At 35.0% G+C, this 115,343-nt stretch carries 119 protein-coding genes, 1 other RNA gene, 1 riboswitch and 1 other annotated feature (2 of these 122 running past the window's edge); of the genes, 12 read left to right on the plus strand and 108 right to left on the minus strand.

Annotated elements, in window-relative coordinates; genetic code table 11:
- From MT489_RS03945 to mntR, 8 genes are all read right to left on the minus strand, one after another.
- A protein-coding gene (locus tag MT489_RS03945) for a thymidylate synthase (RefSeq protein WP_244680187.1) crosses the window boundary here: on the minus strand, positions 1 to 109 show its start. 686 nt of this gene lie to the left of the window's left edge; the window shows 109 of its 795 coding nt (coding positions 1–109); the start codon lies at positions 107 to 109; the stop codon falls past the left edge of the window.
- A gap of 21 nt (positions 110 to 130) precedes the next feature.
- Entirely contained in the window at positions 131 to 820 is a 690-nt protein-coding gene (locus tag MT489_RS03950; protein ID WP_244680188.1) for an anthrax toxin lethal factor-related metalloendopeptidase, read from the minus strand.
- Positions 821 to 950: 130 nt separating this feature from the next.
- Positions 951 to 1,550, minus strand: a complete 600-nt coding sequence (locus MT489_RS03955; protein ID WP_244680189.1) for a YpjP family protein — start codon at positions 1,548 to 1,550, stop codon at positions 951 to 953.
- A gap of 471 nt (positions 1,551 to 2,021) precedes the next feature.
- Positions 2,022 to 2,456 carry a BrxA/BrxB family bacilliredoxin gene (locus tag MT489_RS03960; protein ID WP_244680190.1) on the minus strand — a complete coding sequence of 145 codons (435 nt, stop codon included), beginning with the start codon at positions 2,454 to 2,456 and terminating at the stop codon, positions 2,022 to 2,024.
- Positions 2,457 to 2,479: 23 nt separating this feature from the next.
- The gene (locus MT489_RS03965) at positions 2,480 to 3,604 is read right to left on the minus strand and encodes a conserved virulence factor C family protein (protein WP_244680191.1); all 1,125 of its coding nucleotides are present in this window, start codon (positions 3,602 to 3,604) and stop codon (positions 2,480 to 2,482) included.
- Between the two features lie 78 nt (positions 3,605 to 3,682).
- Positions 3,683 to 5,569 (minus strand): ABC-F family ATP-binding cassette domain-containing protein, encoded by a 1,887-nt coding sequence (locus MT489_RS03970; RefSeq protein ID WP_244680192.1) that lies wholly within the window; start codon positions 5,567 to 5,569, stop codon positions 3,683 to 3,685.
- Positions 5,570 to 5,607: 38 nt separating this feature from the next.
- Entirely contained in the window at positions 5,608 to 7,287 is a 1,680-nt protein-coding gene (locus MT489_RS03975) for a formate--tetrahydrofolate ligase (RefSeq protein WP_244680193.1), read from the minus strand.
- 85 nt (positions 7,288 to 7,372) lie between these two features.
- The gene (gene mntR, locus MT489_RS03980) at positions 7,373 to 7,813 is read right to left on the minus strand and encodes a transcriptional regulator MntR (protein ID WP_244680194.1); all 441 of its coding nucleotides are present in this window, start codon (positions 7,811 to 7,813) and stop codon (positions 7,373 to 7,375) included.
- Positions 7,814 to 8,083: 270 nt separating this feature from the next.
- Here mntR and cspD point away from each other — a divergent pair, with 270 nt between their 5' ends.
- Positions 8,084 to 8,284, plus strand: a complete 201-nt coding sequence (gene cspD / locus MT489_RS03985) for a cold-shock protein CspD (protein ID WP_244680195.1) — start codon at positions 8,084 to 8,086, stop codon at positions 8,282 to 8,284.
- A 40-nt stretch (positions 8,285 to 8,324) separates the two neighbouring features.
- On the opposite strand, the gene MT489_RS03990 is transcribed toward cspD, so the two are convergent.
- Positions 8,325 to 8,513 carry a zinc-finger domain-containing protein gene (locus tag MT489_RS03990; protein ID WP_244680196.1) on the minus strand — a complete coding sequence of 63 codons (189 nt, stop codon included), beginning with the start codon at positions 8,511 to 8,513 and terminating at the stop codon, positions 8,325 to 8,327.
- A 22-nt stretch (positions 8,514 to 8,535) separates the two neighbouring features.
- Positions 8,536 to 9,192, minus strand: a complete 657-nt coding sequence (locus tag MT489_RS03995) for a reverse transcriptase-like protein (RefSeq protein ID WP_244680197.1) — start codon at positions 9,190 to 9,192, stop codon at positions 8,536 to 8,538.
- A gap of 163 nt (positions 9,193 to 9,355) precedes the next feature.
- On the opposite strand from MT489_RS03995, the gene MT489_RS04000 reads away from it, so the two are divergent.
- On the plus strand, positions 9,356 to 9,745 hold the full coding sequence (locus MT489_RS04000; protein ID WP_244680198.1) for a reverse transcriptase-like protein: 390 nt from the start codon (positions 9,356 to 9,358) through the stop codon (positions 9,743 to 9,745).
- A 166-nt stretch (positions 9,746 to 9,911) separates the two neighbouring features.
- On the opposite strand, the gene MT489_RS04005 is transcribed toward MT489_RS04000, so the two are convergent.
- From MT489_RS04005 to aroC, 10 genes are all read right to left on the minus strand, one after another.
- Positions 9,912 to 10,196 carry a DUF6123 family protein gene (locus tag MT489_RS04005; RefSeq protein WP_244680199.1) on the minus strand — a complete coding sequence of 95 codons (285 nt, stop codon included), beginning with the start codon at positions 10,194 to 10,196 and terminating at the stop codon, positions 9,912 to 9,914.
- A gap of 200 nt (positions 10,197 to 10,396) precedes the next feature.
- The gene (locus MT489_RS04010; RefSeq protein WP_244680632.1) at positions 10,397 to 11,308 is read right to left on the minus strand and encodes a 5'-3' exonuclease; all 912 of its coding nucleotides are present in this window, start codon (positions 11,306 to 11,308) and stop codon (positions 10,397 to 10,399) included.
- A 38-nt stretch (positions 11,309 to 11,346) separates the two neighbouring features.
- Positions 11,347 to 12,177, minus strand: coding sequence for a sulfurtransferase (locus tag MT489_RS04015; protein ID WP_244680200.1), 831 nt, complete (start codon positions 12,175 to 12,177; stop codon positions 11,347 to 11,349).
- 2 nt (positions 12,178 to 12,179) lie between these two features.
- A complete protein-coding gene (locus MT489_RS04020) occupies positions 12,180 to 15,776 on the minus strand; it encodes a dynamin family protein (protein ID WP_244680201.1) in 3,597 nt (1,198 codons plus the stop codon).
- Positions 15,777 to 15,901: 125 nt separating this feature from the next.
- The gene (locus tag MT489_RS04025) at positions 15,902 to 16,426 is read right to left on the minus strand and encodes an isoprenylcysteine carboxyl methyltransferase family protein (RefSeq protein ID WP_244680202.1); all 525 of its coding nucleotides are present in this window, start codon (positions 16,424 to 16,426) and stop codon (positions 15,902 to 15,904) included.
- The gene (locus MT489_RS04030) at positions 16,426 to 17,508 is read right to left on the minus strand and encodes a type III polyketide synthase (protein WP_244680203.1); all 1,083 of its coding nucleotides are present in this window, start codon (positions 17,506 to 17,508) and stop codon (positions 16,426 to 16,428) included. Before MT489_RS04030 ends, MT489_RS04025 begins: the two co-directional genes overlap by 1 nt.
- Positions 17,509 to 17,543: 35 nt before the next feature.
- The gene (gene aroA, locus MT489_RS04035; protein WP_280518477.1) at positions 17,544 to 18,809 is read right to left on the minus strand and encodes a 3-phosphoshikimate 1-carboxyvinyltransferase; all 1,266 of its coding nucleotides are present in this window, start codon (positions 18,807 to 18,809) and stop codon (positions 17,544 to 17,546) included.
- Positions 18,810 to 18,821: 12 nt separating this feature from the next.
- Positions 18,822 to 19,928 (minus strand): prephenate dehydrogenase, encoded by a 1,107-nt coding sequence (locus MT489_RS04040; RefSeq protein ID WP_244680204.1) that lies wholly within the window; start codon positions 19,926 to 19,928, stop codon positions 18,822 to 18,824.
- 18 nt (positions 19,929 to 19,946) lie between these two features.
- A complete protein-coding gene (gene hisC / locus MT489_RS04045) occupies positions 19,947 to 21,029 on the minus strand; it encodes a histidinol-phosphate transaminase (RefSeq protein ID WP_244680205.1) in 1,083 nt (360 codons plus the stop codon).
- Between the two features lie 15 nt (positions 21,030 to 21,044).
- Positions 21,045 to 22,217, minus strand: a complete 1,173-nt coding sequence (gene aroC / locus MT489_RS04050) for a chorismate synthase (protein WP_244680206.1) — start codon at positions 22,215 to 22,217, stop codon at positions 21,045 to 21,047.
- Positions 22,218 to 22,457: 240 nt separating this feature from the next.
- Positions 22,458 to 22,688 (minus strand) — a binding site (T-box leader).
- A 366-nt stretch (positions 22,689 to 23,054) separates the two neighbouring features.
- Here aroC and MT489_RS04055 point away from each other — a divergent pair.
- Positions 23,055 to 24,125, plus strand: coding sequence for a bifunctional 3-deoxy-7-phosphoheptulonate synthase/chorismate mutase (locus tag MT489_RS04055; protein WP_244680634.1), 1,071 nt, complete (start codon positions 23,055 to 23,057; stop codon positions 24,123 to 24,125).
- A gap of 233 nt (positions 24,126 to 24,358) precedes the next feature.
- Here MT489_RS04055 and MT489_RS04060 read toward each other — a convergent pair whose 3' ends face one another.
- The 11 genes from MT489_RS04060 to MT489_RS04110 all read right to left on the minus strand — a co-directional run bounded on the left by MT489_RS04060 (position 24,359) and on the right by MT489_RS04110 (position 36,202).
- Positions 24,359 to 25,264, minus strand: a complete 906-nt coding sequence (locus MT489_RS04060; RefSeq protein WP_244680207.1) for a DMT family transporter — start codon at positions 25,262 to 25,264, stop codon at positions 24,359 to 24,361.
- A gap of 43 nt (positions 25,265 to 25,307) precedes the next feature.
- Positions 25,308 to 26,819 (minus strand): carboxypeptidase M32, encoded by a 1,512-nt coding sequence (locus MT489_RS04065; RefSeq protein WP_244680208.1) that lies wholly within the window; start codon positions 26,817 to 26,819, stop codon positions 25,308 to 25,310.
- Between the two features lie 423 nt (positions 26,820 to 27,242).
- Positions 27,243 to 27,425 carry a hypothetical protein gene (locus MT489_RS04070; protein WP_244680209.1) on the minus strand — a complete coding sequence of 61 codons (183 nt, stop codon included), beginning with the start codon at positions 27,423 to 27,425 and terminating at the stop codon, positions 27,243 to 27,245.
- A 72-nt stretch (positions 27,426 to 27,497) separates the two neighbouring features.
- Positions 27,498 to 28,634, minus strand: coding sequence for a THUMP domain-containing class I SAM-dependent RNA methyltransferase (locus tag MT489_RS04075; protein WP_244680210.1), 1,137 nt, complete (start codon positions 28,632 to 28,634; stop codon positions 27,498 to 27,500).
- An 11-nt stretch (positions 28,635 to 28,645) separates the two neighbouring features.
- Positions 28,646 to 30,361, minus strand: coding sequence for a putative bifunctional diguanylate cyclase/phosphodiesterase (locus MT489_RS04080; RefSeq protein ID WP_244680211.1), 1,716 nt, complete (start codon positions 30,359 to 30,361; stop codon positions 28,646 to 28,648).
- A 153-nt stretch (positions 30,362 to 30,514) separates the two neighbouring features.
- Positions 30,515 to 30,907, minus strand: an RNA gene (gene rnpB, locus MT489_RS04085) — RNase P RNA component class B.
- Positions 30,908 to 30,989: 82 nt separating this feature from the next.
- Positions 30,990 to 31,289 (minus strand): cell division regulator GpsB, encoded by a 300-nt coding sequence (gpsB, locus tag MT489_RS04090; RefSeq protein ID WP_244680212.1) that lies wholly within the window; start codon positions 31,287 to 31,289, stop codon positions 30,990 to 30,992.
- Between the two features lie 102 nt (positions 31,290 to 31,391).
- Entirely contained in the window at positions 31,392 to 31,937 is a 546-nt protein-coding gene (locus MT489_RS04095; protein ID WP_244680213.1) for an SLOG family protein, read from the minus strand.
- 72 nt (positions 31,938 to 32,009) lie between these two features.
- The gene (locus tag MT489_RS04100) at positions 32,010 to 32,387 is read right to left on the minus strand and encodes a CotD family spore coat protein (RefSeq protein ID WP_244680214.1); all 378 of its coding nucleotides are present in this window, start codon (positions 32,385 to 32,387) and stop codon (positions 32,010 to 32,012) included.
- A 256-nt stretch (positions 32,388 to 32,643) separates the two neighbouring features.
- Complete coding sequence (locus MT489_RS04105; protein WP_244680215.1) at positions 32,644 to 33,900, minus strand: ribonuclease H-like domain-containing protein; 1,257 nt, start codon at positions 33,898 to 33,900, stop codon at positions 32,644 to 32,646.
- A gap of 13 nt (positions 33,901 to 33,913) precedes the next feature.
- The gene (locus MT489_RS04110; RefSeq protein ID WP_244680216.1) at positions 33,914 to 36,202 is read right to left on the minus strand and encodes a DEAD/DEAH box helicase; all 2,289 of its coding nucleotides are present in this window, start codon (positions 36,200 to 36,202) and stop codon (positions 33,914 to 33,916) included.
- 133 nt (positions 36,203 to 36,335) lie between these two features.
- Here MT489_RS04110 and MT489_RS04115 point away from each other — a divergent pair, with 133 nt between their 5' ends.
- Positions 36,336 to 36,806, plus strand: a complete 471-nt coding sequence (locus MT489_RS04115) for an Hsp20/alpha crystallin family protein (protein WP_244680217.1) — start codon at positions 36,336 to 36,338, stop codon at positions 36,804 to 36,806.
- A gap of 191 nt (positions 36,807 to 36,997) precedes the next feature.
- Here MT489_RS04115 and MT489_RS04120 read toward each other — a convergent pair whose 3' ends face one another.
- The 3 genes from MT489_RS04120 to MT489_RS04130 form a co-directional block, all read right to left on the minus strand.
- Positions 36,998 to 37,492 carry a YppG family protein gene (locus tag MT489_RS04120; RefSeq protein WP_244680218.1) on the minus strand — a complete coding sequence of 165 codons (495 nt, stop codon included), beginning with the start codon at positions 37,490 to 37,492 and terminating at the stop codon, positions 36,998 to 37,000.
- 61 nt (positions 37,493 to 37,553) lie between these two features.
- The gene (locus tag MT489_RS04125) at positions 37,554 to 37,919 is read right to left on the minus strand and encodes a YppE family protein (protein WP_244680219.1); all 366 of its coding nucleotides are present in this window, start codon (positions 37,917 to 37,919) and stop codon (positions 37,554 to 37,556) included.
- Between the two features lie 116 nt (positions 37,920 to 38,035).
- The gene (locus tag MT489_RS04130; protein ID WP_244680220.1) at positions 38,036 to 38,254 is read right to left on the minus strand and encodes a hypothetical protein; all 219 of its coding nucleotides are present in this window, start codon (positions 38,252 to 38,254) and stop codon (positions 38,036 to 38,038) included.
- 501 nt (positions 38,255 to 38,755) lie between these two features.
- Between MT489_RS04130 and recU the strand changes: the two genes are divergently transcribed.
- Together recU and MT489_RS04140 are read left to right on the plus strand one after the other, a co-directional pair.
- A complete protein-coding gene (recU, locus tag MT489_RS04135; RefSeq protein ID WP_244680221.1) occupies positions 38,756 to 39,361 on the plus strand; it encodes a Holliday junction resolvase RecU in 606 nt (201 codons plus the stop codon).
- A 33-nt stretch (positions 39,362 to 39,394) separates the two neighbouring features.
- On the plus strand, positions 39,395 to 42,070 hold the full coding sequence (locus MT489_RS04140) for a penicillin-binding protein 1A (protein ID WP_244680222.1): 2,676 nt from the start codon (positions 39,395 to 39,397) through the stop codon (positions 42,068 to 42,070).
- A 459-nt stretch (positions 42,071 to 42,529) separates the two neighbouring features.
- Here MT489_RS04140 and nth read toward each other — a convergent pair whose 3' ends face one another.
- The 15 genes from nth to MT489_RS04215 all read right to left on the minus strand — a co-directional run bounded on the left by nth (position 42,530) and on the right by MT489_RS04215 (position 58,198).
- Complete coding sequence (gene nth, locus MT489_RS04145) at positions 42,530 to 43,174, minus strand: endonuclease III (protein WP_244680223.1); 645 nt, start codon at positions 43,172 to 43,174, stop codon at positions 42,530 to 42,532.
- A 23-nt stretch (positions 43,175 to 43,197) separates the two neighbouring features.
- Entirely contained in the window at positions 43,198 to 43,893 is a 696-nt protein-coding gene (locus tag MT489_RS04150) for a DnaD domain-containing protein (RefSeq protein ID WP_244680224.1), read from the minus strand.
- Between the two features lie 243 nt (positions 43,894 to 44,136).
- Complete coding sequence (gene asnS / locus MT489_RS04155; RefSeq protein WP_244680225.1) at positions 44,137 to 45,429, minus strand: asparagine--tRNA ligase; 1,293 nt, start codon at positions 45,427 to 45,429, stop codon at positions 44,137 to 44,139.
- A gap of 47 nt (positions 45,430 to 45,476) precedes the next feature.
- Entirely contained in the window at positions 45,477 to 46,673 is a 1,197-nt protein-coding gene (locus MT489_RS04160) for a pyridoxal phosphate-dependent aminotransferase (protein ID WP_280518478.1), read from the minus strand.
- 17 nt (positions 46,674 to 46,690) lie between these two features.
- Positions 46,691 to 47,164 (minus strand): cell wall elongation regulator TseB-like domain-containing protein, encoded by a 474-nt coding sequence (locus MT489_RS04165; protein WP_244680226.1) that lies wholly within the window; start codon positions 47,162 to 47,164, stop codon positions 46,691 to 46,693.
- A gap of 224 nt (positions 47,165 to 47,388) precedes the next feature.
- Positions 47,389 to 50,187, minus strand: a complete 2,799-nt coding sequence (gene dinG / locus MT489_RS04170) for an ATP-dependent DNA helicase DinG (protein ID WP_244680227.1) — start codon at positions 50,185 to 50,187, stop codon at positions 47,389 to 47,391.
- Between the two features lie 322 nt (positions 50,188 to 50,509).
- The gene (gene panD, locus MT489_RS04175) at positions 50,510 to 50,893 is read right to left on the minus strand and encodes an aspartate 1-decarboxylase (RefSeq protein ID WP_244680228.1); all 384 of its coding nucleotides are present in this window, start codon (positions 50,891 to 50,893) and stop codon (positions 50,510 to 50,512) included.
- Positions 50,894 to 50,907: 14 nt separating this feature from the next.
- On the minus strand, positions 50,908 to 51,759 hold the full coding sequence (panC, locus tag MT489_RS04180) for a pantoate--beta-alanine ligase (RefSeq protein ID WP_244680229.1): 852 nt from the start codon (positions 51,757 to 51,759) through the stop codon (positions 50,908 to 50,910).
- Position 51,760: 1 nt separating this feature from the next.
- Entirely contained in the window at positions 51,761 to 52,594 is an 834-nt protein-coding gene (panB, locus tag MT489_RS04185; protein ID WP_244680230.1) for a 3-methyl-2-oxobutanoate hydroxymethyltransferase, read from the minus strand.
- Positions 52,595 to 52,847: 253 nt separating this feature from the next.
- Positions 52,848 to 53,831, minus strand: a complete 984-nt coding sequence (locus tag MT489_RS04190) for a biotin--[acetyl-CoA-carboxylase] ligase (protein ID WP_244680231.1) — start codon at positions 53,829 to 53,831, stop codon at positions 52,848 to 52,850.
- A complete protein-coding gene (locus MT489_RS04195) occupies positions 53,816 to 55,009 on the minus strand; it encodes a CCA tRNA nucleotidyltransferase (RefSeq protein WP_244680232.1) in 1,194 nt (397 codons plus the stop codon). Before MT489_RS04195 ends, MT489_RS04190 begins: the two co-directional genes overlap by 16 nt.
- A 2-nt stretch (positions 55,010 to 55,011) precedes the next feature.
- Positions 55,012 to 56,154, minus strand: a complete 1,143-nt coding sequence (gene bshA, locus MT489_RS04200) for an N-acetyl-alpha-D-glucosaminyl L-malate synthase BshA (protein ID WP_244680233.1) — start codon at positions 56,152 to 56,154, stop codon at positions 55,012 to 55,014.
- Positions 56,151 to 56,864 (minus strand): bacillithiol biosynthesis deacetylase BshB1, encoded by a 714-nt coding sequence (gene bshB1, locus MT489_RS04205; RefSeq protein WP_244680234.1) that lies wholly within the window; start codon positions 56,862 to 56,864, stop codon positions 56,151 to 56,153. The genes bshA and bshB1 overlap by 4 nt, the downstream gene beginning before the upstream one ends.
- 190 nt (positions 56,865 to 57,054) lie before the next feature.
- Positions 57,055 to 57,858, minus strand: a complete 804-nt coding sequence (dapB, locus tag MT489_RS04210) for a 4-hydroxy-tetrahydrodipicolinate reductase (RefSeq protein WP_244680235.1) — start codon at positions 57,856 to 57,858, stop codon at positions 57,055 to 57,057.
- Between the two features lies 1 nt (position 57,859).
- Positions 57,860 to 58,198, minus strand: a complete 339-nt coding sequence (locus MT489_RS04215) for a nucleotide pyrophosphohydrolase (protein ID WP_244680236.1) — start codon at positions 58,196 to 58,198, stop codon at positions 57,860 to 57,862.
- A gap of 162 nt (positions 58,199 to 58,360) precedes the next feature.
- Here MT489_RS04215 and MT489_RS04220 point away from each other — a divergent pair, with 162 nt between their 5' ends.
- Positions 58,361 to 59,236 (plus strand): YitT family protein, encoded by an 876-nt coding sequence (locus MT489_RS04220; RefSeq protein ID WP_244680237.1) that lies wholly within the window; start codon positions 58,361 to 58,363, stop codon positions 59,234 to 59,236.
- Positions 59,237 to 59,581: 345 nt separating this feature from the next.
- Here MT489_RS04220 and purU read toward each other — a convergent pair whose 3' ends face one another.
- The 37 genes from purU to MT489_RS04405 form a co-directional block, all read right to left on the minus strand.
- Positions 59,582 to 60,475 carry a formyltetrahydrofolate deformylase gene (purU, locus tag MT489_RS04225; RefSeq protein WP_244680238.1) on the minus strand — a complete coding sequence of 298 codons (894 nt, stop codon included), beginning with the start codon at positions 60,473 to 60,475 and terminating at the stop codon, positions 59,582 to 59,584.
- Between the two features lie 99 nt (positions 60,476 to 60,574).
- Positions 60,575 to 61,258 (minus strand): zinc metallopeptidase, encoded by a 684-nt coding sequence (locus MT489_RS04230; RefSeq protein ID WP_244680239.1) that lies wholly within the window; start codon positions 61,256 to 61,258, stop codon positions 60,575 to 60,577.
- Positions 61,259 to 61,315: 57 nt separating this feature from the next.
- Complete coding sequence (gene ypjB, locus MT489_RS04235; RefSeq protein ID WP_244680240.1) at positions 61,316 to 62,104, minus strand: sporulation protein YpjB; 789 nt, start codon at positions 62,102 to 62,104, stop codon at positions 61,316 to 61,318.
- A gap of 78 nt (positions 62,105 to 62,182) precedes the next feature.
- A complete protein-coding gene (gene lhaT / locus MT489_RS04240) occupies positions 62,183 to 62,779 on the minus strand; it encodes a lipoprotein heptaprenylglyceryl N-acetyltransferase LhaT (protein ID WP_244680241.1) in 597 nt (198 codons plus the stop codon).
- 62 nt (positions 62,780 to 62,841) lie between these two features.
- Positions 62,842 to 63,609, minus strand: coding sequence for a menaquinol-cytochrome c reductase cytochrome b/c subunit (locus MT489_RS04245; RefSeq protein WP_244680242.1), 768 nt, complete (start codon positions 63,607 to 63,609; stop codon positions 62,842 to 62,844).
- 30 nt (positions 63,610 to 63,639) lie between these two features.
- Complete coding sequence (qcrB, locus tag MT489_RS04250; protein WP_244680243.1) at positions 63,640 to 64,314, minus strand: menaquinol-cytochrome c reductase cytochrome b subunit; 675 nt, start codon at positions 64,312 to 64,314, stop codon at positions 63,640 to 63,642.
- Positions 64,315 to 64,328: 14 nt separating this feature from the next.
- A complete protein-coding gene (locus MT489_RS04255; RefSeq protein WP_244680244.1) occupies positions 64,329 to 64,841 on the minus strand; it encodes a QcrA and Rieske domain-containing protein in 513 nt (170 codons plus the stop codon).
- Between the two features lie 144 nt (positions 64,842 to 64,985).
- Positions 64,986 to 65,447, minus strand: a complete 462-nt coding sequence (locus tag MT489_RS04260) for a YpiF family protein (protein WP_244680245.1) — start codon at positions 65,445 to 65,447, stop codon at positions 64,986 to 64,988.
- 119 nt (positions 65,448 to 65,566) lie between these two features.
- Positions 65,567 to 66,112: a ReoY family proteolytic degradation factor gene (locus MT489_RS04265; protein WP_244680246.1), complete on the minus strand. Its 546-nt coding sequence runs from the start codon at positions 66,110 to 66,112 to the stop codon at positions 65,567 to 65,569.
- A 29-nt stretch (positions 66,113 to 66,141) separates the two neighbouring features.
- Positions 66,142 to 67,404 (minus strand): tetratricopeptide repeat protein, encoded by a 1,263-nt coding sequence (locus MT489_RS04270; protein ID WP_244680247.1) that lies wholly within the window; start codon positions 67,402 to 67,404, stop codon positions 66,142 to 66,144.
- Positions 67,405 to 67,510: 106 nt separating this feature from the next.
- Positions 67,511 to 68,395 (minus strand): hypothetical protein, encoded by an 885-nt coding sequence (locus MT489_RS04275; RefSeq protein WP_244680248.1) that lies wholly within the window; start codon positions 68,393 to 68,395, stop codon positions 67,511 to 67,513.
- 71 nt (positions 68,396 to 68,466) lie between these two features.
- Positions 68,467 to 69,570 carry a 3-dehydroquinate synthase gene (gene aroB / locus MT489_RS04280; protein WP_244680249.1) on the minus strand — a complete coding sequence of 368 codons (1,104 nt, stop codon included), beginning with the start codon at positions 69,568 to 69,570 and terminating at the stop codon, positions 68,467 to 68,469.
- 11 nt (positions 69,571 to 69,581) lie between these two features.
- Positions 69,582 to 70,361 carry a CheR family methyltransferase gene (locus tag MT489_RS04285; protein ID WP_244680250.1) on the minus strand — a complete coding sequence of 260 codons (780 nt, stop codon included), beginning with the start codon at positions 70,359 to 70,361 and terminating at the stop codon, positions 69,582 to 69,584.
- A 110-nt stretch (positions 70,362 to 70,471) separates the two neighbouring features.
- Positions 70,472 to 70,918: a nucleoside-diphosphate kinase gene (gene ndk, locus MT489_RS04290; protein WP_244680251.1), complete on the minus strand. Its 447-nt coding sequence runs from the start codon at positions 70,916 to 70,918 to the stop codon at positions 70,472 to 70,474.
- Between the two features lie 195 nt (positions 70,919 to 71,113).
- The gene (gene hepT, locus MT489_RS04295) at positions 71,114 to 72,076 is read right to left on the minus strand and encodes a heptaprenyl diphosphate synthase component II (RefSeq protein ID WP_244680252.1); all 963 of its coding nucleotides are present in this window, start codon (positions 72,074 to 72,076) and stop codon (positions 71,114 to 71,116) included.
- A 19-nt stretch (positions 72,077 to 72,095) separates the two neighbouring features.
- Positions 72,096 to 72,800 (minus strand): demethylmenaquinone methyltransferase, encoded by a 705-nt coding sequence (locus MT489_RS04300; RefSeq protein WP_244680253.1) that lies wholly within the window; start codon positions 72,798 to 72,800, stop codon positions 72,096 to 72,098.
- Positions 72,801 to 72,805: 5 nt separating this feature from the next.
- Positions 72,806 to 73,585, minus strand: coding sequence for a heptaprenyl diphosphate synthase component 1 (locus tag MT489_RS04305; RefSeq protein WP_244680254.1), 780 nt, complete (start codon positions 73,583 to 73,585; stop codon positions 72,806 to 72,808).
- A gap of 120 nt (positions 73,586 to 73,705) precedes the next feature.
- Entirely contained in the window at positions 73,706 to 73,939 is a 234-nt protein-coding gene (gene mtrB, locus MT489_RS04310) for a trp RNA-binding attenuation protein MtrB (protein WP_244680255.1), read from the minus strand.
- Between the two features lie 22 nt (positions 73,940 to 73,961).
- Complete coding sequence (gene folE / locus MT489_RS04315; RefSeq protein ID WP_244680256.1) at positions 73,962 to 74,528, minus strand: GTP cyclohydrolase I FolE; 567 nt, start codon at positions 74,526 to 74,528, stop codon at positions 73,962 to 73,964.
- 131 nt (positions 74,529 to 74,659) lie between these two features.
- Complete coding sequence (locus MT489_RS04320; RefSeq protein WP_213110187.1) at positions 74,660 to 74,932, minus strand: HU family DNA-binding protein; 273 nt, start codon at positions 74,930 to 74,932, stop codon at positions 74,660 to 74,662.
- 360 nt (positions 74,933 to 75,292) lie between these two features.
- Positions 75,293 to 76,771, minus strand: a complete 1,479-nt coding sequence (gene spoIVA / locus MT489_RS04325) for a stage IV sporulation protein A (protein ID WP_244680257.1) — start codon at positions 76,769 to 76,771, stop codon at positions 75,293 to 75,295.
- Between the two features lie 156 nt (positions 76,772 to 76,927).
- Positions 76,928 to 77,635: a hypothetical protein gene (locus MT489_RS04330; RefSeq protein ID WP_244680258.1), complete on the minus strand. Its 708-nt coding sequence runs from the start codon at positions 77,633 to 77,635 to the stop codon at positions 76,928 to 76,930.
- Positions 77,636 to 77,678: 43 nt separating this feature from the next.
- A complete protein-coding gene (locus MT489_RS04335; RefSeq protein WP_244680259.1) occupies positions 77,679 to 77,879 on the minus strand; it encodes a DUF2768 domain-containing protein in 201 nt (66 codons plus the stop codon).
- A gap of 219 nt (positions 77,880 to 78,098) precedes the next feature.
- Positions 78,099 to 79,172 carry an NAD(P)H-dependent glycerol-3-phosphate dehydrogenase gene (locus MT489_RS04340; protein WP_244680260.1) on the minus strand — a complete coding sequence of 358 codons (1,074 nt, stop codon included), beginning with the start codon at positions 79,170 to 79,172 and terminating at the stop codon, positions 78,099 to 78,101.
- 9 nt (positions 79,173 to 79,181) lie between these two features.
- Positions 79,182 to 80,492: a ribosome biogenesis GTPase Der gene (gene der / locus MT489_RS04345; RefSeq protein WP_244680261.1), complete on the minus strand. Its 1,311-nt coding sequence runs from the start codon at positions 80,490 to 80,492 to the stop codon at positions 79,182 to 79,184.
- Positions 80,493 to 80,723: 231 nt separating this feature from the next.
- Positions 80,724 to 81,320 (minus strand): YphA family membrane protein, encoded by a 597-nt coding sequence (locus MT489_RS04350; RefSeq protein WP_244680262.1) that lies wholly within the window; start codon positions 81,318 to 81,320, stop codon positions 80,724 to 80,726.
- A 603-nt stretch (positions 81,321 to 81,923) separates the two neighbouring features.
- Positions 81,924 to 83,057, minus strand: a complete 1,134-nt coding sequence (gene rpsA / locus MT489_RS04355; RefSeq protein ID WP_244680263.1) for a 30S ribosomal protein S1 — start codon at positions 83,055 to 83,057, stop codon at positions 81,924 to 81,926.
- 232 nt (positions 83,058 to 83,289) lie between these two features.
- The gene (locus MT489_RS04360; RefSeq protein ID WP_244680264.1) at positions 83,290 to 83,877 is read right to left on the minus strand and encodes a lysophospholipid acyltransferase family protein; all 588 of its coding nucleotides are present in this window, start codon (positions 83,875 to 83,877) and stop codon (positions 83,290 to 83,292) included.
- The gene (gene cmk, locus MT489_RS04365) at positions 83,874 to 84,551 is read right to left on the minus strand and encodes a (d)CMP kinase (RefSeq protein ID WP_244680265.1); all 678 of its coding nucleotides are present in this window, start codon (positions 84,549 to 84,551) and stop codon (positions 83,874 to 83,876) included. Before cmk ends, MT489_RS04360 begins: the two co-directional genes overlap by 4 nt.
- 92 nt (positions 84,552 to 84,643) lie before the next feature.
- Positions 84,644 to 84,823, minus strand: coding sequence for a DUF5359 family protein (locus tag MT489_RS04370; RefSeq protein ID WP_244680266.1), 180 nt, complete (start codon positions 84,821 to 84,823; stop codon positions 84,644 to 84,646).
- A gap of 62 nt (positions 84,824 to 84,885) precedes the next feature.
- On the minus strand, positions 84,886 to 85,536 hold the full coding sequence (locus MT489_RS04375) for a flagellar brake protein (RefSeq protein WP_244680267.1): 651 nt from the start codon (positions 85,534 to 85,536) through the stop codon (positions 84,886 to 84,888).
- A gap of 502 nt (positions 85,537 to 86,038) precedes the next feature.
- Entirely contained in the window at positions 86,039 to 87,388 is a 1,350-nt protein-coding gene (gene ypeB, locus MT489_RS04380) for a germination protein YpeB (protein ID WP_244680268.1), read from the minus strand.
- 16 nt (positions 87,389 to 87,404) lie between these two features.
- Positions 87,405 to 88,211: a spore cortex-lytic enzyme gene (gene sleB, locus MT489_RS04385; protein WP_244680269.1), complete on the minus strand. Its 807-nt coding sequence runs from the start codon at positions 88,209 to 88,211 to the stop codon at positions 87,405 to 87,407.
- Between the two features lie 299 nt (positions 88,212 to 88,510).
- Positions 88,511 to 89,200, minus strand: a complete 690-nt coding sequence (gene prsW / locus MT489_RS04390; protein WP_244680270.1) for a glutamic-type intramembrane protease PrsW — start codon at positions 89,198 to 89,200, stop codon at positions 88,511 to 88,513.
- A gap of 303 nt (positions 89,201 to 89,503) precedes the next feature.
- On the minus strand, positions 89,504 to 90,481 hold the full coding sequence (locus MT489_RS04395; protein ID WP_244680271.1) for a YpdA family putative bacillithiol disulfide reductase: 978 nt from the start codon (positions 90,479 to 90,481) through the stop codon (positions 89,504 to 89,506).
- A gap of 135 nt (positions 90,482 to 90,616) precedes the next feature.
- Complete coding sequence (locus MT489_RS04400; RefSeq protein WP_244680272.1) at positions 90,617 to 91,189, minus strand: adaptor protein MecA; 573 nt, start codon at positions 91,187 to 91,189, stop codon at positions 90,617 to 90,619.
- A 69-nt stretch (positions 91,190 to 91,258) separates the two neighbouring features.
- Positions 91,259 to 92,032, minus strand: coding sequence for a metallophosphoesterase (locus MT489_RS04405; protein ID WP_244680273.1), 774 nt, complete (start codon positions 92,030 to 92,032; stop codon positions 91,259 to 91,261).
- A gap of 140 nt (positions 92,033 to 92,172) precedes the next feature.
- Between MT489_RS04405 and MT489_RS04410 the strand changes: the two genes are divergently transcribed.
- From MT489_RS04410 to MT489_RS04420, 3 genes are read left to right on the plus strand one after another with little or no spacing between them, the layout of a single operon-like run.
- Positions 92,173 to 92,403, plus strand: a complete 231-nt coding sequence (locus tag MT489_RS04410; RefSeq protein WP_244680274.1) for a spore coat associated protein CotJA — start codon at positions 92,173 to 92,175, stop codon at positions 92,401 to 92,403.
- A complete protein-coding gene (locus MT489_RS04415; protein ID WP_244680275.1) occupies positions 92,400 to 92,660 on the plus strand; it encodes a spore coat protein CotJB in 261 nt (86 codons plus the stop codon). Before MT489_RS04410 ends, MT489_RS04415 begins: the two co-directional genes overlap by 4 nt.
- Before the next feature lie 51 nt (positions 92,661 to 92,711).
- Positions 92,712 to 93,281: a manganese catalase family protein gene (locus MT489_RS04420; RefSeq protein ID WP_244680276.1), complete on the plus strand. Its 570-nt coding sequence runs from the start codon at positions 92,712 to 92,714 to the stop codon at positions 93,279 to 93,281.
- 210 nt (positions 93,282 to 93,491) lie between these two features.
- Here MT489_RS04420 and MT489_RS04425 read toward each other — a convergent pair whose 3' ends face one another.
- The 6 genes from MT489_RS04425 to MT489_RS04450 all read right to left on the minus strand — a co-directional run bounded on the left by MT489_RS04425 (position 93,492) and on the right by MT489_RS04450 (position 98,516).
- A complete protein-coding gene (locus tag MT489_RS04425) occupies positions 93,492 to 93,827 on the minus strand; it encodes a L,D-transpeptidase family protein (RefSeq protein ID WP_307415239.1) in 336 nt (111 codons plus the stop codon).
- Positions 93,828 to 94,178: 351 nt separating this feature from the next.
- The gene (locus MT489_RS04430; RefSeq protein WP_244680277.1) at positions 94,179 to 94,634 is read right to left on the minus strand and encodes a DUF2663 family protein; all 456 of its coding nucleotides are present in this window, start codon (positions 94,632 to 94,634) and stop codon (positions 94,179 to 94,181) included.
- A gap of 64 nt (positions 94,635 to 94,698) precedes the next feature.
- Positions 94,699 to 95,412 (minus strand): LysM peptidoglycan-binding domain-containing protein, encoded by a 714-nt coding sequence (locus MT489_RS04435; protein WP_244680278.1) that lies wholly within the window; start codon positions 95,410 to 95,412, stop codon positions 94,699 to 94,701.
- 16 nt (positions 95,413 to 95,428) lie between these two features.
- The gene (locus MT489_RS04440) at positions 95,429 to 96,016 is read right to left on the minus strand and encodes a CPBP family intramembrane glutamic endopeptidase (protein ID WP_244680279.1); all 588 of its coding nucleotides are present in this window, start codon (positions 96,014 to 96,016) and stop codon (positions 95,429 to 95,431) included.
- Positions 96,013 to 97,464, minus strand: a complete 1,452-nt coding sequence (locus MT489_RS04445; protein WP_244680280.1) for a RecQ family ATP-dependent DNA helicase — start codon at positions 97,462 to 97,464, stop codon at positions 96,013 to 96,015. The genes MT489_RS04440 and MT489_RS04445 overlap by 4 nt, the downstream gene beginning before the upstream one ends.
- On the minus strand, positions 97,461 to 98,516 hold the full coding sequence (locus MT489_RS04450) for a YpbB family protein (protein WP_244680281.1): 1,056 nt from the start codon (positions 98,514 to 98,516) through the stop codon (positions 97,461 to 97,463). The genes MT489_RS04445 and MT489_RS04450 overlap by 4 nt, the downstream gene beginning before the upstream one ends.
- A 212-nt stretch (positions 98,517 to 98,728) precedes the next feature.
- Here MT489_RS04450 and MT489_RS04455 point away from each other — a divergent pair, with 212 nt between their 5' ends.
- Positions 98,729 to 98,977, plus strand: coding sequence for a ferredoxin (locus MT489_RS04455; RefSeq protein WP_220155497.1), 249 nt, complete (start codon positions 98,729 to 98,731; stop codon positions 98,975 to 98,977).
- Between the two features lie 28 nt (positions 98,978 to 99,005).
- Here the strand turns inward: MT489_RS04455 and MT489_RS04460 are convergent, their stop codons facing one another.
- The 14 genes from MT489_RS04460 to MT489_RS04525 form a co-directional block, all read right to left on the minus strand.
- The gene (locus tag MT489_RS04460; RefSeq protein WP_244680282.1) at positions 99,006 to 99,587 is read right to left on the minus strand and encodes an ECF transporter S component; all 582 of its coding nucleotides are present in this window, start codon (positions 99,585 to 99,587) and stop codon (positions 99,006 to 99,008) included.
- Positions 99,588 to 99,738: 151 nt separating this feature from the next.
- Positions 99,739 to 99,874, minus strand: a riboswitch (FMN riboswitch).
- A gap of 70 nt (positions 99,875 to 99,944) precedes the next feature.
- Complete coding sequence (locus MT489_RS04465; protein WP_244680283.1) at positions 99,945 to 101,132, minus strand: GerMN domain-containing protein; 1,188 nt, start codon at positions 101,130 to 101,132, stop codon at positions 99,945 to 99,947.
- A complete protein-coding gene (sigX, locus tag MT489_RS04470) occupies positions 101,119 to 101,658 on the minus strand; it encodes an RNA polymerase sigma factor SigX (protein ID WP_244680284.1) in 540 nt (179 codons plus the stop codon). Before sigX ends, MT489_RS04465 begins: the two co-directional genes overlap by 14 nt.
- Before the next feature lie 208 nt (positions 101,659 to 101,866).
- A complete protein-coding gene (locus MT489_RS04475) occupies positions 101,867 to 103,639 on the minus strand; it encodes an ATP-binding protein (protein WP_244680285.1) in 1,773 nt (590 codons plus the stop codon).
- A complete protein-coding gene (locus MT489_RS04480; protein ID WP_244680286.1) occupies positions 103,636 to 104,352 on the minus strand; it encodes a response regulator transcription factor in 717 nt (238 codons plus the stop codon). Before MT489_RS04480 ends, MT489_RS04475 begins: the two co-directional genes overlap by 4 nt.
- 88 nt (positions 104,353 to 104,440) lie before the next feature.
- On the minus strand, positions 104,441 to 105,658 hold the full coding sequence (gene ccsB, locus MT489_RS04485; RefSeq protein ID WP_280518481.1) for a c-type cytochrome biogenesis protein CcsB: 1,218 nt from the start codon (positions 105,656 to 105,658) through the stop codon (positions 104,441 to 104,443).
- A gap of 72 nt (positions 105,659 to 105,730) precedes the next feature.
- Positions 105,731 to 107,377: a cytochrome c biogenesis ResB family protein gene (locus tag MT489_RS04490; protein WP_244680287.1), complete on the minus strand. Its 1,647-nt coding sequence runs from the start codon at positions 107,375 to 107,377 to the stop codon at positions 105,731 to 105,733.
- Positions 107,378 to 107,393: 16 nt separating this feature from the next.
- Positions 107,394 to 107,927, minus strand: a complete 534-nt coding sequence (resA, locus tag MT489_RS04495; protein WP_244680288.1) for a thiol-disulfide oxidoreductase ResA — start codon at positions 107,925 to 107,927, stop codon at positions 107,394 to 107,396.
- Between the two features lie 100 nt (positions 107,928 to 108,027).
- Positions 108,028 to 108,771, minus strand: a complete 744-nt coding sequence (locus MT489_RS04500; protein WP_244680289.1) for a pseudouridine synthase — start codon at positions 108,769 to 108,771, stop codon at positions 108,028 to 108,030.
- A gap of 134 nt (positions 108,772 to 108,905) precedes the next feature.
- Positions 108,906 to 109,388 carry a spore maturation protein gene (locus MT489_RS04505; RefSeq protein WP_280518523.1) on the minus strand — a complete coding sequence of 161 codons (483 nt, stop codon included), beginning with the start codon at positions 109,386 to 109,388 and terminating at the stop codon, positions 108,906 to 108,908.
- A gap of 53 nt (positions 109,389 to 109,441) precedes the next feature.
- On the minus strand, positions 109,442 to 110,035 hold the full coding sequence (locus MT489_RS04510; RefSeq protein ID WP_244680291.1) for a nucleoside recognition domain-containing protein: 594 nt from the start codon (positions 110,033 to 110,035) through the stop codon (positions 109,442 to 109,444).
- Positions 110,028 to 111,173 (minus strand): D-alanyl-D-alanine carboxypeptidase family protein, encoded by a 1,146-nt coding sequence (locus MT489_RS04515; protein WP_244680292.1) that lies wholly within the window; start codon positions 111,171 to 111,173, stop codon positions 110,028 to 110,030. The genes MT489_RS04510 and MT489_RS04515 overlap by 8 nt, the downstream gene beginning before the upstream one ends.
- Positions 111,174 to 111,421: 248 nt before the next feature.
- A complete protein-coding gene (gene scpB / locus MT489_RS04520) occupies positions 111,422 to 112,012 on the minus strand; it encodes an SMC-Scp complex subunit ScpB (RefSeq protein ID WP_244680293.1) in 591 nt (196 codons plus the stop codon).
- On the minus strand, positions 111,990 to 112,751 hold the full coding sequence (locus MT489_RS04525) for a segregation/condensation protein A (protein WP_244680294.1): 762 nt from the start codon (positions 112,749 to 112,751) through the stop codon (positions 111,990 to 111,992). The genes scpB and MT489_RS04525 overlap by 23 nt, the downstream gene beginning before the upstream one ends.
- 348 nt (positions 112,752 to 113,099) lie before the next feature.
- Here MT489_RS04525 and MT489_RS04530 point away from each other — a divergent pair, with 348 nt between their 5' ends.
- The gene (locus tag MT489_RS04530; protein ID WP_244680295.1) at positions 113,100 to 113,603 is read left to right on the plus strand and encodes a DUF309 domain-containing protein; all 504 of its coding nucleotides are present in this window, start codon (positions 113,100 to 113,102) and stop codon (positions 113,601 to 113,603) included.
- 180 nt (positions 113,604 to 113,783) lie between these two features.
- On the opposite strand, the gene MT489_RS04535 is transcribed toward MT489_RS04530, so the two are convergent.
- Both MT489_RS04535 and lysA read right to left on the minus strand, forming a co-directional pair.
- The gene (locus MT489_RS04535) at positions 113,784 to 114,131 is read right to left on the minus strand and encodes a GNAT family N-acetyltransferase (protein WP_244680296.1); all 348 of its coding nucleotides are present in this window, start codon (positions 114,129 to 114,131) and stop codon (positions 113,784 to 113,786) included.
- Positions 114,132 to 114,409: 278 nt separating this feature from the next.
- Positions 114,410 to 115,343: the 3' portion of a diaminopimelate decarboxylase gene (gene lysA / locus MT489_RS04540; RefSeq protein WP_244680297.1), read on the minus strand. Its footprint extends 386 nt past the window's final position; 934 of the gene's 1,320 nt are visible here — the last part of the coding sequence; the start codon falls outside the window, past its right edge — the gene reads right to left on this strand; its stop codon occupies positions 114,410 to 114,412.

Here is a 115,343-nt window from a genome sequence, read left to right on the forward strand (position 1 = left end):
CAAATCTCATTTGATAACCAAAAGTACTAATGGTTCCTGTACCCGTTCGATCTTCCTTTTTCGTACCGTTTTCTAAGACGGCTTTACATAAATTTAAATATTGTTCCATCTAAACACATCCTTTAAAAAATCAATGTAAGCTATTAAAAAAGTGAAATGTTTCAGGCGCTTGTTTCTCCATTATAGCTCTACTATCATTCGAAAAAAAATAATAGGCAAAGCCTTCTGCAAAATATTCTTCTTCATAATTTAGGAAATAAGGATTATGAGGGAATAAATGATTGGCTTCATCAGCCCAAATTTGATTAAATTCACTCTGTTTATCGTTAAAAACAAAATGATAAAGGGTATGAGCTAATTCATGGTATTCAAGATTTAAAGAACCATGTCCCATTCCTTTTTCACTGCTTCCAATTTTCACCAATACAAATTTGGAACCACCAATACCTGGTACATCATCCCATGTGACGTTGTTTGGATAACCTCTTGGAATTTTTCCTTTTAAATAAGCAGCACTAGGATTATCCGTTAACTTTCCGTTAAAAAGAATAATTTTTATCCTTTTTTTGTTAGCTGCAGCCAATATTGACGAAGGAAGATGATCTAGCCTATTTATTACCTTAATAGCATCATTATGATTATATGATTCTTCAGGCAGTACTACAATATCCTTTAAATAATTGCCTGATTGCAGCAGCGTCATTTTATCATATAAATCGCTCTCGCCAAAAGGAATACCAACGTACGATTCTTTTGTCATGGCAGAAAGTGCAATAATAATCAAAAATAAGATAGGTGGAATGATCAACCATTTTCGCATAAGCCCCTACTCCCCAGCATTCTATGAATATATAGGTCAATTATATCATTTTTCATAGTTTAGGAGTATGGCCTTCATAATTCCAAAAATGGATAATAAAGAAAGCAAGAACGCAGAAGCGAACTTGCTTTCATATCGTTTGCCAATTAGGAGGCGTATTTTTATTCCAATCAATAGTACCGATAGTATAGTGTGTCTGAAATTGATCATGATAAGTATGATAGTGAAAATTAAACTTATATCCTTCTAGTGGCGGTTTATCTCTTCTTACATGAAATCGAATCACGTCTTGCTTTGTATGAATATTATATATGTTGAAAATTTTTTCGCTTACTCCAGCAGCAGGTGATTCTGTAATAGCCAGGTTATTAAGTTCTTCATCAGAAAACTGGGCAGCCGTCATTTCAATTGCAGCTTCAATGTTTGGTAATATGATGTCTTGAAAATCATCTAGGATTACATTCGAAATCTTCGGTCCAAATTTTATCAATGCCTGGCGTTCGGCTTCATTTGTCATTAATTCAATAAATTGTTCTTTATGAGACTTAACTGCAACCTGTATATCGGATTCGATAATCGGTTTTCGCGCACTATCATTTGATGGATTTCCACGGTGCTGTGCTTTTGGAAGATCATCATTTTCAGACCATAATGCATGTGAAGGAGTAACAGCTCCGAATGTTAATATTGAAACTAATACGATTAACGATTTTCTAAACCATAATTTCATCGCCGCTACTCCTTTCTCAGAAAAAAATATATGTATTTATCATATACTATTTTTAGCTGAACTTCGATAAAAAACTTTCATTTTTAATAAAAAAATGGCAAATATATGAATATCGGTTATAATTAAATTACTGTATTGACAAGGAGGGTTTTTCTAATTGAGCGTTCTTATTAATATAGGTGCATTTATAATGATAGGTTATTTCGTTTATTGTGCAATAGCTGACTAAAGCTGAGGTATACTTATACCCCAGCTTTAGTTTTGCTTTAGACATTAGAAAATAGATGAAAGTCAAAGTATTACGCAAACAGCTAATTCTAACATTACTCCGGTTTCTGTTTGCATAAGTCAATACCGGTTCGCCAAGGTCTAGAGAAGGCGCAGTTGGGTCTAAGTCCCAATAAGCTAAGTCCAAATAGCTTTTTTCATAATTGCCACTGATAAGAGTGCGGGTACCTTCTGCTTTCGTTCTTAAAAATATTTTGTAAAAGCACTACCCAAATTTTCCACGATTGTTTCTACATCGTTATCCTCAATATCTTCTCGAGGGATAAAATAAACTAAGTCTTTTCCTTTAAACAATGCCATTGAAGGGGATGAAGGTTCTTGCCCTTTAATATAACTTCTCATTTTATCTGTTGCTTCACGGTCCTGGCCGGCAAATACAGTAACGAGATGGGCAGGCTTTTTTTCACTTAACGATACCGCTTGAACTGCAGCTGGTCTAGCAAGTCCTGCTGCACACCCACATACTGAGTTGATTACAACTAATGTTGTTCCTGCAACATTTTCCATAAATCTTTCTACTTCTTCCTCAGTAAGCAATTCCTGAAAATTAGCATTCGTCAATTCTTCCCTCATTGGTTTTACAATTTGTTTCATATAATCTTCATATGCCATCGACATATATGTCACTCCTCTAATTCACTTTATTTTTTTCTTGCTTCAGTCATTTGCTTCCAAACAGATCCCTTTGCTTCTTCTCCACCTTCAATACGCTCTATTGCCATCTTTATTTGCAATTGAACTTCAAATTCAGGATCATTTTCGGCTTCTTTTAAGGCAGGCAATGCTCGTTCATCCCCTACCTCATATAAAAACATTGCCGCTCGCCAACGCACTATCCTACTGTTATCTTTTAATGCTTTACACATTTCCTCCATTGCATCCGGAAATCCAAGATCTGAAAGACAATCTCCCGCAGTTCTCCTAACAGTAACTGTTTTATCTTGTAATCCTTTATAAAGTAAAGGCAAAACTCGTTTGTCCTCTATCATACCTAAATAAACGACAGCCAAACGGCGAATGGATAGCTTTTCGTCCGATAATGCTTTTTCTAATACAGGTAAATCATCAATTGTTGGATCTTGCATTTGCTCTAGTAATTGGTATCTTTTTTTCCAATCAGTGTCATCAAGCATATTTGGTGTTAGTTTAATTAAAGTCCTAATTTGTTTTACTCCATCGGATGGATTAATTGCTCTATTTATTAAAGTCTGTAATCTATCTTCCGGGTAAGCTGCTCCTAATTCATCAACTACTTCTTTTCCTATAATATCAAGTTCTCCATAGCGTGCTCCTAGATCCTTCCACTTCCTAAGAAGAATATAATTATCATCTGGGAGCTGTGCTTTACTCATCGCTTCTTGGAATCTATTTGGGAGTCCGAATCTTTTTTCTTCATCTCTACTTGTAAGTTTTACTTGAAGTGGGATTTCTTTAAACATTTGTATTTGTACATTCACTTCTCCAAAATGTTCATCTGGCTTTTGAGTGCCTATGTTTGAAGCAGTATTTTCTTCCCCAAAAGCTTCTCTTACTTTAGGGAGAATTTCTTCCCAATTATATTTTCCATTTCGTTCAACAGCTAAAAAGTCAGCTACATGATATACACCGTTAACTCCCTCTATATTGAGGATCTTTTTAATTACCGCCGGTGCTCCTTCAGCATGTTCTTTTTTATAGTTATTGTTTTTTCCTGTAGCTAGCGCTTCGTTTAAAACAATTTTCATTGTATTCGGACTTGGAGTAGGTTCAATTGTAACTATATTCATCTCTATGTTCCCCCTCTAAGTTTTCTATTAATTTTTCCTATTGTATCATAAGAAATATTTTAGCATTTATATGTTGAATCATACTAGCTCCGATAAATAGGACCACCTTGAAATTAAATGCTCTAACCGGATATTTAATTGATCAATTTCATTCATTAATTTTTGTGCTTTTTCAAAATCACTTCCGATATGATCAAGCTCTTCTGTTAGTTGTGTAAGTTTAGTTTCTGTTTCTGAAATCTCATCTTCAATAGATTCCCATTCTCTCTTCTCATTAAAGGACATTCTTTTCTTTTTTGTTTCTTCATTATTATTTTTTATTGTCTGCGTTGTTTTTTGTACTATCTCTCTATTCTTTCTCTCTTCCTCAACTTCGGTTTCTAAATATTCGCTATAAGTTCCGTAGAATTGATCTATTTGACCATTCCCCTGAAAAACTAGTAATTGATTAGCTGTTTTATCAAGAAAGTAACGATCATGAGAAACAGAAATTACGACACCAGGAAATTCTTCAATATATTGCTCAAATATCGTGAGTGTGGCAGTATCTAAATCGTTCGTAGGTTCGTCCAGTAATAATACATTCGGTTTACTCATCAATAATCTTAATAAATACAACCTACGCTTTTCGCCGCCGGACAGCTTTTTAATAATGGTACCATGAGTACTCATCGGAAATAAAAATCTTTCAAGCATTTGCGCGGCCGAAATCGTTTCACCTTTATTTGTCTCTACAACTTCTCCCACTTCGCGAATATAGGAAATCATTCGCATATTTTCATCCATTTCCGCATTTTCTTGAGTATAATATGCGATTTTCACTGTTTGTCCTTTTATTAATTCTCCATCATCCAAGTTTAATTTTCCCGATAACAAATTTAAGAAGGAGGATTTACCACTTCCGTTCTTTCCCACGATTCCATATCTGTCACCTGGTTTAATAAGTATGTTAAAATCTTTTAATATGACTTGGTCGTTGAATGATTTTGATGCGTCAATAAATTCAAACACTTGTTTACCTAAACGGCTACCCTGTATTGATATATCAACATTCGCTTTATTAGGTACTTTACCTAAATCATCTTCTAATTTATCAAATCGCTGAATCCTTGCCTTTTGTTTAGTTGATCTTGCCTTTGCTCCACGTTTCATCCAAGCAAGCTCGTTTCGATATAAGTTCCTTCTTTTATCTTCAGTTTGTAATTCTTGTTCTTCTCTAATTGCCTTCGCTTCAATGAAAGCCTCGTAATTTCCATCATATGAAAATAAACGACCGTAATCCAGTTCCAATATTCGAGTAGTTGTCTGGTCAAGAAAATATCTATCATGGGTAACGAGCATGACCGCTTTTGGATATTTATTTAAAAATCCTTCTAACCATTTTATTGTTTCATAATCAAGATGATTTGTCGGTTCGTCTAGTAAAAGTAAATCCGGTGTTTCTATTAAAGCTTGAGCTAAGGCAACTCGCTTTTTTTGTCCACCTGATAATACTCCAATCTTTTTATTTAGGTCCGTTAAACCTAGCTTTGACAAGATTATTTTTGCATTGGTACTAGCTTCCCAACCATCTTTTGCATCCATTTCCTTTTGCAACTCGAATAAGGTATTTTGGTAATACGAATTTTCTGGATCTCTTTCTAATTGTAAAAGTACCCCTTCATACGATTTAACTAATTGAATTGTTGGCACATCACTATTGAACACTTGATCTAGAATTGTTATTGAATTATCCATTTCAGGAGCCTGAGATAAATAATAAATCGAATAATCTCTTGGATGACTAAAAGTACCTGAATCTGGGTCGTCAATATGGGCTATTAGCTTAAGAAGACTAGATTTTCCAGTTCCGTTAACACCAATGATACCAATTCTCTCTTTTTCATTCACATGAAAAGATATATTTTCAAATAAGCGCTTTTCTCCATATACTTTAGTAATATTTTCTGCTGAAAAAATTTTCAATCAAACCATTCCAATCATTTTTATAAGCTAATATTCTTTTAAAATAACCCGATCGCCATGCCATTTTCATCTACATCCATTCGATAGGCGGCAGGTTGTTTAGGTAAACCTGGCATGGTCATCATTTCACCAGTTAAAGCAACAATGAACCCGGCACCAAGTTTCGGTTTTAATTCACGGACATGTATCGTAAAATCTTTAGGTCTTCCAAGTTTTTGTGGGTCATCCGAGAGTGAGTATTGTGTTTTTGCCATACATACAGGCAAGGTTCCCCATCCAAAGTCCTCAAATTCCTGTAATTGCTTCAGTGCTTTTACAGAAAACTCGACATCTCTACCGCCATAAACTTTTTGAACAATTGTCCTAATCTTTTCCTCAATAGATGTATGTAAATCATATAAATATGAAAATGTATATTGACTTTTTTCTATTTCGTGAAGAACTTTCTCCGCTAAATCAACAGCACCGGCACCACCTTTTTCCCAAACTTCGGTTAAGGAAACAGGAATATTATTATTCATACACCACTTTTCCAAGACTGAAATTTCCGCTTTGGTATCAGTTGTAAAACGGTTAATTGCAACAACATATGGAAGACCAAATTGAGTGACAGTTTCAATATGTTTTTTTAAATTTTCCAATCCTTTTTCGAGTGCAAAGATATTTTCATGTGTTAATTCGTATTTTGAAAGTCCTCCATGCATTTTTAGAGCCCTTATTGTCGCTACAATAACAACGGCTTCTGGTTGGAATCCGGCACTCCTCGATTTTATATGGATAAACTTTTCTGCTCCTAGATCAGCACCAAATCCAGCTTCAGTCACAACATAATCCGCTAATTTTGACGCGGTTCTTGTTGCTATTACACTATTACATCCATGAGCTATGTTGGCAAATGGACCACCGTGAACGATTGCAGGAGTATGTTCTATCGTCTGAACTAAATTAGGCTTTAAAGCATCTTTTAAAAGCAATGTAATTGCCCCTTCAACACCTAAATCCCTGACGGTTACGGGTTGTTTATCGTAAGTATAAGCTATAACAATCCGTGATATGCGGTGTTTTAAATCAGACAAATCGGTTGCAAGGCAAAGCACCGCCATAATTTCCGAAGCAACTGTAATATCAAAACCATCCTGTCGAGGTATTCCTTGTACAGGACCACCTAAACCAACAACAATTTCTCTTAACGAGCGATCATTTAAGTCAATCGCACGTTTCCATACAATTCTTCTTTGATCTATATTTAACTGATTTCCTTGATGAATATGATTGTCGATGAGTGCGGAGAGGGCATTATTCGCAGTTGTGATGGCATGAAGATCCCCAGTAAAATGTAAATTAATATCCTCCATTGGAAGTACTTGGGCATAACCTCCTCCTGTTGCTCCCCCTTTAATTCCCATTGTAGGGCCAAGTGAAGGTTCCCGAAGAGCGATAATAGTTTTCTTGCCGAGCCTCTTTAAGCCATCACCAAGCCCCACAGTAACTGTAGATTTTCCTTCCCCAGCAGCTGTAGGATTAATGGAAGTAACAAGAATAATTTTCCCATCCTCGTTTTTTTGTAAATCACGTATTTTTTCATATGAAATTTTTGCTTTGTATTTACCGAAATATTCGATTGTCTCACTAGAAAGGCCTAAAGAATCGGCAATACTTTGAATTGGCAGCAGTTCAGACTCCTGTGCAATCTCAATATCCGATTTATATTCGCTCATCAACAACAACCCCTTCGGCTAATTTATCACTTATAATTGTATCACGGTAAGTACTAAATGCCACTTGCAGATAAAAAAAAGAACCTTAAATTGGTTCTTTATTCGCAGCTTCCTCATTTTTAATTTGCATGAGTTTTAATTCATTCAACCGATCTTGATTTTCCTCAAAAAATTGCACGAGATCGCCAATTCGGTCTATTGAATTCCAGCTTAAATGATGTTCAATTCCTTCTACATCTACGTATATATTTTCTTCCTTAACACCAATTAACCGTAAGAAATTTTCAAGTAAATCATGGCGTTCCACTAAACGCTTACCGATTTTTTCTCCTTTTTTGGTTAAAATGAGTCCCCGATATTTTTCATACACAAGATAACTATCTCGATCTAGTTTTTGAACCATTTTTGTTACAGAAGAAGGGTGAACTGCCAATGCTTCTGCTATATCCGAAACACGGGCATATCCTTTATTTTCAATTAATAAATATATTTGTTCTATGTAATCTTCCATACTCGGAGTAGGCATTCATATCCCCCTTAGTATATCTCTAGCACATTAAAGTTTACTATAATCCTACCTTATAAACAAGTTTTGGAAACTTCCCACTTACAGAAAATAATGAATTACACGAATTGAATAATTTTAATAAATAATTCTGCTTGTTTTCTTGACGCTGTTGAGGTAGTGGTGTATAGTTTACTTATCATTGAACAAATCATATTGCATATGTCAATTGTTTAGTGATAATATTTTTTCACGAGCACTCTGTGCTCAAATCTAGGAGGAAAAAGATACATGCAAAACGGTAAAGTTAAATGGTTCAACAATGAAAAAGGCTATGGTTTCATTGAAGTAGAAGGCGGAGAAGATATTTTCGTACACTTCACAGCTATTCAAAGTGAAGGCTTCAAAACTTTAGAAGAAGGTCAAGAAGTTTCTTTTGAGGTTGTTGAAGGAAACCGCGGACCACAAGCTGCAAACGTAACTAAATTATAATAACATACAATGACAAGGCTGGCCGTTTATGGCTAGCCTTTTATTTTTGATTGTTTATTAATATTTTTCCCTTTTCCTGCAGTTTCTGCCCTACTGTACATTGATTGATGCAAAACTTATGAGCGTAAGATTTACTGAATTCTTTTTTAAAATGAAAATGTAGGAAGCAACCTTCACAATATGTTGTGATTAAACCATCAATTTCCTTAAAGATTTCCGTTCGTTTCATTTAATCAACCTTCCTAGATGCATCAAACTATTTTCATGTGACCTTCGATGATGTTGTTTGTAAGTGCTTGCGTCGCGAGTTTATCGGCTTCCTTATTGTCACGTCGTGCAATAATTTCATAATTTGGCTTCAAGCCTAAATCTAAAATTTTTGCTTCAATTCTGTCGAGCCACTTGTTCAGAACTTTTTCATAGCATGGCCATTCGCCTTCTAACTGTTTAATCACGCCCTGTGAATCACCTTTTATCTCAACAGGAAGACTTTTCATTCCGAGATTCTCTAAAAATAATAGTGCATTGTACAAAGCTGCATATTCAGCTTCATTATTATTTTCTAATTGTTCGAGCTTTGCATTTGCACGATATCTATACTTTTCTTTGCCTTTTTTGTAATAAATAACAATACCTATTCCTGCTGTCCCCGATTGGATATCGAATCCTCCATCAAAATAGATAATCGGATCAACAGGTTCGAGTTCTAATTTTATCTTTAATTTAGAATATTCCTTTCGATTCCATTCTCTTTCCATTTCGTCGATGATGAGTAAATCTAAAACACGCCCCGTTCGCTGCAAATCCTCAAGGAGATTATCAATATAAATTTCATCGAGCCACTCTGTTTCCATTGACACTTTTTTCGTTTTAGCGCCTTTGTATTCAAATTTTACTTTATATTTCAATATCACCACACCTTTTCAATCAAATATGATTCACATCTTATCTTTCTTTAGGTAAAATATTTCCCATAGATATTATTTCTACACAATAATAAAAAGAGGGCTTAAATATGTTTTTATAAGTACATGGTTATGCCTAGCCTACTTGTAGAAGGAGTAAAACTAAATGATTGAAGTTTACATAGATGGTGCTAGTGCTGGAGATCCAGGAGCTAGTGGTGCTGGTATTTATATAAAAAATAACGGTAAAGTCGAATCTTTTTCTATTCCACTCGGTACAATGAATAATCACGAAGCAGAATTCCACTCACTAATTAAAAGCTTGGAAATTTGTATTGACCATGGGTTTTCTATCGTTTCCGTCAGATCAGATTCAACAACGGTCGTCGATGCAGTTGAAAAAGAATTTTCAAGGAATGTAAAGCATCGAGATCTTTTGACACAAGCTTTGTCTTTAGCATCCCAATTTGAGCTATTTTTTATAAAATGGATACCTTCTAAAGAAAATAAGCAGGCGGATCAATTAGCAAAACAAGCCATTCGATTAAATCTATAAAGCATAAATTCACCTGGAAAAGTCATGATTAAGTGAGCTTTTCTTTTATGTTGCTTGCACTATCTCAATTTTACTATCCATTTTACCAATATTCACCTTTATTTCGCCATTATTTACATGCCAATAGATTCCATGAAAACTTCTTCCTACGAAAAAAAGCACATACTCATTTATGTGCTTTTAACCCCATCTTTTCCATTAATCCATATGCTTCTGTTTTAGTTTTTATATTATGTTCCTTTAGTCTTTCCAGTATAGATAAATAAAAACTTCCATCAAATCGCTTCTGAGTTTTTAGTGTTAATTCAATTGCTAATGAAACAATATAATCATCTGTTCCTGTCGATTGTTTCCCAAAGTAAATAAAAGAAATAGCTTCGTCTTTAAACTTAAAGCCTTTTGCTTCGAGAGTCATGAGGTAGTTTTCCAAATCAATAAGTTCCGTGATCAATTAGCTTTTCTCCTTTTAATGCGTGTTCAAAAAAGAGGATAAAAAGGACTAAGTCGGCTAAGTATACTGACATTTTGACAAAAAAGCCAACACTAGTGCATCCTATACGTTGGCTGACTAAGTCCGAGCCGTCATGTCGCAGTGTCCGCACTAATAAAATTTGTAGTGTTATTTTTACCGGACTTTTTGAACATCCCCTTTTATAACCTGCTTGCGAATATATCTTTTTCTTCAAACCACTTTGTTTTCAATAAATGATTACGTACTGTCTTTAATTCGAATTCGTCACAAATGTCCATTGACGTAGATTGCGAAATACTCCATGCAGTATCATTAAAATCTATCGAAATTGGAACATTACATTCTATGGATGCCAATTGACGAGATAAATGCAACATTTCTATATCGTTATTAATTTTTTTCTGCAATGAAGGTGAAAGTGTTTGAATATTCGCAAGTAATCCTTCTATATCTTTATGATCTTGAATAAGTTTAAAAGCTGTTTTTTCTCCAATTCCTTTTACACCTGGATAACCATCGCTAGTATCCCCCATTAACGCCTTAACATCAATTAACTGTTTCGGATGTAATTTAAACTCTTCAAAATAACTAGACTTCGTATGATGCTGATAATTCCCAATTCCCTTTTGCATAATCAAGACAGAAATACGGTCATCTATGATTTGTAGTAAGTCTCGATCCCCCGTTAAAACAGTTATTTTTGCTTGCTCTTTATATTGATTGCTTATTGTACCAATACAATCATCAGCCTCATATCCAGCTAGTCCAATACTCATGATTCCAAATGAATCAGTAACTGTTTTTGCAAGATCAAACTGCGGAATCATTTCGACAGGAGGGGCTTGCCGGTTTGCCTTATACCCATCATACATTTCATTGCGAAACGTCTTACTCCCCATATCCCAGCATACGGCAACATGAGTCGGATCGAACTTTTCTACAGCTGTAAGCAAATGTTTTATATATCCCTGAACTCCATTTGTTGGGACACCTTTACTGTTAAACATGAAATTATTTCGTAGAGCCGTTGCATAAAACGAGCGGAACAATAGAGCCATGCCGTCTATTAATAATAAGTGTGGATTTGAAATTGTAAACACCTCTTATTCAAAATTATAATACCATTATATCAAACTTTAGGATTTTCGCCTGTTTCCACCGGATTTTCATCATACGAGACCCAGTCGGAATAACTGCCGGCATATAGTTTTACGTTTTTAAATCCACATGCTTTTAATGCTAAGATATTAGGTGTAGCTGTCACGCCGGATCCGCAATAAACTATGATATCTTCTTCCTTGTCTAAATTAGAAAATCGTTCTTTTTGCGATTCAATATCTTTCCAAGTACCGTTTTTGAATCCTTCTGTCCATACAATATTAATTGCTCCTGGAATATGGCCAGCTCTCTTATCAAGTGGCTCTACGAGTCCTAAATAGCGCTCTTTTGCTCTTGAATCAATTAATATTCCATTGTGGTTTTTAACTTGTTCAAATGAAGCAAGCATTTCATCTATAATAGAAGGCACAAACTCAACATAGTCATAAGTAGGAATTTCAACTGTTACTACATGCCCCGCTTCCTTCCATGCCTTATATCCTTCATTTAAAATATAAACATTTCCATGTCCTAAGTAAGAAAGTAGCCACCAAAAACGGCCAGCATAAGAACCTTCGCCATCATCATAGGCAATAACAGTTGTTTCTTGTGTAATCCCTACTTTACTTAATTTTTCGGTAAAAACATCAACCTCCGGCAAAGGATGACGTCCCCCATGTACTGAAACAGGAGACGATAAATCCTCTTCCAAATCGAAAAAAACAGCTCCTGGAATATGGCCTTCTAGATAAGCATTTTTACCGTATTCAGGGTCTGAAAGAGCAAATCTACAATCTACTACCTTGATGTTTTCATCTTTTAATTGTTCATGCAACCAAGAAACAGATTTAATAAATCTCATGTTCATCCCTCCAAACTGGACCGAATTCTTTTCCATCCAGCTAATTTTTCATGATCAGATAGTGCTTCTAGCCATCCCTCAAACTGATCGTTAACGTCTGAAGATACATGATTAATCAGTTTACTGAACTCCTTATCAATTAAAGTGTGATAATAATTTTCTAGTTCCACAAGCTGAATCTGTATATATTCATCTGTAAGAGGAGAGAGGAGATTTTCTAAAGCCTCTTCCATTTTCTTCTTTTCGTTTTGTTCAAAAAAGGACTTCGGATTTCTAAAGAATTTAAAGCTTCCTTCCAATGAGCTTCTGTCAATATTCTTAAATGCCGATTCAAACTCAGGTGTTTCGATAGGGCTGACTTCCCAACCAGAAACAGTCAATTCTTTCTTGATAACTTGAATTTCTTTTTCCAAATTTCCTATCCGGTTTAACATCACCTTTTGTATATATCGTTCAAGCCTTAATGATGTAGCCCTTAATTCTTGGGCAAAATCATATCCTGTAGACTGCAATAATTCCTCCAGACATTTTGCTAGCAACTTGCGACTGTTATTTTGGAGCACAGCTGGGTTAAAGGACTCTTTGAAAAAGTCTGGAAAACGGTAAAATACTCTTTGCTTTACGTAAAATAATAATTCTTTCGCTTCTTGTGACAATTGTTTCTTTAGTAAGCTTGGTTCCGATTCTTGAAGTAAAATCGCTATTTCAGCTTTTGCAGTTTGCAATTCCTCTATCCTTTTATTTTTAACCACTTCATCTTCACTTGCTGCATGTATCAATTGATCAAGCATGAAAATGATGCGATGATAATCTGATTCTGCAGATTGAATCGCTAATTGAGATAAATCATTATTTAAAAAGTGATTAAATTCTCGAGTAAATGAATCAATTTTTGATTCATTTCTGTTACTTAATGCAAGTTTACTAGAAATGCCAAAGATTTTAGGAAAACGAATTCCGTTTGTGACCAGTTCTTGATGAACATAATCTAGTACATCTTTTAATTCTTCATCAGAACTTGCTAGGTCAATAGCATTTACAATAAAGAACATTTTATCTAATTCAAAAGCATCTTTTACCCTTCCTAATTGAATGAGGAATTCACGATCCGCTTTTGAAAAAGCATGATTGTAGTACGTGACAAAAAGAATCGCATCTGCATTTTTAATATAATCAAATGCAACGCCTGTATGTCGAGCATTAATTGAATCAGCTCCCGGTGTATCAACAAGTGTAATCCCTTGTTTTGTAAACTCACAATCATAATAAAGGTCAATCGATTCGACAAAGCAAGACTGTGTCTCCTGACCAACAAAACGATGGAATTCTTCTAAATCAGTTGTTAATACCGTTCCTAATTGATGTTGATGATTTTTAAAACCATTATGGAATGCGTTTAAAAAGGATAGATGTATTTTTTCTTTTCCACTATAATCTAAATCTCTTAGGATACTAGGAATTTTTGAGTACGCATCAGCCAATGATGTACAATGAATTTCAAATAATGATAATGAATGGGCAATATCGGCAAGCATTTGCTCTTCCGTTTTAAAATGAACATCTGCGGTACCATGTTTATGTTCGTTTGTCGCAGGACAAATCCGATTGATCGCAGCTGTCGTTGGGTTGGGAGATACTGGTAAAACCTTCTCTCCTAATAGTGCATTGGCAAATGACGATTTTCCAGCACTGAAAGCACCAAAAAGGGCAATTGTATACTCACGATTTTGTAGTCGGGCAAGCTTTTCCTTTAATTGAGAGGTAATTCTTTTAAAACTTGCTTCATTCTCAAGGCATACAATCGCCTTATCAATTTTTGAAATGACATTTTGAATATCTATTTCATCCTTATTTACAACGGGAGTATTAGTTATTACATCTGAAACTATATTTTCCTCGTTTTGATGAATGCTTTCACCTGTAAAAATCCGAATATCTTCTTGTTCCGTTTTCCAATTTACTAGTAGTGTTTGGAGTAGTGAATGCTCCTTTCCAGTTGGGACAGAACATTGATTAATTTTTTCTTCAAGATCACGTTCTAATTGGCGTAATGAATGTAAAGCCGAAGTAGTAATACCCATTTTGTTTAACTTTGTTTCAATCTCAGTTAAATGTATATTTATATTTGTTTTAAAGGCAGCGAAAAGGGATTTTTGAAAGTTTTCTGTTGCTTCTCTCGCCTTTTTCTTAATTAAGCTAGAAACATCTTCACAATATTGCAATATATATTCTCCTGTTAATCCTGCACCTTTTTTAATAGCATCAATAAATAATGACTTTTCAAAATTAACAGTTAGATTTTGAGCTTCAACTTGAAGATCCTCCTGTAAAACACCAGAATCAGATAGCTTTTTGGCTGCCCATTCTCTTAAGTGCCAATCAATTTGAGACTCTACTTGCTTTTTAACACTCTCTGCAAAGAGTTCTAATGATGCTTCTCTTTCCAATTCAGTCTTTTTCTTACTGAAAAAGAGTCCTGCTTTAAAGTTAGGTTGGTGAGTCTTTAAAAATTGAGCTGCAAGTTCACGAGTTTCATACGGCATTAGGTATGCATTCTGAAGCAAGCTCTCTCGTTCTGAAATAAAATCCTTTTCCCATTTTCCCACTGCGGCTAATAGAATTTCTTTTTGCGATAAAAGCTGTTTTTCTTCATCAAATACTTTTTCTAATTCTTCTTTATTCATATCTGCTAATAATTGCTCTAATGGTTCAGCAGCAGCTTTTCTTTCATCGGACAACCAATTTGTGTGTTCCTTCATCAATTGATTGGTCGCTTTCTCTATCGTTGTTTCAAGCCACTCTTCTTGATTGGAGAAACAATCATCAATTAACAATTTTACAGTTTCATATTCATTCTCGTGATAGTCTGCTTTTTTCAGTGATGTAAAAAAAACACCAGAAGGCTCTACATTCCATGCTGCAAAAGAATCGATGACCGTTTGTTTATATTGTTGGAATGAGAGCTCAGTATCATTATGTTTATCAATTTGATTAATGATTAAATATAATTTAACTCCGTGATCTAATAAATTTCGTGTATAAGTGAAGTTCAACTCAGATTGAACATGGTTATAGTCCATCACGTAAAAAACAACATCTGCTAGATGCAAAGAAGATTCAGTAGAAAGCCGATGGGCATCGTCAGTAGAATCGACCCCCGGAGTATCCATCACTGTCACACCGTACGGAAGGTTCGAATCTTTCCTTCCAATTTCGATTTCTGTTACATCTCCGTTTTTGCAAAATTCCTTAACTGTCGCAAAATCGTAAGGTGCATTAAATAATAAAGGCTTTTCAGAACGATAAAATACTTTTGCATAGTCTTCTTTTGCATGATGAATTTTAACTAGATTAGCACTTGTAGGGATTGGACTAGATGGGAGGATATTTTCTCCAACTAGGGAATTAATCATTGTTGATTTACCAGCCGAAAAATGACCACTAAATGCTACAATGAATTCACGATCCACGAGTTTTTTTATTAGCTTTTGAGCTTTATCAGCACTTTTTTGATCCCCGTGCTCCTGAAAGCGTTCCATTAAAATAAGTATCCTATTTAACTGTGCTTCAACCACAGATGATTGCAAGACTTTTGACATGTGTAACAACAAACCCCTCATTATAATCATTACATCCTATTTTACATGAGAATATAGGATTTTCATATAGTATTCAAAAACACTAAAAAAGTCCAGTTCCTAATAATATTGGAACTAGACAAATTTTAATCAAATCTTTCAGTGTAATCCGTATTTTCACTCAATGCCTTTTCTTCAATTGGTATTCTCACTTTAAGAATAATCTGATTCAAAATTAAAAACAAAGTAGCAGTTATGTACAAATTAAAAATCATTGGAATAACAAATAATTCTATTGTCACGATGATATAATTTGGATGCTTTACATATTTGAATGGACCCTTTTTTACTACTTTAATTCCTGGAAGTACAATTATTTTAGTATTCCAGTACTTTCCAAGCGAAGTGATAACCCATATACGCGCGATCTGTGCAACTATAAAAATTAAAAGAAATACTGGCCAAAACGCATTTAATGCATGATTACGGAAAAAATACTCCATAATTAAAGATATGAAAAATCCTGCATGCATAAGGACCATGAAAAAATAGTGATTTTGACCATATTCTTTCGCCCCGTGTTGTAACATCCACTCTTCATTTCTTTTTGCGATTCTTAGTTCTATTAGCCTTTGCGCAATCACAATTAACAATAATATAAGGAAAAACATCATTCCCACCTGACTAGCAGCAATTCAGAACTAAAGCCCGGCCCTAGTGCTGCAATGACTCCATAGTCGCCACGATTAATCTCCTGCTGCAAAAAACGTTCTAGAACAAATAATACAGTCACAGATGACATATTTCCATATTCCCGTAAAACATCAAGTGAGTTTGACGTTCTCTCCCTTGGCAAACCTAATGCTTCCTCATAGGCATTTAATACTTTTTTCCCACCAGGATGCGCAATAAAATGCTTTATATGAGGAATCGTTATTTGATTATGTACAAGCAATTTCTCTACTTCCGGTTTTAGCCACTCTTTTACAATGGATGGAATGTCTTTAGAAAATACAACATACAAACCATTATCTTTTATATTCCACCCCATTATGTCCAATGAATCATTCATTAATGTTGATTGTGTATCTATTATAGAAGGAATATTTTTTTCTATGATCTCAGAAAAGTTTATTTCATCTCCACCAATAAGCACCGCTGCTGCTCCATCTGCAAAAAGAGAAGTCCCGATTATGTTACTTTTACTTAAATCATCTTTTTGAAAAGTAAGACTACATAACTCTACTGCTACAACTAAAACTTTTGAATCAGGAAATCCACGGCAATATTCATATGCCCTTGAAAGCCCAGCAGCGCCACCTGCACAGCCAAGTCCCCAAATCGGAATTCTTTTTGTATTTTGGGAAAATGGCAATCTGTTCATAATTCGTGCTTCCAAACTTGGTGTTGCCATTCCAGTTGTATTAATCATAATAATTGCTTCTATTTCGTCATAAGAAATTGATCTTTGTAAAGTTGGTGATTTTAGGCAATTTTTTATTGCATTTATGCTTAAATCTACAGCTAAATCAATAAATTCATCGTTTTTATCCGAGAATGAGTGGTTCTGTCGGTACCATTCTATATTTTTTACAAAATGGCGTTTTTCAATTTCCCCGTTATGAAAGACTTTAAGTAGGCGATCAATATCCTTCACTGAATCGGAGAAAAGTTGTTTTGCGAATTCCATTGTCTCATCTTGAGAAATAGCATGTTCTGGGACTGCTGTTCCAACAGAAATAATTCGCGGCACACCGACATCTCCCTTCCTTTAAAAAAAATGAAAATTTATTGTTTTAGCTCTTCTAATTGCTCGAAAAATCCAGGATACGAAATGGTAATAGCCTCGGTATTTTGAATATGTGTTTCGCCCGACGCCAAGCAGCTTGCAATTGCGAGCATCATCCCGATTCGATGGTCTCCATGGCTGCTAACTTGAGCTCCATGCAAGTTAGATTTTCCATAGATTTTCATTCCATCTTCCGTTGCTTCTATATTGGCTCCAAGTTTCTTTAATTCATCTACAACGGTATCTATTCGATTTGTTTCTTTTACTTTTAATTCAGCTGCATCTTTAATAACCGTTATACCTTCAGCCTGTGTGGCAGCGAGAGCCAGGATTGGAATCTCATCAATCAGCCTAGGAATAATATCCCCGCTTATTTCGACGCTTTTCAAATTAGAATAGCGAACTGTAATATCTGCATAAGGCTCCATCACTTGGTCATTTACATTATGAATGGTGATATCTGCACCCATATTGGTTAGTATATCCAAAATTCCAGTTCTAGTAGGATTAATTCCGACATTTTTGATAATGATTTCACTACCTGGAATAATGGACCCTGCTACAAGAAAGAATGCAGCAGAAGAAATATCTCCAGGAACATTAATAGAAGATCCCTTTAGTGTCTGTTTTCCTCTGACAGTTTTTTTCAAACCTTTCGTTTCAACAGAACCACCAAATTCTTGGAGCATTCGCTCTGTATGATCACGAGAATTCTCGGGTTCTAAAACAGATGTTTCTCCATCAGCAAATATTCCTGCTAGAAGAATAGCTGATTTTACTTGTGCACTTGCTACAGGTGAATTGTAATTAATTCCTTTTAGTCCGCCGCCACGGACTGCTAACGGTGTGAATTTGCCCTCTGCACGACCGTCAATTTTAGCGCCCATTTCTTTCAATGGTATCGTTACCCTTCCCATAGGTCTTTTGGCAATCGACTCATCACCTATTACTGTAGTATGGAACGGAAGACTGGATAAAATACCTAACATAAGTCTAATAGTCGTACCAGAATTCCCAACATCTAAAAATTGACTAGGCTCCTTTAATCCTTCTAACCCTTTACCTTCAATCTCTACATGTTCTCCATCTAAATGGATCTCAACACCAAGTTTTCTAAAACAATCTATAGTACTTAGACAATCATCTCCAGTTAAAAGCCCATCAATCACAGTCTTTCCGTGAGCAATAGAACCTAGCATAACGGCACGATGTGAAATCGATTTATCTCCTGGTACTTTCATTTCCCCTTTTAGTCGTACGGTCAATTTCTCCACTCCTCACATACTGATATACGTCTCATACCCTCTGTTTTCTAAACAAACTTTTGCTCTCTCAAGATCCTTTTCGGTTTGAAAACTAATTCTAAGAACTCCGTAAACATCCTCGCGTGCTTCAATAATCCTAATATTTGTAATGCTGATATTTTCTTGGGCAAGAAGTGTTGTGATATCTGAGATAACCCCTGGTTTATCGAGTATATCTACATATAAATCATAGAATGCAGTAATGGCTCCTTTTGCTCGGACAGGTAATGAATCACGATATTTTTTTGCACCATCAAAATAATGATACAGCTCTTCATTGTCTCCCTCTTCAACCAATTGTCTTACTTCATTCATTTCTGACATCCATTGATCTAATAAAGAGAGCAGAATAGGTTGATTATGTTTGACAATATCCCTCCACATTTCCGGACTCGAAGAAGCGATTCTGGTTATATCTCTAAATCCACCTGCAGCAAGATATTTAACATGTTCGTTTTGGGAAGCATGATTTTCCACTTGGCGCACCAAACTAGCTGCAACGATATGTGGAAAATGACTAACAACACCCGTTACTAAATCATGTTCTTTTGGATCCATTATTATAAAGTTAGCATTTGTCCCTTTTAACCATTTTTTCAAAATATCGATTTTACCATTTGTGGCATTTTGGGATGGGGTTAACACATAGAATGCATTTTCAAATAAATGTGCTCTAGCACTGCCAGGTCCCACTTTATGTGATCCAGCCATCGGATGCCCGCCAATAAATGGAATACCATTATTAAAGTACTCTTCAGCTTTTTCCATAATTTTAGCTTTAGTACTGCCTACGTCTGTAATAATAACATCTTCTTTTAATGGTAGAACGGAGAGTTTTTCTAGAATCTGCTCTGCTTTATCTACTGGACAAGCCAAAATAATTAGATCAGCTTTAGATGCTTCCTCCTCGAGTTTCTCCGTAAAGTCATCAATAATATTTAATTTTTTTGCTAATTGGCAATTATCTAATTTGACATCAAAGCCAACAATATGGACATGATGTTCCTTTTTTATTGCCAGGGCGACCGATCCACCGATCAGCCCAACCCCTACCAATAATACTCGTTTCAAATCATCCATTTTTACACAGCCTATTCTTTACGAAAGTTTAACACTCGCAATTTCCGCGATGATTTTCATCAATTCTTCATTTTCCTCTTCTTTCCCTATCGTGATACGTACGCCATTGGGAAATGCACGAACAATCCAGCCTTTTTCCAATAATCGTTGAAATATTTCATTACTAGAAAGTCCGGAAATATTAATAAAAACAAAATTTCCTTGAGATGGATAATAAGAAATTTGATGTTCATCAAAAAATTGATAATATTTTACTAGTTCTTTTGCGTTTACAGCGACAGTATTTTCAACGAAATCTTTGTCATCCAATGCAGCAATGGCAGCTGTTTGTGCCAGTGCCGAAGTATTAAATGGGAGTCTTGCCACTTCTAATTGTTTAATAAGTGAAGGTGCTCCAATTCCATACCCAATCCTAAAACCTGCAAGACCGAATGCTTTTGAAAATGTTCTCATGATTAAAAGATTTTCATATTTGTTTAACAATGGAATGGTGTTAGGATAGTCATCATTCGTTGCATATTCGAAGTATGCTTCGTCTAAAACAACAAGAACATGATTCGGAACTTTGCTTAAAAATCCCTCTAACTCTAATTGATTAACATAAGTACCTGTTGGATTATTCGGATTACATATCCATACAATTTTCGTACGATCGTCTATTTGGTTTGCCATTTCTTCCAAATCGTGACGGCCATCCTTTAAAGGGACTTCCCTTAATTCAGCATTTTCAATAATTGCATGATGGCGATATTGCGGGAAAGTTTCCTTAGCCATTACGGTATTTGTTTCAGGCGATAACAAAGCCCTAATTAAATATTGAATTAATTCATCAAGACCACTGGAAAAAATGAGCTGGTCCCCATCCACTCCGAGGTATTCAGCGACTTTTTCTCTTAACTCTGTCGCCGCTCCATCCGGGTAAATCGCAAAGCTAGGAATTTTTGTCGTAATTGATTGGAGTACATTTGGTGAACATCCGTATGGATTTTCATTAGAAGCAAGCTTTACAATTTTGTCTAAGTTGTACTCCCTTTTTACTTCGTCAGTCGTTTTCCCAGGAATGTAAGGTTTTAATGTTAATAATTGTTCTTTAACCTTCATGGCGTACCCATCCTTTTAAAAATTTTTGGAGTATTCTTTATGTCTTTCAATATTATCTTTAATGGCAGATATTCGATCTTGCCCAAATTCTTCTAATAACGCCACTGCAAGTTCCCAAGCAACGACAGATTCAGCAACTACACTTGCTGCAGGAACAGCACAACTGTCGGAACGTTCGATACTCGCTTTAAAAGGCTCTTTCGTATCAATATCGACACTTTCTAATGGTTTATACAGAGTAGGAATCGGCTTCATTACCCCTCTTATAACAATCGGCATTCCGGTTGTCATTCCACCTTCAAACCCACCAGCATTATTCGTCCTTCTTGTATATCCATTTTCCTTATCCCATTGGATTTCATCATGGACTTGGCTTCCTGGACGATGGGCTGCTTCAAAACCAATTCCAATTTCTACACCTTTAAAAGCATTGATACTCATTACAGCCGCTGCAAGTTTTGCTTCAAGCTTACGGTCATATTGTACATAACTTCCTACTCCAATCGGCATTCCCTCAACGATGACTTCAACAATACCTCCGATTGAATCTCCGTTTTTCTTTGCGTCATCGATGGCTTGCATCATTTTTTCTCCAGCATCAGGATCAAGGCATCGAACTGATGATTCTTCAGTAATTTTCTGTAATTCTTCTATTGAGTTATAGTTAACTTTTTGAGCCCTCACTCCACCGATTTCGATGACATGCCCACCAACTTTAACGCCAAGTTCAGAAAGAATTGTTTTAGCAACAGCACCAGCTGCAACACGAACTGTTGTTTCTCTAGCAGATGAACGTTCTAGTACATTCCGCATATCACGGTGGCCGTATTTTATTGCTCCATTTAAATCTGCATGTCCTGGTCTTGGTCGAGTAATTTTTCTTTTTACTTCTTCCTGCTCTTCTGCACTAATTGGAGCAGCTCCCATTATTTTTTGCCAATGTTTAAAATCATTGTTTTGTACAACCAATGCGATAGGGGCACCGATTGTAACACCATGACGAACACCACTTAAAATTTGAACTTGATCCTTCTCAATTTGCATTCTTCGGCCACGGCCATGTCCTTTTTGTCTTCTATGCAATTCATGGTTAATCATTTCCGCTGTTAATTCAAGTCCTGCTGGCACACCTTCTAAAATTGTAGTTAGCTGCGGGCCATGCGACTCCCCTGCTGTTAAATATCTCATCTTTTTTTCCTCCCATTTATATGATAATGACTCTGTTAAAAATTATTGGTGAATTTTTTTTCTACATTGATTGTCTCTGAAAAAGCGAGACTCCTGCGGGGTAAGCGGGTCAATCAAGACCTCTCATGCATTTTATAGGCAATGGTTGCTCTTTAACCCAAAGCGGAAAGCGACCGCCTTAAGCAAATCAACATACAAATAATACAGAGCCAAAAAATACAAAAAAGCCCCTGCAAAAAATGCAGGGACGTTTTAATCGCGGTACCACCCTAATTGCGGATTTAAATCCGCCACTCTTGTTTGATAACGGTTAATACCGTCTTTTTTTACTAATCTGGAAAGGAACCCAAATATTCAAAAAAGAAGCTCAAGGGAGTAATTCATCTTCATGATTGTACTGATTCGCACCAACCATCAGTTCTCTGACGCTACAAATTCATAAACACTACTATGCCCTGTCTTAGCTTTTGATTCATATTATATAAATTCAATTTTTATCATATCCATGGATTCTTGTAAAGTAATATTTTGTTTTTTTCAAAAATAAAATATCACATTAACATTTTCCTATTTAAAACATAAAGTGTAATATATCAATTGTATGCTAATATTAATTAAATGTGACGATGAAACGAAAAGTTTTGCAAAATTAATAAAAAGTGCAAAAACTTTTCTTTAGCCTATTGACAATTATTAGGTTAGCGTCTATCGTATTGAGTTATCAACCAAAATATTTTCATACACGCTTTACAGCGTTGAAGTCTTAAAGTAAGATGATATTACCATCTAACTGGACAGAAAAAACATAAGGAGGGCTTATCGTTGTCAGAACTAGAAATGTTACGTTCGAAAATTGAAAAAACAACCTTGCAAATTTTAGAATTATTAAATGAGCGAGGCAAGATTGCACAAGATATCGGTAAATTAAAAGAAATGCAGGGCGTAAAGCGTTACGATCCAGTACAGGAGCGTAAATTGTTTGATCTCATCGCTGAGCATAACGAAGGCCCATTCGAAACTTCAACTGTTCAGCATATATTCAAACAAATTTTTAAAGCTAGCCTTGAACTACAAGAAGATGATAATCGCAAAGCACTGCTTGTTTCAAGAAAGAAAAAGCCTGAAAATACGGTTGTTTCAGTGTTAGGTGAAGAAATCGGAAATGGCACTCAACATTTTATTATGGGGCCATGTGCTGTAGAAAGCTATGATCAAGTAAAACTTGTTGCCCAAGCAATGAAACAACAAGGCTTGAAATTAATGCGCGGTGGTGCATATAAGCCAAGAACATCTCCATACGATTTCCAAGGTCTTGGATTAGAAGGCTTAAAAATTTTGAGACAGGTTGCGGATGAAGAAGGAATGGCTATCATTAGTGAAATCCTAAATCCAAATGATATGGAGACAGCTTTAGATTACGTAGATGTAATTCAAATTGGCGCCCGCAACATGCAAAACTTTGAACTTTTGAAAGTTGCAGGATCTGTAAGAAAGCCTATTTTATTGAAACGTGGCTTATCCGCAACAATTGAAGAATTTATGTATGCCGCTGAATACATTCTTGCTCAAGGCAACGACCAAATTATTCTTTGTGAGCGCGGTATTAGAACATATGAAAAAGCTACACGAAATACACTAGATATATCTGCTGTTCCAATTTTGAAGAAAGAAACTCACTTGCCAGTAGTTGTTGACGTAACTCACTCTACTGGACGTAAAGACTTACTTCTCCCTACTGCTAAAGCAGCGTTGGCGATTGGGGCAGATGCTGTAATGGCAGAAGTTCATCCAGATCCAGCAGTTGCTCTTTCAGATTCAGCGCAACAAATGAATATTCCAGAATTCAATAAATTTATGGAAGAAGCAAGAGCATTTGCTAATCTTGTACAAAAAACACCAGTTAGCTAATAAGAACTTAAGCGCACGCCCTGTTCAGCGATTTACAAACTTTTTATCATTCTGAAGAGATAAAGGAAACACTGTATTCGAGAACCGATGTACAGATATCGAAAGTTTGCTAGGTGCTAGAGCTAGACGGGAGCTACCTTCTTAAAAGTTATCTACAATATTCCAATATATAATTTTCTAAGATACAAAAAAGCATTTCATTTTTCATTAATACGAAGAATGAGATGCTTTTTTTAATCTAAGTCTACCTTTGATGGAAAGACAATTGGATCCTGTCTTCTCGACCTTTCAGAAATAATTAGTATTGATGAGAGTATAAAAACAGCCCCTATCATTTGTCCTATGAATAAGTTTTCATTAAAGATGGTGATTCCTATCAACACAGCCGATACAGGTTCTACCGTTGCTAAAATGGATGCCGTGCTGCTTTCAATTCCCTTCAAACCATAAGTGTATAGCAAATATGCAATAACTGTCGGAAATAGTCCAAGGCCTGTCATAAAAAGCCAAGCTTCAAGTGGCAGGGACTGTGCTTTTTTCCAAAACGGGAAGAAAGGGAGTAAAGTAATCGAAGAAACAAAAAACGTATAAAAAGTAATGATGAAACTATCATAATCTCTTAATGCGATTTTCCCAAAAATGGTATATAATGCATAGCCCAAACCAGAACACAGTCCAATGACAAAGCCTAATGTATTCCAGTCCCCTCCTACTTCTTTCCCGGCAAGCGCTATAATCGTACACCCTACTATCGTAGTAAAGACGGCAATCAACTTCTTTTTCATTAATCTTTCCTTTAAAATAATTGCGGAAAGAATAGCTACAAATGCAGGTGCCGTATAAAGAAGCATCACAGCGAGTGATATTGACATCATATTGATTGCCTTAAAATAAGCCCAGTTAAAAAAGACAATACTACATAACCCCGTGCCGATAAAATACCATATATGTTTCAATTGGATAATTAACTTTCGTTTATTTTCCATAAAAATGACAATGGGTAATAACCATAAAAACGCAAAGAAAACACGAATAGTGACTATTTCCATTTCCGTAAAACCATAATAAGTTAATTTTTTGATAAATATTGCAATGGCTCCCCATAATAACGCAGCAACCATTACCATTAATTGGTACATATTATCTCATCCTATATAAAAGAGATGGCAAAAATGCCACCTCTTATGATAGTTGATATACTTTAGAGAATTTTTCTTCTAAGTAGTTCCCTAAATACTTTGCACTTAAGCCTTCACCTGTTGCTAATTTAATAATTTCTAAAGGCTCTTTTGTTTTTCCGTATTGATGGACATGTTCAGTTAGCCAATTTTTAATAGGTAGAAGGTCTCCTTTTCTAAGCAACTCTTCATAATTTGGCAAATTCTTCGACATCGCATTTTTCAACTGAGCAGCATACATATAGCCTAATGCATAGGACGGGAAATACCCAAAGCTTCCACCAGACCAATGAACGTCCTGCAATACTCCTTCAGCATCGTTAGATGGTCTAATGCCTAAATACTCTTCATATTTATCATTCCAAACCCTTGGGAGATCTTCAACTTGAATTTCATCGTTAAATAATCCTTTTTCGATTTCATAACGAATAATGATATGCAGAGCATACGTTAAATCATCAGATTCAATACGTATGAAAGAAGGTTTAGCCTCATTGATTGCACGATAAAAATCTTCTAGGGAAACTTGATCGAATTGACCGTCAGCATATTCTTTTAATAATTCATAATTGCATTCCCAAAAAGCACGATCACGAGCTAAAATATTTTCATAAAATAAAGATTGTGATTCATGGATTCCCATCGAAGTTCCAGTACAAAGAGGGGTCCCAATTAAATCTTTTGAAATATTTTGTTCGTATAGAGCATGTCCACCTTCATGAATTGTCCCAAAAACAGCCATCCGAAAGTCTTTTTCATCATATCTTGTAGTGACACGGACATCCCCAGGATTCAATCCTATTGCAAAAGGATGCACTGTTTCATCTATTCTTCCGGCGTTAAAATCGTATCCCATTTGTTCCAGTATTTTAATACTAAATTCTTTTTGCTTATCTTTCGGAAACTTATGGAATAGAAAGTCCGTTTTCGGCTTATTTCCAGAATCAGTGATTTTCTTAACTAACGGAACAATGACATCTCGTAATTCCCCAAATACTTGGTCAATGATATCCACAGTAACTCCGGGTTCATACATATCTAGTAAAGTATTATATTTATTACCGCTATATCCCCAGTATTCAATGAATTTCTTATTAAAAGCAACCAATTTTTCAAGATAAGGTTTAAACATGTCAAAATCAGATGCTTCCCTTGCTTGCTCCCAAACATGTTCAGCATTTGATTGAAGAACGACATATTCCTCATATTCTTTAGCAGGTATTTTTTTATTTTTTTCGTATTGTTTTTTACATTCTTTTAATGTGAGTTTTCCAATCTCCGTTAATTTATCCTGTTTGCTTGATAAACTAGCTATGTATGCGGCCATTTCTTCTGATGTAGACATTTGGAAATGCTCTGAAGCAAGGACTCCAATTACTTGTGAGCGCTGTTCTACTCCATTTTTTGGTGCACCTGTTCTTAAATCCCAATACATCAGATTGAGTGCCTCTTCATATGCCTGCATTTTTTTTACGTATTGTAAGAATTCTTTCTCGATATCTAATATATCCGACATTTTATTTATCTCCTTTATCTCTAATCAAGTTTTATTTTAACATATTCAAAAAAAGCTGGATATTTATTAAAACGGAAGCTGCTTACGAATTCACTTATCGCTCAATGTGTAGTTCTGTTCCTCTATCGTCCTTCTTATTCAATATTATGGCGCGTAAGTTGAAATAGATTGGGTGAGACTGTGACTCAGGTTGTATGTTTGCCGAAGTCCTGCCCTTTCGCTTACCTCGTACATCTGTAAAAGTTGCAACAACCTTTATCCTTGCATCTTACAGACTTCCAAAATCAATTATCAAGTCAAGAAGTTCGTATTCAGGCTTCTCTTCTGCTTTATAGGGTTGGCGTCTTGACCTTTAAACAAATAATAAAATGACGCTTTTTTTATAAATTCAAAACACAAGTACAAAAAAGTGCACTTGTGTTTTTATGATGTTCTCTCTGTTCTTCTGTTTGATAATACATACTCTATTGCCTTGTTTAAACTTTCTTCAGCTTCTTTTAAACTAGCTAAAGCATTTTCTGCTAAAACTTCTTCTTTCTTTAGTAAATCATAGGAAGAATAAATGGCCTTTGAAATAATCTCCATTTCATTCAAGGTTTGCGCCATTTGAAATACCTCCTTGCAAAAGTTAATATACAATCAAGTATATTCAGCAAGGTGGCATTTTATTCGAAATTTTTATGATCTAGGTGGTCTTGGTCCCCAAAATTGATAATAATCCGTTCGAATAAATCCATTAAAAAGCTTTCTCTTTTTCGTTGCTTGTTTTCCATATAGATTTTCAAATTCGGGATGAGATGTCAAAATATAAATAGACCAAGTATCAAGATTCTTGAAAGCTTTACCAATTTCTTGGTACATGATTTCTACTTCTTTTTTATCTCCTATTCTTTCTCCATATGGCGGATTTCCGATAATGACACCATAATCTTTTTTCGTTGTATAATCACTAGCACGCATTTGTTTAAAAGATACTAACTCCCCTAAACCAGCCTCGAATGCATTTTTCACTGATATATCAATCATACGGTGATCAATATCAGAACCAGTTATTTCTAAATGCTGGTCGTAGTTTGCCAAGTCTTCTGTTTCTTCTCGAACTTTTTCCCAAATGTCTTTATTCATCCAAGGCCATGTTTCACTTAAAAACTCCCTATTAAAGCCAGGAGCAATATTTTGCCCTATTAATGCGGCTTCGATTGGAATTGTACCTGAACCGCAAAAAGGATCGTGCAGCGGGCGATCAGGATACCAATTAGTAAGTTGTATGAGTGCCGCAGCCAAAGTCTCTTTTATCGGTGCCTCGCCTTGATCAATTCTATACCCACGTTTATGCAGTCCAGCCCCACTCGTGTCTAACGTGAGGGTTGCTTTATCCTTTAATAAAGAAATTTCAATTTTAAATAGTGGACCTGTTTCCGCTAACCACGTCGTTTGCTTATATGAACTTTTCAGTCTTTCGACAATCGCTTTTTTAACGATTGCCTGGCAGTCAGGAACACTATATAGGGTTGATTTTACTGACTTCCCTTGGACCGGAAATTCCGCATCAACAGGAAGATAGTCTTCCCATCGCAACGCTTTCGTTTTCTCAAATAATTCATCAAAAGTGGATGCCTTAAATTCTCCTACAACAATTTTTATTCTATCGGCAGTTCTTAACCACATATTTGTTCTAGCAATAGCTAGTTCATCGCCTTTAAACATTACTTTTCCATTCTCAACAGTACATTCATAGCCAAGTTTTTTTATTTCATTTGCTGCTATGGATTCAATTCCCATTGCAGTTGTTGCAATTAAATTATACGTATCCATTTTCTTCACCCTCATAAAATTTGACTAGGATCCCATTCATTTAATAATTCAATTAGCTCCTGTAATTGAAGCGGTGGGCAAATATAGTTTCCCTGCATCATATCACAGTCAAGATGTTTTAATAGTTTATATTGCTTGTCATTTAGTACTCCGTCAGCTGCAACTTGTAAATGAAGATGCTTTCCCAATTGAATGATCGCTTCCACAATTGAGGCATCATCTTCATATTTCCCTAAGTTCTCAATAAAACTTTTATCAATTTTTAATTTATCGATTGGAAAACGATTCAAATAACTCAATGAAGAATATCCTGCTCCGAAGCCATCAATCGTTAGTTTAACCCCAAGTTTCTTAAGATCAACCAATTTTCTTTTTGCGATTGATGCTTGTGGCATAATGACACCTTCAGCCAATTCAAGTTCGATGGCACGAGCAGGAATGTTTGAGTTCTCTATCGCAAATTTAATATCTTTAACAAAGTCTTCCTGTTGAAAATGAAGAGGTGAAATATTGACAGTGGTCCTAATTCCAGTGAAGCCTGCAAGATGGATGTGTTTGATATCTTCACTCGCTTGCCTAAGAACCCAGTTAGCTAAAGAAATGATTAAACCACTTTCTTCAGCAAGTAAGATTAATTCATCAGGTGTAACTCCACTTTTCCAAAAGCAATATGCTTCTACCCCTTCAATTTTCCTGCTTCTGGCATTTAGAAATGGCTGATAAATTAAAGATAATTCATTTTTTATTAATGCATTTCTTAATTGGGCAGCCATTTTAATTTGACTTTTATCTGTATGGGATATTCCTTCATGATAGATTTCATATTGATTTCTACCGTTCAATTTGGACATATACATCGCTTTGTCAGCTTTTTTCAAAAGTATTTCAGAACTATCACCATCATTCGGATAAAAACTAATTCCTATACTTGTAGTAATATAAACTTCTTGTCCATCTATGATAAAAGATTTTGTTAAACTCTCTATAATCTTTTTAGCAATATGTACTGCTTCTCTTTGGTGTTTAATATTAGATAATATAATGACAAATTCATCGCCACCTATCCTTGCGATAACGTCTTTATTTTTTATTAGTTCCTGTAGTCTGCCCGCGACATGAATTAACAGCTTGTCCCCTGCTTCATGCCCTAATGAATCATTTATTTGTTTAAAACGATCAAGATCCAAAAATAATAAAGCTAATTTTTGATTAAATTGTTGAGAAATATAAAGTAGGTCGGAAAATCTTTCAGTAAACGAATGACGATTAGGAACACCGGTTAATGCATCATAATGGGCAAGCTTTCTAAGTTCATCTTCGGCTTTTTTTCGATCCGTAATATCAGAAAACACTCCAATATAACCTTGAACTATTCCTTCAGAATCTCTTACTTCTGAAATAGTAAGCCATTCTAGAAAGAGCTCTCCGTTTTTTCGTTTATTCCAAATTTCTCCACTCCAGCTTCCTTTTGAAGAGATTGTTTCCCATAATTTATGATAAAAATGTTTATCATGAAGCCCTGATTGCAAAATTCTTGGATTTTGTAAGTACACTTCTTTCCGATTATAACCAGTTACAATTTCAAATGCTGAATTAATGTATATGATTTGGCGTTTGACATTGACAACCATTACGCCTTCACTTATTTGTTCGAGAATTTTTGCGGATATATTTAATTCGTATAGAACATGATCTGTATGTATTTGTTGGGCTGTAATGTCGTCCATATATTTTGATCAACTTCCTGTTGGTATGTAATAAATAAAGAGACTTTCCTTTTTTCGTTAGATCACCTTGTTAGTAATGGATTTGTCCAAATACTAGGGTCCACGTACTTAGGGAAAGCCTCATTTCATCTAAATGTAAACCTATAATAACATTCTTATAAGCCATGTTCTGTACCATCGTACTACAATCGGCTATAGGTAAGCCTCGTACTCAGGCGGTAATCATCTATCTGCAGGAAAATAATTTCCTGCCTCTTTCTTCGTTCATTTCCTTCGAAAGAGTGCCTCTACCAAAATTTGAGTTTCTCGCTCGTGGGGTTTACCGCGTTCCACCTTCGTTGTTTCCAACAAAGCTACGTCACTGTGGCACTTTAAGGGTATTCATACCATATCATAAATGACTTAGGTACTTTCCCCGCCGTCAGTCTAGAATAATTCCAAACTGCCCTGGCTTATTGTTTCGCCAGGCACGATCACTACGTGCATCTCAGCACCGTGCGAGCATGGACTTTCCTCTGCTATATAAAGCAGCGATTACCCGAATGTTATTTATATATAAGATCATTGATTTCCTTACCATTTTATAACTTTTGCTATAACTGTGCAAGCGGTAATTTATGGTAGATGATTAATCATCTAACTTGCTTCCAAATACATGTCTTTCCAAATTGGATAGACGCTTTAATATATCAAAGTTAGTTGTTCCGGCTGGTGGAACAGGTTGTCTACGAGACTGCTCTTCTACTTGCTTTTTCAAACGCATATTTTCTTGCTGAAGTTCTTCCATTAATTGATGCATAGTTTCATAATCTTTAATGATTAAGTCTAAAAATTTATCAACATCTTCTTGTTTATAACCGCGAACACCTGTTTTAAATTCTTTTTCTAAAATTTCTTTTGCAGTCAATTGTAATCTTTCCGCTAACATTCAAAACACCACCTTAAATTCACACTACATTATCATCATTCTTCCAAAATAAAATGATTTTGTCAATTTTGCAAGAGGAATTTTGCAGGTTTCGAAAATTTGTTAATAATTCTCATCTTCCACAACAGACTGCAAATCATAAAAGTCAATCGTTCTAATTTCATAAGGGTGCGACTGCTGATACTGTTTTGAAATTTCAAAAAAAAACTTAGGAGATCCCTCTTTTTCAACATCATACAATATAAGTGCACAATCTGATTTTTGTACAAAAAATTTATTTTTATTACGGAATTGCCAAGGATCCGTATAAGGCTGTTTTGATAATGAGTCAACATAATCCGCTTGCATCAAGACTGATTCATACAATTCCTTGTTCTCTTCCTTCCAGTTTTCCTCTTGGTTTAAAAAAGGTGTGATGACCCCAAGCTTTAATTCAGGGTAAACCGGAATTAAATCAATAACAACTTCCGCAGCCCATAGTTCAACACCTAATTGCCCGGAAATGATCACCCATTCCATTCCTTCCTCAGCAAGTTGTGATAAAGCTTTACACAGTGCCTTTTTTATGTATTCGACAGCAGGATCATTATTTTTATAGATACCAAGTTCAAAAGGTTTGTACCCTGTAACGGTTGCAACTTTAAGCACTCTTCATCCCTCCCAAAAAATGCATAAAGAAAGACAAGGATGAAATAACTCTCACCCTTGCTCACTTATTTATTAATACGGAAATCCTGGTCCCGGACCAAATCCCGGTCTAGGTCCCGGACCGAATCCTGGTCCAAACCCCGGTCCTCCTGGACCAACTCCTGGACCAACTCCTGGACCAAACCCTGGTCCAAACCCTGGAGCTCCACCAAATCCCGGCCCGGGACCTGGCATTACAACTGATTGTTCTGTTACTTCATTTACAAATGATTCTGTGTGCGGGAAATAATGTTCGTTTATAATATTTTCGTGATTGACTGTTGTTGTATGCGTTGGATGGATATGCGGCACGATAACATTATTACAAGTATGATTTACACAGCACTTCGTTGGATGAACAACGGCTGGCATAACACAAGTAGGACAACCACAACCATGCGGATGAAACATGCCAATTGCTCCTTTCTAGTCATTAATCTCTTTACACTTACAACCTATGTAAAATGTCTAATACATGTACTAATGTAAATACCTATATTTGAAAAGAAAGATTAATTAAATGGGTGTGTTATTATTTGCAGAACGCTAATATGCCCTCCAACTTGCAATTCTAAAATTCCGACCTTTTTCTTCGTATAAACTGCAAATGAAGACGGAATTAACTACTTATAGTCGAAATCTGCGCTTCCCCGGGAAATGATATTATTTATTTCCGCTTTAATTTCCCATATAACCGGTTTAAGCGATGGCTTGCATTACGAATAAATAAATCACCTTTTCCGGAAGCCACTTTAGAGGAATTCTGATTTAATGTAATCGCTTCATTTGTGTGCTGGATTGCTTGTTCAATATCTTTAAATTGGTGTTCCATTAGTTTAGCGAGCTCTATATTCGCTGCTTTTTTCGTTGCCCGATCTCCCTTTTTAGCAGCTTCCCTCCATAATTGTTTTGCCTCATCATACTTTTTTGCTTTTTTATAGTAATAAGCGAGCTCGTATTTAGCTGAAATATCGTCCTCTTTCGCAGCTACTTCAAATGTGGATGCAGCCACTTCAAATTCGCCAATATAATCAAACCATTTCCCAACAAGCATTTTTTCAGTTGCAGTTTGATGCGGGTCAAGGCATAGTATTTGGAATGTTAAATGCGTATACAAAGTTATTAACGATAATATATCAATTTCATTATGCTTCAGCACTTTTAAAATGGCTTCAGGATTTTTCCGCTCTACAAAATCAAAGTAAATCATCGGAGCCAAATACCCTGGTACATCATCCACTCTTGATACCCCTAATATAGATTCTTCCACTTTAGACAACTTTACCGATTCCAGCCTATTTTTCCACATTCTTCTTGAAGCATGATATAAATCAAAATGGCCAAATGCAGGAAGTTTTGGGACGTGATCACGCACAAGTGTATGCCTAGTCTTTACTTGCGGCCAATCAAAGGCCTTTCCGTTATATGTTACTAGCGTGGTGTAATCTACAGTCTCTAAAAAACTTTTATATAAAGGGACTTCAAAACCGGGCTCCGGCAGGAAATGTTGGGTAAGGATGACCTCATCCCCCACAAATCTGGCATGACCGAGTAGAAAAATGGTATTACCTGCCCCACCATACAGACCTGTTGTTTCTGTATCGAAGAAAAATAAATCTGATGCAGTCATACCTTTTGCTGATAAGGGATGGGAGCCGGAATAATTTTCCCAAGCGTTCAATGCTGTATAAAAGTCTTTAAACTGATAGCTTCCATGCTGATAATCTAATGGGTAACGCACTTCGCGAATTAAACAATATTCTTCTTCAAGATTGTAGGGAGCGACACCAGCTTCTTTCCAAATTTCTTTAAAATGCAGTTCGAAATCATCAAATCTCTCAACTGGCTCCTGTTTTTGTAATGTTTCCTGTTCATCACGAATCATATGTGATTTGAAGCGGTTTAGTTTGTTTTTCAGAGACATGCAAAACATCACCTCATAGACTTATTGATGCATCGTACATTTTACTCAGGAGATCTATCGTTATTTCTTTTGCTCTGATTGTAGATGTAGATGTATCTGTTCCGATGCACGAAGGGCAGCCACTGTCACATGGACAATTTATGATCATTGATTTTGTTTCAGCGATAATTTCCGTCATCATTTCATAAACTTTGTCACTAATACCGATACCACCCGGATACTGATCATATATGAAAATCGTAGGCTTATCATTATGGGCTGCTTTTACTTGAGGAACAGTATGGATATCCCCAGGGTCACACATTGCAAATAATGGAATGATTGCCTTTAAAGCGTGAGCGGCTCCAATCATCCCATACTCAAGGTCTTCCAGCTCATACTTATTCAATTCTTTGTTCATGGATAGCCATGCGGCACTTGTGTGGAGTTCCATTTCAGGCAAATGGATCGGACCTGAGCCGATATTTTCATGTGTTTCGAATTTGATTTTCTTAAAAATAGTTGCCATTGCATTCACAGTTACATCTCCAAATGCAATCTCTGCGGCAAAAGTTTCTTTTCTTTTATCTTCTTCGAGAACACGAAGCTGAACGGCCAGATTGGCATCAGTAAAATAATCAACATCCACTTCGGCAACAAATGCCTTCTTCTCATCCCAATCGAGATATTCAACTTGATATTGAATGCCTTGATGTAAGTAAATTGCTTCATCATGTAAAAGCGTTAATGCACTAAAAGTGTCCATCTCCCCAATTACTTTCACATTGGAGCGGTCTGTTTGATCAATAATAACAACATTTTCCTGGGAAGCGGAGCGCAAACTGATGTTATGAGCAGGAAAAGAATCATTCATCCAGTACCATTTATCTCCATTTTTATGTAGAACTCTTTCTTCTGCTAAAAAATCTAAAATTTCTTCCACTTCTAAATCACCAAACTGCTCGCCTTCTTGAAAAGGCAATTCATAAGCTGCACATTTTAGATGGTCTACTAGAATAATCAAATTTTCTGGATTAATACGAGCAGTTTCCGGTGTTTGATGAAAGAAATAATTCGGATTTTCAATGATATATTGGTCAAGTGGAGAAGAACTCGCTACCATGATCACTAATGATTCTGCTCGTCTTCTTCCCGCTCTACCCGCTTGCTGCCATGCACTTGCAATTGTTCCGGGATACCCAGTCATAATACACACTTGAAGTTGGCCAATATCAACACCAAGTTCAAGTGCGTTAGTACTCACAACACCATATATATCTCCATTCCTCAAGCCTTTTTCAATTTCTCTCCGCTGAGTTGGCAAATAGCCTCCTCGATAACCTCTAATAGATTTAGGACCAAGCTGATTATTAACTAAGCTCTGTAAATAAGTAAGTATAATTTCTACTCTTACACGACTTCTAGCAAAGATAATTGTTTGAATTTTATTTTTCAAAAATTCCCGAGCAAGCTTTCGGACTTCCAAAGTGGCACTTCTGCGAATGTTCATTTGTTGATTAACAATTGGAGGATTGTAAAATATAAAATGTTTTGTTCCACGAGGAGCACCATTATTATCAATTAAGACCATGTGTTCCCCAGTGAGCTTTTCTCCAAGTTCCTTAGGATTCGCAATCGTGGCAGATGTACAAATAAAAACAGGATTTGCCCCATAAAATCTGCATATTCTTTTTAGCCTTCGAATGACATTTGCTACATGGCTTCCAAAAACTCCTCGATAAATATGGAGTTCATCCAAAATAACAAACTTTAAATTTTCGAATAAAGAAACCCACTTTGTATGATGAGGTAAGATAGCAGAATGAAGCATATCTGGATTTGTTATTACGATATTCCCCGCTTTCCTAACCTTTTGACGAATATTTGCCGGAGTATCCCCATCATACGTATAACTATTAATCGGTAATCCAGCTGCATCAATCACTTCATTTATTTCACTCTTTTGATCTTGTGCAAGAGCTTTTGTTGGAAATATATATAATGCCCTCGCCGATTGATTTTGCAAAATTGTTTGAAGAACTGGTAAGTTGTAACACAATGTCTTCCCTGAAGCTGTAGGAGTTACAGCTGTCAAGCTTTGATGGTTTATTGCTATTTCGAATGCATTTTTTTGATGAATATATAAATCCTCAATACCTTTATTATTTAAAGCTTTTACTAAAGAAGGATGTAAATCGTGAGGGAATGGAGTGGTTTTAGCTGGTTCCTCTTGCAATGTATGCCAGCCAACAATATTCTCTTTAAAGGCCGGATTTGTTTTTAACTCCAACAATATATCTTGAAAATTCTTTTTCCAATTCAAAGCTACCACCTCTCATCCATTTTACCGAATAAGCGTTCGTTTTCCTAGTAGTTTGGAAGAATAATATCCTGAAAAGAACTCTTTGTTTTTCATCTTCATACAATAGGATAAATTGAGAAGGAGGTGCTTTACAATGGCAGAAAATCGGCCGTCTAAAAAAGAAGAAAATCCATTATTCGAGCCGTTTACCCAATTAATGAATAATATGAATCGGCTTTTTTCGGAGCGTCCAGATAAAAACTTTTTGCAAAATATGGATGATTTCTTTTTCCATACAAAGCCGTTTGGCGGATTTGTGGTTGAACTCAAAGAAAACGATAAGGAGTATATTGTTCAAGCACAGCTCCCTGGAACAAAAAAAGAACAAATTAATATTGAAATTCTTCCCCAATATATAACAATAACCGTTAACCATCAGGAATCTATCACGAAAGAAGATACAGAAAATACTATTATCCAAAAAAAGGAGTCATGGAGGCAATCTTCACGAACGATTCCTTTCTCGAAACCAATTGATCAGGGAAATGTAAAGGCAGTTCACGAAGATGGAGTCCTAACCGTTACTATTCCAAAGAGAAAAGGCAGAAAAGTAAATATTGGTTAAAAATAAAAAAAAGGAATCGATTTCTGACGATTCCTTTCAATTTTTTTATGTTTGCCGGCTTCAACTAAAAAAGATGTTAAAGTTTTATATTTAGTTGGTGCCGATTTTTCAGCATAATATTAAGGCTCAAATTATTATTTCAGTTATGAAATTTATAAAAAGCAAAAGTGTTTGAGAAAAGAACCTTTAATTTAAACTTTGAAAAAACCACCTAGACCCTTTGCCATATTAGATACTTGCGTTATGGCATTTACTACTTGACCTGCTGTGTTCACCATTTTATTAATATCAAGGGAACCAGTTTGAGTTTTAAAAGAATTTAACACTGTGTTAAATCCTCCATTAGGAGGTTTGGGTATTTGAGGTGGTCTAGGGTATGCATTTGGAAAACTTTGTTGATTAGCATATTTTTCATAAAAGTAACCATCATCGGGCTGTAAAGGGTTTTGAAATAAATGACCCGCATGATTTTCTTTTCCATTATGATACATCCCTTGATCCATATATGAATTCTGCATACCGTTCATATAAGGCATTTGCGGATACGGCGACGGAATTCCTTGCATATTTGAAAATTGTGAGGGATACATGCCATATGGATAATACATATTTGAATTTGAATGTTGATACGGTGGTTGCATTGGCAATCCTGGTGGAATATGACCATTTCGATATTGATGCAGCATAAAGAAAGCCCCCTGAATAGTTTAAGGTACTATACAATATGCCTATATTATGTAAAACGTGTCATGAAGAAACTTCGAGACTTTCTAACATTCTCTTCAAAATATAATCATTTGACTGAATATGACTATTGAATTTTTTTAGACTAGTATCCGGAAAAAATGCTCTAACAGAAACCATTTGTAGATTTTCCGCTGTATTTTTTACTTGCATCGGATGTATGTTTTTGGGTCTTTCAATCATTACCCACTTCATTGCTTTTATCTCCCATTGCTCACAACAGTCTTTTACCTTGTCTGCAAAGGGTTTTACTTCATTATAAAAATCACCCTGTTTACCTGTTTCTCTGCAATGAAGAAAATTTATCTTAGCTTCCTCGTTATATTCAAGTAGTGTTTCTGTTAATTTTCGTAATTCATCGTTTTGCATAACTATAGCTCCCCTTGCATACGAAAAAGCAGCTTGAAAGCTGCTTTCTAGACATTTCTTTAAGTTTACTTTCAACTTGAAATAATTTCAAGTTTCCTTGCCTTTTGTTGGTATTGTTAGATTGCTTCACTAAGAGTTTCTGTTTGTCGGATTAATTTTTCTTCAAAAGAAATTTCCAATTTTCTTATTGTATGCTCAAGCTGCTGCTCACGTAAATCCATCGATTTATAAATAGCTCGTCTATTCTGTAATGATTTTTGTTCTACCAATTTTTCTAGTTGGTCTATTTGAGAGCTTATTGACTCAAGTCTTTCAATCATTTCTTTTTTAGTCATTTTGTCAGCCTCCATTCACATCCCTTTTCTATCATATTCTGTATAAATTTTTTACTTCCTTCATGACTGACAAAACTAGTAGAGATTCGCTAAACAAAGTGTAAAAGTTGGATTTTTTGCATTTTGTTCGACAACATTTCAAGTGGCAGGTCTATTAGGACCAGTTAACTTTGGATTTCCTTCTCCCGCTTTTTTATGATCATTTCTTTTATTTTCTTTTCTTTGACCTTTTTTATTTTCCATATTCAAACTCTCCTATTCATAATAAAATTTAGTTGATACGTTTCACGCGTTCTTATCCCTTTTTGCAAGATCACCCAAAAGCTACCAAGTAGTTATTTTTAAAAAAGTGAAACAAAATGATTACATCGTTCGTCAAATAAGATTACAATGTTAAAATGATTCTACTTCCATCATTAGAATGGCTATAAAACCATCTTTTATTCATTTTACGGCCAATTTTCTTTGCTGTGGTATAATTTAGCGAGTGAGGTGTAGTAAATGGAATTTCATTATCCTAACGGAAGGAAGTATAAGTCTGATCCAAAGTCCTTACCACAGAAAAAAGATAATATGATCTCATACGGAAAAAGAGGTATGACACTGGAAGAAGATTTAAATGATACGAATATGTATTATTTATCCAATGGAATTGCTGTCATTCATAAAAAACCAACTCCAATCCAAATTGTTCAAGTAGACTATCAATCTCGAAGCACCGCTGTTATAAAGGAAGCATATTTTCGCCAAGCATCTACAACGGATTATAATGGCGTATATAAAGGTAGATATATTGATTTTGAAGCTAAGGAAACTCAGAGTTCTACATCGTTTCCCTTACGAAATTTTCACGAGCACCAGATTAAACATATGGAAAATGTGGTAAGACATAATGGGATTACTTTCGTTATTTTACGCTTCGTTAAAACAGATGAAGTATTTTTATTAGAAAGCAAGGACTTATTTTTGTTTTGGCAACGAATGGAAAATGGCGGTAGGAAATCAATAAAAAAAGATGAGATCATTAAATGTGGACATCGTATTGAATATGGTTTACATCCGAGAATCGATTATATAAAAGTAATTCAACCATTATTACTTGAATAATCATCTCTACCTAGAAAGTGAGGAATACTGCTAATGGCAGAAAATTATAAAACTCGTGTGGAGCGCAGAAAACAACAAACTCCTGTTAATAAACAAAAAAAGAATAAGAAGTCAGTAAAAAAAATAATAAAAGTAATTTTTCTAACTTGTTTTCTATTAGGGGTTATTGGACTGATTACTGGAATAACGACTTTCGCAATTTATGCAAAAGATGCCCCCCCGTTAGATAAAGTGCTCCTTATCGATCCAATTGCATCTGAAGTTTTAGATAAAAACGGTGATGTATTTGCGGTACTTGGTACAGAGAAAAGAGATTACGTAGATTATAATCACATTCCAAAACAAGTAGAGGATGCTGTATTAGCTACAGAGGACGTCCGATTTTATAAGCATAGTGGAATTGATTTTCGTAGATTAGCTGGAGCAGTACTAGCAAACGTTACCCGAGGATTTGGAGCAGAAGGCGGTTCAACAATTACTCAACAAATCATTAAGTTGACTTATTTATCAGATGAGAAAAAGTTAAAAAGAAAGGCTCAAGAAGCTTGGCTCGCATATAAACTTGAACAAAACTACTCTAAGCAGCAAATTTTCGAAATGTACGTAAATAAAATTTACTATGGTAACGGAATTCACGGGATTGAAACTGCATCAAAGTTCTATTTTAATAAAGATCTTGATCAGTTAGAGCTTCAAGAAAGAGCATTTTTAGCTGGATTACCGCAATTGCCTAATGGATACGATCCTTACAAGCACCCTGAACGAGCTGAAAAAAGGAAAAATCTTGTCCTATCTCTAATGTATCAACATGGAAAAATTACAAAAGAGGAAATGGATAAGGCTAAAAAAATCCCTATAGCCAAAACATTGGTTCCAGAAGAAAAAAATAATGCAAACCCATATAAATATGATTCATTCGTCGATCAAGTCATTCGTGAAGTTGAAGAAATGGGTGATTATAACGTATACGCTGATGGCTTAAAAATCTATACTACACTTGATCCTGATGCACAAGAATACACCGAGAAAATGTTATATACTGATGAAATAGTTCAATTTCCAGACGATAAAATGCAAGCTGGACTTGTAATGCTAGATACAAAAACAGGTGAAATTCGTGCCATCGGCGGAAACAGGTATAAAGATATTAAGCGTGGCCGAAATTTTGCAACACAGTTGAACGATCGCCAACCTGGTTCTACCATAAAGCCAATACTTGATTACGGTCCTGCAATTGAAAATTTAAACTGGTCAACTTATGAACAAATAGTTGATGAACCATATAAATATTCAACAGGTGAAAAAATTAATAACTTTGATCAAGGTTATCTTGGTCGTATGTCCATTCGTGAAGCATTATATCGTTCTAGAAATATACCTGCACTTAAGGCTTTCCAAGAAGTTGGAGCTGATAAGGCTCGAGAATTCGCGGCAAATATAGGTTTGGAATTTGATAAAGATCTTAATGAAGCAGCTTCAATTGGTGGTATTGAAAATGTTTCCCCATTAAAACTAGCAGGAGCGTATGCTACTTTCGGCAATAACGGTATGTATAATAAACCTCATACTGTAAAAAAAATAGTTTTACGTGATGAAGAAACAGAAATAACAAATAAAGTAAAACCAAAACTTGCAATGAAAGATTCTACAGCTTATATGGTTACAGACATGTTAAAAGATGTACTGTCTTACAAGCAAGGAGCAACTGGAAAAACTGCTGTTATTCAAGGACTTCCGGCCGCTGCAAAAACAGGAACAACAAACTATTCGGCTAAAGAAATTCAAGATAACGGTTTGAATAATGGTGATGTGCCAGATGCATGGTTTGCTGGTTACACAACGAATTACACGATTACCGTATGGACTGGTTATGAAAAACGCAAAATTCCACTTCGTGCTGGAACAAATGATCAACAAATTGCGAAAGAACTATATAGAAATTTAATGTCCCATGTATCGTCAGGAATTGATACTCCTGATTTTCCAATGCCAAAAAGCGTTGTGAAAGCAGCAGTTGAAAAAGGTTCTAATCCCGCTAAAAAACCAAGCAAATATACTCCAAACAATAATATTATTTATGAATTATTTGTTGCTGGTACTGAGCCGAAAGAAGTTTCTATTGTATTTGATAAGCTAGATGCTCCTTCCGTTAGCGGGGAATATCATGAAACCGAAAATGAAGTTGGTTTCGCTTGGGATCATCCTGAGACAAAAGATAAGAAACTTAAGTTTGATGTGACAATTAAGACTTCTGACGGGAAAAAGCAGGCATTAGGAGTCTTAAATGAGCAAAGTTTTACAATTAAAAATGCTGAACCTGGAATTACTTATTCAATTGAGGTGACAGCAGTAACAGAGCATCAACGAAGTACACCTGGTACAGCAAGTGTTACTGTACCAAAAATCGAGGAAGAGCCTGCTCCACCTGAAGATAATCCAGGTGACCAAGAAAAAAATAAAGATAAAGATAAAAACAAAGATAAAGATAAAAACAAAGATAAAGATAAAAACAAAGACAAAGATAAAGATAAAGATAAAGATAAAGACAAAAATAATAACGGGAATAATGGAAATAACGGCAACAAGCCAGGTCAAGGAGATAATGGTTCTGACTCAGGAGAAATTGAACCCTCGGAGCCAGAGCAACCTGTAGACGAGAATCCTGGTGATCCTGTTGACCCCGTTGATGGTGAAAATGGAGGAAACTAAATATATTAATAAACCAGCTGCTTCCATTAAATGATAATGAAAGCAGCTGGTTTTTTTGTTAAGCGTAATTGTAATTTATAAATTTTTTTTACTATATTAGATTATTTACATCCACGCCTATCTTCTAGTGAGTGATTGGCATTTTCATTCCTCGCTGTGCTTCCTTTATCTCAGAAGAAGGTCATAAAAAGCAACAATAACTAGGAGCCGTGTCCTTATATCCACCATTACCGTAAAACATCCTATACTACGATGAAATTTAGTTAGTTAATAAGAAAATTAATAACTAGCAAGAATATGGGCCTTCATTAGGTTCCAAATTTCTTCTAGTGTATGTATAGCGAACTGCAGTGTCGTTTATGCAGGTTAATCTTAATTCGTTGACCCCATTAGAGAAGTGTAATTGACCGGCAACATCTTTATCTAGGAAATTAAGGGAACTAGGTGTTCCTAATAAAATTATTCTTTAACCCGCTTTTTCCCTTCCCTGCATACTACTAATAATGGACAAGTTGGACATTGCGGATTCTGTGCTTTACAGTGATATCTTCCGAAAAATATCATTCGATGATGTGTGATAGACCACTCATCTTTTGGAACTTTTTTCATTAATGTTTTTTCAACTTCCAAAACACTATCTTTCCAGCGACAAAACGCCAATCGTTTACTTACCCTCTCTACATGAGTATCTACAGCAATTGCTGGAACTCCAAATGCTACAGACATAACTACGTTGGCAGTTTTTCTGCCAACACCTGGAAGCTTTATTAATTCTTCGTATTCTGAAGGAACTTTACCATCATATTCTTCTAGTAGAATTTTACATAGTTTTTGAATGTTTTTTGCTTTATTTCGAAATAAACCAATTGATCTTATATCTGATTCAAGTTCACTTAATGGAACTGCTAAATAATCTTCAGGGGACTTATATTTTTCAAAAAGATTTTTCGTTACTCGATTGACTAATGCGTCCGTGCATTGTGCGGAAAGCGCAACCGCTACGACAAGTTCAAACGGGTTAGAATGAACTAATTCACAATGGGCATCTGGGAACATTTTTCCCATTTCATCCAAGCAAAAACGAATTTGTTGTTTATTTAGCATTTATTTCTCCTTCTTGGCAATTACTACTGCTCCAACCAGTTATAAAAAGGTACTGCATTAGAACTTTTACTTGGTGTACTTGTTTGTTTAGATTTTTGTCTGTATTTTAAACTGTGGATCTTTGCCTGTTCTACAGTGGTAATACCATTCTTTTTCCATTCAAATAAAATTCTATCTATATACCTGAAGTTAACAGTTCCAGACATGACAGCTTCACGTAAAGCTGCTTTTATGATAACAGGATTCTGACCATCCTGATCAATCCACATAGCAAGTGATTCACATTCTAGAGGAGAAAGCGGACGGCCAAATTCCTGCTCAAACGTTGTATAAATATCTTTTTCTTCCTGAAAGATAGTTTCAAGGTCTACTTTTTTCTTTTCTGCTATTAAAAAGTCAGCTAATTTTAACCATAAAGAAGATAAAGAGTATCTTTCATATCTTACTTCATCATCAGAGAAGCCTTTTTCTATTTTTATCATTTCAAGCTGAACTAGCCTTCTTAAAATGGAGGTACACTCCCCACTCGTAATTGTCATTCGGTCGGCTATTTGTTCAGGCGTCGGGAAATCATTCCCTTTTTCAATAAAAGATATAATTTGCAATAAAACAACCAATTCTTTCTCATCAAGGCCAATTTCTCGATACCTACTCATTAATAAGTATGGTACCTGGATAATACCTGATTCTATCCAAGAAAGCATTAAATCTTTATTCATGCTTACGCACCTCACTTAAATCGATTATACCATGTTCCGCGATTAATATTTTTTAAAAATATATCCATTAAAGGTGGGTTGACACTCCCTTTAACTCAAATAAAAAAGATTACTACTTCCATAAGAAAAGCACAATTTGTCCACCTATAGGGCATAAGCATACGTTTAGTTAAAAAAATAAAAGCTGCCCTAATACCCATCAATCGGTTATAAGATGGATAAGTATTAAGGCAGTTTTTGTAATTAAGGATATAAACGATTTAGCAAACGTGGGAATGGTATTGTTTCCCTTACGTGCTCAACACCAGAAATCCACGCAACCGTTCGTTCTAAACCAAGGCCGAACCCAGAGTGAGGAACTGAACCGTATTTTGAAAGATCTAAATACCATTGATATGCTTCTAATGGTAAATGATGCTCTTCTATTCTTTGTTTCAATAATTCATAATCGTGAATACGTTCTGAACCTCCAATGATTTCTCCATAGCCTTCAGGAGCAATCATGTCAGCACATAAAACAACATCATCCCTGTCAGGAGCAGGTTGCATATAAAAAGGTTTTATTACTTTTGGGTAATGTGTGATAAACACTGGCTTATCGAAATGATCGGCGATAGCTGTTTCATGAGGAGCGCCAAAATCATCACCCCACTGAATATCGTCAAACCCTTTTTCATGTAAAAACTTAATTGCATCATCATAAGTAATTCTCGGAAATGGTGTTGTAATATTTTCTAATTTTGATTTATCTCTTTCTAATCGATCTAATTCAAGAGAACAATTTCTTAATACAGATTGAATAATATAAGAAACATATTCTTCTTGTACTTTTAAACTATCCTCAAATTCATAAAAGGCCATTTCAGGTTCAATCATCCAAAATTCAATCAAATGTCTGCGTGTTTTTGATTTTTCTGCTCTAAATGTTGGCCCAAATGAGAAAACTTTTCCTAACGCCATTGCAGCAGCTTCCATGTACAACTGTCCGCTTTGCGATAAAAACGCATCTTCATCAAAATATTTTGTTTTGAATAATTCTGTCGTTCCTTCTGGAGCACTTCCCGTTAAAATTGGTGGATCGACCTTAACAAACCCATTTTGATTGAAAAATTCATAAGTAGCACGTATAACTTCATTTCTAATTTTCATAACCGCATGTTGTTTACGAGATCTTAGCCATAAATGACGATGGTCCATTAAAAATTCAGTACCATGATTTTTTGGTGTAATTGGATAATCTACTGCTTCATGAATTACTTCAATATTTGTTACTAAAAGTTCATATCCAAATGGTGAACGGGTATCTTCCTGAATCGTACCCGTAACATAAAGTGATGATTCTTGAGATAAAGATTTTGCTTTTTGAAATGTATCTTCACTTACATCGGATTTTACGACTACACCTTGGATAAAGCCCGAACCATCCCTTAATTGTAAAAAGGCGATTTTTCCACTTGAACGTTTATTAGCTAACCATGTTCCTAATGTTACTTCTTGACCTACATATTTATGAACTTCTGCTATTGTTGTTTTCACATTAACATTCCTTTCGGACCACTTATATCATTTACTGTAAAAGTATTTTAGAGGTTGTTACTTTTTTTCTCGACAAAAGAATGTATACGACTTACAGCTTCCTCCAATGCCTCAAGAGAGGTTGCGTACGATATACGAATATTATTTGGAGAACCAAAGCTCGAACCAGGAATCACAGCTACCAGGGCTTCTTCAAGCAACGCTTCTACTAGTTGATCTACATCTTCGTACCCAGCTATATGTGCAGCTTCTTTAAAGTTTGGATATAAATAGAAAGCACCTTGTGGCTTTTTACATTCTACACCTGGAATAGCCACTAGTTTATCATAAATAATATTTAATCTTTCTTCAAATGCTTGCCTCATTTGTTCAACAGCATCTTGCGGTCCATTATAGGCTTCAATAGCACCGTACTGGGAGGTTGTTGTCGGATTAGATGTTGAATGGCTAGATAAATCTGTCATCGCGGTTACAATTTTTTCATTACCAGCAGCATATCCAATTCTCCACCCTGTCATAGAATGGGATTTTGATACGCCATTTATGATAACTGTAGCATCTTTCAAAGATTGTGAAATTTGAGCAATGGATATGTGTTTGTTTTCACCATAAACCAATTTCTCATAAATTTCATCCGAAACAATAAGAACATTATGTTCTAAGCAAATTTCACCAAGCGCAGATAGCTCAGCTTGGGAATAAATCATACCTGTTGGATTGCTAGGTGAATTGATTATAATTGCTTTTGTTTTATTAGTTATTGCTGCTTTTAGTTGTTCTGGAGTAATTTTATAGTCATTGTCTTCTTTTCCTTCAATATAAACAGGAACCCCACCAGCAAGCTTAACTTGTTCAGGATAACTTACCCAATAAGGTGTAGGGATTATGACTTCGTCACCATCATTTAAAATCACTTGGAAAAGTGTATATAAAACGTGTTTCGCGCCATTTCCAACTATAATTTCGGAAGGTTTATATGTAAGACCTTGGTCTCTTCCCAGCTTACTTATAATTGCTTTTTTCAATTCTGGTAACCCAGCTGCAGGAGTGTATTTAGTAAAACCTTCTGTCATAGAGCGATAAGCCGCTTCAATGATGTTTTCAGGTGTATTAAAATCAGGCTCTCCGGCACCTAGCCCAATAATGTCAAGTCCCTGGGATTTTAATTCTTTTGCTTTCGCTGTAATTGCCAAAGTTGAAGATGGTGTTAAAGCATCAACACGTTCAGCTAAATTGATGTTCATCGTCATTCCTCTTTCTCTTATAAATTTTCTATTTTTCTCCACCACTTGCCTGTATCAAAATGGATATAATAATAATTTAGTTTTGAGTTCTGGTCCAAATAAGATAGTTCCCATACAGGTAATTCTTTCTCCATTCCGAGCCTAGCTCCAAGAACCTTCTTTGGCTTTTCTTCTTGAATTAGTTTGGATATTGCCTCTTTCTCAGATATTCCATCCGATGCTTTTTTCGTGATAATTTCTTGGTTGTTTTTTTCAGGAATCCAAACAATCGTTTCAGTTCCTGACTCATTTTTACCGATGATAACATAATAAGTCTTTGTTCCATGATACACAAAGAATTCATCATTACTTATAAGATGCCCTTCTGTTTGAGCCCTTTTTTCAGCATATTGTTCGGCTTTTAGAAGAGGTTCTCTAGCTTCTTTATAAATATAAGAAGACAGTGAAATAATTAAGATTAATGGAAATAAGAGTAAAATCCACTTTTTCATTGATTTCCACCTTATGTTTAATAGATATTAAAAAAATATTGGTTCCTTTATTCAAACAATAATTAACATCATAGTGCACTCATTTTTGGTGATACTACATATACGCATATCATCATTATAGCAAGAAATATCCTAGAGCATGATGAAAAAAATGCGTATACTGCAAAATTCACAAAATCAGCCCACAAACTTGAGGTTGTGTCTATATTGACACAGCCTCAACTTTATAGCCATTTTTCAATGGATGACAAAATAGCATTCAATGGGCCGCGTTCCACAGTAATGTCAGGTATAGAATTTAAAAAAGTTTTTCCGTAAATAGTTGTTTCGATTCTTCTATCTAATACAATTACTACACCGCGATCTGACTCCGTTCTGATTAATCTGCCAAACCCTTGCTTAAAACGTATGACTGCTTCAGGTAAAGCAAACAAAGAAAATGGATTCTTACCATTCTTTTTTATCAACTCATATTTAGCTGCTGTTATTGGCTCATCGGGTGGAGAAAATGGGAGTCTAACGATAACTAAACATGATAAATCTTCTCCTGGAATGTCTACCCCTTCCCAAAAACTACTTGTACCAAAAAGAATTGATTTATTAAACTGTTGGAAATTCCGAGTAAGTCTTGTTCGACTACCGCTAGTAATACCTTGCGCTAGAAGAATAAAGTCTTCTAAAGCTGATGAATCTTTAATCAATTGATATGTTTTTCTTAACATATCATATGATGTAAAGAGTACAAGCATTTTTCCATCAGTTGCATTAGCTAGTGAAATGATATGATTTGATATTGCCTCTATATATTCATCATTATCTGTTCCACGAACTTCTGGTAAATCTGATGGAATCATTAATTTAACCATGTCTTTATAACAAAATGGTGAAGGAATGATTTTTTCTACCACTTCTTCTTTTGGCAATCCCAACTCATTTAAGAAATAATTAAACGATTGATTGACCGTAAGTGTAGCTGAGGTCATGACGATACCCTTTTTCTGAATGAAGAAACGATCAAATAATTCTTCTCCCAGGTTGATTGGCTGCGCGTAAATGCCAATGCTATTGGGAAGTGCACGAATATCTCCTTCAACCCAAATAACATGTTGATTTGAAGGCTTTATAAACAATTGTTGAATTTTTTCCCCAATCTTATTCCAGTCACGCAAAAAACTATTAGTTTCTTCTAAAAAAGCTTGTTCTCTATCCTTTAAATTTTGGTTTTCACGTTTAATTAATGTAAGTCTTTGTTCAACCTCTTTACTAATTGTTCGGAAATAATCATAAACTCTTTCAGCGCATAATACGATAGGTATCCATTTACGATCTGAAATCATAGTTTCTGTTATTCGTAATTGTTGTTTTGTATTTTTATTTATTTTTCTTTCATAATGCTGAAAGACTTTTTTTCCTATCATGTTAAATAATTCGTCTATTTCTAAGTCAAGCTGTATGATAATATGTTCTAATTCCAAAGGATGAAGACTCGAAGATAATTCCTTGTCGTTTAAAAGTTTTTCTAATTTACTAAATAGATTGTTCTTTTCCAATGTTCCTAGACGTCCAATCCAAAACTTTAAACCATTATACTCAAGCTTCTTACCAAAACAATTTCTAGCTGTCTTTTCTAAGTTATGTGCTTCATCAATAACAATATATTGATAGTCAGGCAGAATGTTTTGATCGTTTTCTGTATCAAGGAGTAGCATTGAGTGATTAGTTATGACAAGATCAGCACGTGAAGCAAGATTTCGAGCATATAAATAGAAATCATGTGCAATCCAAGGATCTTTCTCTTTTTGAGAGAACCAGCCGTCGTGTTTAATTCTTTGTATATATAATTTCCCGCCACTTGACACATTTAGCTCGTCCATATCACCCGTTTCCGTGTCCACTAACCATACAAGTAATTGCATTTTTGTAATGACAGTATCATACTGGGGGTCTTTATCATACAAGGTTTGTTCAAATTTAAGCATGTTTATGTAATTGCTTCGCCCTTTTAATATAGAGGTTTGAAATGAAAAAGGAATAATTTCTTTCAATCGATCGATTTCATTAAATATTTGTTCTTGCATTTGAATGGTATATGTACTAATAATTACTGGTTGTCTTTGAATATTTGCAAAATACAAAGATGGCAATAAATATGCTAATGTTTTTCCTGTACCAGTCCCAGCTTCAATTACCGCATATTTATTATTTAGAAAAGATTGATAAACTGCATCCATCATTTCAATTTGTCCAATTCGTAGCTTTAAATCATTCATTTCCGAAAAAAGATTCATTTTTTCTTCTATACTTTTTGGAAAAGATAATGATCTTTCTTCATTGATTCTTTGTGGGAATATTTTCTTCTTCAGGGCAATTCCACGAAAAACTTCCAATTGATGGTGCAGGTTTTCTATGTTCTTTCTTTTTTCTTGTAAAACACCTTGGAAAATAATGTATAAATCACTTTTTAACGAATAAGCCATATCTGTTAACTTTTCTATAGTAATCAGAGGTAAGGAACTTACGCGTTCTATTAGAATTAAAAATAGTTCTGCTGTAACTAAAGCATCACTATCAGCTTGGTGAGGATTTTCATGTTCTAACTGCAACATTTCAGCAAGTTCAGAAAGCTTAAAACTAGAAGCCGTTGGCATAAGAATTTTTGCAAATTCTACAGTATCGATTGAATCTAAACCAATATTGCTATATCCTGCCTTATCCAACTCATTTCGCAAAAAACGAAGGTCAAAGATAACATTATGAGCTACAAAAATAGCATCTTTAAGAAGATCATGAATTATAGATGCAACATCCTTAAATTCAGGTGCATCATGGACCATTCCGTCATGAATACCTGTTAGTTCCTCTATAAAAGGTGGAATAGGAATTCCAGGGTTAATAAATGTTGTATATTGATCCACGATTCGTAGGTTTTCTATTACCACTGCAGAAAATTGAATAATACGATCTCCACGATCATGGGTATTACCTGTTGTCTCTAAATCGACAACTATATATTTTCGTGTCATACACATACCACACCTTATTAGAAAAGCGCTAGGCTTGACATTCTTTACATACTCTCGACAATTGTATCATATATATGCTATTCAGGAAAAAACCAGCCCATTTATATGAATGGCTCGTTAACTCATATGTTGATTTTCGATCAAGTCACTCACTTTAACGGGGCTGTATGCCTGTATGTCTATCGTGAACCGTTTTTCCCCATGAGTCTCTTGCCTTCAGTTACAGTCAGCGTAGTGATATAATCAACAAATAACTCTAAAATCGCCATTTTAATTTCATAACTGGACTGGTTTTAAGTTATATATTTCTCTCTTCTCATTACTAAAAAACTGTAGATTCTGGTTCGTAATGAATCATATCACTAATTTTATTATCCTTAGTCATTAGTGCAATTTTAGGTTGATGGGAACGAACTTTTTCTTCAGGCACTAATGCATAAGAAATGATAATGACGATATCTCCTGGTTGGACTAACCTTGCAGCTGCCCCATTTACGCATATAACACCAGAGCCTTTTTCACCTTCAATAATGTATGTTTCAAATCGTGCTCCATTATTATTATTTACAATTTGAACTTTTTCATTTGGTAACATCCCAACTTTTTCTAAAATGTCACCATCTATAGTAATACTACCTACATAGTTTAAATTTGCTTCTGTTACTGTTGCTCTATGGATTTTCCCATTCATCATCGTACGAAACATGATGTTGGACCTCCTTATGAATGTATGTCAAGAATGATATTATCGATTAATCTCGCCTTGGAAAACTTTACAGCAAGAGCAATAATGACTTTCCCATTTATTTGGTTTAATGGATTTAGCTCTGGAAAACTTAATATTTCAATATAATCAATTTTACCATTTGTGTTAGTCTTAATATAATCCTCAACCATTTGGATTATATTTAATGGATTTACCTCACCATTTTTTATGGCTTCAGAAGCTATTTGCAAGCCTTTATACAAATGTGGCGCCTGATTTCGTTCCTCATCTGATAAATAAACATTTCTTGAGCTTCTGGCGAGTCCGTCTTCTTCTCTTTCCGTATCTACAGGATTGAGTTGAATCGGAAAATTAAAATCCTTGATTAAAGAATCAACAACAGCTACTTGTTGAGCATCCTTCATGCCAAAGTAAACATTAGTCGGTAAAATAATATTAAAAAGCTTTATTAAAACGGTTGCTACCCCATTAAAATGTCCTGGTCGACTCCTGCCACAAAGTACATCGGTTCTTTTTGTTACATTTATTTCAAACGAAAGTTCGTTTGGATACATATCAGAGAGTTCAGGTAAATATAAAATATTTACTCCTGCATTTTCTGCAAGCATTTTATCTCTTTCAACATCGCGCGGATAAGCCTCAAAGTCTTCATTTGGTCCAAACTGTAGTGGATTAACGAATATACTCATAACTGTTATATCATTATGTTGCAATGATTGTTTAACTAGTTTTAAATGACCTTCGTGCAAATATCCCATCGTTGGAGCAAAACCGATTGATTTTCCTTGTTTTTTCAACTGCAAAGCTCGTTGTTGCATAGCTTTTGCAGAAGTGATAATTTCCATTTTATTTTCCCCCATAAAGCAACTCTAGTTCAGAATCATTCATCGTAAATGAATGTTTTTCCTCAGGAAAGGAAGAATTTTTCACTTCAGCCACATATTGTTGAATACTTTCCTTCGTTAATGTATTGATATCGCCATATTGTTTTACAAATTTCGGTACACGATTTACCCCGAATGTTAATAAATCATGATAGACGAGAACTTGGCCATCAGTTTCATTTCCAGCACCAATCCCGATAGTTGGAATATCCAATTTAGATGAAACAAGACTAGCAAGTTGTTTAGGAATACATTCAAGAACGATTCCAAAAGCCCCAGCTTCTTGACACTTAATGGCTTCATTTATTAATTCATTTGCTGCTTCTGCACTTTTACCTTGAACTTTATATCCTCCTAAAACTCCAACAGCCTGAGGAGTAAGCCCGAGATGTGCCATGACCGGAACACCTGCTAATGTAAGAGACTTAATAATATTAATAACATCTCCTCCGCCTTCTACTTTAACAGCATGTGCTCCCCCTTCCTGCAGAAGCGCTGCAGCAGACCTAAAAGCGTCCTCTTTGCTTACGTGGTATGTCATAAAAGGAAGATCGGAAACAATAAATGTATCTTTTGCTCCTCTTTTTACGGCTTTCGTGTGGTGGATCATGTCTTGTAAGGTCACAGGTATTGTGGAATCATACCCTAATACAACCATCCCTAAGGAATCCCCCACTAAAAGCATATCAACTCCCGCTTCTTCAGCAAGCTTAGCTTGTGGAAAATCGTAAGCAGTAACCATAGCAATTTTCTCTCCAGATTTTTTCATTTTAGAAAAATCCGTTGTTTGTTTCACTTTTCTTTTCTCCTCCTTTAATATCAGAGGATTCGAATTAATTCGAGCTGTCAGAAAGAAAGGAGTCCTCTCCAAATAGGCAGAAGGACTCCTTCAAATCTTCACTCGTTTCGGTCCTCTGTCCCCGTCCTTCTGGATCAAGGCAGAAATCAAATATTATTGGTAAATCATTGTGGTGCAGTTCACTAAGGATACCGCCCATTGAAAACTAATCATTCTTCAAGAGCATTATAACAAATTTTTTTTATGATGACTATGAAGGAAACTCAATATCCGCTGAATATATACGTTTAATATTCCCTTCATGATCTTCTATTAATAAAATGCCTTCATCTGTAATCCCAATTGCTGTACCGGATATCTCTCCAGTGATTGTTCTTGCAATTATTGGTTTCCCGATTCCTCCCGCATAACTTTCCCACAAAATTTTCAATGGAGCGAAACCTTTTTCCATGTAAAGCACATAATATTTTTCAAAATATTTTAAGATTTTTTGTATCATTTTAACCTTTGAAACTGGTTGTCCAGATTCAATCTCTAGGGAAGAAGCAATATCTTTTACATGCTCAGGAAAATCTTCATTTTTCTGGTTAACATTGATACCGATACCGATTATAAGGAAATTTACTTTATCCGCTTCACCTTGAAGCTCAGTAAGAATACCAGTCAGTTTTTTACCGTTATAAAGAATATCATTCGGCCATTTAATATTGGGTTCTAATCCAGTAACTTCTTCTATTGCTTTAGCGCAAGCGATTGCAGCGATAAGTGTAAATTGCGGAGCTTTTTCAGGAGGAAGCATTGGTCTGACAATTAAACTCATCCAGATCCCCTTCTGATTAGAAGAATGCCATGGACGAGCCATTCTCCCTTTTCCACCGGTTTGTTCCCCCGCAATTACAAGTGTTCCTTCTTGTGCTCCTTCTCTAGCAACCTTATGTGCGATAATTTGAGTTGATTCAACCGAGTCATAATAGAGAACATGTCGCCCGATTGTTTTTGTTTCTAAGCCAAATACTATTTCATGCTCAGTTAATGTGTCAGGTTTGCTAATCAACCTGTAACCCTTTTTTCTAATCGCTTCTAATTCGAAACCTGATTTACGCAACTCTTCAATATGCTTCCATATGGCAGTCCTAGAACAACCAATGATTTCAGCTAAGGCTTGTCCAGATAGGTACTCTCCATCAGCATTTGCGAGCGCTTCATATAATTGTGTTTTTATTGAAGATAACAAGACGTAACCCACCTTTTTATTTCGGCAACCTCATTTAAAATATCATTATTTATTACTGCTTTTTCTATACTTTCAAATACATCCTTTACCCAAGGGCCAGCGGGTTTATTTACCCATTCCAATAAGACTTCACCCGTAATCTTTAAATCGCCACGAGATGATATAGGCAGTTGTTTAAAGATATTTTCAATATTTTCTTCAATCGCTGAAATATCATTACACAAACTTGTTTGATAGACTCGCTCCACAATCATAGAAATATCTTTTCCAGCACGGTAATAATCATAAGAAGTCCATTCGTGTTCCCTTCTCCAACGTAAATAGAAGAGAGCACGTAATATGAACTGAATTTTTTTACTTGGTAGCTTCCATCCTTTTAATAATTCATTTGAGTTAGAATGATTGAACAAAAATGTGCAGAGAATCCATATTTCTATTTCTGTTAATTGCTTTGTTGGAAATGACAAAATAGATTGAAGAATGTTTTTTTGATTAAATAAACTTGGCCAATAGGAATATAGATTTGTTTCTATTGCTATAGATAATGCTTTTTCTCTATAAGTACCACTAAGCAGTTTTGTCATTTCTGCCGTAATTCTTTCAATTGAAATATGTTTGAGCAGATGAGCTGAGTTTGCCATTTCTCTTTCGGTGTTTCTATCCAAGCTGAACCCTAATTGACTTACAAACCTGATTGCCCTCATTACGCGCAGAGCATCTTCTTTAAATCTCTCAGATGCCTCTCCAACTGTTTCAATTATTTGATAATCGATGGCATTTTTTCCGTTAAAAGGATCGATTAATCGTCCCTCTCTATCCATAGCAATAGCATTCATTGTAAAATCTCTACGTCTTAAATCTTCTTCAAGTGATCTAATAAATGTAACGGAAGCAGGTCTTCGAAAATCTTCATAATTTGATTCCGATCTAAAAGTTGTTACTTCGAAACCTTGTCCTTTAAACAAGACAAGAATGGTCCCATGTTCTATTCCGACGTCTACAGTTGATGGAAAAATATTTTTTATTTCATGAGGTGTAGCCGACGTAGCAATGTCTACATCATGAATCTCCCTATTTAGAAGATAATCTCTTACAGCACCTCCGACAAAATAGGCTTCAAATCCTGCTTTTTCAATTTTTTCAAGTACCGGAGTTGCGGCAAGAAACGTTTGGTTCATGGCTACCATCCTTGTCCAACACTTTGCATTAAAGATTCATAGAGCTTTTCATATTTCTCTACAATCAAATTTGATTGAAAACGATCTATAGGAGTTTGGGACGCTTGATATGAAAATTCTTGAAGCAATGACTCATTTTGCAAAAGACTAATTGCTTTCTTACTAATTTCATCCAAATCTCCTAATTTACAAACAAATCCGTTATACCCGTCAGAAATCACTTCCGGAATACCGCCAATATTTGTCCCTATACAAGGAACACCACAGGCCATTGCTTCTAATGCAACAAGCCCAAAGCTTTCTTTTTCTGATAGCAATAACATTAAATCACTAATGGAATAAAGCTCTTCTAAATGATCTTGTCTACCTAAAAATAGTACTTTATCTTCGACTCCTAATTTCTTTACAAGCTTACAAAGCTTTGTCATTTCTGGTCCATCTCCAACTAGAAGTAGCTTGGTGGGAATTACAGCAGCTATTTTGGCAAAAGAGGCAACTACATCACTTACTCTTTTCACCTTTCGGAAATTGGAAACATGAATAATGACTTTTTCGTCATTCTTTATGCCATATGCCTCTTTAAGATGATTTGCGTCCACTTTTTTATAAATTCTTTCGTCAATAAAATTATGAATGACGTTAATTTCTTTATCAGCAGCAACGACTTCATTTGTTTGCAATTTTAATGCATGTGAAACTGCAGTAACTGAATCGGATTTTTCAATACCAAATTTAATTGCTTCCGCAAGAGTCTCGTCATAACCTAAAACAGTTATGTCAGTTCCGTGTAAAGTAGTTACAATTTTCACATTCGTTCCTGCCATTTGCTTAGCCAAAATGGCACAAACGGCATGAGGAATCGCATAATGAACATGTAAAATATCAAGTTGTTCACGTTTAATAACCTCAGCCATTTTACTTGCTAAAGCAATGTCGTATGGAGGATATTGAAAAACAGAGTATTGATTCACACAAACTTGATGAAAAAATATATTATGATGCAATACATCTAATCGAAAAGGAATATTGGACGTTATAAAATGAATTTGATGTCCCTTTTCAGCTAACATTTTACCGAGCTCTGTTGCTATTACTCCAGAACCTCCAACAGTAGGATAACATGTAATTCCTATTTTTAATTTCATAAGCCTTCTCCAAACAAATTTTTATTTAGCAATAAAGGTTTACTAGAAAGGAAACCTTCTGCATAGAATACCCCAACTTCTTTCCCAAACAGTTTATCTCTCGCTTTTACGCTTTCGATATATCCCTCTGTTAAAGGTGTTGGTACCCCACCTTCGGGAACAAAAAATTGCGAATTATATGCCAGTAACACTTCCACTTTTTTATCTATAAAGTCAGTTATGTCAATTACAAAATGAGGTTGGGAAAATCCATTAATCATGTATTGAAATAAAGATAACGCCTTATGAGGTGGAAAATTGTCCTCCACTTCATACTTTCTTATTCCCGCAGAAAAAAAAGCTTCTTCCACGAGACGAAAGCAATTTCCATGATCAGGGTGACGGTCATTATGATAAGGCGCGAAAATTACTTTAGGCTTGTATTTCCTAATAACATTTGCAACTTTTCTAATATGATTATCCGTTATAAATAATCCTCGATCAGGTAAATGAAGATTCACACGATCAAAAGCCCCAAGTATGTCTGCAGCTGTTTTAGCTTCTTTTCTTCTTGATTCCACATTACCATTAGATGATAATTCCGCTTCGGTTAAATCACAAATAATAATTTTCTTTCCTTCTTCAGCCCATTTTGCTAATGAACCTGCCATACCAATTTCTACATCATCTGCATGTGCTCCAAAAGCTAGAATGTCTACTCCTTGTTTCATAAAAGCCGCCCCTTAATAATTAATACAATTCACATTAAAGACTGTTTTCAAATGAATATGTCTCATGTTCTTTGTTAAAAGCTTTTTGCCTTGTATGTTGATTTTCACTCCGACTACTCAATTCAACAAGTTGCATTTAACAAAGCCTTTTTAAAGACAATATTCATTACGAAAACAGTCTTCATATGCATTATTCTAAAATATGCTCTAATCCGTAAACAAGTGTATTCAAGTTCATTACCGTTTCAACTGACATTTTTACTCCTGTCATAAAAGAAGAACGATTATACGAATCGTGACGAATTGTCAACGTTTCCCCTGGTGCACCAAATATTACTTGTTGATGTGCAACAAGTCCTGGTAATCTCACACTATGGATATGCATCCCATCGTAGTTAGCACCTCTTGCACCTGAAATTGTTTCTTTTTCATTTGGATGACCTTGTTTCTTTTTTTCTCGATTCACCGAAATCATTTTAGCCGTTTTCAAAGCAGTACCTGATGGTGCATCAAGCTTTTGATCATGGTGGAGTTCAATTATTTCAACATTTTTGAAGTATTTAGCTGCCATTTGAGAAAATTTCATCATTAATATTGCGCCGACTGCGAAATTTGGAGCGATAATACACCCGATATCTCTTTCTTCCGCCAATTTTCTTAATTCAGATATTTCTTCTTCCGTAAATCCTGTTGTCCCAACTACAGGGCGTACACCATGTAATAATGCAGTTTTAGTATGTACATAGCCAGTTTCAGGTACAGTCAAGTCAATTAAAACATCTGCATCGACATTTTGAAAGCATTCTTCCACATCTGTGTATATTCTTACATCAAGATTTGAAAAACCGTCTATTTCTGAGAGACGCATTCCATCAAATCTACGGTCTAGTACCGCTACCAATTCAAATTCAGGAGTCTCTTTTACTAAATTTACTGCCTCTCTCCCCATTCTTCCACGCGGTCCCGCCACTACTATTTTTATAGGATTCGCCATTTTATTCACCCTCACTTTTTCTTGTCCATCTGTCTTTATCTCGAGTATTAAATTTATTCATCACTATATCGTGAGCTGATTGTAAGTCGATATTTAATGAATTTGCCAAGCAAACTAACACGAAAAGTAAATCTCCCATTTCTTCCTCAATCGCTTTTTCTTCTTCTGTTGACTTTTTTGGTTTTTCCCCATAATGATGATTGAGTTCTCTAGCTAATTCTCCTAGCTCTTCAGTCAGCCTAGCAAGCATTGCAAGTGGACTAAAGTAACCCTCTTTAAACTGACTAATGTATGTGTCTACTTCTTCTTGGATTTGTTGTATAGTCTTCTTTTTAGTCATAATGTATCACCTTTCACCATTATGTTAGCTAATACTTTTTTTATATTCAAATAATAACGCTTTAGTGTAGTATTTTTGTACACTTTGTCAAAGATTGGTTATAATGAATTAGCTTCTATACCTATATTATAAATTCAATTCTTGATATTCGGAGGCGATAATGTGCTCGGCGGAATAAAGTTTAAAAATATCTTCTTCATCCTACTAGGTGCAGCCATTTTTTCATTTGGTATCGTTCACTTTAATATGCAAAATAATTTAGCAGAAGGTGGATTTACAGGTATTACCTTATTGCTTTATTTTGTTTTTAATATCGATCCTTCTATTTCCAACCTTATATTGAATGTACCCCTATTTTTTGTTGGATGGAAGCTACTTGGAAGCAAATCTTTCATCTATACAATTATTGGAACGTTATCAGTTTCTTTATTCTTGTTTATTTTTCAAAAATATCAAATTAGCATTCCTTTAAACGGCGATCTATTTCTAGCCGCTTTATTTGCAGGAGTATTTATCGGCATAGGTCTTGGCATCACGTTTCGATACGGAGGGACCACAGGTGGAGTTGATATTATCGCTCGTTTATTTCTTAAATATAAAGGATTTAGTATGGGTAGAACAATGTTTATGTTTGATGCAATTGTCATCACTGCGTCCCTTTTGACGTATTTAAATCATGTACAAGCTATGTATACTCTCGTAGCTGTTTTTGTAGGTGCAAGAGTCATTGATTTCATGCAGGAAGGATCATATGCCGCAAGAGGGGCAATGATAATATCCGAATTGCAGCATGAAAAAATAGCCGACGAAATTTTAATGCAAATGGGTAGAGGTGTCACGGTATTGCGTGGCTATGGATCCTTTACTAAACAAAATAAAGAAGTTTTATATTGTGTTGTAGCGAAGAACGAAATTGTTAATTTAAAAAGAATCGTAAATGCCATTGATCCTCATGCATTTGTCTCTGTTACAGTCGTCCATGATGTAATGGGTGAAGGCTTTACACTAGACGAAAATAAAAGACCCTATGACGTATAAATCTCCTTACCACCAAATATGTTTGTGAAAAGGCCTTTACTTGTTTTAGCACTACTAAACTTGTGTTTTTTTCCAAGGGCAGTTCGTTAGCCACTTCGGCGCTTAACGCGTGGCTAGCTTCGGCTACTAGCGTCTAGCGAACGAGCCTTTCCCACCTCACCTGCAATAAGTCAACAGTCGCTTGTACATCATCGTGTTTCTTTTATCTCAGTGTAGGTGAGAAAATAATAGTCGACTCCACCCTTATTATCAGAAGAGCTCGCTTTAAACTTTTTTCCTCAGGGGATCTTTCACTTCAACAACAAGTTAAAAAGACAATAATATTTAGCTATCTGAAAAATTTTACTAGAAAACGATTGTTTTATTTCCATCTACAATGACACGGTCTTGTAGATGCCATTTTACTCCGCGTGCTAATACGCTTCTTTCAATATTTCTTCCAATTCTTTTTAAGTCATCCACTTTATCGTGGTGACTGACTCTTTCAACGCCTTGTTCAATAATTGGCCCTTCGTCAAGATCATTCGTTACATAATGTGAGGTTGCGCCAATTAATTTTACACCACGCTCATATGCTCGCTCGTAAGGTCTAGCACCAATAAAAGCTGGCAAAAAGGAATGGTGAATATTAATAATTTGATTTGGATAATGTGAAACAAAATTAGGAGTCAAAATTTGCATATACCGGGCTAGAATAATGAGTTCAATATCATGTTCTTTCAATATCCTCATTTGTTTTTCTTCTACTTGCATACGAATATCCTTATTAGCCGGAATGTAATAAAATGGTATATTTAAAGATTTGGCTAATTGCTCAGCATTCTCGGAATTGCTTATGATACAGCCAATATCCATTATTAAATCTCCATTTTGCCACTCCCATAGAAGCTCCATTAAACAATGCAGTTCCTTTGAAACAAAAATAGCTGTTTTCTTAATGTCACTTACATATTTAAATTCATAATCCATATTAAATTTTGTAGATATTTCTTGAAAAGATTGCTCAATATCACTTCGTCTAGTATGTAAATCTGGGCAACTAAACTCCATTCTTATAAAAAAATTTCCACCTTCGGGATTTGCGGAATACTGACTGGATTCAATTATGTTAGCTCCATAATTCATAAGAAAAGTTGAAACTGCAGATACAATACCTGGCTGATCAGGGCATTTAATAAGGAGCCTTGCAACATCTTTATTTTGTTTACGAAAATGAGAATTAAATTCTATATTTGTCATCCATACGTCCCTCTTTAATGTTTTTAGCTATTTTACTTTTTTTCTGTAAATTTTGCAAAAAATAAATATAACCCGGTAAATGACCGGGTTATACATTCATTAATCATTTCTAGTAATGTTAGTAAAAATCAATATTAACCTTATCAATTCTAGGACTGCAACCGCTGCGGCAGCGACATATGTCATGGCAGCTGCATTTAATACTTTTCTTGCATCCCGCTCTTCCGCATTGCTGATAAGACCAAGTGAAACAATTTGGTCCATCGCCCTTGAGGATGCATTAAACTCAACTGGTAATGTAACCATTTGGAATATTACTCCCGCTGCCATTAAAATAATACCAATTAATAAAAAGTTAGGCAGCGCTGTTACAAGAATTCCTATCATAATGAAGATCCAAGCAAATTTTGAAGTTATATTGACGACTGGAACTAATGCATGACGGAAACGTAATGCAGCATATCCTTCTTTATCTTGAATAGCATGACCAACTTCGTGAGCTGCAACGGCTGCTCCAGCCACTGAATGATGGTGATAATTGGATGAAGAAAGATATACAGTTTTATTCATTGGATTGTAATGGTCACTTAAAACCCCTTGCGTCTCTTTAACAGCTACATTTTCTAATCCGTTTTCGTCTAATATCCTACGAGCAACTTCCGCCCCACTCATACCTGCAGAAGTTGGGATCTTTGAATATTTTGTGTATGCGCTTTTCACTTTCATTTGAGCCCAAATCGGGATAATGATAATGATCGCCAAATAAATTAAATATCCTCCCATTATAAACCCCCATTTCTAGTTGTTTACCTTCTATTTTATTTGATGGTAGGTCTTTGGTCAATCATTTAGATCTTTTCGTTTCTGCTGCTGAAGCTTTTGTCCTCGATACTTTCGCCAACTTACGTATGACAAGGTTGAAACGATAATGCCACCAGTCATGAACATCACCCACCAAATTGAAGGATCTGTGTCATCTTTATTAATATCCGTAAATAAATTTTTCAAATCCGTTTCTAAGCCTTCCAGTTCCTTCATCCATTTTTGTTCAGAAAACGTGCTCCGATATTGATCTATATAAGCAATTTTAGAATCAAGCATTTGCACTTTCCCAATTGGAATATCAATTTTTATACTTGGTTGAATAACGGAATACGTTGATAAAAATTCATTTAGATGGCTATTATATAGATTTTCATCCCCTTCTAATGCTGCATTTTTTACATCTGCAAAGGCATTCATTATCGGTCTTTCCATTTGAGACCATAATGGCTGATACTCTGAAATAATAGCATCAGATGCTAGACGGAATGCTGTTACTTTCTTTACTCTCTCATTAGTATTTATGTCGGAGCTGGTTAAAGCTTTCAAAGCGTCATGATGAGCTGCAGTTACAATCCTAAGTTCATCCATAGTAAATTGACGTTCCGTTACCCCTTTTTCCGAAAATAATTCTGCAAATCTTTCCATTATATTTTTTGCTTCTTCTAGACGACCAAATCTTGTTAACTTTAAAGCTTCATCGGCAAGCTGATCTAACTCAGTCATAGAGGATTTTGATTCTGCTTGTACAGAAAACCCAGAAAAAAATATGCAAAGCAATAGAAGGATGATTGATTTTCCCCTCATACTTGTCCCTCCCCATACTACTGATAAAATGTATGTGAGATAGGACAAGAATAGACCTACCAATTTCATATTTCTAGGTCAATATAACTGGAGTTGATTTCCATGTTTAAATCTTCGCGCATAATACATTGCAATTGCTATACCAATAACACTTAGCCAAAAAGTAAAGTATCCTATTTCTTTAATATAAATCTCTAGACCTGGATATTTAGGATATTGCATAAATACATAATCTATTACATCATTGTGCAAGGTCCAAGCTGCAGCAACAAGAACATGCCATAATTTCATTTTATAAAATGGGGCATATAAAATGCCTTGAATCGCCATAGCTGCATGTGAGCCTATCAACATATATCCTTGCCAGCCTATGTCGCCAATGACTGCAAGTGATAAGAAATTCATTACAACAGCCCAAATACCATATTTAAATAATGTAATGATCGCTAATGCTTCAAATAGTGGCCAATTTGTTCTTAACAAAAATGCCGCAACCACAAACACGAAAAATAAACTTGCTGTTGGACTATCAGGTACAAATGGAATAAAAATGGTAGGAGTCACGACTAATTGGCTCTCATACCAATAATAGCCGTATAAAGTTCCTACTATATTAATGAATAGCAAAAGCAATAAAAACCGGCGGTCCGCCAAATATGTATAGATTAAACTCATCGCACTCTGCCTTCCGTATAATGTGGAAAAAGCCGGCAAATTGCCGGCTTGAGTAGAATTTATTATTTTTTTGCAACGTCTGCAACATAGTCTGCAAGCTTATCCAATTCTTCATCTGTACCTTTGAAAATACCTGCAGGCATATTTTTGAAACCATTGCGGGCGATATCTTTAACTTCATCAGCTGTATGTCCGGAACCTACTAAAGCAGGACCTACTCCGGATTTACCTTCAAGATTTTCACCGTGACAACCTATACAGCTCGCTTGATAGATTTGATATCCTTCTGCTTCTTTATCAACTTCAACTGTTTTAGTTATTTTACCTTGTTGTTCTGCAGCTGCCCAATCGTGCATATCAACAGCTTGCCAAGTTAAATAGAAAATTGCTGCAAATGCAAGAAGCATAAAGCCTGTTGCAAATGGACGCTTAGATGGACGACGCTCAGGGCCACGATCAATAAAAGGTGCGAGCATTAATCCACCGAATGCAAGTCCAGGAATAACAACTGTTCCAAGAATATTATAAGGTCCAGAAGCATATGTGTATTTCAATAATTGATATAAGAATAAGAAATACCAATCTGGTAATGGAATATATCCAGTATCAGTAGGATCCGCAATACGTTCAAGCGGACTTGGATGTGCGACAGTTAAACATAAAAAACCAATTAAGAAAACAGCACCGACAAGCCATTCTTTTAAAAGAAAGTCAGGCCAAAATGCTTCTGTTTTTCCGGGATATTCGGAATAATCTTTTGGAATATTCGGTTTGCGTTCAGCGGAAACGCGTGAATCGCCGACGAATTTCATTCCTTTTCCACGATGCATTGTGTCCCCTCCTTCATGAGTAAACTAATTTTACAACGGTCCAGAAATTCCTTGTCTCCGGATCATAACAAAGTGAGCACCCATTAATGCCAACAATGCGGCTGGCAAGAAGAATACATGGATTGCAAAGAAACGAGTTAATGTTTGTGCTCCTACAATCGTCGGATCCCCAGCTATTAATGTTTTCGCATAAACACCAATGAGCGGAACAGATTCAACAATTTCAAGTGTAACTTTTGTTGCAAATAATGCTTTCATATCCCAAGGAAGTAGATAACCAGTTAGCCCTAGAGCGAGCATGACAAAAAAGATAAGTACCCCAACAATCCAGTTAAGCTCACGAGGCTTCTTATATGCTCCTTGGAAGAACACACGAAGTGTATGTAAAAACATCATAACGATTACTAGACTCGCACCCCAATGGTGCATACCACGGACAATTTGTCCGAAAGCAACTTGATTTTGCAGATAATATACGGATTCCCAAGCGTTTTTAATATCAGGTACATAATACATCGTTAAAAACATACCCGAAAGTATTTGGATAACAGTAATAAAAAATGTTAATCCGCCAAAACAGTATACAAACGCTGAAAAGTGATGAGCAGGGTTAACATGCTCAGGCACTTCATGGTCTGCAATGTCTCTCCATATAGGAGTAATATCCATACGCTCGTCAATCCAGTCGTACATTTTGTTAAGCAAGATTTAAACCTCCTTTACTTCCTTACGAATGGATTTGTTCCAGGTGAACCTAACATTAAAAAGCCGTCTTTTTCTTGCGTTGGATAAGCATCCAATGGTCCCCTTGGCGGAGTACCTGGTACGTTTTCGCCATTCTTATGATATAGACCCATATGGCAAGGACAAAAGAACATATCTGGATGTTTTTCGCTTCCTTCCCAAGCTACTGTACAGCCTAAATGTTTACAAACTGGTGATAAAGCTACAATCTCTCCATCATCGTTTTTGTATACCCAAGCTGTTTGTGTTACTTCAGAAGTGTACCATGCATCTTGTTGTTCGTATTTAAAATCGACGCGGACTGGATCTGCTGTAATATCAGCAATTTTCTTATCCGTCATTTTAAATTCACCAGCTGCATGAGCCTTCAAAACAGGATCTACAGCAAAACGAAGCATTGGCATCAACATTCCAGCAGCCATAAACCCACCTACTCCAGTGAGTGTGTAGCTTAAAAATTGACGTCTTGTTACAGGATTTTTGCTCATCCTTTTCCCCCCTCTGTCAGTAAGGTAAGTCCATCGGACAATTTATGCACATTATACAAACTAGGACATAATTATGATATATCAATAACTCGCCTTGGTCAATAATATTGAAAGCTAAACATTGTCAACTATGTGGCGAATTAGTTAATCATTTCTTGCTTGCCATGCCTGGACAATATCATCAATCAAAGATTTAAGCTGCTTTTCCATAATACTATGTTTATATTGATCATCCATATGTTCGAGTGGAATTGATGGAATATAAATTAAGGTTCCCTTACAATCATCCTTAATTGACTGCCACTTAGGGTCTGAAGTTAAGTAAAACACATAAGAAAATCCCACTTCTTCGGCATTCTTTGCCCAAGCTCCAAGTTCTTCCATCTCTTCTTTAGGCTCCTTCATATATGTAAAAGGAGGCAATATTAGAGTTCTTCCCTTAAACTGCCTTTCTAAATGCAAGCTTAAAAGTTGAATAAATTCACCTTGTTCTGCTGCACGTTTAATACCTTCACCGAGAGCAACTGGCATCAATGGAATAACAGCTGTATCAATATATTCTCTCTCCGTGCTGAAAATTTGGACATCCTTTGAGTTCCAATTCAAAATGTACACCTCTTTAACTAATATGTTCTATTTCGTATTCTATCATTCATCTTTAAAAAACGTATAAAAAATGACTTTTTAAACAGAAAAAATCCTCCCTTATCTTAGTGTGGGAGGAATTAAGTTTTGCGTAATTCATTTAATTGCTTTGCTAGTTTAGTAAAGGCTTCATTATCTCTTTTTTCAAGTGCTTGATCAATCGCCTTTAACAATTTGTCTTCATGAAACATTTTAATGCTTTCTTCTAATAATTTCTCTGCATACATTTTATCTTTTTCATTTAAATACACTTTATTCTTTACAAACGGATTTTCCTCTAGAACAGCTGCATACTGATGAGATAAATTTGATGACCTAAAATTAATTTGTATATATATATCCTCATCACGGTTAAGTCTAATATCATGAAAAGATTTTTCTGCATCGGTGGTCATAATATTTTCTTTATAAAATCTGAATGGAACTTCTCTCGTACAATGTGTAGACATTATTAGGCCTCTAGGACAACATTGGGCATCTTCTACAAAATGCACCTTCTCCATAAGTTGATCGTGACTCATTAAATAGTTGAGTATCCATACTGATTCCCTTCTTTTTAATTGATAACGATTTAGAAACCAGCGAATAAACTCTTTTTTCTCGTTGACAGAAACAGGGGTTGCCATTGTATTTCCCTCCTCTGCAAAATAATCATTCAATATTCTTCAAGTCTTTCTAATAAAGATACCCATTCCACATTAGCAGGATCTTTCTCAACAAGCATTTTAAAAATATCTGATGCTGCCCTTCCATTTCCTTCTTCCATTAAGAAATATCCATAATCAACTAAAAAGTCTTGATTATTTTTAAAATCATTATATGCTAGCTCATATTCATTTAATGCCTCTTGATATTGCTCTAAGTGTTGAAAACTAATTGCCGCATCCCAATGAAATTGAGGATCAGCGTCTCCTCCCTCAAAAAACATTTCTGTAATTTCCAAAACAGCTTCGTAACGTTCTTGACGAATTAAAAGCCTATTTAAAGAAATGGCTGCCTCGGTATATTCCGGGTCTAAAACTAACGCTTGTCTGAAAAATTGTTCCGCGTTATTTTCTTGCCCTATTTTTAGGGCAAGTTTACCTGCAAAAAAATGTAAATCTTTATTATATTCGTCTTCCTTTAGCCCCGCCTCAGCTATCTCTAGTGCCTCGTCCATTTTTTCTTCATGTTCAAGACTACGCGCCAAATATAAGTATAAAGAATGATAATGTGGGTCTATTTCTAGTAATTCTTTAAAAGCTTTAATTGCCACGTTGTATTGACTTGATTGATAAGCAGTTAATCCGTAAGCAAATAATTGATCAATATCCTTTTTATTTTTAAGTGACTTCTTATAATATGTCAAAGCTTCTTCAAATGCTCCACCAGCACTTAAAGCCTCTGCCATCCTACTATTTATGTCTATTCCTTCAATTTCTTTATCATTACCCTGAAGTAAAAAACTAAAAGATCTCGCAGCTTCAAGAAATCGGCCTTGAGTCATATAAAGTTCTCCAAGAGCATAGTCAATAACTGGTTCATTAGGTATAAGCTCTTTAGCTTTAAGCAATTTATTTTCACTTACTTCAAATAAACCTTGCATCTCGTATAAATCAGCTTCGACGAGTAATGCAGCAGGGTAATTAGGATCATCTTTTGATATGGTTTCTAAATATTGAAATGCATCATCATCTTGTCCCATTTCAACCAAAAGCTCGGCCAGATTTAATTTTAATTCTCCTTCATCAGGGTAAATATGGAGTAAAATTTCAAATAATTCCCTTGCTTCTTCTAAAAATCCGTACTGTGTCAAACTTAATGCGAGCATGTACTTTTCATCATCTGTACCACTAATCTTAACTTTCTTAAATTGTTTTTCCGCTTTCGAAAGATTTTGTTCTTCGATGTACTTAATCATTAGTTCAGCGTTGTTCATTACCAAAATCCTTTCTTTTGTAACTAACTTTATTTCCTAGACCAATGAGAACAAAAGATAAAAGGTCATAGACAATACATCATTTCTGATAATATTAACCATATCTTCAAACAAATAAAGATGTTTTGTTTATTCTAATCTCATCACCATATCCAGGCCTAAATATTGAACTTCCATCAATACTTACAAATTTACCTTTTTGAACACAGATAGAAGGGTTACTTTGATAGTCAGTTTCTTTATAGCTGCCCTCAACATTAGATTTTAAATATAGATTATAACTTATTTCGCCGCCCACTTTCAAAATCCCTTTTTTAGGGTACAAACCTATTTTTTTAATTATTTCCGTGCTTAGCGGTTGCTCTAGTTGCAGTGGTTGAGAGAGATGAGGAATTTTTTCATTTAGAAGAATACTACTCCATTTTTTCATTAGCAATTTTTGTCGAAAAGCCTTCACGGATGTAGGGAAAGTAGGAATAAAAATGGGGTTATATGGAAAAGACGCATCTTTGATCCATCCCCATGGAATACTTTCCAGTTCTTTGATACGGCTTATTTCTACGAATATAATTGGTATTTTTTCAGTCTTACATTTAATAATGAGCGAAGTGTTTAACATGCTCGCTGGAACTGTAACTCCAAGTAAAAAATCAATAGGGCTGTTAAGAAGCGTCTTTCGTCTAAGTTTAAGCATCTTTTCAAAATCGTTAAGACGAGAGATTCGGAAATTAGTAATAATTGTTCCGCATCCTTTCTTAACAAAATGATCGGAAAAATACACTTTAAAGTCTTTAAATGGTAGATCGGGTGTATCTGGAGCAAAATATATAAAAGAAGGCATAATGATAAAAGAACGAGCATCCATTTTAATTAATGAATGGTTTAAGCTTTTTGATCCAAAATAACGAATTTCCTGATTTCTAACTAGCATCGATACCTTCATCCATTGCCCGTCTTCTAATGATAATGCGTTTTCAATAATATAGTTCATAGTTTCCTACCTTTCAAAATCCTTTTAAACCAATCTATGTAAAAAAGGTAGGAAACATGAAATATTTCTTTTTAATTATATATTTTCTCTAATTTAGTAGATGAGAGAAAGGCTGAAAAGACCTTTTCCAATCTTTCCTTATCAAGTTCTTTTACAATAGGAGTGCCGATTTTTTCTAAAAGCACAAATCTAGGTTGATTAGAGTATGATTTTTTATCTCTTGTCATACTAGCAAAGGCATTGTCAAACTCAAATCTCTCTGGAATTTCTAGACTATATCCAAGATTTTTAACGAATAACTCGAATTCAGTAATATTAAATTCTAAATTTATCATTTCCTTACTTAGATACAAGGCATAAACCATACCAGTCATAACCGCTTCTCCATGGGATACTTTTCCATAACCTGCAGAAGACTCTATGACATGGCCTAACGTATGGCCAAAATTTAAGAATGCACGCACTCCGGTTTCTCTTTCGTCTTGAGAAACGATATTAGCCTTTATTTCAATCCCTCTTTGTAAAATATAATTAAGATGTTCATCTTTAATTGAACGTAAATCTGTTACATTAGACATTATAAATTCAAGTAATGAAGCATCAGCAATTAATGCATGTTTTACAGCTTCTGCAAAACCAGAACGGATTTCTTTTTCGGGTAAAGTTTTAAGAAATTCTGTGTAATAAATGACCGCTTCTGGTTGATGAAATGAACCAATCATATTCTTTCCGAGTGGATGATTTATGCCTGTTTTTCCTCCAACAGCACTATCATGTGCTAATATTGTAGTAGGAACTTGAATGAAGGGAATTCCTCTCATATAAGTCGCAGAAACGAATCCTGCCAAATCACCAACCGCTCCTCCACCAAAAGCTATAATACACGATTTACGGTCCAGACCTTTTTCTAAAGCAAATGACAAACTTGCTTCGTATATTGAGAATTGTTTTGCGTTTTCTCCAGAAGGAACAATGTATGAATAAGTCTCAGTCTTATACGATTGTGGAATAGCTGTTATTAATTCCCCTAAATGCATCTCACCGACAGTTTCATCTGTAATAATAAGAAGTTTAGTATAGCGTGTTGACTCCAAATGTGTTGTCAAGGAATGCAAACAATCGTTTCCTATATATACAGAATAAGATTTTGATGATGTTTGAATATCGATTTTCAATAGTTTTCCCCCTATGATTTGACTTTACGATAAAAAAAAGTGTCCTCGACTTCTAAATCATACTTCCCTGGATTAAATATTTGCTCTGTACTCCCTACAAATAGGACTCCATCATCGGCTAAAGATTTTGAGAATTTTTTATACAGATTATCTTTTGCTTCTTCTGTAAAATAGATTAATACATTTCTGCAAATGATTAAATCAAAATCTTTGTAAAATGCATCCCCTAACAAATTTAATTTTCGAAAATCGACCGTCTTTTTTATGACATCGTCTATTATATAAGAGTTGCCTTCCTTTTTAAAAAATTTAGTTAACATGGTAGAGGGAATTTCCGCAAGCGATCGTTCAGAATAAATCCCTGCTTTTGCAGCAGCCAGTGCTTGCTCATCAATATCAGTCGCCAATATAGAAATATGTTCCATTGATATATATTTTGATAATATCATTGAAATTGTATAAGGTTCCTCGCCTGTAGAAGATGCAGCGCTCCATATTTTCAGTTTCTTTTTATTCGACATTAATCGCGGTAAGATTTTATTTTCCAATACTTCCCACCGAGCTCTATTACGAAAAAATTCAGTAACATTAATAGTCATTTTATCCAGAAAATCGTTCATATTTTGAGGTTCTGATAAAATACCTGCATAGAAATCTTTAAAAGAAGAATATCCTTTTTTTTGATAGAGAGATGTAAGCCTTCTTTTCATTTGTGCTTCTTTATATAAGGATAGGTCTATCCCCGTTTTTTGTTTGATTTGTAAAATAAAATGATGATAATCCTGATCCATGAACCCCCCACTACTTTCTCTATATACTCATAATGATTATACCGTATTTATGTAAATTAATTAAGATAGAAAGACCACCTAGGATTGATCCCGGTGGCCTTTAATATATGTTAATATATCCAGCTGTTGATTAGCTTAGAATATTCTTCAAGCTCTTCTTCCTTAAAAAACAAAGATACTTCTCTTTCAGCACTTTCAGTTGAATCAGAACCGTGAATGATGTTTTTCCCTACTGTTAAGCCAAAATCTCCACGAATCGTTCCTTGTACAGCATCTTTCGGATTTGTTGAACCCATCATTTGACGCGCTGTATGTATAACATTTTCACCTTGCCAAACCATTGCAAAAACTGGTCCAGATGTGATGAATTCGACTAAATCACCGAAAAATGGACGCTCTTTATGTTCTCCATAATGTTGTTCGGCAAGTTCTTTCGAAATGGTCATTAATTTTGCACCAACAAGTTGGAAGCCTTTCTTTTCGAAGCGTGACACGATTTCGCCAATTAATCCTCTTTGTACACCATCTGGTTTTACCATTAGAAAAGTCTTTTCCATAGTTATCACTCCTGCAATTATCTCGGGAAAAAGTTCGAAATCCCATGAAAATAATACCATTGTTCTCCAACGATAGCAAATTGACAAGCAATTAATCATCATGTTTCTTCAATTAGATGAGAGAATACATAGAAATTTACTTTCTACTTAAATGTGCTATTGATAAAAATTATAGTGTTTCATTCTTGATTTCATTTAATACTTCCGTTTTCCGATGTAAAGAGCAATATCGCGAAGGATTTTCTTTGCTTTTATAGGTGGTAAATCGTCTAAAACGTTTATTGCTTTTTTTAGATACATTCTGCTCACTGAGTATGCTTGTTCAATTGCGCCTGAATTTTTAATAACTGAAATAATGTCAATCATATCTTCTTTTGAAGTGTGCTCGTTAACTTTCAATATACTAGGTCTTAGCTTTTCATTTCTTAAGGCATATAGGACTGGTAATGTAATGTTTCCTTGCCTTAAATCCTCTCCTGCTGGTTTACCTAGTTCTTTTTCCGATCCGGTAAAATCTAGTATATCGTCAATTATTTGATATGACATGCCAACAAAGTAACCGAATTTATATAATTTTCGGTGGGTCCTCTCATCAGCACCAGCAGATACTGCCCCAAGTTCGCAACTTACTGCGATAAGTAATGCGGTTTTGCGTTTAATTCGCCTTAAATAATCTTTTATATTTTGATTAAAACGATATTTATCTTTTATCTGGTCAATTTCGCCCATACAAACTTCTATAATCGCATTGGATAGAATTTGATGTGCCAATGCGTTTTGAATATTAGTCATGTATTCAAGTGAACGTGCCAAAATATAGTCGCCTGTGTACATAGCAATACGATCATTCCATAAATGATTAATTGTTGGTTGGCCCCTTCTAAGCTGTGCGTCATCAATTACATCATCATGGACAAGAGAAGCCATATGTATGAGTTCTAAGGCAACGGCAGTATTTTTAATTGTATGTATATTATAACTACCAAATTTGGCTGATAGTAGGACAAAAACAGGACGGATTCTCTTTCCCCCTGCTTTAAGTAGCTGAACTGACGCATTTCGAAGTAGCTCCATATCAGATTGGATTGCTAATTCCATCTCTTTTTCGATAATATCGAAGTCAGCTTTTAAGGTCGAATTTAGTAATGTTAGTTTCATTTCTTTTTCCACCTAGGCTTTATTTCTTTTTCTTTCCAATATGAGCTGCTGCAACACCACCGTTAAAAGATTTGTAAATTACATCAACAAATCCTGCTCTCCAGAACATTTGCGCTAATTGTTCCATTCCTGGAAAATCCCGGGCTGATTCTTGAAGCCATGAATATTCTTTAAAACTTTTAGCAAAAATTTTTCCGAATAACGGCATGACATAGCGGAAATATAAATAATAAATTTGTTTATAAACGGGGATAGTTGGTTGAGAAGTTTCCAGGCAAACAGCCATTCCACCTGGTTTCAAAACTCTATTCATTTCTTTTAAGACTTGCATGTAATCAGGAACATTACGCAATCCGAAACCTATTGTGACGTAGTCAAATGAATTATCTTCAAATGGAAGCTCCATTGCGTTTCCTTGAACCAACTCTATTTGATGTAACTGCTCACTTTCCTGTTTTTGTTTTGCAACTTGCAACATATTTTTACTAAAGTCTAAACCAATAACTTTACCATCACTTCCGACGGCATGTGCAAGCGCTAAGGTCCAATCTCCAGTGCCACAACATAAATCAAGAGCATGTGCACCTTTAGGGACATTCATCTTTTTCATCGTATCTTTCCGCCACTTTAAATGTTGTTGAAAGCTGATAATCGAATTCATTTTATCATAATTATCATGTATCTTTTCAAATACACTATGTACACGTTCCTCTTTTGATTGCATCTTTTTCAACAACCTCCGTTTAAAGTGTCAGACAATTCATTGATACGCAAATGAACGATTGAAGGAAGAACATTTAAGTCCTTCATCATGCAATCAAGCTTATCTCTGGATTCATTCAAAATATCCGTTAACATTTTTTTCTCCTCTTCTAAGGAAAGCTCTTTACTGTTCCGGATATGAATATTTTTTATTCCGTCCAAAAAAAATGAGAATTTCCCATTAACTAACCATTTCAATTCCTTCCCTACTCTTTTTAAAAATAGAAATTCAGAGAAGAACTCAATATATTTGATAGGTATTTGAAAATGGTGACAAAATTGTTCCAAAAGTCCCGACTCTATTTTTTTTACACTTTGAAGATAAGAATTTAAATTTTCACCCTTAAATTGGATGAGATTTATTTTATGTTCATTTATCGTTTTAATTGCTGAAGCAATAGATTTTATCAATTCTATATTTCGATATTCAGATAAAAGATTATAATACAATCCACTATAATAATCTCCGGCCAATACTTTTAACTGACGCGCCTTCATTGAGATATTTCGATTTGATACATTTTCATGTGTTTCTAAGGCCAAGTTGGCTAGCATAGTAGCTATTATGTATACTTCACGTTCTTCAGAAGATAAATTGGAATCACGTAAAGAGTATGCCATGAGATGGATTTGATCTACATCGAGCTCAGGCGGTTCAATATGTTTATATAAAAATTGATGAGAGCATATTTGCTGCAACTTTCTTCTTATTGAATCCACTTGCTGTTCAAAATTACAGACCGCCATAACAAAATCCTCGTTTCTATTACAAATAAATATCATGGATTACATACAAGTTTAATTATAACATATAGAATTACTGAATGGCGATTTTGAGGGATTCTAGGGTGTAAGTTTTCATATTATCTATCTTTTATGTTCACTCTCTATTTCACCAAATGAAGTCATAATTTCTGCATTCCCTCTAATTTTGATAGCTGAAGTATGTTCGGTAAACTGAGCAACCATCACTTCGCCGGCATCTAACTTTTCTGCATGATGAAATCTAGTATCCGAACCTCTTGTTAAACCAATAACGTTAACGCCATCTTCTAGTGCTTTAATGATTATAAAATCAGATTGTCCCCGACCGTTGCTCATTTCATCACCTCATGAAAAAGTTTCAATTTTTTATCAAGGAAAGTACTTCTGCTCGTGCTTGACCATCTGTGGCTAGAATGCCTCTAACTGCAGATGTTACTGTTTTGGAACCTGGCTTTTTAATACCCCTCATTGTCATACACATATGCTCTGCTTCTAAGATTACCATTACACCCTGTGGTTCGAGTTTTTTCATCATAACATCTGCAATTGTGGATGTGATTCTTTCTTGAAGTTGTGGTCGAGATGCTACCGTTTCAACAGCTCGTGCAAGTTTACTTAAACCCGCCACCTTTCCGTTTTGTGGGATATATGCCACATGAGCTTTACCAAAGAAAGGCACTAAATGGTGTTCACACATAGAAAAAAACGGGATATCTTTAACAAGTACAAGTTCCTCGTGATCTTCTCCAAAAATTGTTTCAAAATACTCCTCAGGATTTTTTCCTAATCCAGAAAAAACTTCTTCATACATTTTGGCTACGCGCTTTGGAGTATCAATTAACCCCTCCCTATTTGGGTCTTCTCCAATCGCCTCTAGTATCATTCTAACCGCTTCTTCTATTTGCGAGCGATTTACCTCTATCATTCTTCTTCCTCCTACTTAAGTGCACCAAGACATGTTTTGTATTCCCATAGTAGCATAAATAATAAAAGAAATAAAAAGGAACCGCCGTTGTTTTCGGCAGTTCCTTTTGTTACGCTAAAGAATGTATGTAATTATTTAACAGCATCTTTAAGCGCTTTACCTGGTTTGAACGCTGGAACTTTACTTGCAGCGATTTCGATTTCTTGACCAGTTTGAGGATTGCGTCCTTTACGAGCAGCACGCTCACGCACTTCAAAGTTACCAAAACCGATTAAAGCTACTTTATCACCGTTAGCCAAAGCATTTTGGATGGATTGGAAAACAGCATCAACAGCTTTAGTAGCATCCTTTTTAGAAAGCTCAGCCGTTTCAGCAACAGAATTAATTAGTTCAGTTTTGTTCATACCATTCACCTCCTCCCAAAAAAGAGAGATCTTGTCTTGTTCCGCAAGTGCTATTACATTTGTGAACAATTTTTAAGATTTCTAAACATGGAAATGTTAGAATCTGTATAAAATTACTGGTAAATAAGGGATTTATCAGCAATTCTGTTTAAAAGATTATCATATTAATTTTATGTTAGCAAGAATAAAAGGCTTAAAAAATGGAAAAGATGCCGAATATCGTCGCATTCAGCATCTTTTTATAACTATAAAGTACATTTCCACTCCAAGAGCGCTGTTTTCGCATTTTCAAAGACTTCTGCTACCTTTTGCCCTCTCTAGATCTTTCCCCTTCAATTTACGAGGTAACAAAGCCATTTATTAAAGAATTATTGCTATTAACCCGCCAGAACCTTCGTTGATAATTCTTTCTAATGTTTCTTTTAATTTATATCGTGCATTTTCTGGCATCATCGCAATTTTAGCCTGAATGCCTTCCCTTACTAATGAACTTAAGCTTCTGCCAAATATATCTGAATTCCAGATTGACAATGGATCATCTTCAAAATCTTGCATGAGGTAGCGTACAAGCTCTTCGCTTTGTTTTTCTGTTCCAATAATCGGAGCAAATTCAGATTCAACATCTACCTTAATCATATGAATGGATGGGGCCATCGCTTTTAATCTTACGCCAAAGCGAGCACCTTGCCTAATGATTTCTGGCTCATCAAGACTCATATCTGCTAAAGAAGGTGCTGCAATTCCATAGCCTGTTTGTCTTACCATTGCAAGAGCATCAGCTACTACATCGTATTCCCTTTTGGCATCTGCGAAATCTTGCATTAGTTCCAATAGATGGTCCTTGCCCCGTACCTCAACTCCAACAACTTCCTTGAGAACATTATCATATAGATCATCTGGAGCAAATAAATCAATTTCCGCGATTCCTTGCCCCATATCGACACCTGCAAGTCCTGCATTTTCAATAAAGTCAAATTCATAGAACTGTTGTACAACTCTATCTACATCTCTTAGTCTCTTAATATCTTTAACTGTTTCTTTCACAGCTTCTTGATAGTTTGTACGTAGCCAATGATTTTCTTTCAACACCATAACCCAGCTAGGGAGATTTACATTAACCTCAAGTACAGGGAATTCATATAGAGCTTCACGAAGGACGCTCATTACGTCCGCTTCACGCATGCTCTCAACTGACATTGCTAGAACAGGTATGTCGTATTTCGCTTCAAGCTGTTTTCGTAAGCTCTCAGTTTCTGCATGATGTGGTCTTGAGGAGTTAATGACCATAATAAATGGTTTCCCTACTTCTTTTAATTCTTCTATTACACGTTCTTCCGCATCTACATAGTCTGAACGTGGTATTTCTCCAATTGTACCATCTGTAGTTACTACCACACCAAGTACGGAGTGCTCTTGGATTACCTTTCGTGTACCAATTTCCGCTGCTTCATGAAAGGAAATTGGTTCTTCATACCATGGTGTATGGATCATTCTTGGACCATTTTCATCTTCATATCCCTTTGCACCTGGTACTGTGTATCCCACGCAATCAACGAGCCTTACATTGACTTCTAGTCCTTCCTCAACTTGGACGGCTACAGCCTGATTTGGTACAAATTTCGGTTCAGTCGTCATGATCGTTCTTCCAGCTGCGCTTTGAGGCAATTCATCTTGCGCACGCGATCTATCTGCTTCGTTCTTGATGTTTGGTAATACTGCTAGTTCCATAAACTTTTTAATAAATGTGGATTTACCTGTTCGAACAGCTCCAACTACGCCCAAATAAATATCTCCGCCTGTTCTTTCTGCAATATCTTTGAAAATATCCACCTTTTCCAAGAGGTTCCCTCCTATCATTGAGTTCAAGGGACAATACACCCTATAAACGATTGGACAATAGATGTTTATGATGTTGTCCGATTCTTATATGACCATATTAAGAAGTAAATAAAAATTCCTTCTTCCACATTATATTGAGTGAAAGAAGGAATATTCCTATTTTTCCATGTAAATAGGCTCATTGTTTTCATCTACTGTATAAGAAGGTGAATAAGCTGGAACAAACAAAGAATTTTTTGTGAGAATGCTTGTAATATCCTCTCCTTGTTTGTAATTTTGCCCACTTTCTTTTACTGCCAGATAGAGGTCACTTATATAATCTACGAATACTTCTCCCTCTAAATTAATGACTAGAGGTAAATTATTATGCGTAAAAGGTGAAATGATATAAGGCTCGCTCTTATAACCGATTTTTTGATAATCCAGACTATAGATATTATTTGAAATAGCCTCTTTAAAAGGAGGATAACCTTGAGTTTTAATTCTCAATTTTACTTCCCTTATCTTTTCGGCAATGCGTAAATCAAGAACTTTTACGGTTGGATTTGTCTCCACATCTATTAAAACATATTGAAATACTCCTCCGCTTTCGTAGGCATTTCCAGGAGGTGCAGCAAGAAATCTAGGAGCTAGCTTAGAAAATTCAATCGGGTATTTTATATAAATGGGTGTATCACTTTCACGAGTTTTAATCGGCAACAATCCATCATTCAATTCCCTATATTGATCGATGGCAGTTTGTACGGACTTAATCTGATCTTCATAAGGTATTTGGTTCTCAACTCTTTTCTCTTGAGGATACAAACACCCACTTAATAATACGGCGGCAAATACTAATATTGCAAAGTTCAAATACAATTTCATTAATAGTTTCATCCCTTTAGCATCTTCCTTGTTGGTAGTAAATTCAGCTGGTCGGACCAGTTAATACAACGAACAGCATGATGAGTCCACCAATGATCATAAAAACCCAAGCTGATATGGCGGTAACTATTTTTAATATTCTATTATTCATTTTATAACGACTTATGTAAATGGTAAACATCGCTAAAGCCAATAGAAACATCCCAATAATAGAAATCCACATTTTTTGCATAGATGGTGACATATATATTCCTCCACTACTTAATTGACGAGTTAAATATATTATAACATGTTTAATTTGGTAAAAAGGTGAAGATAAGTTAACAAAAAAAAAGATGAAGCAATGGACCAGCCTTTGCTTCATAGATGACAAACAATACCCATTCCACCCTGTTTAAGCAATTTACTTCAAAGCATTATATGCACTTAAAAAAAGAACGCATCCTCTTTTGCCTAGACGGTCTTATAGTTGTTCCATTTGTTCGCTCAATATATCGACAAGATCTTCCATCTCATTCGTTTTTAACCTTGCCATTAATTGTTCAACAGCTTCTTTTGCATTCACATCATTAAATAATATCTGATAAAGAATTTCAGTAATAGGCATACTGCAGTCATATTTACGTGCTAGTTGATATGCTGCTTTCGTAGTTCGGACTCCTTCTACAACCATTCCCATATTGTTTAGAACATCTTCTAACTTTTGTCCTTTTCCAAGCATATTACCTGCACGCCAGTTCCTAGAATGCACACTTGTACACGTTACGATTAAGTCTCCTATTCCAGCTAATCCAGAAAAAGTTAGTGGATTAGCCCCCATTTTTGTTCCTAAACGTGAGATTTCAGCTAAACCTCTTGTAATAAGTGCAGCTTTCGCATTATCGCCATATCCCAATCCGTCTGAAATACCAGCAGCTAATGCGATAATATTTTTAAGCGCTCCTCCTATTTCGACCCCGATTAAATCAGGGTTTGTATAGACGCGGAAATGTTGATTCATAAATAAATCTTGTATTTTTTCAGCCGCATCCATGTTTTTTGATGATACTGCCACAGTTGTGGGATGTCTTAGACTTACTTCCTCAGCATGGCTAGGTCCTGAAAGAACTACAATATCTTTAAGGATACGTTTTGGTATTTCTTCGTCAATCATTTCGGAAATTCGTAGCAAACTATCTGGTTCAATACCTTTACTCACGTGAACAAAGGTAAGAGGCTTCATTTGAAATTTTATGACTTCTCTTAATGTTTGCCTTATTGCCTTTGTAGGTACAGCAATGATGACCGTTTCAACCCCACTTAATGTTTCCTCAAGTGATGTGCTAGCTGTAATTAGTTCTGGAAGAGTAATACCGGGTAAATATTTTTCATTCGTATGACTGTTATTGATTTCGTTTTTGTGTTCCTCATTTCGAGTCCACAATTGAACGGGATGTTGATTATCCGCTAGGACGATAGCTAATGCGGTACCCCAACTGCCAGCACCGATAACCGCAACTTTTTCTTTCTTATTATTCAAGCTAATCACCACCTTCATTTCTAAAACTTATGACCGTTGTCTTGTAATAATTTTTATAGGAGTTCCTTCGAAACCAAACGCTTCCCTAATTCTGTTTTGTAAAAATCTTTCGTATGAAAAGTGCATGATTTCAGGATCATTAACGAATACAACAAAAGTTGGTGGTTTAATCCCCACTTGTGTCACATAAAAAATTTTCAATTTACGACCTTTATCTGAAGGCGTTGGATTCATTGCTATTGCATCCGCTATTACGTCATTCAAAACACTCGATTGTACACGCATTGTGTGGTTTTCGCTTGCTATTTTTATTGCGGGAAGTAAGTTTGTCAAACGTTTTTTTGTTTTTGCCGAAACAAATACTATCGGTGCATAATCTAAAAATAAGAAATGAGCTCTAATTTTTTCTTCAAATTCTTTCATAGTTTTCTCATCTTTTTCAACTGCATCCCATTTATTCACCACAATGATGACGGCTCTCCCAGCCTCATGAGCATAACCAGCTATTTTTTTGTCTTGTTCTAATATTCCTTCTTCTCCATTTAAAACAACAAGAACGACATCCGATCGATCAATAGCTTTTAATGCTCTTAATACACTATATTTTTCCGTGTTTTCATACACTTTTCCTTTTTTACGCATTCCAGCTGTATCAATTATTGTGTATTTTTGTCCCTCAAATTCGTATGATGAATCTATCGCATCTCGAGTTGTCCCTGCTATATCACTTACAATTACTCTATCTTCTCCTAACAACGCATTAACAATAGAGGATTTTCCAACATTTGGTCTTCCAATTAAAGAAAATCTTATAACATCTTCTTCCACAATGTCTTCCTCGCTTTGAGGAAAATGTTTAACGACTTCATCAAGCAAATCACCTAAACCAAGACCATGCGACCCCGAAATTGGAAATGGTTCATTAAAACCTAAAGAATAAAAATCATAGATATCAGCACGCATTTCAGGATTATCTACCTTATTTACTGCTAAAACGACAGGTTTTTTGGATCGGAATAAAATTTTCCCTACTTCTTCATCTGCTGTGGTAACTCCTTCTCTACTATTTACAATAAAAATAATGACATCTGCTTCAGCAATTGCTATTTCTGCTTGTAATCTGATTTCTTCTAAAAATGGAGCATCTCCTATTTCGATTCCACCAGTATCAATTATATGAAATTCATGAGATAGCCAATCACCTGTTCCATAAATACGATCTCTAGTAACTCCGGGTGTATCTTCAACGATTGATATACGTTCTCCCACAATACGATTAAAAATTGTTGATTTACCTACGTTTGGTCGACCAACAATCGCGACAGTCGGTTTAGTCATTTCATCCACTCACTTTAAAGTTAATCTTTAGTTCTACTGAAAAATCGTACCATATAAATCGAAAAGCGCAAGCGCCTTGCTCATTGAAATACAAACTTCAGGGCTCTGAACAGAGATAAAGAAAAGACGATAAAGGAAGATTCTATATTGACATATAGTCCAAAGCTGAGAAGAAGTTTAAAATAAACTTAACGTATAATAATAATACCTTTATTTTAGAATTGGATTCAATTAATGGGAAATTTTCTTATTTCCTTTCATTCTCGTAATAGCCGTAATATTTGAGATGAAATTAATAAATATAATCGAAAAAACAGTGATAGAAATAATGTCTAAGTAACCCATGGAGCCTATTATATAAGGCATATTCCACTTACTTAAATATAAGGCAAATATTATATCTCCTTGTAGTGTACCAAGACATACTAAAAGCACCCTCATTAGCACAGAACTGGAATATAAAAAATAACTTAAAATAAATAATAAAAATGAAATAAGGGCAACTCTATCAATGAACATCCAAATAGGATCATACATTTCAAATAAGAGAAATCCGGTATAACCAATCATTAATGTAAATACAGAAAATATTAAATGAAGTTGCTTTTTCATTGGGAGTCTTGATGCCAAAAAATAACAGATTACTAAAATTAACAAGGATGGCATTGTAATATGAAGAGAGTAAAATCTAAATGTCATAGGTTTTATAATAATAAATAGTAAAGTAAACATGGCCAATGGCCATCTATTCTTTGATTTTTTGTCCATTATGAATGTTGAATATATCCATGTGGCCCATAATATAAGTAAACTTATCATACCTGACATCTCATCACCTCCGCTAACAGTATGGGAAAGGTGATGAATATTTAATCATTAAGAAACAAAAACATAGATAAGCATATTGTACTTTTCGATAAAAAAGCGATAAAAAAAGATTTTACTTAATTTTATTTTTGCCAAATGTTACTAAGGCATAAGCCGTGACACACTTTTGTAGATTTCCAAAAAACTAAATGACATTCTGGAGTGGTTTATAATAGAAGAGGAAGGACTTTTCGTTAAATTTAATAAATCTGAGCAAAACAATATACTAAAAAACATTGAGTTATTTACATCATAGTAACGCAGGGAAATAGTATACATTTGAATTAAGTAGTGTCTTCTAGATCAATAAGCCTCCCTATTTTATTAGACGGTTCAGACTTGTGACAAAAATTCGCATAAGATTTATCTTGCTTCCACCTTCCGCACATAAAGGCTATTTCCATTTGTGTCATTGATCTGCAGCGCGCTTTATATGATATGCAATATCAAAACAGCCCGAGAAATCATTTTCATCCAAAGATTTCCTTAAAAATAGAGCGCAGACTAAGTCAAAAGTGACTTTATCTACGCTCTGTTCTTCTTGATATTATCGAGAGATAGTAATTATTTAAATCTTTTTAACTTATCACCAATCATATCACTTAATTGGAAACCTTTCGATTCCTCTGGAAGTTCATAATCTTTTACTTCATCGTCTTGAACTTCAAGTTCTTTCATGCTTAAAGAAAGTCGTTGGTCTGCTTCATTTACATCCAACACTTTTACATTAACAGTTTGACCTTCTTGCAAAACTTCATGAGGTGTACCGATGTGTTTGTGAGAGATTTGGGAAATATGGATAAGTCCTTCTACTCCCGGGAAAACCTCAACAAATGCTCCAAAAGATACTAAACGTTTAACAGTTCCTTCTAATATCTTCCCTCTAGGAGCTCTTTCAGCGATATTAGTCCATGGTCCAGGTAGTGTTTCTTTAATCGATAAAGAAATTCTTTCATTGTCACGATCTACTGACAAGACTTTCACGTTTACCTTCTCTCCCTCTTTTACTACATCGGAAGGCTTATCAATATGTTCATGTGAAAGTTGTGAAATATGAACTAGACCATCAACACCGCCAATATCTACAAACGCACCAAAATCTGTAAGTCTCTGGATTGTGCCTTCGATAACTTGTCCAGGCTCCAATTTTTCAAGAATTGCTTGTTTCTCACGTCCTTTTTCTTCTTCCACTACAATTCGATGAGAAAGGATTAAGCGATTCTTTTCCTTGTCTAACTCGACAATTTTAAAAGATAAGGTCTTTCCTTGATAATCTGAAAAATCCTCTACAAAATGATCCTCTACCATTGATGCTGGAACAAAACCGCGGACCCCTAAATCAACTACTAGGCCACCTTTAACGATTTCATTAACTTCAGCCTCAAATACCTCATTGTTTTGAAAACGTTTTTCAAGTGTTTCCCATGCATTCTCGGCATCAACTTTTCGCTTTGAAAGTACGAGGAGCTCTTCTTCCACTTTAGTTACAACCAAATCTAAAGTTTCACCTTCGTGGACCACGTCAGAAGCTTTTTCTACATGAAGGCTTGAAAGTTCGCTTATTGGAATAATGCCATCAAGCTTGCTCCCTTCCAGATCAACTAAGACCTGCTTTTCTTCAATCTTAGTTACCGTTCCTTTAACTCGGTCTCCTTCAGAGAAACTTTTCACTTCAATATTATTCATATCCTCCGTCATATGTACTCCTCCTATCCTACTTTTCAAAAATGCAAGGACGTATATTGATAAATCCTCACATAATTCTAAAAAATTGTCTTGTAATAAACTTCTTATAAATGCATTATTTTGTCAAGCGATAGACTTGATTCTAATAAATTTAATTCATTTCTACATATTGGTACCATGGACTAGCATAATTCAATGTTACAGCTCCACTTTCCTATTTAGATTAAATTAAATAAAGAGCCCTTTACAAATTTCTATTTTTAACTACTAATTTCCTAATCTCTGACATAATTATTTCTGTTGCAGCTTCGGCAGATATTTTATTTTCTCTCATTTCCGTAAAATCAATAGGTTGTCCATATATAACCCTTAATTTTTTAAATGGTTTATACGGACCGATTATTGCACAAGGAACTACAAGCGCGTTTGATCTTAGAGCAAAAAAACCAGCACCAGCAAGCCCTTTACCGACTTCCCCGGAAGTATTTCTTGTTCCTTCTGGGAAAAGACCAACTACTTTTCCCTCTTTCAGATATTTTAAGCCGGTTCTTAGAGCCTCCCTATCACTTAGACCTCTTTTTACGGGAAATGCCTGAATATTTTCCATCAGCTTCTTACTTAATGGATGTTTAAACAATTCTGCCTTTGCCATAAAATAGATTGGCCGCGGTGCTGTAATGCCAACCACAGGTGGATCAAAATTATGAATATGATTGGTACAAAGTAAAACACTGCCTTCTTTAGGAAAATGTTCAGTTCCCCTCGTTTCAATTCTATATAAGGGTTTTAGGATACTGTTCACTAATCCCCTTGCAAATGAATAAAAATTCATTTAGTTTCAATCCTTTCTCTTGCCATGTTAAATATTTTTGCAGCTACTTCTTCTATTGATAATGTAGATGTATCCAGTTCTATAGCATCTTCCGCTTTTCGTAAAGGTGAAATCTCTCTTTCAGAATCTTGTTTATCACGGAGCATTATTTCCTCTTTTAGTATATCTAAGTTTGAAGGAAATCCTTTTTGTATATTCTCACGGTGGCGTCTTTCTGCTCTTATATCAACACTTGCAAGTAAAAATATTTTCAACTCCGCATTTGGCATGACTTTAGTCCCGATATCTCTACCATCCATTACAACTCCACCGTTCATGCCAAACTTCTGTTGTCGTGAAACCATTTCTTCACGGACGGCTTTAACAGCTGCAACTGTTGACACTTTATTGGTTACTTCTTCCCCTCGAATTTGATTAGAAACATCTTCTCCATCTAAAAAAATGAGCTGTCCATTGGTAGAGGGTTTTAATTCTATCGTAGTATGTAATAACAATCTTTCCATAGCCATTTCATCATTTATATCAATATCTTTCACTATTGCTTTATACGTTAAAGCCCTATACATAGCACCAGTATCAACATATATATATGATAGTTTTTCGGCAATCATTTTTGCTACTGTACTTTTTCCTGCAGCAGCTGGGCCATCTATAGCTATACTGATTTTCTTCATTGTTCTTCACCTGCTTCATCATTTTCTAATATATATTATCATATTAAACATTCCGATAAGCAAAATTGTAAATAAAAAAATGAAGACATTCATTAGTCCTCATTTTTAAAAACATTCAATTTCTCCTGCTCTTCAATTCCGGCCGTTCCTTCGTATAAAATTAATTTATTTGTATATTTAAGTAATCCCATCTCATGAAACCCTTGAACAACGATTAAGATGATAAGATGAATTAATACGAGTTTTAGCAAAATGCGTTCCATTGCATTCATATAATCACCCCATTATCACTTATCATCGGTCAAAAAAACAGTCTTTATACATTATGAAATGTTTAATTTGTTAGTCCTCTTTTGCGATATTCCAATTGTTTTTCAAAACAGAAACGCATTAATTGCTGCTGTTCTTTATTTGTTACGTTTAAAAATTGAATTGATGCGAGCTGACGCTTGTTTTTATCAAACGATCGAATAATTCTACAATCAAGGTTTAAGTAAATGTATTCTCCTGACTGCATTGGCAAAACAACACATATCTTACCTAATGCCCCTCTATCTATAGTTACATTTTGAGGTAAAATAACAGCGCATCCTCCAGCACTAAAATCATCGGTAATGGTTGGCAAAACTTCTCCCGTTTCGAGTAAATGTAATGAAACATCTATTGCTACATCGATTCGTACAAACTGTCTTCTTTGAATTTTCATTAAATTTTCCTCATCAGGAAAAGTAAGGATTAGTAAAGGAATTTGATTTTTTAAACGACCGATTACTTTTGTTTTAAATAAATATGCTCCCGATTCTTCATCAATAAAAGTAGCATACATATTTGTATCAGTTCGTAAGAAAATAGTTTTTTTACTTGTTACACCTAAAGGATAAGAAATATATATTTTATTTCCATCATAATCTGCAATTTTCGATCTATATTTTTCCTCATTTTGATTATCTGTTTCTAAGATAAGCTCCATTCCTACCTTTATCATGAATGCCACACCCCGTAGTATTAATAAGCAATTAATATCATTATCTCATGGAAATTTGGAAAAGTGCAATACCTTGAATAGTAAGAAAACTCACATTGCAAAAGCAATTTTTATAATATATTGTTCGGTTATTGTTTTCAGCAGGTAATAAAAATACAAATTTCTCCTATTTAACCTAAATTGTAAATAAAATCCAATAAGATTCTGAGGGAAATTTGACTTAGACGGACTGTTAAATATCTAAAATGCAAACCGTGTTCAAAAATTTTATATAAACCTAATTCTTTTTCTCTTCGAACAAAAGCGCAAGGGTCTGTAAATGGATAAAAATCAATTGTTATGAAAAAAGTTGTTCTTTGCTAAATAGTCGTAAAAGATTTTGACCTCGAATCCGATTCTGGGTATTTAGCAGCAAAACTAATGTTCAAAGATATATTTAGTAAAAAACTTATGCTTTTTATAAAAAAGAGGCAGAACTAATCATTCTGCCCATTTTCTACAGTTAAATTGTCTCTTCATAAATTGGTTCAGCATTTTTTAATTTTTCTACTTTTTCTTCAATCCCATTATCTGCATTAATATACATTCGGTAGGTGTCATGATCCATCGTACCAATAAACTCATAACAGAGAACTTCATTACCTAGTTCATTCATAATAATCGCAAGACGATTCTCCATTACTTTAACATTTGTATTTATATAGCCTTTTGCATCCTCAAGTGAGAGCCTTGGCTTTGAGATCTGCCTGTCTCTTCTTCCTTTTAAATAATCATTTGCAGAAAACCCGATAATTTGTCCATTATCTAGGGCTACCTTCACTTTAATGGATTCAGGATAAATCCTTACTCCGTTTTGATTGGTCACAAACGTAAACAATCCGACCGTATCATATTGCATGCTTTCGGCAGGTTCTAGTTTTTTATATCCATGATTTTTTAAGAAATCATCTGCCTTATTCATTGCATCATTTAAACTTACCTTCTGACTTCCAATATCCCTATGATTAATAAGCCATACAGGATATCCACCTTTTTTAGTTATATCTAGACTTGCCCCGTCACCTTTTCCGTCGTCAAGATTGACACTATAAAATTCAAATGGAGAACCTTTTCCATTTTCAACAACTCTAGATTCATTAACTGATTTAATCGCTGAATACTTTTTAGCAAGAGTAAGGGCTTCTTCTTTAGTAATGGTTTTCCCTTTTAAATGATCAAAATTTTGTTCCTTTTTTTGAAAAGCAACAACTGTTGGGTCTTGCAAATTTTCTTCATCATATCCTTTGGCTCTCTTTTCTACTGTTTTAAATCCATCAATAATAGTATTGTCAGTAGTTTCCTTTCCGGATGCGAGAGCTAATTCTACATCCATCCAACGCAAATTATTTTTCAATACTAAATGCTGAACTTTTCTTAATTCATTTCTAATTTCATCACTTTGCCCATACATTTTTTTCAATAATGCATATTCATTTTTTGATAATGGTTCTTTATCTAAATCTCTTACGGCAGTCTTATAGCTGAAATTACCAATATTCGTTAAAAAATCCTCCGTTTTATTAAATGGTAATAATGTTAACGGGAGCTGACCAACTTGACCACGTGCATCTGATGTTATTCTCCATACATCTGCAAGGGCAGGGGACAAAGATTTTTTGGAGTTCATAGCTAATGCAGTCCCTATTTTCTCATGAAGATTATCCATCTGATAAGTTAAATCATGGAAAGCTCTTTGATAATTATTTTCTGCGTTTATTAAAATTGCATTTTTCTCTTGATGTTCTTGGTATCCCCAATAGGCGGTGCCAGCAATTCCAATTGTTAGAACAACTATCAATATGTTTCTTATCATTAAAGTCACCTCCTAATTACATGCAAAAAATATGTTCTCCGATTTGTTTGATTTGTGGTCTTGTCCAAATCCAAGCACTTGTGGCTGTATTGGGATTAAAATAATATAGCGCACCCGTTGAAGGATCCCAACCATTAATAGCATCTAGTACCGCTCTTTTCGAAGTTTCATTCGGAGTCAGCCAAATTTGACCATCTGCAACAGCAGTGAATGCACCCGGCTCAAAGATCACTCCAGCTACAGTATTAGGGAATGAAGCACTATTTACACGGTTTAGAATAACAGCGGCTACTGCAACTTGACCCTCATAAGGCTCTCCTCTTGCTTCTCCGTGCACAGCATTAGCCATTAAATTGATATCATTTTGGGAAAATCCTGTTGGAGTATTAGTGGCAGTAGGCTTTTGTGGCGTCGTAGTATTTTTGCCTGGTCCTGTTTGTTTAGCTAAATCTGTTCCTCCATAATGGCTAAAAGATTTCCCTTTGTTTATTTGTTCTTTAACAAATTGCTTGTTATATTTAGATGCTTTTACGAGTTTTTCTTTTGTTTCCGAACCTGCTAAACCATCTACTTTCATCCCAAAATCATTTTGAAAATTCCTTAGTGCCCAATAAGTACCCCATCCAAATACACCGTCAATTTTTCCTGTATAAAAACCGATGTATTGAAGCCTCGCCTGTAGTTCAATTACATCATCCCCTACAGCACCTAATTGAATTACTTGATTGGTAAATGCGTTTGATTCTTTTACATTTGTGGTGGATATCATTAAGGTACATAAAAATAAAAGCAAGATAAGTCTTACCATTTTGTAATATCTCATTTCATTTCCTCCAACAATCGTTTTCATAGGTTTAGTTTCCGATTATCGTTGGTTTTTATACAAAAAATTCTTTATGAATGAAGTCAGACCTTAAATATCTTTAACTATTCATCAACGTAAAGTCCACAAAATGATAGGAATAAAAAGATTCTACAGGAAGCAGATATTTAGTTGAATTTTTCTTTTACTTGAAGCTTTCTTGCGATTCTTCACGTAATGTAAATGTCCACTTTCGTAAAAAACAGCAAAAAAATGTAAAAATATTTTTTCTTAGAAAAACAAAAAAACACTGTATTTAATCAAATTACAGCGTTTTTGTCTTTTTGCTTATCAAAATGATATTTTTTTGTTAGTATATGAGCATGCTTCACTTTCCTGAGACCAAAGAACCAAAGTAATAGCATAAAAGGAAGAATATAATAGAGCCATTGTTTTCCAGATATCAAAATGTAGTCATACAATCCGTGTAAAACAAAAGGTACCAAAAAAGAAGCTAGTAACCATTGTTTACTTTTTCCGTTTATATTAAATTTCGCTTTCCCGAAATAATAACCCATAAAAACACCAAACAAAGCGTGACTAGATACAGGGAACAAAGCACGACCAAAGGCATATTCGATACCGTTTGCTATTAAATATAATATATTTTCAACAGTAGCAAAGCCTAGTGATAAACTTGCCGCATATACAATTCCATCATAAGGCTCATTAAAATCTGCGTGTTCATAGACAGCAAAGAAAATAATAAACCATTTAAAAAACTCTTCCAGTAAAGAAGCCGAAATAAAAGAGTGTAACATTTCGTTCCCCAGTACCCCCTCCTTTGCGAGGACATACTGAAGAAACATAATTGGAAAAGTTAGAAAGGCACCAAATAAAAAAATCTTAAATACATTTACTACGGGTTCTTGCTCGTATTGATCGCGCAAATAAAAATAGCTAATAAGAGCTAATCCAGGAGCAATACCAGCAGACAACACGCCTAGCATAGTTATTCCTCTTTTCCTTTCTATTTCCTTAATGGTAACATGGAAAAGTTGATATTAAAATGCTTTATTAATAACATCCCTTTTTAGAATGACGTTTATATTGGCTAGATTCAAAATTTCAAAATAAGAATTCTCCTACTTTCATACGAAAAGATTATCTGGATTTCGATACTTACAATGATACTTCATGAGACAATAAGAAAACGCCAAGATTTTAATCTCAGCGTTATTGCAAGTGGCATAATAAATTTTTTTATTAATTACTTACATTATTCTAAATATCTTATTTGGTTCAATGAAATGTTAGGTAGTTTTCCCATCTAATTTATTTAAAATAGAATTCGCAATAATTCCTCCATGATGTCGTCCATTTTCAATAAAAATTTCATTGGCATCATTCCCAGCTGCTATAACCCCAGCAATGAAAAGATTTTCAATATTCGTTTCCATTGTTTCTGCGTTAAACAATGGTTTTCCTGAATCAGACTCAATTTCTACACCCATTTTTCGAATAAAATTATGATCCGGATGATAGCCTGTCATTGCAAATACAAAGTCATTTTTTATTTCATGTTTTACTGAGTCTACTTCGTAAATTACTGATTCTGGCTTAATTTCAACAAGATTCGCATTAAAAATCATATTGATTTCATTGCCTCTGACTAATGCTTGAAATTCGGGTATTATCCATGGTTTTACACTTGGAGAATAATCATTACCCCTATAGAGACAAGTCACTTTAGCACCCGCTTTATGTAATTCAAGAGCTGCGTCCACTGCTGAATTCTTTCCGCCAATTACTAATACTTCTGTATCGAAATAAGGGTGACCTTCTTTAAAATAATGGAAAACCTTACTTAATTCCTCACCAGGAATTCCCATATAATTAGGATGATCATAATAACCTGTTGCAATAACAACGTAATGTGCTTCATAGTTACGTATACTTGTTTTTATTTTAAAAGTATTATTTTCCTTTCTAACACTTTCAACCGTTTCGAATCGATTGATTCTCAGATTTTTTATCTTTACTACTTCCCGATAATATGTAAGAGCCTGATTTCTTTTAGGCTTCCTTTCAACAGTAATAAATGGAACATCTCCAATAGATAATTTTTCACTTGAGCTGAAAAATGTTTGATGTGTTGGATAGTGAAATAATGCATTCACAATATTTCCTTTTTCTATAATTAAAGGGTTCATTCCAATTTCTTTCAAAGCAATGGCCGCAGCTAGTCCACACGGCCCTCCCCCCACAATAATACAATCTTCACGTTGCATTTGACGACTCTCCTTCTTACAAATCAAAGGCTCCTCTAGTAGATTTGTACTTAATGATGTAGCCTTATATTTTCTTTAAAAAATCTCCTATCTATTATGATAGGAGATTTCCAAATATCGTGCAAAGATTATGATTCAAAAGTAATGATTCAAAGCTTGTATGGCATTATCCTTAATAAGTAATTTTCCATAATCCTCTAAAAACACAATAGGCATATTTACCAGGTCTCCATATTCCTCACAGATTCCATAAAGAGTGTCTTGTCTAATCCCTTCTTTATTAATAGCCAAAAAGTAATTGGAGTTAAAGAAAAATAAGGAGCTATGAAGTAATTGAGCATTAAGATTTGAAAGTCTTTTTGCCATTGAAATACAATTTTCAACTTCATCAAACGCAGCAACAATTACATGACCATTAACTGAATGATGTTTTTTTTTGTTTTCAGTTGGCGTATCTTTCACGTCTTCTTCATCCAAGGTTAAAATTAATACTAATTCCTTAGACGTTAATGAATATATATCAATTGATACGGCACCGTATGTGTCTAGCTCATATATACGGCTTGCCTCATCAAGCATTTCATCAAACAAGGAATCCCATATGAATGTATCCTTTACCATTTCCTCCTGTAAGAATCCTTTACATGATAACTCTTCGAATGAAATGGAATACTTTATTTGATTCGCCGATATGCGCTCCAGCTTCATGAAACCGCCCCCTGAATGTTGCTCTTACCCCATTGTATGAAAGAGGTGTTGGATGGTTCATGGTAATGGTCAATCAGAATTCTCACTTTTAATTGTAATTAAATGGGTTTCTGCATTAGCACCCAGTCTAAGCGGCACAAGAGTCGTACCATATCCATTGCTGATGAGATGGATCGTGTCCTCCACTTTTTTAATTCCACCTTTTTTGTATGGACCCATTCCGAAAATTCTAATTTGCCCACCGTGAGTATGACCACTTAATATTAGAGATATTTTTTGAATCTCAGGTACCATATGAACGGTCTCTGGATTATGGCAAATTAAAATATTAAACGAATCCTCATTAATTTTTTCCATAAATAAATCAAGTTCGGGTAATTCTTGAGAAAAGTCATCTAAACCTATTAGTGCAATTTTTTTGCCATTTTCTTTTATGTAATAAACCGAATTTAAAAGTTCGTTAATACCTTTTGAGTGAAAAGCTTTTCGTAATAAAGAAGGGTCCATTTCGTAATCATTGTTTCCCCATACAAAGAAAACGGGGGCTATACTTTTAAGTTTTACTAAATTATTAGTTACCCTTGAGAGAGAAACTCCCTTTTCAGTTAAATCGCCACCAATTATAACTATATCCGTTTTTCCTTTAATCTGATCTAAAATATACGCACTAATATCACGCTTATGGATATCAGAAATAAAAAAGATTCGGAACGAGCCTATTTCTTTAGGGAAGTTTGAAAAATGAAAAGTTTCAAATTTAATATCATCCCTAAATGCTTTACGATACATATAAAGGATAAGAATTACCGCAAAAATAGCTACAGCGATAATAATAATCTCCATAACATCACCTTATTTCCTTTTGGGATAATAAGAATTATATCATGTTCGTTAGTTTATATCTTAATTCTATTGTTGCCTATTCGAATTAAGACGAGTAATAATTCATACAATGGAATGATGACAGTTTAGGGAGGTATTGTATGCCAAGTTTTTATAAATCTTACATGCCTTATATAAGCCCTTTTGACCCTTGTCCCCCAATAACCGTTAAAACATTTTCCACTCCACCTAATTTATACATGGGATTTCAACCACCAAATTTACCACAATTCTCACCGAGGGAAGCGTTAAAAAAGGGTACTCTATGGAAAGCTTTCTATGATCCTTATTATAGTCCTTATGAAAGGGCAAGGGAGGAAGCAGACTCATGAAGCAGTTGCCTCAAAGATATTATGAATTAATGGAAGAACTACAGGCGGTTGATTTCGTAATAGTAGAATTAACATTGTATTTGGATACACATCCAAACGACCACGAAGCAATCCAACAATATAATGCATATGTCCAAACGAGACAAAAAGTAAAACAGCAATTTGAACAAGAATTTGGGGCACTGACAAGCTTCGGTGGCAGCTATTCAAAATACCCATGGGATTGGAAAGAAGCTCCGTGGCCATGGCAAGTGTAAAAAAACATGTAGGGAGATTATTCACATTTATGGTAGGAGGGGATAGTCTATATGTGGGTGTATGAAAAGAAACTTCAATATCCCGTAAGAGTTAGTCAATGTAATCCGATGCTCGCAAAATTTCTAATAGAACAATATGGAGGAGCCGATGGAGAGCTTGCTGCAGCTCTCCGTTATTTAAATCAACGTTATACCATTCCAGATAAAGTTATAGGGTTATTAACTGACATTGGAACTGAAGAATTTGCTCATTTAGAAATGATTGCCACAATGGTTTATAAACTAACAAAAGACGCCACGCCCGAACAAATGAAAGAAGCTGGATTAGGTGCCCATTATGCAAATCATGAAAAAGCACTCTATTACGAAAATGCAGGTGGGGTTCCATGGACTGCCACATATATCCAAGCTAAAGGAGATCCAATTGCTGATTTATATGAAGATATTGCAGCGGAGGAAAAAGCAAGGGCAACATACCAGTGGATCATTAATATGAGTGATGATCCAGATTTGAATGACAGCCTTCGATTCTTAAGAGAAAGAGAAATTATCCATTCGCAACGGTTTAGGGAAGCCGTGGAAATACTGAAAGAGGAAAGAGATAAAAAACATATATTTTAAAAATCTTCTTGTCTATGTTCATATACTTAAACACACCGTTTGGAGCTTTACAAGCGGTGTGTTACATTTATCAATAAACGGAAAATTGGTAAAAGATGAAATCATTATATACTAGTTCTAATATATTGCACTTTTGCTTTTGTCATGTTAGATATAGTTACTATCTTTTTGTCTATTCCATTAACCCAAGAAGTATATAAATAACCCCATTTACAGATAATAGGTGATTTTTTTGAGGTTTTTTACTGCATTTTCAGTTCGAATATCGTAAATTCCATCAATAGGTCCTTGATATAAACCCATACCTTTTAGCCGTTCTTGTACGAGCTGAACTAAATTTCCCTTTGAACCTACTGAAAGATTTTTATACTCCCCTTTTCCACTTCCAGTGATTGGCCCATCAATGTGAACTTTCGCTCCTCTGGGAATTATTTCATACAATTGTTCAACATCTTCATTCCGCATCCTAATACAGCCGCTACTTACGCTTTGACCAATAAATCTTGGTTTATTAGTCCGATGAATCCCAACATGCCCCAGGTACAGTCATCCCTAGCCATCTTGTACCAAAGCCTCCACCCCACGATTTTGCTTTAATTTACTTAGAATATGCCAATCGGTGTAGGTGATGAATCTGTTCCAGATGCAATCGGGTATCTTTTATTACTTCCTCTTTTTCTATCATTAAAAGTTCATTTGACCACAAATCTATTTTTATAAAAATGTTTTCTTTGCTTTCCGCATACATATTTTTATTTGGATTTAGCAATAAAAAAAGGACAAAAAAAAAACAATGAGTGAATTTTCATAAGACATACTCAATCCTAATCAATATCTTTACTCTTATTGTTTCATATTTTGTCGATTTTACGTAAAAACCTGACTTTCAAAATAAACTCATTTACTTTGATGGTATAAATTAATATCGTATTTATTTTTCATCTGTTCAAATACTCTATGCCTTTGTTTCCATTTGTCGTCTTTCCATAAGTCTTTGCTTTTATCAATGATTTCACATCTTAATGCGTGATATTCCTTTTCATATTTTTCTTTTTTTTCAAAAATCACTTTTACTGAACCAAACAAAGTAAAGGCAACGAAAAAGAGAGTTAAAAAGTGGTTTTTCTTTATAAATATAGAAAAAGTGTCAAGTATGGAATTAGTACTTGTCTCAATCGTTGTTCTATAAAAAAAATAAAAAACGAATAATCCAAATACAAAGGCGGTTGTAAGCATAAGAAAATGTAAATTTTTATATCGGTTATATTTAATCCTTTTGTTAATTAAATTTTGTAGCATTTGTTTTGTCGTTTGATCGGTATGATCACCTAAATCCACCAAAAATTGTTCCATCAATTCACCTTCCGACATCTAGTCCATATTAGATAATATGAACTAGATAGCCGAAGTATGACCATTACGGAAGAGGGATTTTTAAGGTTTGGCCTTCTTTAATTTCATTAGCAGTGATTCCATTCGCAGCTTTTATTTTTTCAATCCCGCTTTGGCTTTTATAATAGTTCATGGAAATTCTAAAAAGTGTTTCCCCTTTTTTTACAGTATGGTAAACTACTTTTCCTTCTTCTTGCTGTACCTCTTCATTCTTTTTATATTGTTCTACTTTATCGCTTTGGTTATCAGTCTGATTTTCAGGTGATTTTTGATCAATAGGTTTTTGATCATCAACTTTTGGCTCTTCAGGTAATTTGTCCTCTTCTTTTTGCTCAGCATCAGTATTTTTTGATCCATTGTCATAAGTATTCTCTTCATCTTCTTTTTTATCGTCCACTACAACTGGAGTTTTTGATGAATCTTTATGATCGATTGACGTGTCATTACTATTATCTTCCTCAAAGGATATTTCTTCTCCTACTCCGTTTGCAGAAGTAGAAGTAGGTATATTTTCTTTATTAAATAAATAGACTGCATATGCACCAGGAAGTAAAAGAAGAATAACAAGCAAAATGAGCGGAATAGAAAGTCTAACTTTCTTTTGCATTGGCTGCTCTTCATCACTGCTTCTTTTATTTTTTCTTTTTCGATTTCTATGACCGTGGACTTCCATCCTTGATGGAAGTTTATTTACAAGCTCGTCTGAATCGCGTTGCATTTCTTTTTCAAAATTTGACATTTTATATTCCCTTCTCTTAATCATTATGGATGGAATTACGACTCATTTTAACTCCTAACAGAAAATCAATCGTAAAATGCATGAGTATTACTGGTAGAATTTGATGATTGGACCATTCGTATAAGAGGCCAATCCAAATGCTTAATAAACATACATTTAACAATAAGTACCAATTTGATAAATACCGAATATGAACGAGTGCAAATGTGATACTAGCAATCCAAAAACCGAAATTTGTTTGTATTACTCCACGGAATAACATTTCTTCCGCAAAAGCGATTAATATGGAAAGTAAACCAATTTTCCATATTGGCATATCGGAAAAAATCTTTTCATTAATTCCACCATCATCATAATATTCACTGGGAACTTTTTTCATTAATAACAAATCAAATATAACAACAGCTAAACCGCTGCAAATACCGAAAATAATCCAAACATTCTCCCATTGAAATAAGTTTAAAAATGCTGACATATCCGAAAAAAATATCCAACTTAGGAAAGAGGCTAATACCACCAGTAGCAATTGTGTCAGAAGTAAATGAAAAACAAGTTCTTTACCAGTTAAATGCTTTGCGATTTCTGCTTGTCTATTTTTTTTCATACTGTTTCGCTTTCTAGGAGCAATAATTGTTGCAGTCTATTTTCCCAAGAATAATGAACCGAATTTTGGTTGATTTTCTTTTTTTCTTGAAAGTCTTTAAGATTGATTTTACATACATCACAGCAATTTGAAGGAGTTTGGATTAATTTTTCGTTAAAATAAGTCATAATACGGTTTCTCCTACACTCGTTGGAATGTACCCACTTCATTAAGTGTTGAAATTTATTTACTTTAAGTAAATATCTATTTTGTCTTATTTCTTTTACTCGCTCAATCTCTAAATTGGATGAGTGATAAAACTTTAAAAATCGGTATTGGGTTTCAGTTAAATTATGTTCCACTTGCATTTGTTCATAGCTTTGATTTGGCAATGAATAAAATGATTCTATTTGTGAAAAGCTTGGGAGCTCATTTTCAATTAGTTGAATCTGCAATGCATCATCTCCGCTGCAATACAACATGATTGCAATGCATGGTTCCCCGTCTCTGCCGGCTCTTCCAATTTCCTGTAAATATGATTCTATTTGTCCAGGTACATGATAGTGGATTATAAATCTAAGATCGTTCTTATTAATTCCCATTCCAAAAGCGCTTGTGGCACATACAATATTTATTTGGCCATATAAAAATTGTTGTTGGATCAATATCCGTTGCTCTTGTTCCATTCCACCGTGATATGCAGCCGTATTGAGAAAGCCATTTTGACGTAAATAATCTACCGTTTCCTCGGCAAGCCTCTTGCTGGAAAAATAAATGACACCCGGCTTTTCTAAAAATCTAACTAATTCAATTAACCTTTGTCTTTTCTCTATGTGACTTTCACATTTTTCAACAACTAAACTAATATTTGGCCTATCTACAGAATAAATAAATTCTTTCGGATTATTTAAATGTAAATATTGTTTAATATCATTCCGTACTTCTTTCGTAGCGGTTGCGGTTAATGCCAGAACTGGAGCATCTTCTAGTTTTGATCTAATAGATCCAAGATTTAAATAATCAGGACGAAAATCATGTCCCCACTGAGAAATACAGTGTGCTTCATCTATTACGAATAAAGATATGCGGATTGATTGAAGCTTTTCTATAATATATTCCGAACCTAACATTTCTGGTGAAATGTATATGAATCGGTAACGAGAGAGATTTTGTAATACATTATTCCGTTCTTTTATGTTTAAAAAAGAGTTAAGTGCTACTGCCCTCTTTTCTCCAATCATTCTGAGTTGTTCAACTTGATCCTGCATCAAAGAAATTAAAGGAGAAACAACTAGAACTGTTCCTTTTAAAACATATCCAGGCAGTTGATAGCAAAGAGACTTTCCTGTTCCAGTAGGAAGCATCGCTAACACATCTGAATTTTCTAATATTGCGTCAATAATCTCTTCTTGCCCACTTCTAAACGATGTAAATCCAAATATCTTTTTTAAAGTTTCTTCTTTATTCACATTTTTTCACCTGCCTTCGCGAGTACTAGGCGAATCTGAAAATAGGAGCTATTTTTCACTTTTTCTTTTATTGGTTTTAGTTTTTTTTGGCCAAGTTGTTTTGCCGTTTCTAATATTTCTATTGCCTGTTTTTCTTCAACAAATGGCTCAATAGAAAATTGAGAATCCATTAAAGCAATTTCAATAATATGATCTTCTACTGTACCTTCTTTAATATTTCTCATATTTGCAATTTGAGAAATTGTATAATCTTGTTTTAGTAATTTGTATGTACGAACTGTTGAATTGGTAAGCTGTAAGTGTCTATAAATGTCAGAAGTTAAAGAATATAAAATTGGATATTGGTCTTTTGCCGCAATAACCTTCTGAACCAGGTAATGCACCCCATTTAAAAATCGGAAATATAATTCTAATTCCTCTAGACCAAAAAGAACAGAAACTTGTTTTTGGGTTAGACCAATCATTTCAAATCCACTAAGTCGTGAAACTATAAAATATGGATCCTCCGGAAAATCATTAGAAAACACATCGTGTAATTCAACATATAATTCTTTGGAAATCTGCAAGCGATCACCGCTATATGTTGCAAAAAAGTTTCTTACCCAAGCAAGTATTTCTTCGTCCCGCTGAATAGGGAAATAACGATTTACAGAATGATTAATATGAGATAATACTTGGACGAACAACGTTAATCTTTTCCAAAAGTGAATGGAAGTATCTTGAAATTTCCATCCGTGAATGTACTTTAATTCCTTCCGTTCTTCGAAGTAATGAAAATACGCTTGCTTTCCTTCTTCAGTTACTACACACTTTGCTTTCTCTTCTTGGAGTGATATATATGTTTTTTTACAAAGTTCTTGAATATAAATGTTAAATTGCTGTCTTTTTAACCCCGGCAGCGTTTTAAAAAGGTGAGATAATTGGTATAAATGAGCATCTTGAATTGTCTGGGAGGATTTCTTTCCTGCAAGTAAATGATATACTGAGTACACTGTTCGTTCACCATTTATTGAATCCAAACATCTTAATATCAAAGCATGCAAAAAAGTCATAATTAAGCTTCTCCTCATAACTTTTGTCTCTATATTTTACCATGTATTCTTTTTTTCGACTATGTTTACATTTTTATGATCTAATTCGACAATGCTCTAGATGTTCCCATTTCCATATTGGTTGAAAAGTCATCTTAAGAGACTTAAAATATATATGTAGTTAAACCATTAGTGCTTTTTTGATTGCAGATGAGGATTAGGAGGTTCAATTCGTGCCAAAATACACGATTGTTGATAAAGATACTTGTATAGCTTGTGGAGCTTGTGGAGCATCGGCGCCTGATATATATGATTATGATGATGAGGGTCTTGCCTATGTAGTTCTTGATAATAATCAAGGAACAGCAGAAGTTCCGGAAATATTAGAAGATGATTTAATAGATGCATTCGAAGGTTGTCCAACAGATTCCATTAAGGTAGCGGATGCGCCATTTGATGGCGATCCGTTAAAATATGAATAGGAGATGCAAATATGCATCTCCTTTTGTATTATACATTTTTAACTGTCATATTTTTATTTAATCTGCTGCCAAGACGGCTATATAGCAAAATAAATACGATTGTTATTATAATTCCCTTCACAACATTAAATGGAAGTATAGATGCAACAACCATTTTTCGTAGTGCTGCATTACTCATAGGTTCCCAGCCAAGCAATCCAATATATGCAGGCAAAAGAACAAAATAGTTGAAAATACTCATGAAAACGGCCATGAAAATTGTTCCTACAATAAGGGAAATCATTAATCCCCACTTTGCCTTTAAAACTTTAAAGACATAATAAGTAGGCAAAACGAACAAGATTCCAGCCAGGAAATTGGCAATATGCCCAATCGGTATTCCTGTTCCACTGCCTGTTATAAAATAATCCAATATGTTTTTAAATAGCTCCACTAGAATTGCAGCGATTGGTCCAAACATTAACGCAGCGATAATTGCAGGGATATCACTAAAATCAACCGTTAAGTATGGCGGAAATGGTGGTATCGGAAATTTGACCAGCATTAAAATAAATGACAAACTACTAAGCATTCCAATTGTTACGAATGACTTTACACCTAATTTTTTCATTTTCCTCTCTCCTTAGAGATTCATCCCTTGTGGAAGAAAGGAGCCTTAGTATGCACCAATAAAAAACCCTCAAAGAAATTTTCTTCGAGGGAGTTTAATCAGGCATGCTTTAAAAAGCGTTCAAAACCTGCAATTTTGAACACAAGGCATCCTTCATCTTCTCCCATCCAGACTATACTGTCGGCTTTGGAATCACACCAAAATCCTGCCTTGTAAAAGGCTCGCGGGCTTGTAGGCTAGGCCTCATAACCGCCGGTGGGGAATTGCACCCCGCCCCGAAGATGAATCGTATTTGTTGTTTTCATATGCAATTATACACTATTTCCTCTCCCATGTGAAGAGGAAAACAAGCTTCAATTATCGCTTAATTAGATTAGGTGCGATTGGGACCTTAATAGGTTGATCGAATTGAAAACTTTCCCATTGCAATGGTTCTATGTTTTCAAACTGAACTTCCTTTTTTCCAAATTCTTTTGCTGTTAATAAAATACCTTCAATAAGTTGCATATTTTTTAATTGGTCGCCTTGATCCAATTCAATTCGTTTGTCAAACTTTATTGTTACATCCGACTCATCTTCTTTTACAACTTCAGCAGAAACTGCATCAGGAATTACAGTTTTATAAAAATCGTTCGGTTTATTTTTCATATCTTTTAAGGCATCTGCAAGACTGTCTGAAATAAGATCGGCTGGTACGAGATACTCTGAGTCTTTAGAAACAGGGTATAGGAAATACGCTTTTTTCATATTCTTTTGGATTTCAACATCTGGGACAATTCCAAAATGTGAAAGTTCAGCAGGTTCATCATTTTCATTTACAAATTTAACAACTCTAAAATTTTTAGATCGCATTAAATATTGAACCATATACTCTAATTGATACTCATTTGTTTCAAAAAACGGACGATTTTCCGGATTAATGGTGATATGAGCTTCTTTTGCTTCTACATTAATTTTCATTGCCTCTAATAATGTAGAAAAATCTCTAAAACCATAAGCTTGAGCATTGAACGCTTTTGCCTTTTCTCGGTTTTGTTTTAACCAATCTCCATCTGTACTTTCTTGCTCTAATAATGTAATAGGAATAGCTACGCCATCTTTTGTAGTAACTACACCAAAAGTATACACTTCTTTTCCTGCTGTTTCTTCTTCGTAAACAGCTGTTTTCAAAGTAGATTTAACATCCATTGCTTCTTCCGTATACATTGTAATTTTTTCATCAGCTTTATTCATATCTTTTTCTAGTTTCCTTGATTCAGCTGCCTGATTCATCGTACTGCCAGAATCTGCAGACTCTTGAACTTTAGATTGAGAACTTAAGTAATCTATCGGTGATGTTTGAAAAATGAACGGAAAGATGAGTAAGAATACTAAAAGTCCGGCAACACTTGTTAAAACAGGAACAAAAATTGGCTTCTTTTGTTTTTTATTCATGCCTAGTTTGATATTTCGATAAATTTCATCCATCGATCGCTTATCTTCTACTGTTGGCAGCTTTTTAAATAATTGGACAACTTTATCATCTTCACGATCAGATTGACGCATGATGATCTTCCTCCTTTCTCCGTTCGTTTTCCATTTTTGCCTTTATTGTTTTTAGTGCTCTATGTTGTGTAGTTTTTACCTTACTTTCGCTCCAATTTAAAGCCTCCGCTGTTTCAGCAATGGAAAGGCCATTTAAATAGCGCATAATTAATACGATACGATGATTCGTCGTACACGTATCCAGACACTCCTTCAAAATCTTTACTTCCTCATTTTGAATAACTGTATCTTCAGGAAGGAGATTTGAATCTTTAATTTCTCGGCGCTCCCAATCGAATTTATCAAATAAGCGATCCTTCCAACCCCTTTGCTTTCGAAAGTGGTCAATTGCTACATTTTTAGCAATGGAAAAAAGCCAAGTTTTCTCAGAACTTTTCCCTTCAAATTTATCATAAGCTTTCAATACACGGATGTAGACTTCTTGCACTAAATCCTCCGCTTCTACTCGATTTTTAACCATATAATAAAGAAATTGAAAAAGATCTTGATGATATTTTGTATATAGGTCATGAAAGACGGAGTTCATACTTTCCCCTCCCCCGTTAATGGATTAGTCGTTTTTTCAGGAATAAAGTTACATAATAATTTATTACAAATATGTTAAAAATTTATTTTATTTATTTTTATTTTCCCATATAAAAACGGATTGAACAACCTTACTTAAGATTATCCAATCCGTTTTTTTTTGTGTTTCTCATGAAACAAGATTTTCTATCAACTTTCTACATATTCACCTAAATTTCCGGAATAAAGAATGTGAATGTTGTTCCATTTCTTAATTTACTTTGGACGGAAATATGACCGTTATGCGCATCAATTATATTTTTTGCGATTGCTAAGCCCAAACCTGTTCCAGCCCTACCTCTTGTACGAGCTTTATCAGCTTTATAAAATCGTTCAAAAACAAAAGGGAGATCTTCTTCTGGAATACCTGATCCATTATCTTGGACGGAAATCGTTATTCCTTTTGAATTTCTTGTTTGAGTAATAATAATGGAGCCATGTTCATGAGTATGTCGGATCGCGTTATCAATGAGATTCGTCAATACTTGTTCAATTCTATCAGGATCCATATGGAAAGACTCACCATGCGATTCGATGTTATTTTGAAGATCAACCTTATTTTCTTTGGCGACCCCACCGAATTTATTCATAATACGATTAATAAATTTTTCGATATCAACATCTTCATAATTAAGAGTAATATGTCCTGCTTCCATCCTTGCCAAGTCTAATAATTCGTTAACAAGTCGACCGATACGTAATGATTCATCATAAATGATTTTAGCTAGTTCCTTTTTATCTTCCTCAGACTCAGCTATATCATCTATAATTGCTTCACTATATCCCTGAAGCATCGATATCGGAGTCCTTAACTCGTGAGATACGTTTGCAACAAAATCGATTCGCAATTTATCGAGTCTTCTTTCTTCCGTCATGTCTCGAATGACGGCAACCGCACCTCTAACACTTTCCTGATTTTGAGTATATAGAGGACTTACAATTATGACATAATAGCGACCTTGCAATATAAGTTCTCCTGTTTGTTCTGTTTCCGTCTTTATTGCTTCTGATAAAAGATTTGCCAATTCAGGAGGTACTGGATCCGCTTCGTCATCGCTTTCATAGTGCCACTGTTGCAAAAATCGTTCTGCTGGGGGATTTGTAATTAATATCGATCCCCCTTGGCTAAATGTCATAACACCATCAGCCATACTACTTAAAATACTTTTTAATTGCTCTTTTTCTTGGCTTAAAACACTCATATTAATTTTAAGCCTTTTTCCCATTTGGTTAAAGGCAATCGCTAATTCACCGATTTCATCGTGACTTAAGAAAGGAACTTTAGTATCAAATTTTCCTTTTGACACTTCAAAGGCTGCTTCTTTCATTTTTCTTAAAGGCGATGTAATTCTTGTTGATAAGAAAAAGGCAAAAAATGTTGTTAATATAATTGCAATCCCTGCAGCTAGCAATATAAGTTTCGTCGTTTTTTGTGTTGTTTCTTTTAAGACAGCTAGGGATTGGTATATATAAATAGCACCCTTTTGGTTATCAATATTAAGAGGAACACCTGCTACAATAAGATTATCATATCTGTTCCCTTTTAAATCAATATCAGAAGGAGCTATTTCCTTCATTACTTTTTTTCGTTCTGTAAAAACTTTCACTAATTCCTTATCCTTTAAAAAAATATCAACAGGAATGATTCCTTTATATGAGCCATAAGGAGAAAACAAAAAGTCATCCTTGTTATAGGCAATCGCTACTCCTAAGGGCTCATCTAATATTTCTAATACTATTTCTTCTCCGAGTCCATCATGAGCGTGCGCTTCGATAATACGTGAAATTTTCGTAGCCTGCTCGGTCAATCCTTGCTCAATTTGACTTACATGATATTTTTGGAAAAATTCAAGAAGAAGCATCGTCAAGATGATCAATACAAACGAAACTAAGAGAAGAATAGTCATCCATAGTTTTCCTACAACACTACGCCATAATCTCATTCATTACCTGCCTCGAATTTATAGCCTACTCCCCAAACAGTTACAATCATCCCTGCTGCCTTTTCTGATACTCGATTTAATTTTTCACGAAGTCTTTTTACATGTGTATCAACTGTTCTTAAATCTCCAAAAAATTCATATTGCCAAACTTCTTTTAATAAATGTTCACGGTCAAATACCTTATCTGGAGATTTTGCCAAGAAGTGAAGCAATTCGTATTCTTTTGGTGTTAAATTAACTTCATTTCCATCTGCCATTACACGATGGGCATCATGGTCAATTGATAAATGCGGATAGACAATGATATCCCTTGTAGATGCACCTGTTTGTGAAAATTCAGTTTGAGAAGTTCTTCTTAGTAATGCCTTTACCCTTAACACAACTTCTCTTGGACTGAATGGTTTCACTATGTAATCATCAGTTCCTGCTTCAAATCCTTGAATTCTATTCGTTTCTTCACCTTTTGCCGTCAACATGATTACAGGTGTAGCTTTTTGCTCACGCAATTCGTTACATACTTCAATACCATCTTTTCCTGGCATCATTAAGTCAAGAAGAATACAACTATAATCGTTTTGTAATGCCATTTCCAGTGCATCGTTTCCGTTATCTGCTTCATCAATTTCATAATTTTCGCGTTCTAAATACATTCTAAGTAATCTTCGAATACGATCTTCGTCATCAACAACAAGAATTCTAACCTTTTGTTCCATATACAATCCCCCTAGGCAAATAAACAGATTATATTTACATCATATTATAAAAGAGACCTCACTTAAAGAGTGAGGCCACTTATTAGTCTTATGCAGCATACGAATGTAATCCTGCAAGGACTAGATTTACAGCAATAAGGTTGAACATAATAATCGCAAATCCAATAACAGCTAGCCATGCAGACTTTTCACCGTGCCATCCTCTTGAAAGGCGCAAATGAAGAAATGCAGCATAGAATAGGAATGTAATAAGCGCCCATACTTCCTTAGGATCCCATCCCCAAAAACGTGTCCAAGCAATTTGAGCCCAGATCATCGCAAATATGAGGCCTCCTAACGTAAATACAGGAAATCCAATTAAAACGGAGCGATAGCCTACTTCATCTATTAAATCTAAATTAACTTTTTTAACAAGTGGTTTTATTAAGGTACTAATGCGTTTCCTGAAAATTAATCTAATCACCCAATATAGAAAAGTACCTGTGATAAGTGTCCATATAACAGAATTCAATCGTTTTGCATCAATGATAGCTGGCATATAAACTTTTGGGTTAAGTTTATTTTGTGTTATAAGTTCACCTTCATGTGGTCCCACAAGAGCTGGCATTGCATAAGAAGCAACTCTCTCTTTACCATCTTTATCAATCCAATTAAAATCCGCTTTGTAATCCGCAATCGAAAAAGCTGTTGATACAACCATGAAACCAATTGCTAGTACCATTGTGTACATGATTGCTTCCAACCAAAATGATCGTTTCCCTTTTGCTTCTGTATCCACAGCTTTTAATAAATAAATAACTCCTGCAACAAAACTTAATATAAGGATGGACTGCCCAATAGCCGCAGTCGTCACATGGATATAAAGCCAATGACTATTTAAAGAAGGTATGAGTGGACTAATATCTTTAGGAAACATGCTTGCATATGCAATTAATAGCATAGCAACGGCAAGTGCGAATATACCTAATGAATTCAATTTATAGATAAAATAAATAACGATAAATGCTCCTACTAACATCATTCCGAAAAACGTAGTAAATTCAAACATATTACTAACTGGAGCATGTCCGCCCGCAATCCAACGTAATATAAAATATCCTATCTGTGATAGAAACCCGAGAATCGTAATAAAAATTGCAATTTTTGACCATCTGTTAGGTCCTGCATTTTTATCTCGACCTCTATTTTCTCTAATTCCGCCACCAAAAAATAGTGTTGCAACTAAATATAAAATAAATGCAGTTTCTAAAAGATTACCGCTCAATTGTACGAGATCCTTCATTTGTTTTCCTACTTTCTTCGCCATAAATACATAGTCCCTCGTACAGGACGTGGGTAATTAGTATAGGCTGAGATTTTACTTTTTACATTTTACTGCTTACTCTTTTTTCTCGTTCTCGTCAGATTTTTTGTCATTCTGATCGTCTGGCTCCGGTATTGAAGTATTTTTTAGAATCATCTCAATCTCTCTTTTTAAGCCATACCAATTTTTATTAGTATGAGCGGCGATTAAGACGTCTCCTTTTATTCTTTGTAACCAAATACGGCGGTGATTCCAGTAAGAACCCTGAATAACACCTAGCATAAATATAGCTCCGCCAATTCCAAGAATCCATAGAGTTAAATCTTTCCTGACTATTAAAGCAGTAGCATTTTGTGTAGTAATCCCTTTAAAAGTCATTTTATATTCTGTTTCACCAAGTGGTTCTAATGTTTGTCTAATGGCTGTAAAACTTTTTTCCCCGTCAGGATGTTCAGGTGAAATCATATTAAACAAAAAAGCTGGATTATTAGGTGTCTGTGAATCTGTCTGAGGCTCTCCATTCTCTGCGAACCCAGAAAAATCAGGATAATAACCAAGAAGTTGTACTTTATACCCTTTTCCTAAATCATATTCTTCCTGCGGGTCAAATAAATCGATAGTGACTTCGCCTTTGATTTCCTCATTTGCCTTTTTCAAAAAATTAAAGGTCATCGTTTTAAATTCATCAAGTTTATAATCTATTTGATATACAGCATAGTTATCGAATTTCAAAGGTTCATTCACTCGTATAACAGCTTCTTTTATTTTGGTAAGATTATCATTATCCCCAATTGTGGTGTCAGGGCTACGTTCATAAAGAACGACATCCGAATTAAAGCTTTTTACTACATTCCCTACTCGATCAAGGGCCGCTCCGTATACTTGTTTATCTTTTTCTTTATCATACAATTCCATCGTAAACTTCTTATTTTCCAGAACATATTGCTTGTTCGTTCCTGGAATTGTTTTAATCTCGCCATCGCGAAGCCATAATTCTTCGTCCACATACATTCCTGGAACAAATCTAAGCATCCCACCAATGAGAAAGATAATGAGTCCAATATGATTTACATAAGGACCCCAGCGAGAAAATCTACCCTTCTCAGCTAATAAATTCCCATCTTCTTCTCGAATATTGTATCTTTTTTCTTTTAAGCGCTGCTTAACAAGTTCAAAGTCTTGATTCGTTTGGTTGGTTGCCTCCACACGTTTATATACCCTTTGTCTCTTTAAAAAACCTTCATGTCTACTAACACGTTGGTTTTTCAAAGCACGATAAAGTGGGACGAATCTATCGATGCTACAAATTACAAGCGATACCCCGATTGAAGCAATAAGGAGCAAATACCACCAAGAACTATACAAATCGTGAAAACCAAGAACATAATATAAAGTTCCAAATATCCCGTATTGATCAGAATAGTATGTAGCAGGATCAACATTTCTTGGTATATACATAACCTGAGGTAATAATGTTCCTAGAGATGAAGCGGTCAATGTGATAACTATTAACCAAATACCTACTTTAACAGATGAAAAGAAATTCCAAATCTTATCTATTATACTTTTGTTATATGTTTGAGATCTACGGGCACTTCCCTCGTAGCGCATATCATGCAAGGTTTCTTTTTGCGCCTCTTCCGTCAGGGCTAACCCACAAGCTTCACATAAAATCGTACCTGGTGGATTTACGTGCCCACACTCGCATTTTACTTCTTTCATGATTAAGCTCTCCTACTTAAGGCTTGATGCTCTCCATCATAGCTATTATTTTTTCTTCTGGCAGTTCTCCTTCAATTATTTCAACAATTTTTCCTTCAGGATTAATTAAGATTGTTGCCGGTAAATTATAAATATCATAAACACCCATTACGTCTTTATTTGAATCTTTCAAGATTGGAAAAGATAAATCGTGCTTTTGAACAAACTTTTTGATTGAAAATTCAGGTTGACCTACATTAACCGCGAGAATTTCTACACCATGGTCCTTAAAGGCTTGATATTGATTATCCATATAAGGCATCTCACGCTCGCATGGCTTACACCAAGTTGCCCAAAAATTCAAAAATACGCCTTTCCCTTTATAATCAGAAAGCTTATGTTTATTACCTTCCATATCCATTAGAACGAAATCGGGTGCCTGATCACCGACTGCAATTTTTTCATGCTTATCTTTTGTAAAATTTGCATATAATGTATATACGACTGCGGCAGTCAGAATCACTAATATTATGGTTCTTAATAAGTGCCGTCTTTTCTTTTTTTCCGACATTTTTCTTATGGTACCCCCTAGCATATTGCCAGACTTATCATTCATTATATCACTTACAATGCGTCGTATAAGGCCATGTTTTGAAGGTTATGTGAAATTTTCAGTGTATTCTATGCCAACCTTTTCCTGTTTCTGCAAGTGTTCTAAGCTGTTTCACTTCATGTGGAGTTAATTCCCTGAACTCCCCTGCATTTAAACCACGTAAAGATAAAGTGCCATATTGCTCTCGTTTTAATTTAAGAACAGGATGACCGATTGCCTCCATCATTCTTCTAACTTGGCGATTTTTCCCCTCATGAATAATAATCTCTATAATGGCTGAACTTTTGCGCTTATCTAATGACAATAATTTTACCGTTGCAGGTGCAGTTTTTCCGTCTTCTAAATGAATTCCACGTTCTAACTTTCTTAACGATTCTTTTAAAGGAATTCCTTTTACTTTAGCAATATATACCTTTTGAACACCATACCTAGGATGAGCAAGTAAATTTGTGAATTCTCCGTCATTCGAAAGAATTAGCAAACCAGAAGTGTCGTAATCCAGTCTCCCAATTGGATAAATTCTTTCTTCGATATGCGGAAAATAATCCGTCACTACTTTTCTGCCTTTATCGTCTTTTACTGCTGAAATTACTCCTCGAGGTTTATAGAACAGAAAATACTTTTTTTCTTCTTGAACGACAGGTACATCATTCACTTCAATTTTATCTGAAGGAGATACTTTTGTTCCGAGTTCCTTAACGATTTGACCGTTTACTTTCACTTTCCCTTGAAGGATCAATTCTTCTGCCTTTCTACGGGATGCCACCCCTGCATAAGCTATCACTTTTTGTAAACGTTCCATATTTGACCACCTCATTATCGATATCACAAAACTACTCTTATCCAGCTTTCACTTTATGAATTATTACACTAAGTATAGTGAAAATCAAAAAAATACAACTTTTTTAAAGACAAAAAAATAAAAAAATGTCCAGATTAAGAACTGAACATTATTGTTATTATAATTATGGCAGCAGAAATGCCTACAAGATCAGCTAACAGTCCTACTTTTAAGGCATCTCCCATTTTTTTAATTCCAACTGCACCAAAATAGACGGTTAAAACATAAAAGGTAGTATCAGTACTTCCTTGAATTGTTGATGCGAGCCTTCCAATAAATGAATCGGGGCCATACTGAGAGATCAAATCACTCATTAATCCGAGAGCAGCTGTACCCGATATGGGTCTAATTAATGCTAGCGGCACCACTTCTGCCGGTACTCCCAATGTATTTAGTACTGGTCTTAACAATTGTATAAAGAAATCGAGTGCTCCAGAGGTTCTAAATACCGTTATTGCAACAAGCATTCCTACCAAAAATGGAATGATAGAAACTGCTATTTTTATGCCTTCCTTACCCCCTTCAACAAAGTGTTCATAAGTTGGCACTTTTTTAAGTGTACTATACAGTAATATCATTGCTATGATAATTGGGATGATCCATAAAGATATGAGAGATATCAATTGCACCTTTACTTCACGCCCTTTCTACTTCGGCGCATATAAAAGAATCGATCTATTAATATGGCAGCAAACGTAGCGCAAGTCGTGGCCAATAACGTTGGTCCCACGATTTCAGTAGGAGAAGCAGATTGATAATTCATTCGAATGGCAATAACTGTGGTTGGAATAAGGGTTAATCCGGATGTGTTTAATGCTAGGAAAGTAATCATTGACCTGGAAGCATAATTTTTTCCTCCATTTAGCTCCTTCAATTGTTCCATCGCTTTAATGCCTAGTGGAGTTGCTGCATTACCAAGTCCAAACATGTTAGCAATAATGTTTGATAAAATATATCCTACTGCAGGATGGTCTGCAGGAACTTCAGGAAAAAGCTTTAAGATAATTGGTTTGAAAAGATTTGAAAGCTTATTTAATAGTCCAGATTCCTGAGCAATTCGCATCATACCGAGCCAAAAGACAAGAATACTTATTAATCCAATACAAAGAGTTACTGCCTCATTTGCAGATTGAAATATAGCTTCATTCACATCTTTCATTTTCCCATTTATTGCTGCAAATACTAAACCGATTATCGTCATCCCGACCCATATATAATTAATCATAGAAAATCACACCCATCTGGCTAAATAAAAGATTTTTTATTTTCTCCCACCAGCTTTCCTCATGTTTTTGGTGAATTTGTCTTATATAAATGGGTACTTTTTCTAAAGGTTTCTCTTGAAAATGGAAAATCGCGGTTCCTACCCTACCTCTATTTGTTTTTGCCAATATATTAGGATCTTGAAGTTTATACTCTATTCGTACATCACTAATTTCATCATTTGATAATGGATATCTAATTGAATTTTTCACGAATAATTCCTTGTTCTTGATTCCTTTAGCCTCGATTGAGAGATTCCCTTTTTCAACAAGAGTTTTAACTGGGTATTCATTAAATGCACGTTCATACATCGTAATATGGTCATTCCAATCGTCTGACGCATCCAACGTGACAGCAATCAGTTCAGTTGCGTTTTTTTCTGCTGTTGTTACGAGTGTTCTACCTGCTCGCTTTGTATAACCTGTTTTTCCTCCTGTACAATATTTATATTTTTCAGTTAGCAGACGATTTTTATTTATCCAGCTTTGGGGACCTTTTTCCCTTTTGAATTTATAAACTTTCGTACCGGATATTTTTTGATATTTTTTATTATTCATCGCATACTTCGTTAACAATGCCATATCGTATGCAGTTGAATAATGGTTCTCTTTATTATCCAGTCCATGTGGGTTAGCAAATTTTGTATTAGTCATTCCCAGTTCCTCTGCTTTCTGATTCATTAAGAAAACAAACCCCTCAATACTTCCTCCCACATAATCAGCTATTGCATTCGCTGCATCATTTCCGGACCTAAGCATTAATCCGTAAACTAGATCCTCTAGCTTAATCTTTTCACCAATTTGAAGATAGACCGAGGATCCTTCTGCATATACAGCCTCTTTTTTTATTGTGACAACATCATTCATTTTTCCTGATTCAATTGCTAGAATGGCAGTCATAATTTTCGTTATGGATGCAATTCTATGAATCTCATGGGCATTTTTTTCAAAGAGGACTCTCCCTGAATCTTTTTCCATTAAAATTGCACCCGAGGCACTCAATGGAATATTAGTAGCAGCAGTTATTCCAATTGGAAAATAAATCATCTGCAACAATAGCAAACATGTACTTAATATTGCTATTACTTTTCGTGCTCTCATTCTTTCGCTCCCCACAGATATGCCATTAATTTATTTTGTACAAGTCTATGCTGTTTGTCCGATGTTATGACAAGAAAAGGGATGAACAAGCTGATGTTGATTACACAAAAGAGATTGCAAGAAGTTTGCATGTCAATAGATGGTAGACACTAAAAGGTCAAAGCACTCGAAGATTTGCAAGACTAAAAGGAACTTTTTCATTATAAATAAAAAAAACTGCTGGCAAGCAGAACCAGCAGTTTTACATGTTATTCCATTTGGTCTTTAAATGTAGAGAAAAATAAATCTGCATCTTCTTGAAGTTCTTCATCTGTTTCCTTTGGGAGTTCAGGAAGTTCTTTTAAATCATTTAGACCAAAGTAATCCAAAAACTCCCTAGTTGTTCCGTATAGTTTTGCTCGTCCTGTTCCTTCGGCTCTCCCAACCTCCATGATTAAACCTTTGGCAACTAGAGTTTGTATGGGTCTTTCCGTCTTAACCCCTCTTATTTCCTCTATTTCTATTCTAGTTATCGGTTGTTTATAAGCTATTATAGCAAGAGTTTCAAGAGCTGCCTGGGAAAGTGTCGATGTTCCAGGACTTTCTACAAGTCTAGCCAAGTAATCGGCAAATTCTCTCTTTGTTGCAAGCTGGTATGTTTCAGCTAACGCAGTTACTGTAATGCCACGAGCGGAATCCCGCTCATAATTTTTTTGAAGTTCGTTTAATAACGATATTGCTTCTTCCTCGACAATTTCCATAGTGGTACAAATTTGTTTTAAGGATAAACCTTCATCGCCCGCTGCGAATAAAAGGCATTCGAGAATACCTATGAGATTAGAATTCTCCAATGGCCTCATTCCCCTTTCTAGCTGTCAAATATATATCGCCGAAAATACCATCTTGTTCGACGATGATTTCATTTCGCTTCATTAGTTCCAACATTGCGAGAAACGTAATGACCATATGTTGTTTATCTTCATGTGGAAAAAGATAAAAAAAGTTAATTCGATTACCCTTACTTCTTAGATCATGTAATATTTCTACCATTCTATCATCAATCGAAATATCTTGATGCGTAATTTTCGTAGCTAAAGGTTTTTGAAGTTTTTTCCTCCTAAGTAACTTATGATAAGCGCCAAGCATATCATAAATTGAAAATCCATATTCGATTAGCTCGTTCTGGCTTTTATCCTGGTATGGCGATAGATCGATAGGAGGTTTAGTATACATTTGACCTCTTTCGTATTCTTTTTGCTTTAATGATAGAGCAGCTTCTTTAAATCTCTTATATTCGAGTAGCTGTTCTACTAACTCATCACGAGGATCTTCCTCTTCATAATAATAATCGTCATCCAAATCTTCTTCATATTTAGGCAACAGCATTTTACTTTTTATAGCGAGGAGTGTAGCAGCCATAACTAAATACTCACTTGCAACGTCCAATTGCAATTCAGTCATTGTATTTATATAGTACAAATATTGCTCTGAAATTTCCGCCATAGGGATATCATATATATCAATTTCTAAACGATTGATTAAATGCAGCAATAAATCAAGCGGTCCTTCAAAAGCATCTATTTTGACAAGATATTCCATTTGATCACCGATTTCACTCTAATATTAAGGCTCTATTCGTTTACATTATTAATTTTTCTATAATTTTATATTTAAGCTATAAAATTAATCTTCAACAAATAATTAAGCAGAGAAAAGAGCAACCTACTTTATCAATACTGCTGAACGAAATTCCTTATTTGCTATAAAAGCCGACTTATGGGCTTTTGTAAATCAATAAACTTTATGATAACATCCAATTTTAATGAATATGCCTTATTATCATATAATAGTGCGACCTGAAAATGAAGAAAAATTCTTGTAAAGTACATAATTCCCTTACAAATATCGTGATATAATAGGTGTATTCATTAGAAAGGAGTAGGATGATTGACATTCTCAAAATCATATATTGCATTTTTAATCCATTTTCATGGTGATCGAGATTATTTTGAATGCCATGAAGTTTTGGAGGAACATTGGAAAATGAACGGAATGGAGAGAGATTCAATCTGGGTGGGGCTTATTCAAGTAGCCGTCAGTCTTTATCATTATCGACGAGGTAATATTAAAGGCTCACTGAAATTGATAAATAAAGCTCTCCATCTTTTATCATATAAAAAAGACGAAGTACTAGCTCTTAGTATCGATTATGATCATTTTATCAGTATATTAAATAATAGTAGAGTAAAGATTGCTAATCACATCCCATATTCACCCATTAATATTCCACTTAATAACCAACAGTTATTTGCTAAATGTAAAAAACAATGTGAAAACAGAGGGTATGAATGGGGAAATCATTATGATAAAGCTCCTGATTATCTTGTGCACAAGCACATATTACGTAATAATCCAAAGCCAATCTCTAAGCGACAATATGTGCTAGTATAGTAAAAACCGGGCAACTTTTATTATATAGGGCCCGGTTTTTTATGTTTGCGAACATTGAGGTCAATAGATTTTTATCATCCGACACTCAACATCGACTTATTATTTTCATGTAATCAATATTGAAAGGTTTTGCACCAGAAGGAACGTCTACGATGATGACTATACACTTCTGCTTATCTTTTAATAATCCATGTCACATTTATCAAAAAAAGCTGCTGTAAACTCTGAAGGAACAACATCCTTATCTTGGTAAATCTGCTTTATAGATAAAAGCATATTTTTACCTATTCCCTCATACCGATGTGAAGGATTAACGGAAATATGCTGGACTTCTACTTTATCATTAGAAAGAACTACTCCAATCAATCCAGTAATATCTTCTTCTTTCCATAAAAAAAGCTGCCAATTTTCTTCGGATTCATAATTTTTTATCGTCTGTTGTAATTTTTTTAAATCTTTCTCATTAGGCATAAATGAGAGAAGACCCATTGCGATCTTTTCATAGGCTTTCTTATATCGAATTAACATTTCAGACCCCTCGTTTAACTTTATTACAGCTTGTTGCTGTTACGGATCAAGAAGAGGTGTTTAACGATTTGGCGCAATAAAAAACCAATAACTAACTCCCCATAAAATGGCTATGATGAAGATCAAGACAAATACTATAAGATTTTTGTTACGCAAAGAACTAACTCCCTTACACCATCTTAAGCACACTCAAAAAAGGTGTGACCAATAAATATAATTGTACAGTCTAATTCTAATATCTGCAACTTAATAAGGTCATGCCAAAGTACTGTTTGCAATTAAATCTTCGTTTTTTCTTTAAAAGGAAGGTCTAACCTTAAAAGATCTTCATATGATTCCCTTTTAACAACAAGTTGATCATGCCCATTTTCCACAAATACAACAGGCGGTCTAGGGATACGATTATAATTATTAGCCATTGAATATCCATACGCTCCAGTACAAAATACCGCTAGAATATCATTCGTCCCTGCATCAGGTAATGGCAAGTCCCAAATTAACATGTCACCTGATTCGCAGCATTTTCCAGCGATGGATACTTTTTCTTTTGGTTGCTCATTTGCTCTATTTGCTAAAACGGCTTCATATTTTGCATCATATAGAGCCGGTCTAATATTATCAGTCATTCCGCCGTCTACTGCAATGTATTTTCTTATGTTTGGAACATCTTTACTTGACCCGATGGAATATAGTGTTGTGCCTGCATCTCCTACAAGTGATCTGCCTGGTTCAATCCAAATTTCAGGCATAGGAAGTGAAAGACGCTCAGTTTCTTCTTTAACCTCGTTTATCATTTCTTCTACATATAAAGAAGGTTCTAACGGTGCATCTTCATCCGTATATCGAATGCCAAACCCTCCACCTAGATTTAAAACACTTGGTGTAAAATGAAATTTTTCATGCCAATTTGCCATTTTCTCAAGGATTTTTTTTGCAGCCAAAATAAATCCAGTGGTTTCAAAAATTTGAGAACCAATATGGCAATGTAATCCTAATACATTCAAATAATTACTTTCTAAGGCAATTTGTAAAGCAGTTTCCGCTTGGCCGTTTTGTAAATCAAACCCGAACTTAGAATCTTCTTGACCAGTCAAAATATAATCATGTGTATGAGCTTCTATTCCAGGTGTAACCCGTAATAATATACTTACTTTTTGATCTCTTTCTGTACATAATTGGTGCAGTGTATGAAGCTCATGAAAGTTATCGACA

It is taken from the genome of Lederbergia wuyishanensis, from assembly GCF_022900255.1.
In the GTDB taxonomy this organism is placed as follows: Bacteria; Bacillota; Bacilli; order Bacillales; family Bacillaceae_C; genus Lederbergia; species Lederbergia wuyishanensis.

Coding starts and splice junctions, on each gene's coding strand:
- MT489_RS04340 (WP_244680260.1), bottom strand. CDS start 79,172: ATGAAGGTGGTGATTAGCTTGAATAATAAGAAAGAAAAAGTTGCGGTT.
- sigX (WP_244680284.1), bottom strand. CDS start 101,658: ATGAACTCCGTCTTTCATGACCTATATACAAAATATCATCAAGATCTT.
- cmk (WP_244680265.1), bottom strand. CDS start 84,551: ATGAAGAAAATCAGTATAGCTATAGATGGCCCAGCTGCTGCAGGAAAA.
- nth (WP_244680223.1), bottom strand. CDS start 43,174: ATGCTAAATAAACAACAAATTCGTTTTTGCTTGGATGAAATGGGAAAA.
- MT489_RS04430 (WP_244680277.1), bottom strand. CDS start 94,634: ATGGAACAATTTTTGGTGGATTTAGGTGATCATACCGATCAAACGACA.
- ypeB (WP_244680268.1), bottom strand. CDS start 87,388: ATGATAAGAAACATATTGATAGTTGTTCTAACAATTGGAATTGCTGGC.
- MT489_RS04405 (WP_244680273.1), bottom strand. CDS start 92,032: ATGGAGATTATTATTATCGCTGTAGCTATTTTTGCGGTAATTCTTATC.
- MT489_RS04300 (WP_244680253.1), bottom strand. CDS start 72,800: ATGCAATCAAAAGAGGAACGTGTACATAGTGTATTTGAAAAGATACAT.
- bshB1 (WP_244680234.1), bottom strand. CDS start 56,864: ATGAAACAAGGAGTAGACATTCTAGCTTTTGGAGCACATGCAGATGAT.
- MT489_RS04230 (WP_244680239.1), bottom strand. CDS start 61,258: ATGGGAGGATATTTAATTTATTTGGCGATCATTATCATTATCCCGATT.
- MT489_RS04165 (WP_244680226.1), bottom strand. CDS start 47,164: ATGAAAAAGTGGATTTTACTCTTATTTCCATTAATCTTAATTATTTCA.
- MT489_RS03975 (WP_244680193.1), bottom strand. CDS start 7,287: ATGAGCGAATATAAATCGGATATTGAGATTGCACAGGAGTCTGAACTG.
- panC (WP_244680229.1), bottom strand. CDS start 51,759: ATGGAAATTATCACTTCTGCAAAAGCTATGCAACAACGAGCTTTGCAG.
- MT489_RS04335 (WP_244680259.1), bottom strand. CDS start 77,879: ATGTCACCATCTATGCAAAAAATGTGGATTTCTATTATTGGGATGTTT.
- MT489_RS04075 (WP_244680210.1), bottom strand. CDS start 28,634: ATGGATACGTATAATTTAATTGCAACAACTGCAATGGGAATTGAATCC.
- mntR (WP_244680194.1), bottom strand. CDS start 7,813: ATGCCTACTCCGAGTATGGAAGATTACATAGAACAAATATATTTATTA.
- MT489_RS04360 (WP_244680264.1), bottom strand. CDS start 83,877: ATGAATTTTTATTCATTTGCAAGGGGATTAGTGAACAGTATCCTAAAA.
- MT489_RS04040 (WP_244680204.1), bottom strand. CDS start 19,928: ATGGATGATTTGAAACGAGTATTATTGGTAGGGGTTGGGCTGATCGGT.
- MT489_RS04150 (WP_244680224.1), bottom strand. CDS start 43,893: ATGAATAAAGATTTAATGCTTTCTTGGATAGAATCAGGTATTATCCAG.
- MT489_RS04435 (WP_244680278.1), bottom strand. CDS start 95,412: ATGTCAAATTTTGAAAAAGAAATGCAACGCGATTCAGACGAGCTTGTA.
- MT489_RS04350 (WP_244680262.1), bottom strand. CDS start 81,320: ATGTCAGGTATGATAAGTTTACTTATATTATGGGCCACATGGATATAT.
- folE (WP_244680256.1), bottom strand. CDS start 74,528: ATGATAGAGGTAAATCGCTCGCAAATAGAAGAAGCGGTTAGAATGATA.
- ypjB (WP_244680240.1), bottom strand. CDS start 62,104: ATGAGGGGAAAATCAATCATCCTTCTATTGCTTTGCATATTTTTTTCT.
- hepT (WP_244680252.1), bottom strand. CDS start 72,076: ATGAAACTAACATTACTAAATTCGACCTTAAAAGCTGACTTCGATATT.
- resA (WP_244680288.1), bottom strand. CDS start 107,927: ATGTCGGAAAAAAAGAAAAGACGGCACTTATTAAGAACCATAATATTA.
- MT489_RS04120 (WP_244680218.1), bottom strand. CDS start 37,492: ATGCTGCATCAATATCGAAATGGTCATATTCCACCAGGATTGCCAATG.
- MT489_RS04505 (WP_280518523.1), bottom strand. CDS start 109,388: ATGATATTACTGTATAGTACACTTAAAAAAGTGCCAACTTATGAACAC.
- MT489_RS04515 (WP_244680292.1), bottom strand. CDS start 111,173: ATGAGAGCACGAAAAGTAATAGCAATATTAAGTACATGTTTGCTATTG.
- MT489_RS04510 (WP_244680291.1), bottom strand. CDS start 110,035: ATGATTAATTATATATGGGTCGGGATGACGATAATCGGTTTAGTATTT.
- MT489_RS03965 (WP_244680191.1), bottom strand. CDS start 3,604: ATGAATATAGTTACAATTGAACCTACTCCAAGTCCGAATACAATGAAA.
- dapB (WP_244680235.1), bottom strand. CDS start 57,858: ATGGCGAATCCTATAAAAATAGTAGTGGCGGGACCGCGTGGAAGAATG.
- panD (WP_244680228.1), bottom strand. CDS start 50,893: ATGTTTCGTACGATGATGAATGGGAAAATCCATAGAGCAACAGTAACA.
- MT489_RS04375 (WP_244680267.1), bottom strand. CDS start 85,536: ATGATAAAGGTAGGAATGGAGCTTATCTTAGAAACAGATAATCAAAAT.
- MT489_RS04330 (WP_244680258.1), bottom strand. CDS start 77,635: ATGAAATTGTATTTGAACTTTGCAATATTAGTATTTGCCGCCGTATTA.
- MT489_RS04020 (WP_244680201.1), bottom strand. CDS start 15,776: ATGTCAAAAGTCTTGCAATCATCTGTGGTTGAAGCACAGTTAAATAGG.
- MT489_RS04285 (WP_244680250.1), bottom strand. CDS start 70,361: ATGGATCAGGATTATCATCATTTTATTTTACAAATCAAACAAAAAACG.
- ccsB (WP_280518481.1), bottom strand. CDS start 105,658: ATGGCGAAGAAAGTAGGAAAACAAATGAAGGATCTCGTACAATTGAGC.
- MT489_RS04160 (WP_280518478.1), bottom strand. CDS start 46,673: ATGAACATCAATTTAGCTGAACGTGTTGATGCTTTAACACCATCTTCA.
- MT489_RS04450 (WP_244680281.1), bottom strand. CDS start 98,516: ATGACTTTTTTGCATGCTTTGATATTAAGATGTTTGGATTCAATAAAT.
- MT489_RS04055 (WP_244680634.1), top strand. CDS start 23,055: ATGTTACGTTCGAAAATTGAAAAAACAACCTTGCAAATTTTAGAATTA.
- MT489_RS04480 (WP_244680286.1), bottom strand. CDS start 104,352: ATGGAACAAAAGGTTAGAATTCTTGTTGTTGATGACGAAGATCGTATT.
- MT489_RS03950 (WP_244680188.1), bottom strand. CDS start 820: ATGCGAAAATGGTTGATCATTCCACCTATCTTATTTTTGATTATTATT.
- MT489_RS04070 (WP_244680209.1), bottom strand. CDS start 27,425: ATGGCGCAAACCTTGAATGAAATGGAGATTATTTCAAAGGCCATTTAT.
- MT489_RS04265 (WP_244680246.1), bottom strand. CDS start 66,112: ATGGCAACCCCTGTTTCTGTCAACGAGAAAAAAGAGTTTATTCGCTGG.
- MT489_RS04535 (WP_244680296.1), bottom strand. CDS start 114,131: ATGTTAATTCGATATAAGAAAGCCTATGAAAAGATCGCAATGGGTCTT.
- bshA (WP_244680233.1), bottom strand. CDS start 56,154: ATGAAATTAAAAATAGGAATTACATGTTATCCTACTGTTGGAGGTTCT.
- MT489_RS04415 (WP_244680275.1), top strand. CDS start 92,400: ATGAAGCAGTTGCCTCAAAGATATTATGAATTAATGGAAGAACTACAG.
- MT489_RS04130 (WP_244680220.1), bottom strand. CDS start 38,254: ATGACTAAAAAAGAAATGATTGAAAGACTTGAGTCAATAAGCTCTCAA.
- sleB (WP_244680269.1), bottom strand. CDS start 88,211: ATGAGATATTACAAAATGGTAAGACTTATCTTGCTTTTATTTTTATGT.
- MT489_RS04255 (WP_244680244.1), bottom strand. CDS start 64,841: ATGAGCAAAAATCCTGTAACAAGACGTCAATTTTTAAGCTACACACTC.
- mtrB (WP_244680255.1), bottom strand. CDS start 73,939: ATGAGCAACGGTCGGGGACAATCTGATTTTATAATCATTAAAGCACTA.
- MT489_RS04420 (WP_244680276.1), top strand. CDS start 92,712: ATGTGGGTGTATGAAAAGAAACTTCAATATCCCGTAAGAGTTAGTCAA.
- MT489_RS04465 (WP_244680283.1), bottom strand. CDS start 101,132: ATGCGTCAATCTGATCGTGAAGATGATAAAGTTGTCCAATTATTTAAA.
- MT489_RS04060 (WP_244680207.1), bottom strand. CDS start 25,264: ATGTACCAATTAATGGTAATGGTTGCTGCGTTATTATGGGGAGCCATT.
- MT489_RS04245 (WP_244680242.1), bottom strand. CDS start 63,609: ATGCATCGTGGAAAAGGAATGAAATTCGTCGGCGATTCACGCGTTTCC.
- MT489_RS04320 (WP_213110187.1), bottom strand. CDS start 74,932: ATGAACAAAACTGAACTAATTAATTCTGTTGCTGAAACGGCTGAGCTT.
- lhaT (WP_244680241.1), bottom strand. CDS start 62,779: ATGAGTTTAATCTATACATATTTGGCGGACCGCCGGTTTTTATTGCTT.
- MT489_RS04065 (WP_244680208.1), bottom strand. CDS start 26,819: ATGTCGGATATATTAGATATCGAGAAAGAATTCTTACAATACGTAAAA.
- scpB (WP_244680293.1), bottom strand. CDS start 112,012: ATGAGGCCATTGGAGAATTCTAATCTCATAGGTATTCTCGAATGCCTT.
- MT489_RS04000 (WP_244680198.1), top strand. CDS start 9,356: ATGATTGAAGTTTACATAGATGGTGCTAGTGCTGGAGATCCAGGAGCT.
- MT489_RS04195 (WP_244680232.1), bottom strand. CDS start 55,009: ATGAACCAAACGTTTCTTGCCGCAACTCCGGTACTTGAAAAAATTGAA.
- MT489_RS04125 (WP_244680219.1), bottom strand. CDS start 37,919: ATGCAAAACGATGAATTACGAAAATTAACAGAAACACTACTTGAATAT.
- hisC (WP_244680205.1), bottom strand. CDS start 21,029: ATGAAGGTTAAAGAACAATTATTAACATTAAAACCTTACATTCCTGGG.
- rpsA (WP_244680263.1), bottom strand. CDS start 83,057: ATGACGGAGGATATGAATAATATTGAAGTGAAAAGTTTCTCTGAAGGA.
- MT489_RS04025 (WP_244680202.1), bottom strand. CDS start 16,426: ATGTTTTTCCTTATATTATTGTTAATTGTGATTGCGCAAAGGCTAATA.
- purU (WP_244680238.1), bottom strand. CDS start 60,475: ATGACAAATATAGAATTTAATTCTCATTTTCGTAAACAAAATAAAGAT.
- MT489_RS04525 (WP_244680294.1), bottom strand. CDS start 112,751: ATGGAATATCTTGTCAAAATAGATGCTTTTGAAGGACCGCTTGATTTA.
- aroC (WP_244680206.1), bottom strand. CDS start 22,217: ATGAGATATTTAACAGCAGGGGAGTCGCATGGCCCGCAGCTAACTACA.
- MT489_RS04100 (WP_244680214.1), bottom strand. CDS start 32,387: ATGTTTCATCCGCATGGTTGTGGTTGTCCTACTTGTGTTATGCCAGCC.
- MT489_RS04270 (WP_244680247.1), bottom strand. CDS start 67,404: ATGAACAACGCTGAACTAATGATTAAGTACATCGAAGAACAAAATCTT.
- MT489_RS04215 (WP_244680236.1), bottom strand. CDS start 58,198: ATGACTAAAAAGAAGACTATACAACAAATCCAAGAAGAAGTAGACACA.
- prsW (WP_244680270.1), bottom strand. CDS start 89,200: ATGCTAGGCGTGTTGTCTGCTGGTATTGCTCCTGGATTAGCTCTTATT.
- cspD (WP_244680195.1), top strand. CDS start 8,084: ATGCAAAACGGTAAAGTTAAATGGTTCAACAATGAAAAAGGCTATGGT.
- MT489_RS04115 (WP_244680217.1), top strand. CDS start 36,336: ATGGCAGAAAATCGGCCGTCTAAAAAAGAAGAAAATCCATTATTCGAG.
- MT489_RS04305 (WP_244680254.1), bottom strand. CDS start 73,585: ATGGCGGTCTGTAATTTTGAACAGCAAGTGGATTCAATAAGAAGAAAG.
- MT489_RS04460 (WP_244680282.1), bottom strand. CDS start 99,587: ATGAAAAAATTAGGTGTAAAGTCATTCGTAACAATTGGAATGCTTAGT.
- MT489_RS04140 (WP_244680222.1), top strand. CDS start 39,395: ATGGCAGAAAATTATAAAACTCGTGTGGAGCGCAGAAAACAACAAACT.
- MT489_RS04080 (WP_244680211.1), bottom strand. CDS start 30,361: ATGGACGACATTACAGCCCAACAAATACATACAGATCATGTTCTATAC.
- MT489_RS04400 (WP_244680272.1), bottom strand. CDS start 91,189: ATGAAGCTGGAGCGCATATCGGCGAATCAAATAAAGTATTCCATTTCA.
- MT489_RS04275 (WP_244680248.1), bottom strand. CDS start 68,395: ATGAACTATATTATTGAAAACGCATTATCATTAGAAGACGGGCAATGG.
- MT489_RS03990 (WP_244680196.1), bottom strand. CDS start 8,513: ATGAAACGAACGGAAATCTTTAAGGAAATTGATGGTTTAATCACAACA.
- ndk (WP_244680251.1), bottom strand. CDS start 70,918: ATGGAAAAGACTTTTCTAATGGTAAAACCAGATGGTGTACAAAGAGGA.
- MT489_RS03955 (WP_244680189.1), bottom strand. CDS start 1,550: ATGAAATTATGGTTTAGAAAATCGTTAATCGTATTAGTTTCAATATTA.
- dinG (WP_244680227.1), bottom strand. CDS start 50,187: ATGACACGAAAATATATAGTTGTCGATTTAGAGACAACAGGTAATACC.
- MT489_RS03960 (WP_244680190.1), bottom strand. CDS start 2,456: ATGTCGATGGCATATGAAGATTATATGAAACAAATTGTAAAACCAATG.
- MT489_RS04500 (WP_244680289.1), bottom strand. CDS start 108,771: ATGGAACGTTTACAAAAAGTGATAGCTTATGCAGGGGTGGCATCCCGT.
- MT489_RS04475 (WP_244680285.1), bottom strand. CDS start 103,639: ATGAGATTATGGCGTAGTGTTGTAGGAAAACTATGGATGACTATTCTT.
- MT489_RS04410 (WP_244680274.1), top strand. CDS start 92,173: ATGCCAAGTTTTTATAAATCTTACATGCCTTATATAAGCCCTTTTGAC.
- MT489_RS04440 (WP_244680279.1), bottom strand. CDS start 96,016: ATGAAAAAAAATAGACAAGCAGAAATCGCAAAGCATTTAACTGGTAAA.
- MT489_RS04395 (WP_244680271.1), bottom strand. CDS start 90,481: ATGCAACGTGAAGATTGTATTATTGTGGGGGGAGGGCCGTGTGGACTA.
- recU (WP_244680221.1), top strand. CDS start 38,756: ATGGAATTTCATTATCCTAACGGAAGGAAGTATAAGTCTGATCCAAAG.
- gpsB (WP_244680212.1), bottom strand. CDS start 31,289: ATGTTAGCGGAAAGATTACAATTGACTGCAAAAGAAATTTTAGAAAAA.
- MT489_RS04015 (WP_244680200.1), bottom strand. CDS start 12,177: ATGAGATTTATTAAATCTGTTTCTTGGTTGCATGAACAATTAAAAGAT.
- MT489_RS04490 (WP_244680287.1), bottom strand. CDS start 107,377: ATGAAAGAAGTAAAATGCGAGTGTGGGCACGTAAATCCACCAGGTACG.
- MT489_RS04370 (WP_244680266.1), bottom strand. CDS start 84,823: ATGAATGCAATGGAACGCATTTTGCTAAAACTCGTATTAATTCATCTT.
- der (WP_244680261.1), bottom strand. CDS start 80,492: ATGACTAAACCGACTGTCGCGATTGTTGGTCGACCAAACGTAGGTAAA.
- MT489_RS04105 (WP_244680215.1), bottom strand. CDS start 33,900: ATGTCTCTGAAAAACAAACTAAACCGCTTCAAATCACATATGATTCGT.